The organism is Flavobacterium psychroterrae (assembly GCF_018380615.1).
In the GTDB taxonomy this organism is placed as follows: domain Bacteria; phylum Bacteroidota; class Bacteroidia; order Flavobacteriales; family Flavobacteriaceae; genus Flavobacterium; species Flavobacterium psychroterrae.
This window is the reverse complement of record NZ_JAGYVZ010000008.1, coordinates 57672-173014: the sequence shown is the minus strand read 5'-3', so window position 1 is coordinate 173014 and position 115343 is coordinate 57672. Positions and strand designations below refer to the sequence as shown.

Genomic DNA, 115343 nt, shown 5'->3' with positions numbered 1-115343 from the left:
ATCCTCATTTTATGTCATTTCGACGGAGGAGAAATCACACGAGTTGATCGACAAAGATTGACGATTTACTTTACGGAGTTTCTGGTGTGATTTCTCCTTCGTCGAAATGACAAACTTTGTGTAAAAAAAACTTTGTGTAAAAAAAACTTTGTGTCTTAGTGCCTTAGTGGCAAAAAAAGTAGGCTTTTAAATCAGGTATTTTTACTGGGTTTAAAGGCTTTTTGTTTATATACATTTGAACGATGAGGATTACATATTTATTTACGGATTACCGTAATACTAAGAAAAATAATATAGTTAAGTTTGATTAAACTAAAGAGAAAATGAAAATAAAACAATTAAAAGTTAGGAATTTTAGATTACTAGATAATATGGTTTTAAATATAGAAGAAGATATTACGCTTATTGTTGGTAAAAACAATACGGGTAAAACTTCAATGTTTGAGGCAATTAATATTTTTGTAAAGACACAAGAAATATCTTTTGAAGATTTTTCTCAAAGTACATATTTTATTTTTAATCGCTTACTTAGACTTATTAATCAAGTTGATTTTAACTCCATTTCGGAAAGACGTAAGGAGATTGTTGAAAAAGTAATTCAAAATCAAATGCCTAAAGTTCAATTATTTATTGAGGTAGAATATGATGTTACAAACGATTCACTTATAAATTTGAGTGAATTTATAACTGATTTAGATGAAAATAGAAATGATGCAACTATTTTAATAAGTTATGAATCAAACAATTCTTTAAGTTTATTGTTTTCATTTTTGAATAGAGAAAAACAGGAAATAAGTTTAATTCGTTGGTTAAAAGATAATATAAAAGCTTTTTACCAAACTAAATGTTTTGCTGTTGATAAAGATTCAGATTTTAAAAAAGATATAGATTTGAGTTTTAAATCAAAAATTGAAAAAATTGTTTCATTTGAAGATATTAAAGCGTCTAGAACGTTAGATGATACAAAATCAGATAAAAATAAAACATTAGCGACTGGTTTTTCTCATTATTACCGTGAAAGAGACCAGACAAAAGAAGATATTAAGAAACTTGAGGAAACTTTAACAAATGTGTCTATTGTTTTAAAAGGCGAATATGAAAAAGTTCTTAAAGATGTAATTAGCGATTTAAATAATTTTGGAGTTTCAACTCCTATAACTATTCCGCAAATTGAAATAGATTCTGAATTTAATTCTGAATCGGTTATAAAGAATAATATAAAATATTATTATAAACACGAATCAATAAATCTTCCTGAGAGTTATAATGGTTTAGGTTATAGTAATCTAATCTTTATGGTTTTGGAATTAACTAGTTTTATTGAAAGATTTAAAAATTCAAGTGAAGAGAAAAAGTCAGAATTTCTAACAATCTTAATTGAAGAGCCTGAAGCACATATGCATCCACAAATGCAACAAGTCTTTATTAAACAAATAACAAAAAAAATTAATAAAGCTAGAGAAGAAGGTATCAATATTCAACTAATAATAACTACACATTCGTCTCATATAATTGCTGAAGCAGGAATAGACTTAGATAAGGGATTTGATAGAATTCGTTATTTTAATAAGATCGATGGAAGACTTGAAATTAGTGATTTTAATAATTTTAGACATAAAGAAAGTGACAAAGAAACTTTTCGTTTTTTAAAACAATATCTTAATCTTCATAAATGTGATATTTTCTTTGCTGATAAAGTAATAATGGTTGAGGGAGTAACAGAAAAAATGTTATTACCTATAATGATCAACAATGTAGCAAATAGTTTAAACAATGAATATATTTCAATTTTGGAAGTTGGAGGTGCTTATACTCAAAAGTTTAAAGAATTATTACATTTTATAAAGGTAAAAACCTTAATAATAACTGATATAGATTCAGTCGATGGGAATGGAGAGGAATGTAAAACAGATTTTGCAAACGCAGAAACATGTAATTCAACATTAAAAGATTGGATTCCAAAAAAAAATACAATTGATGAATTGATAAATTGTAATGAAGAAGAAAAATTTGATACTGAATTTATAAGAGTAGCATTTCAAATTGCTGAACATAGCAATACCTATGTTGGAAGGAGTTTAGAAGAGTCAATTATAAATAAAAATTTAATTTTTTTTAAATCTGAATATACTAAAGATGCTATCAATAAAAAAGTCAAATCTTTGTTTACATTAATAAATCAGCATAGTTCAGAAAATCTTCTTATAAAAACTCCATGGGATTTAAGACCTAAAAGCTCTTCTTCAAAAACTAATTTTTCATTTGATTTAATGACTTTTGATGAAAAAGAGACAGGTCTGAATTGGGAAGTTCCTTTGTATATAAAAGAGGGCTTGGAGTGGTTAGCGGGAATATGTATGGTAAATATATCTGAAAAATAATATGGATGCATTCAAACAAATAGTAGAGCATATTGAAAACAAAAAAAGTTTTGTTTTAGAAGCAGGGGCAGGGTCTGGGAAAACTTATACACTTATACAAACTTTAAATTATTTAATTGAAAATAAGGGAAAAGATATTCGATTTAATCATCAAAGAATAATATGTATAACTTATACCAATGTGGCAAAGAACGAAATTATTGAGAGGTTAGAACATAATCCGTTAGTTTTAGTTTCAACAATACATGAATTTTTATGGGATTGTATTAAACCATATCAAAAGCAATTAAAAATAGAATTATGTAAGCTAAATGAAATTCATTATAGCGAAAGAATTCTTAAGAAAGCTACTTTAAAAGGTGCTCAATTAGCAAAATTTGAAATTAAATATATTGCAAATTTATCTGAAAGAATTTTAAATATTGAAGAAATTAAATACGAGGATCCTGCATTTCAAGATTTCGAAAAAGGACTTTTGCATCATGACGATATTATTATCTTGGCAAAAATGATGTTTGTAAACAATATTTTGCTTACAAATATTTTAGCGCAAAAATATCCTTTTCTATTAGTTGATGAATATCAGGATACTGCAAAAGAAACTGTAATAAGTTTAATAGATTTTTTATTAGAAAGAAATAAGGGTAGAATTATTTTAGGTTTTTTTGGTGACTCCCATCAAAAAATTTATGATTCTGGAATAGGAGATTTAGAAAAATATTTTGATTTAGAAAATGAAGCCGGTAAGAAACTTGAATTAGTTAAGAAAGAGGAAAATTATCGTTCTTCTATTGAAGTTATTAGATTATTGAATAATTTCAGAAAGAATATTAAACAGGAACCTCAGACAAAATTAAAAGGATCTGTTAAGTTCATATATTGTAGAAATTATCCAAAGAAAGAAATTAAAGGTATTAATGATAGAGTTAAAGACGAAGGTGTTACAGAATATGAGAAAAGAATTGAGCCTTATAAAAATAAAAATTACGATAAAGTTTTAACTAAATTAAAGGAAAATAAATGGAATTTTGATGATGATAGTGACGATAAAATATTAATTATTACAAATAGCAGAGTCGCAAAAAGGGCAAAATTCGAAGCTTTATATCAAATTTTCAGTAAAAGATATGGACAAAGAACGAAAGATCAATTGTTAGATAGAAATCATTCTTTTATAAAATATTTAGTGGGATATATTGATAAAAAAACGTCCCAAGAACGAGAGGTTGGAATAGAGCATTTAATATATTTTTGGAAAATAAAAAATTATAATGAAGTGTTTCGATTTCTTAAAAAAAACAGTAGCTTTTTTAATGGAAATATTTTAAAACATTCGCATAAAATTTTAATTACAAAAATAATAGAAGAATTAATTGAAGTTCGGAAAACAAAAACGGTAAAAGAAGTTTTTGATTTTATTGAACAAAAGAGTGTTCTTTTAAAATCATCTGGATTAAATAAATTATTAGAGCGAGTCTCTGTGGATTTAACAACTTTAGAAGATGACAATGAAGATAAAAAAAGAACAGAGCGAGATAAAGAGTTTGTTGATGATTTTATGAATTTGCCATATTTAGAAATAATTAATTTTTTTGAGCATAAAAAAAATAATACTGTGTTTTCAACCAAACATAGTACAAAGGGCGAAGAATATAGAAATGTTTTGACTGTAATTGATGATACTGAATTTAAAACAGATTACAATTTTCAAAATTTTTTCAATGATACAGAAGAAAAAGAAGATCGAAAAATTAGAACAAAAAACTTATTTTATGTTGAATGTTCGAGAGCCAAAGAAAATCTCATTGTGTTAGCTTTGTCTGAAATGTGTGATAGCGCATTAAATAATATAAAAAGTTGGTTTGGAGATGAAAATGTAATTGATATTGAAAATTTATAATTTATAAAAATGTTCTATAGAAAACTCAAGTAATAAAAGAGTATAATAGTGCTATCATCATTAATAAAACCAAAAAAAATGCGCAATTCTCATTGCGCATTTTATATATAAAAAATTCTCTCACCAAGAATATTATTTCCCTTTAATCAATTTTTCCATAAATTCAACTTTTTCTCTTTCAACCTGAACCAAACGTTCGTAAAGTTCCACAACTTTATCAAGAGAATTTATCAAAGCGAAACTTCTTCTATTAGTTTACCTTTTTCGTCCCATTTTGTAAAAGTGTTTTTTACCTGATCGCGAATAAAATTAACTTTTCCGTTTTCGTAATAAGCTTTATAAAAAATATCTTCTTGATTTTTTACTTCTCTTTCATATTTTAGATTTCCATTACCATAATAAGCATAGGATTTCCCATCCGGAATTCCGTTTACAAGATTCTCGAAGTGTGAAATTTTTCCATTGTTGAAATAGCAAATGATTTTTCCGTTATATCTTGTATTGTCTTTAAATAAAATCTTTTTTTTATAAAGTCCTGTAAAAACCAAATCGCCATTTTCATTAAAATATTCTACGTAATATTCATCTTTTATTTTTTGTGTATATTTTTCCATTAAGTTGCCATTAAAGTAATGATAACTTTGCGATACGTTTTCTATGTATTTAAATTTTGGCTTTCCATTTACCCAGTAATCAGTCGATTCTTTTGTGTCATTATCATACTGTTGTTCCAGACTTCCGTCTTCTCTAAAACTTGTGTTTTTTCCTATTTGCGTTCCATTATTATCATATTTACGAATCCATTTGGGTTTTCCGTTTTCGTACCAATCAGTAATTGTATCATAAAATTGATTATCATTTTTAATATTGGCAATTGATTTCTTTTTTCCCGATTCGTAAAATCCAACTATACTATAATCTGATTTTGCTTTGTAAAAACGTAATGTTTTTATTTTTTTACTTTCATAAAAAATAGTGTCGATTACATTATAATTTTCTTTATTAATTCCTATTGTACTTAATTCATTTTCAATTACTGTCTTTTTAGAACAACAAGAAAATAGTAAGCAAATTAATGCTGATACTAAAATATTTTTTTTCATTAATTAACCTTTGAAATTATCTAGTTTTTTTTGAAATTCTCTATTTTTATATTTCATTTCTTTCTCTGCTTCTTTACGATTATGTTCATTAATTATATCAATATCCTCTTTTTGAGAAGGATTTACAAGTGTATCTTTTATTTTTTTTTCGTGAACTACTGAATGATTTCCTCCAAAAACGTCTGTAGATTTATAATTATACAATGACATTAAAATCATTTCAGGATCAGATATAGTTGCATTTTTTGAAATTGGCGGCTGATTATTAGGAGTGCTATATTTTAATCTATTTTCAAACTCTAAAAGCCACGGATTCATCATTGATGAATTTGGGAATAATTTCCCTAATAAATAACCTAAATCCAAACAAGTATTAAAGTCATGTCCGGGGGCACTAAAAGATCCGGAACCTCTATCGTTTCCTAAATTCCCACTTCCTGCAATTGGGTCGCCACCATATCCAAAAATTCTTATACCATCGCTGGTAGCTAATTTTGCTATTAAATTTGTTACTACAACTTCACTCAATTGTGTTGCTTTTGTCCAGGTACCATCTCTGTTTCCTCGATAAATTGTATTTTCTTTACTATCAAAATAAAGTTCTCCTTCAAAAGCTATTCTGTTTGGACCATCAGTAAAGAATTTATAATCAGAAGAAAAGAGACTTTCGTGGCGATTATTGCTTTTTCGGGCTTCCAGCATTTGTCCTGTAGCATCTTTTCTTTCCCAAAAATCGTCATTATCAAATGGACTTCTATTTTTCCCGAATCTATATCTAAACATAATAAAAATTGTTGGTTTATACTAATCTTGACATTATTGTAAAATAGAATATTTCTTATGTTATTCTGCATTTCAATAATTTAATACGTGTAAAAATACTACAAAATAATTTATTAAGCAATTTAAAATACGAAATGTTTATTGGTAAATAAGAAATAATCTAAAAATAAATAAGATATAAACCAATAACTTCTGAATATAAAAAACAAAAAAAATGCGCAATTCACATTGCGCATTTCATATATAAAAAATCCTGTTTTCAAGAATTATTTCCCTTTCATCAATTTTTCCATAAATTCAACCTTTTCTCTTTCAACCTGAACCAAACGTTCGTAAAGCTCAATAACTTTATCAAGAGGATTGAAAGTGCAATTAGCAGCATGTATAGCACCATTATTAGCACTATTATCATAAAAGTTATTAAAGAAATTAAAAACAGATTCTTCCGTAAAATTTTCAATAGCTTCTACTGTTACGCCAAGAGCTTTTGCAATTTGCACTAATTTATCAAAATCTACAGTTTCGCTGGTTTCAATGCTGGAAATAGTCTGCTGGCTTGTGCCAATGGCATCAGCAAGTGCTCCTTGTTTCATGCCGCGAAGTTCTCTTATTCGGCTGATATTTCGGCCAATATTTCTGGGTCTGGTTTCTGTGCTCATAATTCAAAGGTATTTAAAATTCTTTAAAAAAATACTCATCAGTAAAAAACAAGATTTTTTTGATAAAATACAATTTTCGTTGTTTTTTGTGTCTGTAAATATATGCTTTTCTTACTTTAATCAGAATAGTATTTTACAGGTAAATACTACAATAAATGTTTTGTAACTTAGTAGCCTAAATATAAAAGCGAGTGAATTATAAATTAACATTTGAGGAAAGAGCCAAAATTGGAATGGAGCTACTGGCGAAACAACGTCCCGTAACTTTAGAACAAGCAAGGGCGCAAGCAAAACGGCTTAGCGAAAACAGTACATCAAAAGTGAAGAAAGGACTTTAATAATTAAATAAAAATAAAAGTAACAATCAAAAAAATCCACCTAAATCCGCGTTTTCGCGAAAGCGAATCCGTAAAATCCGCGTCCCCAAATCGCCCCAACATTCAGGGCGATTTTAAAATAAAAAGCAAACATCAGGAAATCATCATCTTCACTCCCAAAATATGCTTACAAATCCCTCTTTTGCCCTGATAAGCCGTAAACCAGTCGCAAGTACATCTTTGCGAAGTATTGTCGATAATCACTTTATGTAAAACGCCCGAACCTTTTACTTTGGCTTCGATATAATTGGCTCTTCGTTCGACGATTTCGATATCTTCGTTATCGATTAGTTTTTTGGCATTTTTAAGTCTTGGGTTGAGCGATAAAATACGTTCGGTTTTAAAAGGCAGACGGCGATAGAAATGCGCTTTTTCGCTTAAATCATAACCCAATAATCCCATCGAGGATAAATTCGAAGTCAGATTGTCCATCGTGCCAAAATCGATATCATTTTCGATAGAAAGCATGGTTGGGTCAAACGTTTCATTCGATTTCAATAAACTGTTCAAACCGTAAACCCATTCTAAGGGTAAATTTTCGGTCATGGTTTCGAGTACATTTCCTTCGCCTGAAAATCCGCGGTACGAATCCGGAGAAAAAGCCATTAAAAGCTGCATTTTTCCAAATTCGGCGACAATCGCACAAGTTTGTTTGTCTGACGATTCGTAGATGAAAATTTTTTCTACAATTGCCAGAATCCCTTCTAACAAACGCAAACGCTGTACGCCGCCAATTCTAACACTATCGGCTGTTGCCAAAGTCGAAAACATAAATTTCCCGGCTCTTTTGGTGATGAAAAAATCACCTTTGACAGTTCCTTTTGGCAAACTCTGAAACAATTGAATCGTCTGGATTTTATTCAATTCAAACTTCACATCCATATCGGCCAGATACAACTGTACGCTCGTTAAACCTTTTATCCAGCGCATGGGCAAAGTCACTTTTTTCTCTGTCACTTTTGCTTTGCTGGTAATCACCTGAACATCCTGCTGACCAACGGCAAGGGTTACTTTTTCGTTTTTCTGAATCGCATTTAAGGCATTCAGCATTGGGTCATTAAAATCGACATTCGTGGTTCCGTTGGCAATAAATTCTCCGTCGATCGCTTCTGGTTTCATGTCCAGTCGCACATAAACGCCATTGCAGGACGAAAAACCTTCGAAACGCAATCGCTCAGATCCCGCCGAAACAATAGGATCGCGCAAACTTGGCGGAATAGGCCCGAAACTCGAACTAACGACTTTGGCAATCGTAGTCCAGCATTTTGCGGTAACATAAGGATCTGTCAAACTTCCCCAGAAAAAACACGGAATGTTATTGACTTCTTCAATTTCTGTTTGATGTGCTAAAACCAGATTGTTGATGCCTTTCGATTTACTGTAGGTCGAAATTCCTTTATAATTATATTCGAGATCTGTCATTTTTCTTTATTTTAAAATTTGCTTAATCAATGATTTAAGCGATGCGTTATCTTTCCATTGTTCAAAGAAAACACTTGCCTGAGCAGATGGTTTCTGATTGGTTTTGGTCAAAATATCAAGATAGTTTTCTACTATTTTCTTAAAACTTGTTGGTAATTTTTCTTTTAAATCCAGGTTTTCGAAAAATGAATTTAGTAATTGCAATAATGCATTATTATGCAATGGCGAAACATCTTTTATGGCAATTAAAGCATCTGCCATTCTTAAAAACACGCCATATTTTTCAGAAGTTAAAAAACCTAATTTCTCAGCAAATGCGACAACATCGATAACTTGTTTTTCGATCAAATGAATCAAAACTTCTGAAGCCATTAAACGTAAATCTTTCTTTTCCTGAAAAAAACAACATGCATATAAAAGTAAACTAATAGCAGAGAATTGAAATTCAGGACGGTTTATGACTTCCAGAAACGCTTTTAAATCAGGTTTTGATCCATCGCCGGTTCCACAATTTTGCAATAAAGTTAATGCCAGTGCATCTGAATTTTGCGGTGTTAAACTGTGCCAGTAAAAAGTATTTCCTGCTGAATTTATCAAATAATCCCAACTATTAGGTCGCTGATAAACATCAACACTATATAATAAATAATTTGGAATTTTAGAATAATTCGGCAAGTCAAATCTCATTTCATACCAGGACGGAGTTCTTTCTTTTTCTTTAGTTTGATAATTTGTCCATTCGTTCCATTTCTCTTTAAATTGAACTTCAGGTTTAAAAGGAGCAACCACAAAGGGGATTTCTTTTAAATAGGTATTTTCAAATTCAGTAAAAGTATCATTAGGATAAAAAGTTCTTGCCGCAACCGCCCAAAGCGATAAGTTTCCGGTTTCCTTGGTCGTTTTTCCCATTGTTGCTAATAATTTCGAAAATAACGATGTATCATCTAATGCAACTTTATCATTTACGCCAAGACAAAACGATAATAATTGTTTTAATTCTCCCTGGATTTTATCTAATAACGGAATTGCTTCTGCAGTATTTTCTCTTGGCATACGAGCAATTGCAATGGCTAAATCGACAGAATCAATTTCTTCATTGGTACTTTGATATGCAATAATTCGTTCTAATAAAACCTTTGGTGCAACCCAATATGGTTGATGACTTGGAAAACAAAGTAAAGGCAAAACAGAATTAGTATCCATTTTTTGCTGTACTTTTTCAAGTAAAGGCTGCATTAATTGCACCGTATTTATTTTTGAATAGTGATTGACTTTACTATTAAATTTGTTATCGTAATTGGTAATTTTATTTTGTAAAAATGCCTTAATAAAATTTTTATGAACGCTTTCAAAATAGTGTTTCTGCAATTGTTTTTCATAAGGCTGCAATTGCACCGCATAATCTGCGGGAAACAAATCTCTCTGCGAAATATAAACATTCAACAGAATTTCTGAATCTAAAGTTTCATCAGAATTAATGAAATTCCCAAACTGAAAAACAACATCGTTCCAATCTTTTGGCAATTGAACTTCTTCTGTAAGCAATAACTCTTGTTGAGGTTCAAACGTATATTCTTCGTGAGCAGCATCATCAATAACCATACTATCTTCGTCTAAAAATAGCGTTAATCCTGATTTGATATTTCCCTGCATTAAAGTTACGTACGAGGATAATTTTTCTTTAAGCAGTTTATCTTTTACGTTCGCAATTTTGGTAATAATTTTTGTAGCACGTTCCTGCAAAGCGAGATCGGCAATTACATAAACATCTGCGATTATTGCGGCAATTGTTGCGCTAAGTTTAGGGTTTGCTTTGGTGATTTTTTCTAATATTGGCAATACATTTTTAATGGCGGCTTTGCAATCGCTTCGCATCATTAAAGGTTCGAGCCATTCCAGAAACGATTTGGTTTTGAATTTTGGATGATCATAGATTTTCTTCACCAATTCTATTCCGTAACTTGTTATTGGAGGATAAGGATTATGTAAATACGAGAATATATTTTCCTGATAAAGAATAAGTTCATCGGCAGTAACGTTAAATTCTTCGATTCTTTTTCTAAAGAAAGATTTCAGGTTATTGTTCCATTCTTTGGTTTGAATAAGAATCGCATTTTCGATAAAAAGCGTGCGATCCATCTTTTTATCTTCTAATAAAGATTTATAAATAACTGCCCAAGTCTGGAATTCATCGTGTTTTTGAGAATCATTTTCTCTGAAAAAACTGTTGTGCAAAATGGTTTCATAATTAAACAATTCCGGAATATCTCTTTGATAGGTTAGTTTGTCGCTTAATACATTATTAATGAATTGTCGTGTTTTCATCTTGGCGCGCCATTCATTAGTTGCGGCTAAAGCCAAAGCATATAATTCAGGATTAAATGGCAACAAATCCTGTTCTTCGAGTTTACGCAGCGTATGGTAATTGAAACCTACCCAATCTTGTCTTTTTACTTTATCTAAAATAAAAGTATCCAGCCAGTTGGGTTTTGCCCACAATAAAACATCAAGAACCTGAGGTTTTTCGTCTATTTCGTTTAATAAACTCAAAGCTTCATCCCAGGAATTAATATCCGTTTTGTCAAATAACGCAATGGCACTAAGGGTAATAATATCACTTTGCTTTTTATCGCCGCGGGTTCCCCAGCCATAATCGTGTTTGTCTTTTTTTACGTAACCCGGATCTTTGGTAAGATCAGTATACGTCATAAAATAACGTTTACTTTTCTTGATCAGTTTTTTTAGCGCTTCAATATTTCCTTTTGATTTTTCTTTAAGAAAAGGTAATAGTAAATCTATGTTTTTAGCTTTTATAATGGCGTCATATTCTTCTAAAACTGCATCAGAATTTGAACTTTTGGCTGTTTTTGGTTTTGAATCTACGGTAATATCACCAGTTTCTGAATATCCTTTTTTAACTTTTTCGGCGAGTATTTTTTCTGCTGATTTCAGGCATTCATCATCTGTAGAAAATGATTTGGTTTGAGAAGTTCCTGACGTTCCGTTTTTTCCATAAGTCACAGTATATTCTAATCCTGTAACTTCAATTTGCCAAAACTTGTCTGAATTTCCATCGATGTATTTGAGGTATTTTTTCATGGTATTTTTAGGACTGAATTTTAAAAAATAAAGCATGCGTATATTCTCAAAAATATAAAATTAATAAGGGATAGCAGGTTTTTTTAAGTGAAAATTTTGGTTAAAATTGTTCGTTATATTATAAATATTTCAGAATTAATTATTTACAAATGTTAAAATATATTAATAAAACTATTATATTTGCTCTATAAAATGGAAACAAAAAACATACATATCAACCTGTCCGCAAGAGAATATAGCGATCGTTTAGTGGTATTTATACCTACTAAAGGATATGGATGTGATATGTATTTAAAAAATTGAAAATGTAAATTGTAATTACATACTCAACATAAATATATAAAGCGTCCTTAACGGGGCGCTTTTTTTGTTTAAGAGCATTTTGTAAGCACTTTTTTAGCATCTTCGGAAGAGGGAAAATGTAAGAAAAAAGATTAAAAAATAAACATGACTAAAAATAATTAAAAAAATAAATAACCAAATGTTTAATGATTAAACCCCATAGCGAAATATAATCTTGAAAAGTAATCTGGTCAATAACAGTTATTTGATACAATCAAGAATCTGCATCACAATGCGGAGAGGAATTTCTATGAATTATTTTTAGTTTTAACTACTTGATTTTCAATAAAATAAGTTAAAAAATGATTTGGATAATTGAATTTTTTGACTTTATATTTGCATAAGAAATCTGTCAAAAGGATTTAAAACAACAACAATTATTTCAATATATATAATACAAAAAATGGATTTTAATAAATATAAATATAACGTACAATCGCTAATGTCGGGTTTTGAACTGGGATGTTTAACAATGCAGGTGCATGAATACAGGCAATAGGATAGTTATATCATGAAGCACCTTTAATCGGGTGCTTTTTTTATGTCTTGGAAAAAAGGGGCAGAGATTCAGAGCAAAGGTTCAAAGGCTCAAAGGGGCAGAGGAGCAAAGGGACACAGATTTTTTAGAATCTTTTTAATCCTTTAATCTGTGGCAAAAAAAAAATACGTTTAGTGCCTTTGCGGCAAATTTTAAAAAAAATATAAAATGAAAAAGATAAGCACATTATTTGTTAAAGACCCAAACAATTTAGCATGAGTGATAAACAAGATAAATGCTGAAAATGCATGGGTAATAAATGGCGAAGCAATCGCGACAAGAAAGTTTGACGGTACAGCGGTTGCCATTATTGATGGCGAGTTGTTTAAAAGATTTGATGCTAAAAAAGGCAGGTCGATTCCGGAAAACGCCATTTCGTGTCAGGAAGCAGATGCAATAACGGGACATCATCCGCATTGGGTAAAATGTGACCCTTCAAAATCATCGGATAAATTTTTCTTTGAAGGTTTTGATCGTTTAAAAACAAAAACAGACGGAACTTACGAATTATGTGGACCTAAAGTACAGGGGAATCCTGAGAAACTAGAAAGTCATTTTTTAATTAAGCACGGTAGCGAATTGCTTGATTTTGTAAGTTTAGATTTTGACAATTTAGAAAGTTTTTTATCAGAAAATGATATTGAAGGAATTGTATTTCACCATATCTCTGATAGCAGAATGTGTAAATTAAGGAAGTCAGATTTTGGAATTAAACGACTGGAATTAGAAGTTGTGTAAAACTGATGAAAACAATTTTGTATTGCGCAAAATAACTGCGCAGCGGCATTTGAACATTTGAATGTAGTACTTTATCAACTAGAGGAAACATTCGTGAAGTAAAAAAGAGAAATCAAAAGCAGTAAATGTGGATGATTTAATTAAAAAATAAAATTTAAGAATGAATCAAAAAATAGTTTTTATGTCAGATCAATATTTTGGTCCTATAAATATAATTAGGTTTAGTGAGTGTCTGTTTGTTTCGGTAGAAAAAACAGATGTGGAGCTCATTAAACGATGGAATGAAAAGGTAAATTCAAGGGATATTGTATGTAAACGATTCCCTGAAATACTTCTCTTTCCTGAGATTCCCAAGAATTTCTAAAAAGAAATATCATGCGTAACAATACATTACAAGAATATAAAAAAGCGATCAAAAATAAATATGAGATAGAGAAAGAACAAGAATACTTTGATTATTTGTATAGTCCGTCTCGTGGAAAACTGCGTGATTTCTGTTGGTTAATTTTCGAAAATAGCCCAACTCAGGATGACCTGAATGTTTTTAAAAATTTATTTTCTATGGATTTTGATCATACAAAAAAGAATAAGTTCAAGGAACAAAAAGATAAATTCAGACCTATTGAAACCTTCTTTAAAGGCGAAACAGACCCAATAAATATCGATGCAATTAATTTGGCGGCAATTATGGTTGATTTTCAACCGCGTCCTTTTAAAAAGTTCAATGAAAAGTATAGAATTGATGAAGCTAAACAGTTTGAAGTTACTGATAAGCCTAAAGCAGTTGTCGCAATAGAAAAAGAGATCACAGCAACTGAAAGTTTTGTGAACAATAAAAATGGAGCGTCAATAAAACATCCTAAAAAAGAAAATCTTTTCTTGAAATTTTGCAGCTACCTTTTCTAGAGAGATGGGGCAAAAAACAGGATCAATTAAAGAAAATCTTCGTGAAATTAAAAACGGCTGTCTTAAAAGGCAGCCGTTTTCGTTGGTTATATTATTTTGATTTAATTATGATCGTATATTTTAAGATAAAGATCTTTGTAAATTTCTTTAATAATTTTACGTTTCAGTTTCAAAGTAGGAGTAAGTTGTCCGCCATTAATCGACCAAACATCCGGAGTTAGCTCAAAACGTTTGATTTTTTCCCAATGACCAAATTTTTCATTGATTCCTTCTACTTCTTCGTCGATACGCTTGATAACATCAGGATTTTCGCTGATTTCCTTATCAGTGCTTCCTAAAGTTATTTTGTGAATTTTTGCCCATTCTTTTACAAATTCAAAATTAGGCTGAATAAAAGCTGCCGGCATTTTTTCACCTTCACCAATTACCATGATCTGCTCAATAAAACGCGATTGTTTCATTGCATTTTCAATCAATTGAGGCGCAATATATTTCCCTCCCGAAGTCTTGAACATTTCCTTTTTACGATCTGTTATTTTAAGGAAACCTTCGCTGTCAATTTCACCAATATCTCCTGTATGAAAATATCCGTCTTGTAAAGCTTCCGCAGTTTTTTCAGGATCTTTAAAATAACCCATCATTACATTAGGTCCTTTGCAAAGAATTTCTCCGTCTTGTGCAATCTTAACTTCCACATTGCGAATTACTTTTCCAACAGTTCCAATCTTGAAACCTTTATTTCTTTGATCGTTAACCGCAATTACCGGAGATGTCTCAGATAATCCGTAACCTTCCATAACAGGAAGTTCTGCAGCAGCAAAAACTCTCGTTAAACGAGGTTGTAAAGCAGCACTTCCAGAAACCAGTAATTCTAAATTTCCTCCTAAACCTTCTTTCCATTTACTGAAAATAAGTTTTCTGGCAATTTTTAATTGAAACTCATACCAGAAACCATTTGCTCCGTATGGCTCATATTTTAAACCTAAATCAATCGCCCAGAAAAATAGTTTTTTCTTAATGCCCGTTAATTCAGCTCCTTTTGCATAAATTTTATCGTAAACTTTTTCTAAAAGTCTTGGTACAGCCGTAATAACCGTTGGTCTTACTTCTTTTAAATTATCGCTGATTTTCTCAATTGATTCTCCAAAATAAACCGACACACCATAATATTGATAAATGTATAAAATCATTCTTTCAAAAATATGGCAAATAGGCAAGAAGCTCAAAGCAGTACTTTTTCCTGCATCAAACGGAATTCTTGGTGCGCTGTCTAAAACATTCGACACAATATTTTTGTGCGATAACATAACGCCTTTTGGTTTTCCTGTAGTTCCGGATGTGTATATTATAGTAGCTAAATCATCTTCGGTAATGCTGTCTTTTTTAGCTTCAACTTCAGCCTGATTACTTTCATCAGATCCTAAGGTCAATAATTCTGACCAATGTCTAGCGCCTGCAATCTCATCAAAAGTAAACACTTCTTTCAAAGTTGGTACATTTGCTTTAATTGCATTTACTTTTTGAAGTACTTCATCATCAGAAACAAAACAGTAAATACTACCGCTATGATTTAATATATATTCGTAATCTTCTTCGGAAATTGTTGGATAAATAGGCACGTTCTGTGCACCGGTTTGTAAAATACCAATATCCATGATATTCCATTCTGTACGATTGCTTGAAGTGATTAAAGCTATTTTATCGTCTTTTTGAACGCCCATGCGTAATAATGCCCTTGAAACAGCATTAGCTTTTGCAATATATTCCTGGCTAGATGTTTTTTCCCAGACTCCATTTTTTTTAGTTGCTAGTGCAACCTGAAGGTTATAAGTTTCTTGTTGATAATAAGGAAAATCAAAAAGGCGTGTGATTGAAACCATGTTTAATATATTGAATTTTACTGCAAATTAAATAAAAATAAGGTATGATTCTTAATTTTATCAAAATTTATGGGAAAAATTATAGGTACTATTGAAATTCTACGAAAACGTTTTCTTATTTGTAGTAAATGTTCTAAAAAACCAAGAAAAATTTATTTTGATTTAGGTCTTTTTAAATTATTGTACATTATAATCAACATAATCTCGTACTCTTTCACCCATTAAAAACATTTTTTTCTTGGCAAAATGAATTGAAAATTGAGAATAATTCCACTTATCGCTATCATTTGTTCTGTACCAAAATGTATAAGTAGCACTATTGAATCCTTCCTTAAAAATTGGAATTCCTTCATCTGTACATTCAATTCCCCAGTTGATCTTTGTTTTTGTTAAATCATCAGCCTGAATAACACCCGTTCCATCAGGATTTAATATAGTACTTGGTGCTTTTTGTCCTGTTGGGATATATGTCCCGGATGCAGGATAACCAATAGTTGTAGTAATAAAATGATCGCGGCCATTGTAGGCAATTTGGTCAACTTGAACTTGTGAATGAGATTGTGTTGCAACTAAAAATAACGTGATAAGTAATACATGTAAAGATTTCATTCTATAGTAGGATTTAGTGTTTTTGGAATTACAAAAAAAAATTCAGTGGCAAGATTTTTTTGCGAATATAGTTCAAATTTTATTAGAAAAATGAATCCCAATTACAAGAATGATTTTTTTTATTATATAAAAATATTACTCCGTAGAAAACTGATTTTCTAATAATTTTTCTTTAAAATCAGATTTAAAAGTATACGCAAACGTAATCATTAAAGCGCGCGTATCTGATTTAGAAGTTCGATTATTGCTAAAAAGCAAAGTATTGTTTTTATAACCGCTTTCCAGTGTGTTAAACATATCCGTAACGACCAATCCCAGACGCGCATTTCCTTTGCCAATTTTTTGCTGAAAGCCCATATCAACATTATAAACAGGAATTCTTTTTCCTTGCGGAGTTGCCAATGCCGAATTATAATTGCCGATAATTTGTAGTTTTCCTCCTGTCCAGGGAACAAAATTGTTAATGATTTTTCCGTACCAGCTAAAAGCACTATTTACAACATCCTGCGCCAGATTTGAAGCATTAATATTTTGCTGAAAAGCTGTAATGCTGATGTTTGCATCATAAAAGCCAATTGGTTTTAAACTAAAAATAGTTTCTAAACCATAAGTAATCGTGCTTCCAATATTTCTGGGTTGCAGGAAAATAACCCCATTGTCTTGTAATTCGCCATATTGCTTAATAGTATTGGTCGCATTTCTATAAAAAGCGTTGGTTGAAAATGAATATTTTGACCATTCCTTATTATAACTCATTTCACCAATATGAATAATTTCGGGTTTCAAATACTGGTTTCCTCCATGTGGATTCAACGCATCAGTAATATCTACAAACGGATTCAACTCGTCTAAATCCGGGCGATTGATTCGTTTACTATACCCAATTTTTGCAAATTCATCAGATCCTAAATTTAATTGTAAAGATGCTGATGGAAACAGTTTATAATAATCATTATTAAAGCGATCACTATTATTTTTTGTTGCTCCATTGTTCGAAACATTCTCTGCACGTAAACCCAGATTATATTTCCATTTTGGATTTTCTTTATCGCCAACAAAAGAATTTAACATGCCGTAAACAGCATTTATTTGTTCATTAAATTTAAAACTATTACTCGCTAATGGATTTACAATATATTCTCCTTTATTCATATCTGCACTTTGAAAATCTGAATTAAAAAAGCGGAATGTTCCTTTATATCCTGTTTCTACAATTGATTTTTCTGAAACCGGAATTGCATAATTTACAATAGCATTTGATATATTTTCATGTTCGTAATTGTGCGTTCGCTGTAAAAAAGCATCGCCAATTTGCGCATTATATTGATCATAATTAAAAGTATCAATATCTGTATTTTCTCTGTGTTTATTAAACGACGAAGTAATGCTGGCAGTAAGGCTTTTCCTGTCATCAGTAAATTTTCTGTCATAACTAAAAGCCAGTTCGCCAACTTTTGAACGTTCTAATTCTAATGAATGTCTGATGTTGTCAGAAAAAAACTGATTCGTATTTGTATTCACCTGCGTATGCAAAGTCTCATCATTATCCTGGCTTTCCAGATTTCCTAAAGCTTCAAATGAAAAGCTATTCCTCTCGTTTGGTGAAAAATCAATATTAAATTTTAAATTCTGCAAACCTTCAGTTCGTTCGTCATTTCTGTTTTGATTGATAAAATGTTCATCATCAATGAAATTATTGATTCTTTCGCCTTTTATTTTTTTAGTCCTGCCAGCAAACCGATTGTCATATGCCAAACCAAAATTCCATTTTTCTGATTTCTGATTTAAAAGCACAGAGCTATTCAATCTGCCTTTTGCACCAAAACCACTTCCTAAAACTACGGCGCCATTAATACCGCTTTGGTTATTTTTTTTAAGCTTAATATTGATAATTCCGCTTTCTGCATTCGCATCATATTTAGCAGTAGGATTACTAATAACCTCAATGCTTTCAATACTGCTGGACGCAATTTGATCCATATTGGTAATCGCAGAATTTTTTCCGTTTATCAAAATCATTGGCGATTTCCCGCGTAATGTTATTCCTCCGTCAGCATCAACAGCAATTGTTGGGATACTTTTTAGCATATCTGTAGCGGTTCCTCCGGATTGCGAAATATTCGAAACCGCATTAAAAACAAAACCTTCAGCTGTTTTTTGAATTTGTTTCTTTTGAGAATTAACCAAAACAGCGTTTAATAAATTAGTATCGTTTTGTAAAGTTATGGTTCCAATGAAAATTGGAGAATCAGCAACTTTAATGTTTTGAGTAAAAGTTTTAAAACCTATTAATTTAAATTGCAATTGATAATCGCCCGAAAGCACATTATCAAGAGAAAAATTTCCGGACGCATCTGTCACGGTATAATTAGCAACTTTTGTAGAGTCGTTTGTGTTTTTTAAAATAACGTCAACAAATTCCAAAGGAAGTTTTCCATCAGAAATTGTTCCTTTTACAGTTGAGGATTTTTGACCAAAAGAAAATTGACTTATAGTAAATAAGAAAATCAATAGAGATAAATTTTGTTTCCATTTTTTCATAAGACAAAGATATTTGTCCCAATAAATACGCTTGCTTAAACTGCCTTAAGATAGTATTAAATTATTCTTAGATAGTATTAAAGAAATGTGTTGCAAGTAATTCATGAAAATATTAAAAATATAGAAATACATATTTCGCTTTGTGCATTTTAAATAATTCAAACGCGTTTTTTGAAATATAAAATCTATGTTTCCATGTGTTAGAAATTGCACTATTTATAGACAAATATTCTTTACGAAAAAAAGGGTCTTTTTCCCCTAATAAAAACAGGGAAAAGCAGAAGTGATTCCGTTTCAGGACAAAGTAGTTTTGGAATGAATTAATTGCGTAAGCCGAAAAGCAAATGAGTAGGCATTATTTAAAATTTTATATTATGGAAATTGCTTTTTTTGTAATGATGGGATGGTGCGGCACAAAATATCCTGGTTGGAGACCCTGGAAAAACCCACATCCACATCCAGATCCTGAGCCTTGGATTTATACTGTTCTTGTCTTATCAATAATTGCCGGAGTTGCCGGCGGAACATTGTTTAGAAATGCAATAATGGAGAACCAATTTTTTGCAGGTCAAAACGCGATTGCTTCCGGATTAGCTGCATTTGCTTCTTCAGGAATTGTTACGGGACTTGCTTCCTTAACTAAGAGGTGAAAATATTTTTTCGCCATGAATTTCACGAATTAGCACGAATTAATTAAGCTTTTTGAATCGCAAAAAATTAACACAAAGTAATTAGTGTAAATTCGTGAAATTCGTGGCAAAAAAACACAAAAAAAACGCCCGATAATTCGAGCGCTTTTAGTAATAAAAATATATTTTTTAGATTTTCTCAATCCATTTTCTTGCATTCACAAAAGCTTCATGCCAAGGCGAAACTTCGTCGTTTCTGTCTTTTGGATAATTCGCCCAGTTCCATTGAAAAGTCGAACGCTCAATATGCGGCATCATCACCAAATGTCTTCCGGTTTTATCACACATCATAGCCGTGTTATAATCAGATCCGTTAGGGTTTGCAGGATAACCTTCGTAAGCATATTTAGAAACAATGTTATAGTTTTCTTCGGCAAGAGGCAAATTGAATTTTCCTTCTCCGTGAGAAACCCAAACTCCCAAAGTACTTCCGGCCAATGTCGATAACATAACCGAATTATTCTCCTGAACTTTTACAGAAGTAAAGATACTTTCGTGTTTCTGGCTTTCGTTATGCAGCATTTTTCCGTGAACTTCATGCTCAGGATTAATCACTTCCAGTTCCATAAACAATTGGCAACCGTTACAAATACCTACAGACAAAGTATCTTCTCTTTTAAAGAAATTATCCAAAGCTGTTTTTGCTTTTTCGTTGTATAAGAAAGCTCCCGCCCAACCTTTGGCAGAACCTAAAACATCTGAGTTAGAGAATCCTCCAACAGCACCAATAAACTGAATATCTTCAAGCGTTTCACGACCAGAAATCAAATCGGTCATGTGAACGTCTTTTACATCAAAACCAGCCAAGTACATTGCATTTGCCATTTCGCGCTCAGAATTACTTCCTTTTTCACGAATGATAGCGGCCTTAGGTTTTGCTTTCGAAGCATCAATTACCGGTTTTTTTCCTGTAAAATGTGCTGGAAAATTATATTGTAAAACCTGATTTTTATAGTTTTCGAAACGTGCCTGAGCTCTTCCGTTTTTAGATTGTTTTTGATCTAATAAATAAGAAGTTTCAAACCAAATGTCTCTGTATTTTTTTATGTCTAAAGTCCAAAGTCCCAGGTCTAAAGTCTCTGTAGTTGTCGCTTTTCCTAATTTGAAAAATTCAATATTGTTAGCGTTTAATTCTGCTTCAACAGCTGAATCTGATTTTGCCTGGAAAACGATTCCGATGTTTTCTGCGAAAAGGATTTTCAATAAGTCTTTTTCCGCGAAAGCGCTAAAATCAATTTTTGCTCCAAGATTCACATCTGCAAAACACAATTCTAATAAAGTTGTAATTAATCCACCACTTCCGATATCGTGTCCGGCTAAAATTTGGCTTTCGCCGATTAATTCCTGAATGGTATTAAAAGCATTTTTGAAGAAAGAAGCATCTTTTATAGTAGACGTTTCATTTCCGATTGTATTTCTGATTTGTGCAAAAGACGAACCTCCTAATTTGAAATCATCCTGAGACAAATTGATATAATAAATAGAATCTCCGTTTTTCTGTAAAACAGGTTCCACTACTTTTCTAATATCTGTACAATTTCCTCCGGCCGAAATAATAACCGTTCCCGGTGCGATTACTTCGTCGTTTGGATATTTTTGTTTCATCGAAAGTGAATCTTTTCCTGTCGGAATATTGATTCCTAATTCGATTGCAAATTCTGAACAACCTTCAACAGCAGCGTACAAACGAGCGTCTTCACCTTCGTTTTTACAAGCCCACATCCAGTTTGCAGATAATGAAATTCCTTTTAAACCATCTTTAATCGGAGCCCAAACAATGTTTGATAACGATTCGGCAATAGCATTTCTGCTTCCTGCAACCGGATCAATCAAAGCTGCAATAGGAGCGTGGCCTATCGAAGTGGCGATTCCTTCTTTTCCTAAATAATCCAATGCCATAACTCCAACATTATTCAAAGGCAATTGCAATGGTCCTGCGTTTTGTTGTTTTGCTACTTTTCCACCCACACAACGGTCAACTTTATTCGTTAACCAGTCTTTTGAACCAACAGCTTCTAATCGTAAAACGTCTTGTAAATAACTTTCGAAATCATTTGCCGAATACGTTACATCAGCATATTTTCTATCGATAGTTTTATCATTCATAACCGTTTTAGGAGAACTTCCAAAGAAATCTTCTAAAGCATAATCCATCGGTTTTGAACCATTTGATTTTGATTGAAAAGTAAAACGGTGATCTCCCGTAACATCTCCAACCTGATACATTGGCGAACGCTCTCTGTCAGCGATTCTTTGCAAAATATCAATATCTTTTTGACCAATAACCAATCCCATTCTTTCCTGAGATTCGTTACCAATAATTTCTTTTGCAGAAAGAGTAGGATCTCCAACAGGCAATTTATCCAAGTCAATCAAACCTCCGGTTTCTTCCACCAATTCAGAAAGACAGTTTAAGTGTCCTCCAGCTCCGTGATCGTGAATAGAAACAATTGGGTTATGATCGCTTTCTACCAAACCACGAATGGCATTGGCAGCACGTTTTTGCATTTCCGGGTTTGAACGTTGGATCGCGTTTAATTCAATTCCTGAACCAAAAGCGCCTGTATCTGCAGATGAAACTGCAGCTCCACCCATCCCGATTCTATAATTTTCTCCACCTAAGATTACGATTTTATCACCTTCTTGTGGTTTCTTTTTTATTGCCTGATCTAATTTTCCGTAACCAATTCCGCCCGCTTGCATGATTACTTTATCGTAACCAATTTTACGGTCGTTTTCTGAATGTTCGAAAGTTAAAACCGAACCTGTAATAAGTGGTTGACCAAATTTATTTCCAAAATCAGAAGCTCCGTTTGAGGCTTTGATCAAAATATCCATTGGAGTTTGGTACAACCATTTTCTCTCTTCAACAGCGTTTTCCCATTTTCTGTCTTCGTTTAAACGAGAATATGAAGTCATATAAACTGCAGTTCCTGCTAATGGCAAAGAACCTTGCCCTCCGGCTAAACGGTCACGAATTTCTCCTCCTGAACCTGTTGCAGCTCCGTTGAAAGGCTCAACCGTTGTTGGGAAATTGTGTGTTTCTGCCTTTAAAGATAAAACTGAATCAAATTCTTTTATCTCATAATAATCAGGTTTGTCAGCTGATTTAGGTGCAAACTGCTGCACTCTTGGTCCTTTTACAAACGCAACGTTGTCTTTGTAAGCAGATACGATATCGTTAGGATTTTCCTGTGATGTTTTTTTGATTAATTTGAAAAGAGAAGTTTCTTTTTCTTCACCGTCAATTACAAAAGTTCCGTTGAAAATTTTGTGGCGACAGTGTTCAGAATTTGCTTGTGAGAAAGCAAAAATCTCAGAATCGGTTAACTTTCTTCCTAGTTTTACAGCAAGATTGTCTAAATAATCTACTTCTTCCTGGCTTAAAGCTAAACCTTCAACTTTATTATAAGTGGCAATATCATCAATTTCCAAAATTGGTTCTGGCTGAACATTGATCGTGAAAATCTCCTGATCTAATTGATTGAATTTTTGTGAAAGCATCGGATCAAAATCAGTAAAATCTTCCGTTGCAGGATGAAATTCTTCAATTCTGATAATGCCCGGAATACCCATATTTTGAGTGATTTCTACAGCATTTGTACTCCAAGGGGTGATCATAGTGGCACGAGGACCAACAAAAAAATCCGTCAAGGCGGATTTTTCGATCTTATCAGAGTTGGCAAAAAGCCAGTTTAATTTTGAAATGTCTTGAGCCGAAATTTCGTTTTGCGTTTGTACGGCAAAAACAGTTTTGCTTTGGTTTTCAAAGAAATGGATCATTGTTTTGTGTAGTTTGTTGTATTGAGGTGCAAATTTAGTGTAAATAAATAGCAAGCGCAAATTTGAAAACAAAGTCTTTTGAAAAAATGTATAGTTGCTTTTTTGAACCATAAACGTAGAGGCGGACAGCAGTGCGTCTTCTTGTATGGAAGGTTTTTCTCGGAAAACGTAAGTATGTTTTTTTTAAATCACGCAAAGACGCAAAGTTTTTTATTTCACCCAGATTTGGCAGATTGAGCAGATCATATTTTAATCTGCGTAAATCTTAATGTGATTTTATATCTGCTCAATCTGCCAAATCTGCGTGAAAAAGTTTAAAACTTCTTTTGTTTTATTGACTTTAGTTGTAAAACAAAAAAAGCGGCAATATTGCCGCTTTTAAATGTAGTAAGCACTCGTTTTAATTAGTTAATAATGATCTTTTTAATGAAAGTTTCAGAATCGTTATTAACGCGAACAATGTAGATGCCTTTTGGCAAATTATTTATCGTCGATAATGAATCAGTAATATTTGATTGCTCAAATACCTTTTGACCTAATATTGAAATTATCTCGATAGAATAAGGTGAATTAATAGTATTAAAGTAAATGTTGAAATTTCCGTTAGAAGGATTTGGATATAAAATCAGACCTTGTAACTCCGTAAAAGTTTCTTCCGGTATTTCAAGGTTTGTATCATTTGCTGGTTTAGCTCCTAAATTTGAACAAGTATCAACGCTATACGAATCCCATTGAGAACTTAAATTGAATGTCGTTGATGGAGCAGTTACAGTAGATTTTCTTCTTAAAGTTACATCAGCAGCAAAATTTGCAGTTCCGCCACTAAAAGTTCCAATGATGTCAATTAAAACTCCGTTTTTGAATAAACCAACAGCGTCATTTCCGTTAAAAGTTAACTCAGTTGCAGTTGTTGAAATATTAGCTGAGCTTGTAGCAAAACAGCTTGAAGACATTGAACTGTTTACGATCGTGAATTTACTTCCGGCAGTTAAAGTTCCGCTTAAAACCAAACCTGTACTCCATGAACCCGCGCCATTAGTTTGTTTTTTTACTGTATAAGCTGATAAACTAACTGAACTTCCTGTGTTATTAGCAATTTCTAACGCTTTATTATTTCCTGATCCTTCGATATATTCAGAGAATAATAATTCGGTTGCAGTTCCTCCGGTTCCTCCGCCTGCATTGGTTATAACGGCGATTGTGTTGCTTGATGCTGAGGTATTTCCGGCCGCATCTTTTGCTTTTACATAAATTGAATAACTTGTTGACGCAGTTAAACCATTAATTGTTGCAGATGTTCCGGAAACAGTAGTTTTTAAAATACTATTTGCATAAACATCATAACCTGTTACGCCAACATTATCAGTAGATGCGTTCCATGCAACTGTGATAGAATTCGAAGTTTTTGCTGTAGAAGCTAAACTTGTAGCAGCAGTTGGTGCCTGAGTATCTCCTGAAGGAGCAGTACCTCCCCAAATTTGATTTACATATTCCGGATGATCGATGTAAGGATTTCTATTATTTTGGCGACCATAAATGGCGTTGTTTCTTGCAATTTCTCTCGCGCTTACAGGATCCTGAGCATTCCATGCTAACAGCATATTTAAGAATGCAGTGGTAAAAACTTTATTGGCAGAACCATCAAACATTGGGTACGAATATCCTGCAACAGTATTTTCATAACGTGTTGCAAAATAAAAATACATTCTGGCAATGTCTCCTTTAAAAGCATTTATAGGTTCAAAAACAGTTCCTGAATATCCGGATACAGCACTTGATCCTAGTTTACTTCCGTTTTGAGAAGTATAAGTTGCTGAACTTACCGTTCCGTGCGGATAATTAGAACGCATTCCGTTTACTTTTCCGTCAGTTGGCGTGATAAAATGTGCATCGGCAACCATTGGTGACGCTTCATTAAAAACCGATTGTGGAATGATGTGTTCTCTGTTATAACAATCGCCTTCGGCAGAATAATTTCCACATCGTTGTGTAGTTCCGGTACTATAATTATAAGGATCTGTTCCTGAAGGATTTTCAGAGTACATGTCTAAAACGCTTCCGTCATTTTCGTAGAAATTATCAACGTCTGAAGTTTGGTAAGTAGTGTACAAACCGGCGTAACCATTATTGGTATGTCCTTTAATAATATTGTACAATTGAGTTTTTAATGTGTAACCTGTTCCTGTTGCAGTGCTATAATAACCGGACGGAATTTGCGCAAAACCAACCGAGACAAGCAACAAAAATAATAAAGAGTAATTTTTTTTCATAAAAATAGTTTAAGATTTGGGTTGTTAATAAATTGAACTTTAGGTTTTTAATTTATTATTGTATCAAAAATACTACTTTTAGGAATACGCTGAGTTAAGGAATGATTATTTTTGGATAAATTTTCTTACGGATGTTTTTTACCATATAAGTGATATAAGTTCATTTTAGAAGGATGTTAAAAGATAGTCTCGCAAAGACGCGAAGTTTTTATTAAGCATATAATTTTGTCATTTCGACGAAGGAGAAATCACACTAGCAATTCCGTACAGAAATTCGTCAATCTTTGTCAAAACCCGCATGTGATTTCTCTCCCGAAGCTTCGGGATTAAAATGACACACAACGAGAAAAAAACTTAAATTATCTTATATCACTTATATGGTTTAAATAAACTATTTAGGAAATGCCGCACTTTGATATGCGCCTAAATCAGGAGGAGAAGTTCTGGTTTTTCCCATAATATCTAACGGAATTACATATGCCTGATTCCCTTTCGCGAAAGCGGCAGAAGTATTATCGATATTCAACTTGTTTTGGGAAATGTTGAAAAACTTTGGATTTTCATTTAAGATAATCTGATTGTAATGTGCAACATCAGTTTTAAATTGATAATCCGGATTTGTGCTTGAACTACTGAATTTTAAAAGGCAATTATTCAGTTGATACACAAATGGCGTATTTGCATTTTTATTCAAATTAAATTCATTACTACTTGATCCGTAAATAATGCAATTATTGAAAGTTGCTTGTGTTAACGGATTAGTTTCAGGAGTTGCGCCCGCTAAACTATTACTTAAATTTACGGCGAATTGTGCGCTATTTTGCCAGTTGTTGTTAAAAGTACAATGCGTAAAAATATAATCTCCGCCATAAACGCACGATAATGTGGCTAAACCAGCAGAATTAATTACGATATTTTCACCGATTATATGTGCATTTTGAGCAAGAATCCCATATTCGGCAGAATTGTAAATCTGGGTATTTTTTATTTGAATAGTGGTACTGTTATCCGGATTTTTAAGGTTTAAACCTGTGATTGCATTTTTTAAAGTAAGATGATTTATCGCATGATTTTTACTTCCGTTAGCAAAAATAACAGAGTTCCATTGTCCGGGAATATTATCATAAAGAGATTCTAATCGATCGCCTTCAAAAATAACTTCGTTTTCTAATTTTTCAGTTACAGATGCTGTTCCGTTAATTTGAAGTGATGCTTTAGTAGCTACATAAAGTCCGGAATTAGCATGAAAAAATACTCGTGCTCCGGCTTGAAAAGTAACAGTTTTATTTTCAGGAACGCCTGCGAATCCGTAAATAACATAAGGTTTCTGATTGGTAAAAAGTAACTCATTTCCGTTTACGGGATCATTTTCGTCTAAATAAAAGCCATCAACATCTTTATCGTCTATTTTAATTTTCTCTTTAGTTCCGTCGGGATTTTGCTTTGGATAAAGAAAAACAGCATCCTGAATTAAAGTCACCAGCGCCACTTCTTGAAGATTAGCGCCACTATCAAACTGAATTTGATCTGTGTATAAAAAGTCAGTCGGATTTGCGTCTGTGATATCTGCTGTAGTTTCTATAAAAATGTACAAACTGTCTTTGGCTAAAAGCGTAATATCTTTAAAGATTTTTCCGTTGTTTCCGCTCGTTCCGTCAACTGTCATTCTGTATTTTGAGTTTAAGCCATTTTTGAGCTGAATCGTCGGAATCGAAATATCGTCTTTACTTTTATTATACACTTTCAGTTGGTAAGTACCTGATCCAATATTTTTGAAAACAGTATCTAAATACACGGTGTCTTTTGAAAATTTTAAATTTCCGGAATTGGCAACGGTATCAAAATCAGTTCGGCAAGAACTAAAAGTTAGAATTATTCCGAAAATAAAAAGTATAAAGAATTGACGCATTTGAATGAGTTTTTTTGCCACAGATTAAAAGATTAAAAAGATTTTTCTATTTCAGTCTTTAATAAATTTTATTTTTAATCTGTGATAATCTGTGAAATCTTTGGCAAAAAGACATACGTTTCTGCCACCGACTAATATTATGTTTTTGTAAAAATAACAAAAAACTTACATGTTCGGAGATGATTTTTAATAATAGGATTGTATTTTCTAATTTGTATCTCTTCTTTTCTTTAATTTTACGATTTTAAATTCCATTTTAATGAATTATACAAAAGAGCAAATTTTAGCGCGTTGTAACGAGTTCTCTAAAAACACGCTAATGGAAACGCTAAAAATAGAATATATAGATGCTGGTGAAGACTTTTTGATAGCAAAAATGCCTGTAAATCCGTCCGTTCACCAACCCATGGGATTATTGCACGGAGGAGCTTCTGTGGCTTTGGCAGAAAGTGTGGGAAGCGCAGCATCTTTTTTTTTTATTGATCCAAAAGAACAAGAAGTACGCGGAATCGAAATTTCGGCAAATCACTTGAAAAGTATTCGTGAAGGCTGGGTTTTCGGGACTGCAAAAATCATCCATAAAGGAAGAAGTATTCACCTTTGGGAAATTAAAATTACGGATGAAGCCGGAAATCTGATTTCGCTTTGCAAATTGACGAATATGGTTTTAGACAAAAAGAAAACGGAATAAAACATGAATGACTTTTTTTCTAAAATAAAAAAACATTACAATAAGCAATTGCCTTTTGTAATGTATTCCAAGCCAAATTCAGGTAATATTTTTGGGCTTTTACAGCAAAATAGTACTTTACATAAAATCTCAAATTATAAAGAAAAAGGTTTTGTTTTTGCTTCTTTTGATGAAAAACAACTGATTTTAATTCCGGAAAATGAATCGGAAATTATAACGATAGAACAAGAAGAAATTACTTTTGATGCTATCGAAATTGAAGATTTACGTTTTGATGCAGCAGCTAAAATTCAATATGAAGATTTAGTTTCAAAAGGAATTCAGGCAATTAAAAACGAAGAATTCAAAAAAGTGGTTTTGTCCAGAAGCGAGAAAGTAGCTTTATCCGGATTTGACTTTATCGAAACTTTTCAGCATTTGATTGAATTGTATCCTACGACTTTTTCGTATGTTTTTTTTCATCCTGAAATTGGATTCTGGATGGGAGCAACGCCGGAACAATTATTAAAAGCAAACGGAAATGTTTTTGAAACGACGGCTTTGGCAGGAACTCAAAAAGCAAATTCGGAAACTGAAATTCTTTGGCAGCAAAAAGAAAAAGACGAACAGCAATATGTTACTGATTTTATTGTAAAAAGATTGCGTGAAGTTGCCGCTTCGGTTAATGTTACGGAACCTTATAGTCTCAAAGCAGGATCGATCTGGCACATAAAAACGGATATTTCGGGAGTATTAAATGATAATTCAACTCTTGAAGAAGTGATTGATACATTGCATCCAACTCCCGCAGTTTGTGGTTTGCCAAAGAAAAAAGCCAAAGCATTTATCATTGAAAATGAAAATTATGACAGGACTTTTTATACCGGTTTCCTGGGTGAATTAAACAGCAGTTTTGCCAGTAACAAGATTAGCACTGATTTATTTGTAAATTTACGAAGCATGCAAATTAAGGATGATAATGCCATTTTGTTCATGGGCTGCGGAATCACAAAAGAAAGTATTCCTGAAAATGAATGGGAGGAAAGCGTCAATAAATCAATGACGATGAAAAGAGTGTTGAAAATAGCTTAAAAAATAAGTTTACAGTCGCAGTCACAGTTTTCAGTTTTGCTGAGACTGAATACTGCGACTGTAAACTGCGACTAAAAACAAAAAACATGAAATTAGATATATTAGCCTTTGGTGCACATCCGGATGATGTAGAATTGGGTTGTGCGGGAACAATTTTAAAAGAAGTATCTCTGGGGAAGAAAGTAGGGATCGTTGATTTAACGCGTGGGGAATTAGGAACTCGCGGTACGGCAGAAACCAGAGATCAGGAAGCAAAAGATGCTGCTGAAATTCTGGGGGTTTTGGTTCGTGAAAATTTAGAAATGCGAGATGGTTTTTTTACCAATGACGAAAAGCATCAGCTGGAAGTCATAAAAATGATTCGTAAGTATAAACCTGAGATTGTATTGTGCAACGCAATTGACGATCGCCATATTGATCATGGGAAAGGAAGTAAATTAGTTTCTGATGCCTGCTTTTTATCGGGATTGATGAAAATTGAAACTTCGATTGACGGAGTGAATCAGGAAGCTTGGAGACCAAAAGTGGTGTATCATTATATACAATGGAAAAATATCAAACCTGACTTTGTAGTAGACATCACAGGATTTGAAAATAAAAAAGTGGAAGCAATTACTGCTTATAAAACGCAATTTTATGATCCGAATTCAAAAGAACCTGCAACACCTATTACGAGTAAAAACTTCTTAGAAAGTTTAAATTACCGTGCGCAGGACTTAGGAAGGTTAGTTGGTAAAGAATTTGCAGAAGGTTTTACTGTTGAAAGGTGTTTGGCAATCAATAGCTTAGGTAATTTGATATAAATTTTTCAATTTTTTGATGTAATTTTTTCAAATTTTTCTTTGTAGAAGTAAACCTTTGTTGTATATTTGCAACCGCAAAGAAAAATGGTGGTTGTAGCTCAGCTGGTTAGAGTATTGGTTTGTGGTGCCGAGGGTCGCCGGTTCGAACCCGGTCAGCCACCCAGAATTTGGAAAGCCTTGAAGAAATTCAAGGCTTTTTTTTGTGCTTGTAATTTTTACCATATAAGTGATATAAGTTCATTTAAAATTAAGATTAGATTATATCTTATCGATAGTTTATTTCATTATGTTTCTCATTCCTGCTTCGTCGAAAGACAAAATCTCCAAGAGTTGAAAATAAATTCTAAATATTATACTGAACTTATATCACTTATATGGTTTAAATCTTTCTGAAGATCCACTGCTGTGCGCCTTTACGATAAACTCCAATATTAAATGAACTTAGATCACTTATATGGTTAAAATAAGACGCACTGCTATTTGTCTCTACAAATAATATATGGTTAAAAAACAAAAAAAGCATGACGTTTAAGTCATGCTCATTTAGTTTATTATAGTTGATTTATAAATTATCGTATTTTAGCAAAAGTATCACCTTGTTTGATATCGCCCGTTTTGAATCCTTTTTTAAACCAGTACATTCTTTGTTCTGATGTACCATGTGTGAATGAATCCGGAACAACCTGACCAGACATTTTACTTTGAATAGCGTCATCGCCCACAGCATTTGCAGCGCTTAAGGCTTCTTCAATATCTCCAGATTCTAAATATTGTTCGTTGTCATGAGCCCAGACTCCGGCATAAAAATCAGCTTGTAATTCTAATGCTACCGAAAGTTTATTGGCTTCGGCTTCGCTTTTTCCTTCTTGCTCCTCATGCATTTTTGCTGAGGTTCCCATTAAAGTTTGTACGTGATGCCCAATTTCATGCGCTATAACATACGCAATAGCAAAATCTCCACCCTTAGCACCAAATTTACTTTTTAGTTCGTCAAAGAAAGCTAAATCCATATATACTTTTTGATCGCCAGGACAATAAAATGGTCCCGATGCAGATGATGCGCCACCGCAAGCGGTGTTTACAGCACCTCTAAAAAGTACTAATTTTGGATTTTTATACGTCATACCATTTTCGGTAAATATTTTGCTCCAGGTGTCTTCAGTTTTAGCCAGCACAGTTCGTACAAAATCCCCCATTTCTTCATCTGCCTTACTTAATGGCGCTGCGGCTTCGGTTTGGGTTTGACCGCCTTGCATTTGCTCCAATACATTTCCAACAGTCTGACCAGTTTCACCACCAAAAACGTTTAGTAACAAAATAATGATACCAATAACTCCACCTCCAACGGCTACTTTTCCGCCAGACATACCTCTTCTGTCTTCTACGTTATCACTTTGTCTTGATCCTAACCACTTCATATATATTGTATTTTAGTTTGTTCAATTTTATTTTGTACGAATTTATATATTTTTTAGGAAATATACATTACAGTTATACTTTAGTTTTTACTATTTTAACCATTTTACCAATGCTTCTTCCACCGTACCTTTTATTATAGGTTTTGAGATATAATCATCCATTCCCGCCGATATGCATTTGTTTCTTTCGTCTTTTTCAGCGCCGGCAGTTACAGCAATTATCGGAATATCTTTGCCTGTACTTGTGTTCCTTATCGCCTTTGTTGTTTCATAACCATTCATGATTGGCATTTGAATGTCCATAAAAACAAGATCAGGATTAATACTTTCAAATTGATTTACAGCGTCATATCCATTTTCGCATTCATAGATATAAGCGGTACTGTACAAGTTTTTAATAATCGTTTTTAGCAGTAACATGTTTACCTTGTTATCTTCTACAATTAAAAAAGTAATAACTTTATGATTCGAAATAATATTATTGGCACTTAATTCAAGACTAATTTTTTTAAGTTCGGCATTGTATTTTTCGTTGATGCTTTGATTACTGGTTTTTAAATTTAGATCAAAATAAAAATTACTTCCTGAATCAATTTTGCTTTCCAGCTGTAAGTGGCTTTCCATCAATCCTAATAACTGATTCGAAATAGTTAATCCTAAACCTGTTCCTCCAAATTTTCTGGTTGTAGAACTATCTTCCTGAGAAAAAGCCTTGAAGATTTTCTTTTGATTTTTTTCCAAAATTCCAATTCCGGTATCTACAACCGAGAAGCGAATCACACAATTATTACCTTTATTTTTTTCTAAAACAGACACATTCAACTTAATTGAACCTTCATTGGTAAATTTTACTGCGTTTGAAAGTAAGTTGATTAAAATTTGTTTGATCCTTACAATATCAGTCCAGATATATTTAGGAGCATCAGGATCTACATTTAATTCCAGTTTCAGATTTTTTTGATTTGATTCATAAACAATTAAATCAAATACCTGTCCCAGCACTTTTTTAATATCATATAAATCAATAAAAAGTTCCAGTTTTCCGGCTTCAATTTTAGAAAAATCAAGAATATCGTTTATAATCTCCAACAGCGAATGTGCTGATTGATTGATCGTTGTCATGTATTTTTCCTGAATTTCTTCCAATTCCGTTTTCATCAATAAATGCGTAAAACCAATAATCCCGTTTAACGGAGTTCTGATTTCATGCGACATATTGGCTAAAAAGTCGGATTTAGATTTATTTGCTGCTTCGGCAAGTTGTTTGGCTTTTATCGCATCTTCGGTTTCTTTTTTGTTGGTGATATCAAAGTAAATCCCACCCACAAATTCAATTTCATCTCCTTTTTTAATCACATCTCCAAACTCTTCTACCCAAATATATTCGCCGCTTTTACGCTGAATTCGATATACATTATGCAAAGGCATTCCGGTTTGTAAATTGTCAATCTGACTATTGATTACTTCGTCTTTATCTTCAGGATGAATCAGCGATAGAAAAGATAGATTGTTCTCAATAAATTCTGATTTTGAATAACCTGTTAAGTTTAAAATCTCATCATTGAGGAATATTTTGGTCGAAAAAGCATCAAATTTTGATAAATAAACCGTTCCCGGAATATTGTTGGCAATCAATTTGAATTTTTCTTCGCTTTCAAGAATCTTAGTTTCATTTCTATTTCTTTCCAATGCCGATGAAATGTTATTCGCAAGAACCTGAAAGATATATATTTCTTCTTCAGACCATTTTCGTTCATTTGTACAATCATCAAAACCTATAAAACCTGTAAAAATATCGTTGATATACAAAGGCAAAATCAAGATTGATTTGATTTCGTTGTCAATCAATAATTTCTTAAAAAAGGTATCACCGAGTTTGCTTGTTAATGTATTTAAGATTTTTTTATTTTGTGCAGCTTCGTAAATTTCTTTTAAATTATCGTCTGTAAAGTGGCGTAATTCAGTTATTTGATGCTCGATTCCTTTTCTGGACCATTTGTATTTTTGGCAAACAGTTTCGCTTATAAAATCTTTTTCATAATAATACATATGATCGACTTTCGCCGCTTTTCCTATAAGGTCATATGTTTCCTGAAACATTTCGTGAGTTGTTTTACTCAGTAAAAATTTCTCCGTACATAAAGCAAGTGCAGATAGTAACTGGCTTTTAAATTCCAGTCTTCGTTCTGCTTCAAGACGCATTTGAGACGAAATAGCTAACGAAATTACGTCAGAAATTGTTCGGGCATAGTTGATATCTTCATTGTCCCAATCTCTTTTTTCATCAGTGCTTTCAAAACAAACGACACCGGCAAGTTGTCCGCTTAAAAATATGGGAACATCAAGCATTGATTTGATATGATTTTTGGTAAAATAAAGTCTTTGAAATTCAGATGTTTCCAGTTTGTTAAAAACATCCGGAGCATTTATAATTGCCTTGCTTTTTAAAGTTTCAAAATAAATAGGATACGATTCTTTATCAAGAATATTTTTATCACTTAAACTTTGATTATCAAGACTAAACAGGTTTTTACAAGTGATTAAATCATTAGAGTATTTCCAGAAACTTACTCGATTTGTTTTCGATACTGTCGAGGCTTCCTTTATGATGTAATCAATTACAGAATTTAAATTATCGTATTTGCTAAAATCTGAAGTTGATAATTTTTTTGTGGAATTGTTATAGGCTTCAATTTTTTTAAGACGTTTCTTTTTCTCGTTTTCTATGTTTTTAATGTCGGTAATATCCCTTGCTATTCCTGCAAAACCAATAATTTGACCAAAGTCATTTTTACGAATTATTATCTTTTGAGAAATCCATAATGGCTTTCCGTTTTTCTTTAATATCGGAATTTCAATTACGGGAAAATTATTTTCATTAATATCCAGGTTTTCGTAAAAATCAACTGCATTTCGCTGATAATTTTCATGAATGAAATTAGAATAATGTTGTGCAATAAGTTCGTTTTCAGAATATCCTAAAATTGAAAATCCAAAATCATTTACAAAAGTAAAATAACCGTCAGTATCAATTTCAAAAATAATATCGGTCGCAGTCTGAATCAGGTTTTTATATTGATCCCTAACATTGATTTGTTCCGTAACATCCTGACCAATACTTATAATTAAGTCTTCGGAGAATTTTTTATCTTTCCATTGAATGTATTTGAACTCGCCATTTTTGCTTTTTAATTTTCTAATATAAAGCGTATTTTCTTCATGATTGAAATTTTTTATATTCTCAATCACATCCGTTTCTTTTGTTAGTTTCCAGAACTTTAAACCCATTACTTCATCAGGTAAATAGCCTAAAATTGAAGTAATGGTTTCGCTGCAAAATAAGACTTCATTTTTTTTATTTGTGGCAATTGTTAATGAATTCCCCTTATGCACAATTTCATTTGTAAACCTGAAATTATCTCTGTTATTTAATAAAACCGCATATTTTACCTGATTAATTATAAAAACAATTATACAGTAATTGATGAGTAAAATAGATGATTTTACCGGAATCAAATGAAAAAAAACTGTTATTATCAGATATATAAATACAACACAAACAAATATCCAATATACTTTTATAGGTTTTAAAATGCTGTATGAGAAGTAAAAGGAAATCAGAAAAGCAATTATTGGAACTAAATCGTGCCTGAGATAAATGATATTATAGCCTACATGTGCAAGAAACAGGAGAAATAATACAATAAATATTTGCTGAACTCTGTCACGTAGAAATTTAATTCTCACCGTTATAAGATAAATTAATAGTATTGAAGACCCAATAATTACGTTTAAAACCAGCATACTTCGAGGTCTGACTTTAAAAATTTCATTAATGATTTCAATTACAATAATTGAGATACCAAAAAATAAAAGATAGATTTGATATTCGCTATTTGCAGTTTCGTTTTCTAACTTTTTTTCGATAAAATAACCAATTCTGGCTTTTATTTTAATGAATTGGTAAACCAGAATCCCTACGAAACCAATTAAGGCTAATCCTAAAAGAATGATTTTAGGATTGTTATAAAAAATAATGTCAGAAGTAAAAACGTACCAGTTTGCAATAATTGATTTTAGGGCATTACCAATAATGGCAATTCCTGAAATCAACGAATTGAAAAAACTATAGTTTTGTACCATAGATTTTGTGGTATGTTTTGGTTTAGTAAATAAGCCTTTTTGAAAATTCTAAAAAGAGTAGGTTAAGCTCTGATATTATTTAGAGTCTTCTGTTTTTTATTCTAAATCCGATTTTCCAATTGAATCAATCGGATCTTCTTTATCAATAGTAAAAATGGAACAATATATTGCGTAAGTCATTGAATAACTAAATGGTATTGTAAAGAGTATTCCGATACAAAATGCCATGAAGCCAACAATTATTGCACCAATTATGGTAATTATTAAGGCGAGTAATATGGCGGGCTGCTTTGAAATAATGATAAAACTTGATTTTATAGCGTCGAATGCTTTTAGATTTCCAAATATAATAAGCGGAATGATCAGGAATGTGAAAAATGATAAAAATAGCGATATAGCAAGTCCTAAGGCGTTTAGTTGTTGTAATTCTAAAAATGTACCTATCGCAACATTCAATAAGGAGACTGTAAATGTTGCCAGAAATATTTGCAGAAAATAACGATTTTTATAGTACGTAAAAACTGTTGCAACTTTAAATTCTTCATCTTTTTGAGCGCAATCTGCCATTTTTAGAAATCCGGCAGTGAACGGACTAAATATTGCCGAGAATATTGCGGTTCCAAAAATGTAATATACTAATTGAGTCTGTGATAAAAGTTGTGGCTGAATAGTAAGTAATTTGGCACCGTCGACTTTATCTACGCCAAAAATTAAGATCAAAATTACTCCTGCTGTTATACCAAAGAGTACAGAAAACACTAACAAGATTAATCCGGCGTAAACCGCTATTTTTTTATAATTCTCAAAAGCAAGGTTAAAAACATTTGAAAAATCTAGAGAATAACCATGATTTTTAATGTCTTTGATTTGATCAGATATGGATTTCATTTTTGGGTAAGTAGAATTATTTTATATTTCCGCGATTTAGGATATTATTCAAGCGTAAATATAATATTTTTAATTAATTCCGTATTAAAAACTCGAAAACATTAAGAAATTGTTTTTTGAGATTTACATCCAGTCCAGAATTCTTTTAATAGAGGATAATTTATCTTTGTAAGGTGCATATCGCATGGGTAAATCCAGCCAGTTTGCTTTTTTTACGACTGCTTTATGGTGCGAGAAAATATCAAAGCTTAATTTTCCGTGGTAAGCACCAATTCCGCTATGTCCAACACCGCCAAAAGGCAGTCTTTTATTAGAAAAATGAACAACCGTATCATTGATACAACCGCCGCCAAAGGAATAGGTTTTAATTAATTTTCTGGCAAATGATTTATTTTCACTAAAAACGTAAAATGCAAGGGGTTTCTCATAACGGCTAATTACATTTTGTATATCGGCTTCCGTCTCATAAATCAAAATGGGTAAAATAGGTCCAAAAATTTCCTCTTTCATTACGGCACTATCTAATGAGGGTTCTTCGAGAAGTGTAGGCGAAATGTATAGTTTATTTGCATCAGTTTCGGCACCAAAAATTACTTTTTCGGATTCGATCATATTCGCCAGTCGCAACCAGTTTTTGGTATTAATTATTCGGGCAAAGTCAGGAGATTTGTCTATTTTCTTGCCGTATGCTTTTATGATTTCTTCGATTACAAACGAAATGAAGTTGACCTTCATGTTTTTCTGAATCAAAATATAATCCGGAGCAATACAAGTTTGACCGGCATTTATAAATTTTCCCCAGACAATACGTTTTGCGGCAAGTCTTAAATTAGCAGTTTCATCAATAATGCAGGGATTTTTCCCGCCTAATTCTAAAGTTATCGGAGTCAAATTTTCGGCTGCGGCTCTGGCTAATATTTTTCCAACAGCAACACTTCCCGTAAAGAAAATATAATCCCAGCGTTGTGCCAGTAATTTATCCGAAACTTCTACACCGCCTTCAACAACTTCAACATGGCTGACATGGAACGCTTTTTCGATTATTTTAGCAATTATGGCTGACGTATGCGGAGTCAGTTCTGATGGTTTCAAAACAACTCTGTTTCCGGCTGCAACGGCAGAAATCAAAGGGCATAAGGCTAACTGAAAAGGATAATTCCAGGGTGCAATAACCAAAACGTCTCCGTAAGGTTCTTTGTAGATATAATCAGTAGAAGGGAAATTAAGAATGGAAGGGAAAACACGTTTTCGTTTTGCCCATTTGGTGAGGTTTTTAATCGTGTCTTTTAATTCTGAAATCACATAATTTGTTTCGGTTAAAACAGCTTCAAATTCAGGCTTTTTAAAATCATCGTATAAAGCTTTTACAATTAAGTCTTCGCTTTTCTGAATGTTATACAACAACTTTTTTAGCGTTTCTTTTCTGTATCCGATGTCGTTTTTATAATCCATTTTTTGATCAGCTTGATTTATGTCTCTGCAAGTTAATCGATAAAAATTAAAAAATTATAAATTAAAACATAAAAATCAAAGTGCGTTCCAAATAGTTTCGTCCGGAGTTGGCGCAACAATTGTAACGTTTTCTTTAGAAACCGGATGAATAAAAACCAGTTTTCTGGCATGAAGATGAATTCCTCCGTCAGGATTACTTCGGTCAAAACCGTATTTTAAATCGCCTTTAATTGGAGATCCAATAGCTGCTAATTGCGCACGAATTTGATGATGACGACCTGTATGCAAATTGATTTCCAAAGCCACATAATTTTGAAGTTCTTTAAAAACCTTATAATCTAAACTTGCGAGTTTACTATCCGGAACTTCTTTTAAATGGGCTTTTGAAGTATTATTTTTTTCATTCCGCTTTAGATAATGAACTAATTTAGCAGTTGTTTCCTGAGGTTTATTCTTCACAACTGCCCAATAGGTTTTTTGTGTTTCACGATTACTGAACATTTCGTTCATTCTCGTTAAAGCTTTACTAGTTCTGGCAAAAACAACAATTCCGGTTGTGGGACGATCTAAACGATGAATCACACCTAGAAAAACGTCGCCAGGTTTATTGTATTTGTCCTTAATATATTCTTTTACAACATCAGATAAAGGTTTATCACCCGTTTTATCACCTTGTACAATATCGCCTACGCGTTTATTTACGACGATAATATGATTGTCTTCGTGGAGAATTTGGAGGTTATTTTTGTTAGAAAGTATTTTCAAAATCGATTTTTAGATTATTGGATTTTTAGATTGTTCGACTAGACTTACATCAAAGTAGATCTAAATTTTGAGGTCATTTTTACAATTCTATCAAGATTAAAACATAATTCATCTAATTTGACTTGGTTTATATATCCTAAATCGAAAGAGATTAATAATTGAGTTTCAATTTCATAAATAGAACCGATCGCAATTTCAAGAAATCTTGAAAAATCTTTGTTGCTACTTCGTGAGCATCCTTCAGCAATATTTGAAGGGACAGATACAGAAGCACGACGAAGCTGATTTGTTAAACCAAATTTTTCTGAGTCAGGAAAATTTGATGTAAGGTTATAAATTTCAGAGCAGAATTTTCTACTTGATTTCCAAATTTCCAAATCTTTAAATCTATGCATTCTAATTTTAATTTATTTAGCTAGTTGTTTCCAACAATCGAAAAATCGAAAAATCTAACCTAGTACTGTTCCCCAGCATTAGGAAAATCACTTGACTTAACATCAGCAGCATATTGACCAATTGCTTTTGTCATTTCATCATATAAATTTAGGTAACGACGTAAAAAGCGCGGGCTAAATTCATTGTTCATTCCTAGCATATCATGAATTACCAAAACTTGTCCGTCAACGCCACCACCGGCACCAATACCAATAACAGGAATTGAAATACTTTTAGCAACTTGTTCCGCTAAATGAGCCGGGATTTTTTCAAGAACAATACCAAAACAGCCAATTTTTTCTAACAGTTTTGCATCTGCGATCAGTTTTTCTGCTTCTTCGTCTTCTTTTGCACGAACGCTGTATGTTCCAAATTTATAGATCGATTGAGGTGTTAAACCCAAATGTCCCATAACCGGAATTCCTGCGTTTAATATTTTTTTGATAGATTCTTTAATTTCTTTTCCACCTTCAAGTTTTACAGCGTGACCGCCGCTTTCTTTCATGATTCTGATAGCAGAACGCAAAGCCTCTTTTGGATCTGACTGGTAACTTCCAAAAGGTAGATCTACCACAACCAACGCTCTTTCTACAGCGCGAACTACAGATGAAGCGTGATAAATCATTTGATCTAAAGTAATTGGCAAAGTCGTTTCGTGACCCGCCATAACATTTGACGCTGAATCGCCCACTAAAATCACATCGACTCCTGCGGTATCAACAATTTTTGCCATCGTAAAATCGTAAGCCGTAAGCATAGAGATTTTTTCTCCGTTGCTTTTCATTTCGATCAATGACTTTGTTGTGATTCTTTTATAATCTTTTTTTGCTACTGACATTTTATTTTTTTTTTGAAGATGTAAAAGTATTGATTAATTATAGATTGAAATCAGCAATAGAAGAATATTTCGATGGTAAATAATTTTCCATCCTTGAATTCTATCTTAAACTCGCTGTCTTCTATTTGTATAGAATAAGAATGCGGCGCTTTTATTGAGGCACCAATATAAGATCCGTATTTTTCGATAAATGCTTTTTCAGTTAAGGAATTGTCTAATGTTGCATTAGGATTTAGAACAAGTTTGTTGTTTTTGTTAATAAAAACCTTTGTAATTTCTGCCTGATTTTTTTGCTCATTTACAGAAGCTTCTAAATCTTGATAATAGTAAAAAGTCTCACTTAAATAAACGCCGCATTCATCACTTACAGTCGCTTTTTTAACAGGTTTTCCAAAAGTTTTTACCAAATCTTTTTGAGTTAAATACCATGCTTTGGTTTTTAAACCTTTCAATACAAATTCTGATTTTTTAACGAAAGCCAGAATCTCTTCCGGTTTTTTATGTTTCGCTAATCCTTTGGCTACAGCCATATTAAGTTCAGTATCAGCAAGAAGTTTTGGGTCGTTTAATTGTTTTACAACCTCATAATATCTCTGGTAAGCCGGAGCCAAAGTTGTAGTCTCACTATTCCAGGCCAATTCTACAAGTCTCTCGCCAACAGTTTTGCGTTCTGTAATATTATTAACATCAAGTTTATCGAAATCTTTTAATAAAGTATTGAAATCAGGTCTTTTGCCAATGAATTTTCTTAAAGTAAATTTCGCATATTCATCACTAAAATTACCACTTATATTTACCCATTCTTCCTGACTTTTAGGAAGATAATTTACAGCAACGGGATCACCAACATTTAGAATTTCCTTAATTTTTGAATTTTTATCTGGTTGTGCTCTCGCTTTTAAACCGGCAACTAAAACAAAAAGGTGATTACTGCCGTAATAATTATCGCTTCCTTCAATAATTGGGTTTTCGTTGTCACGAACTTTAATGTCGGCTGAATTTAATCTTGTGGCAACAAATTTTTCAGGAATATAACCTTCAGATAAATTATCGGCTTTTACTTTGTACCAGCCGTTTTTACTTTCGGATAATAATTGAACTTCGGCACCATATTTAAAATAACCTGAAAATTCAGCCGAAGCACTTGCCGAAGTGTACAAACGTGTATCTGAATTAAGGAAATAACGTTCCTGGCAATGCAATAAAACCGAGCAAAATAATAAGGCTAATAAAAAGTAATATTTTTTCATGGAGTAGTTTTTGGGAGAAGATTTTTTTTTTGCCACAGATTAAAAGATTTAAAGGATTTTTCAAATCACATTTTATTAGATGTTAATCTGTGATAATCCTTTAATCTCTGGCAAAAATATTTTTAACAATCAGCCATATTTACGGCAATTGCAAGTCCTCCTTCAGAAGTTTCTTTGTATTTAGAATTCATATCTTTTGCAGTTTGCCACATTGTATTAATGACTTTGTCAAGAGGTACTTTTGCGTTTTTAGAATCAGTTTCAAGCGCAAGTTCTGCAGCGTTTATCGCTTTTATTGCGCCCATAGTATTTCTTTCGATACACGGAATCTGAACCAAACCGCCAATAGGGTCACAGGTTAAACCAAGATGATGTTCCATTGCGATTTCGGCAGCCATTAAAACCTGAGCGGGAGATCCACCCATTAATTCGCAAAGTGCTGCAGCAGCCATTGATGATGAAACACCAATTTCTGCCTGACAACCGCCCATTGCGGCCGATATTGTGGAGCCTTTTTTGAAAATACTTCCAATTTCTCCGGCAACCATCAAAAATTGTTTGATCTCTTTTTCGCCTGCATCGTGGTTTTCAATTACCAGATAATACATTAAAACTGCCGGAATTACACCAGCGCTTCCGTTTGTAGGCGCAGTAACAACACGCCCTAAAGCAGCATTTACTTCGTTTACGGCAAGTGCAAAACAACTTACCCATTTCAGGATCTGACGAAATTTCACTTCAGTTTTTCTGATTTCTTCCAGCCAGGTTTGCGGGTTAGAATAATTGGATAAACCTATTAAGTTTTGGTGCATATCAAAAGCTCTTCTTCGAACGTTTAATCCGCCCGGGAGAATGCCTCCGGTATGACAGCCAATGTACATGCATTCTAACATCGTGTTCCAGATGCGCATTAATTCTGAGTGAATTTCGGCTTCCGGACGCATCGATTTTTCATTTTCATACACAATCTCCGAGATCGATTTGTTCTCTGAAATCGTATAATCTAACAGTTCAACTGCATTTTGAATCGGGAAGGGGAAAGCACATTTTATAACCTCTTTGATTTTGGCATTTGTGCGTTCTTCTTTGACCACAAAACCACCTCCAATAGAATAAAAAGTAGCATCGTATTCAGAATCATCTTCTTTATAAGCTGTGAATTTTAATCCATTTGCATGAAAGGGAAGAAACTCCTTATTGAACACAATATCCTGTAAAAAGTAAAATGGAATTTTATATTCGTTTGCCAGAATAATTTCGTGTGTATCTTCGATATTTTTAATAATTCCTGCAATATCATCTATTGGGATATATTCAGGATCTTGTCCGCTTAAGCCTAACATTACAGATAAATCAGTAGCGTGACCTTTTCCGGTTAAGGAAAGTGATCCGTATAAATCGACTTTTACCCGTTTAATTTGGTCTAAAATTGATTCGTTTTTTAACTCTTCTAAAAAACGTTCTGCGGCTCTCCACGGTCCTAAAGTATGAGAACTTGAGGGACCAACGCCAATTTTAAGCATATCAAAAACAGAGATACATTCTTCCATTGTGCAATATTTATTAAGACAAAGATAATTGAATAATGCAACGAACATTTATTTTGATTTGTTAATGTTGCAGTTTTGTTAAAAAAAATATTAAATTTTAATAATTTGGCAATGAAACAAATTTTATTCCTTAATATGCGGTTTTCGTAAAGAGTGCGCGTTTTTTTTAGGTATTTTTGTAGTGAAGCAATCACTAAAGAATCCAATTTTATTAAGCTTTTTAAATAAAGTTGGAAAATAATAACTTCTGCGATTTTATTTTAATTGAGAAACCTCTTTTTACGAAAAATTAAAATACCACAAAGAAGATAAAATTACATTATGATAGAATTTTTCAAGCATTTTTTACAAGAATTCGAATTACCATTAAGCAACCCAGTATTAATTTTTTCGTTGATACTTTTCATTATTCTCTTGTCACCTATTTTACTCAAAAAAATAAATATTCCAGGGATTATCGGACTTATTATTTCGGGTGTAATCATTGGACCACACGGACTTAATATTCTTGCCAAAAACTCAGCCGTTGATTTATTCTCTACAATCGGGCTTTTGTACATTATGTTTATTGCCGGTTTAGAACTTGATATGAACGAGTTTAAAGCCAACCGAAATAAAAGTTTACTCTTTGGGTTCTTCACCTTTATATTCCCTTTATCGATTGGGTTTCCGGTTTGTTATTATTTACTGAATTATGATTTTAATGCGAGTTTTTTAACCGCAAGTATGTTTGCAACACACACTTTAGTCGCTTATCCTATTGTGAGTAAAATGGGAATTGCTAAAAATCAAGCTGTTGCCATAACTGTGGGAGGAACTATTTTAACCGATACGGCTGTTTTAATTATTCTTGCCATTATTATGGGAAGCAGTCAGGGAAATTTAAATCAGGCTTTCTGGATAAAATTAGGCGTGTCGTTGGCGATTTTCTCTGCTATTATGTTTTTGGTTATTCCCAGGATTGCAAAATGGTTTTTTAAGAAGTTAGAAAGTGAAAAACACGCTCATTATATCTTTGTACTTTCAGTCGTTTTTTTCGCAGCATTTTTAGCCGAAGTTGCAGGAGTAGAACCTATTATTGGTGCATTCGTCGCCGGATTAGCTTTAAATCCTTTAATTCCGCATTCATCCGCTTTAATGAACAGAATTGAGTTTATTGGAAATTCATTATTTATTCCGTTTTTCCTGATTTCTGTGGGAATGTTGGTTGATATCAGCGTAATCTTAAGCGGACCAACGGCATTAATCGTGGCGGGAACATTAAGTGTTGTGGCTATTTTCGGGAAATGGATTGCAGCGTTTTTTACCCAGATTACTTTTAAATATACAAAGACAGAACGACAACTTATTTTTGGGTTAAGCAGCGCGCACGCAGCGGCAACTTTAGCGGTAATTTTAGTGGGTTTTAAAGCAAAAATCCTTGACGAAAACATCTTAAACGGAACTATTATTTTAATTCTAATTACGTGTATTGTTGCATCTTTTGCAACTGAAAAAGCAGCGAAAAAAATTGCCATTTGCGAAGAAGAAGTTTCTCATGAAGATGCACATAACGACCAGATTTTAGATGAACATATTTTAATTCCGTTAGCAAAAACTTCGGCGACAGCCACTTTATTAGATTTTGCACTTTTGATAAAAGATAAAAAATCAGCTAATCCGGTGACTTTGTTAACGATTGTTCCCAATAATGATCAGGCCGAAAAAAATATTTTAAAATATAGAAAAGCAGTTGATAAATTCGTGATTCAGGGATCAGCATCTGAAGTTAAAATCAACACAATTGCCAGAATCGATCATAATCCTGCAAGCGGAATTGCGAGAACTTCAAAAGAAATAATGTCGGATATTGTGATTATTGGATGGCCGAGAAAAACAGGATTTCTTGATAAAATTTTTGGAGAAAACGTAGATTCGATTATCAATAACGTAGATAAAAGTTTATTCATTTGTAGATTTCAGAAAACCTTTATTGAGGAAAAAAGATTAGTTTTCATGTGTCCGCCATTTTCAGAAAGAGGTGTTGGATTCCATCTTTTACTACAGAAAATTTGTCGATTGTCACAGGAATTAAGTGTTCCGATTATAATTTATGCCGAATATAAAACGCATCAGGCGATTCAGCAAATTGCGCTGAATTTAAAATTAAATGCAAAATTAGGTTTTAAAAGTATTATGGATTGGGAAGATTTTGAATCCATATCAGATGAAATTAAACCAACCGATTTGATTGTTTTTAATTTATCCCGAAAAGGATCTGTTTCGTACAAATCAATATTTGATAAATTGCCTCAGAAATTCGAAAAATCATTTGATGATAATAACCTTATTTTAGTTTATGCACAAGACGACCGCAAAGGAACAGCGATGGATGCGTATGAGGATTTTACTGCAACGCCATTAACTAAAGGTCTTGAAGCTATTGAGCAGATTGGTCGTGGTTTGGGGAATATTTTGAAAAAAAGCTAGATTAAAATAATAATTACAAAATAATAATGACAAGAAGATTTGTAGTAATTGCATTGATATTGGTAAATTTTGTAGCAGGACAAAACAAAATGAAAAAAGCTGAAGAACTTATTGATAAAAAGGATCCGGGCTGGTCAATTGTTCAGGGTTGGATTAAAACAGCAAAAAATAAAGTAGAGGTTTTACCGGTCGATGCTGTAAAAGCAAAAGATGCCTTATATAAAACACAGGTTACAACCCGCTCGCCAATGGGAGCAATTGTTTTTATGACAGGCGGCCTTTTAATTGATGATGGATGGATAAGGATTTTAGGTTCGGGAAATTCAAGATTTGATCGTACACTTCCGGATTGGAACAAAGGAAAATCATTTCAAGAATTTGGAGAAACGCCTTCTTTTTTATTAATTGCCGATGATGCAATTGGCGGTTTTTATCTTTTAAATGGTGGCGGATTAGGAAGTGACTTAGGCAAGATTTACTATTTTTCTCCTGATAATCTCGAATATGAAGCCCTTGATATTACATATTCTGAGTTTTTAGAATTTTGTTTTAATAACGATTTAGATAAGTTTTACGAAGGAAACAGATGGAATGGATGGCGAGAAGAAGTTTCTAAATTAAAAGGGGATGAGGTTTTTAATTTTTATCCGTTTTTATGGGCAGCCGAAGGAAGTGATATCAATAAAAGTTCCCGAAAAATAATTCCCGTTCAGGAGCAATACAGTTTAAATATAGATTTGCAAAAACAAATGAGTTCGAGTAAATAAATGAGTTTTAAGATTTGAAAGTATATTTTATGGAAGTTTTACAAGCAATAATTTCAAAGTATGATTTTCCAAAAAGAGATATCAATTCTTCTGTTCAAATAGCTAAAATAGAATCTTTTTCTAATTTAAAACTTCCTGAAGATTATGTTTTTTATCTTGAAAACTATTTGGGAATCGATCAGTTTATTGGTGTTGAGTTTATAAAACTATGGAGTTTAGAAGAAATTATCGAAGCCAATAAAAGCTATAAAATAGTTGAAGAATTAAAAAGAACAATTGGAATTGGTTCAAACGGAAGTGGAGAATTTATAGGAATTGAAATCGATCAATTTGAGAATGTAAAAGTTATCCTTTCTCCTTTTATTGATTTAAACAGTAAATATAATATTGTAATAGGAACTTCATTTACAGATTTCCTTATTCGTCTTGATCATAAAATTGAATGGTTTTCTTAAATTTGAGAATCTATTTCAGAAATTAAGATCATCCTAAATTCAATAAATATGAATCATAAAGCCAAATCCATCCGACCATTTATTGGTTCCAAAGATTTTGAAATTTCAAGAAGTTTTTACCGTGATTTAGGTTTTGAAGAAACCATTTTAGAAAATAATTTTTCTGTTTTTAAAACGGGAGAACTCGCTTTTTATCTTCAGGATTATTATGAGAAAAGCTGGAATGAAAACACAATGATTTTTCTTGAAGTTGAGGATGTTGATTACTATTACAATCAGTTATTAGCTTTAAATCTAACTGAGAAATACGGTGTGAAATTAACTCCAACGCGCCATTTAGATTGGGGAAGCGAATGTTTTTTACACGATCCGTCCGGTGTCTTATGGCATTTTGGGAAGTTTAAAGGATGAAGTTTTTTTGCCACGAATTGCACTAATTTCCACGAATTGAAATACGCTTAAATTACTGTCAAAAAAATTCGGGCTAATTCGTGAAATTCGTGGCAAAAAAAATCTGTTAAAAAAAATCAAATCATAAATTCTGCTAAATGAATTGTGTTTTCTTCTCTTTGATACCAATCATTATAAACCAATTCTAAATTTTCTACTGTAAATTCCCCAAAATTATAATCTCGGAATTCCTCCATAACTTCAATCAATTTCTCCGGATTTTGAAGTTTTTCCTGAAATCTCGAAACCGTAGAATGCGCCGTTGCTATAGAATAACGATTATCAATACTTTGCTGCAAAGTTGATTTCTTGAAATTCTCACGTAGTTTTTCGCGGAAATCATTCAAAGATTCGTCAGTTGGAAAACCCTGAACCATTACTGCTGATGGTGAAGCTGTAATACCTTTAAATTCAATTTTGATTTTGTCTAAAACCACCAGACTTTGTTGAATAATATCGATATACTCCTGAATATTGATTTCATCCAGAGTAAAACCTTCATAACACGAAATAATCGACATAATGGTAATATGAATATCAGAATCCGGATAATAATATTGTTCAGGTTCAATTGCTTTTAATTCGTTTAAAAACAACTGAATATTAGATTTTACTTTTTCGCTTGGGCGAATTAATAATGTAATTCCAAAGCGGGAATCTGCTGTATTATTAATTTGCGAATCTAATTTGTAATTTCCTTTTGAAATTGCTTCGGTAGATTTTTTATAAAGTTGATGGTAATGTTCGGTTAAATCCATTAAAAATTATTTCTTTTTCGGCTTTTTTTTATAATCTCGCAAAGGCGCGAAGTCGCAAAGTTTTTTAAGTTTTGTGTTTTTACTTTGTCTTCATTTCGCTAATGTGCAAGAATTTATCAGGAAAATAAACTTTGCATCTCTGCGTCTTTGCGAGATTATTTATTTAGTAAAAAATGCTTTCGAACTTTGAGGTTAATTCACATTAAGCAAATCCTTTCGGGAATCGATCCAGAACGAGATTCAGTTCTATATTATGTTCTAAATACGCTTTTGCACCGGCAAGAACTAACGTAAATCCTTCGGTTGAATTTCTGACCTGATCGATTATTTTATCCGGATCTCCTTTTAAACCGGAATTGGTAATGCTTACAAAAGTTTCATTTTCATCAAGCGGACTAAAAAGCCATTCCACTAAAGTCATTTCACCGGGATTTCCCCATTCTATCACAATTTTATGATTTTCCTGTAAAACATGCGTTGTAACAGTTAATGAGAAACCGAACATTTCCCAAGTCCATTCGGTTATGGTGTCTTGTTCCAATTTTCCGGAACCTTTAGTAAACCAAAATTTACTGGTAATTTCCGGATCTATAAAAGCCTGAAAAACTTCTGAAACAGGTTTCCGAATCAGCATTTCGGCTTTTGCGAAGTGGTTATTTTCTGTTTTCATCTTTTTTGTGAGGTTGTTAATAAATATATCGTGAAACTTATTTCTTCGGAGCTCTAAATTAAGAAATTGCTGTAAAAAAATGATAAAAATGAATTAAAATGTGAACCCGGCTAATAAATTAAGTGAGTTTGTTTTTAGAGTGCCGCCATTGATAAGCTCGCCTTTAGCAATATTAGCTAATCCTAAATTATCTCTTAATTCGATATGAAAATTATGATTTCCGCTAAGTTTAAATTCTTTGCCAATTCCGGCAGAAATTCCGTAATCTATTGATTTTCTATTATTTGTGTCTTCTGTTTCGTCATTATATATAGAGGGATAATTACTTTCTGATTTCATTCCGGATTTAAGTAAATAACCTAAATACGGTCCACCATTTATGTAGAAACTTTTGTCTGTTGATAAATTGTATTTTATCAGGATTGGAAGTACGATATAATTTAAATAGATTGTGGTTTTAGATTTATAAACAATTTGCTCAATTGGTACTGGTGATTCTGCTGTTTGCCAGTAATCAATTGTACTTTTAGAAATCTGCGTTTTTCTCTCGTAATTCAGATCAACTTTTATGGATAAGTTTTCTTGAATTTCATGCTCAAAAGAAAATCCAAATAAATAAGCAAATCCTGGATTATCATTTGTAAAAGATTCATAACCTCTTAAACCGGAATAGTTTAAACCTCCTTGTATTCCGAATTTAATTTTTGAATCCTGAGCAGATGTTTTAAAAGTGATTAAAAAAATGGTAAATAATAAAAAAGTAATTTTTTTCATGTTTTTTGGTTGAATATTTTGACGGCGAATATATGTAATTATGATTCGATTTTTCTATCAATTCACTGCCTAATATCTAAATAAATTAAAAATCCACACAAGTTTTTTACCTGTATGGATTTTAATTTTAAACTATTTAATGGGTTACACTTTCTCTTTCTCAATCCATTTTCCAACAGTTGGAGGAACATAATTTTTCATTTGGTTTAATAAATCATCAATGTTATCACTTACCAAAAGCATTTGTTGATTAACATCTTTGAGTAAACCTTTTTCTACCATAACTTTAGTTAATTCTATAAGTGAATCATAGAAACCGTTAATGTTTAAAATAGCGATTGGCTTTTTGTGCAATCCTAATTGCGCCCAAGTCAGCATTTCGAAAAGTTCTTCAAGCGTTCCAAAACCACCCGGAAGTGCAATTACACCATCGCATAATTCGTCCATTTTGGTTTTTCTCGCGTGCATGCTTTCTACCAAAATTAATTCGGTTAAACCTAAATGCGCAATTTCTTTTGATCTTAAAAAATTCGGTAAAACTCCAATTGCTTTTCCGCCTTCGTTTAAAACGCCACCGGCAACCGCGCCCATTAAACCTACGTTTGCTCCGCCATAAACCAATTCGATATTTTGTTGAGCCAGCGTTTTGCCTAATAATGTAGCTTGTTCTTTATAAATTTCTTCGGTCCCAAAACTTGATCCGCAAAAAACTGTTATTCTTTTCATTGTAATGCTTTATGTTTGAAGTTAAATATTTTTATTACTCGTTAAGCGCTGGAACTAATAATTCATAACTCATAATTTATAATTGGCAGCCTTTAATTCATATTCAAAATGAGGAATATCAATTCCGTTACTGGTAACATTCATTTCATTTATTTTTACCGCTCCCAGTTTTTCTACTGCTTTTTGGGAACGTATATTATCTGCGCCAATATGAAAAAACACCGAATCTAAATGCTGAAAAGCATAATCTATCAAAAGTTTTTTATTCGATTTATTGTATAATCCACCCCAAAATTTTCTGCCAATAAAAGTAAAACCAATGGCAACGCTTGATTTTTCAGGATTGTAATCATAGAATCTGGTATTGCCTATGATTTCATTTGTTTTTTTATCCAGAATTAAAAAAGAACTTTTTGAATCGATTGCCGCGTCAAAAAACGGCTTGAAAACTTCTATTTTATATCGGTCTTTCATTGGGTGTTGTTCCCAAATCAAAGGATCTGAAGCTACTTTATAAAGTTCGTCAAAATCACTTTCCCTCAACGGAATTAATTTTGTGATTTCGTCTTCAAGAATTTCTGGTTGTAAATTGAATTTTGAATTTGTCATTTTTTATTTTTTTCCACCGATTAAAGTGATTAAAGAGATTTTTTTCGCCACGAATTATCAAAAATCTACCATGATTTTATTGCGACGAAGAAGAAATTACATCAGATATTGCATCACGTATTTTAATTTAAATGAGAAAAAAACCAGCCAAAACCCTTTTAAACCAGTAAAACCCGTGCGCCATCAAAATTAAATATTTTTAATCTGAACGCAGGTAACATTTTCCATTTTAACTTCGTTTCCTACTTTTGTAAGCAATCCGGTTTTTGGGTTTCTAGCAAATACAACTACATTTCCTGAATTAACATTAGTTGCAATTAAAAATTTTCCGCTTTCGTCCATGGCAAAAACTCTTGGGTGATTTCCTAATGTCGATTGATAGCCAATGTTTTTTAATAATCCTTTTTTACTAATAGAAAAAATGGCAATATTATTTTCTTTCCCGCGATTGCTCGCATATAAAAACTTTCCGTCTGGCGAAATATGAACATCAGAACTCTCAAAACCAGATGTTATAGTATCAGGATGTGTATTGATTCGTTGAATTTGTTTTAACGTTCCATTATCATATTGATAAACACTTACAGATCCCGACATTTCTTCAATACAATAACCAAATTTTTGATTGGGATGAAACGTTAAATGTCTTGGTCCGGCTTCTAAATCTGTTTTTGTGAAAGGAGCTTTTGTTTCCAGTAAAGGTTGTTTTTTAGTTTCATCAAAACGATAACAGCGTATTTTGTCTGCGCCCAAATCGGGCAGGAATAAATAATCATTTTGAGGAGAAAATACAGTCGAATGAACGTGCGATTTGGTTTGACGTTCCTTGTTGACACTTCCGTCAGAGTATTGAAAATGCTGCGCAAGCGAATCAATTTTTCCGTTTTCTAATATCGGATGAACCGCAACACTTCCTTCATTATAATTACCATTTACGAGCCATTTCCCACTTTTATGAACCGAAAGATAAACCGGATTTTCACCGTGACTTGATTGCTTGTTTAAAAAGGTCAGCGTTTTATTTTCAGGATTAAACTCAAAACTGCTCACACTTCCGCCTTTTGGGACTCTGGTATCTGTGCAGGCATAAAGATATTTTCCGTTTGGGGATAATGTCAAATACGACGGATTGATCATGTCTTTTGCTGAGTAACTTTTGTCAAATTTCCGTTTGTATCTAATTGATATACCTGAATAGATTCTGCTGTTTTATCGCGGTTATAACTTCCTAAAAACACATAAGTATTTTGGGAAATTACATGAAATGAAATCAGAAAGGTAAAGGCGAGAAGGGCTGTTTTTAGTTTCAAGGGATTTTTTGTTTTATTAGTTTCAGGTTTTATTTGTTTCATGTTGCAAGTTTTCAGTCACGGTTTTCAGTCACAGTTTACAGTTACAGTTTACAGTCACAGTTTACAGTCGAAGTTTACAGTTACAGTTTACAGTCGTAGTTTACAGTTACAGTTTTAAATCTACAATCTACAATCTATAATCTATAATCTATAATCTACAATCTATAATCTACAATCTATAATCTACAATCTACAATCTACAATCTAAAATTACTTAACTCCTTTCCACCATTGGTTGAATTCTTGTTTTTCGTTTCTTAATGCTACTAATTCGCCAATCATTGGCGTGATTAACGGAATCGGATATTCGGAAATTGCATTAAGTTCTGTTACTTTTATCAACGGTTGATCCCAGGCATGAAGAGCCAATGCGAATTTTGAAGAATGCACCGGGAAAACTCGTTTTGCTTTTAGGTCTTTCATCGCTTTAATAACATCTTCAGGTAAATTATGAATGTATTTCCAGGCTGGATTGTATTGACCGTTATCGATAAGAGCAATGTCAAAAGGACCAAATTTCTCGCCAATTTCAGCAAAATGAGTGTCGTAACCGCTGTCACCGCCTAAATACATTTTAAAATCTTTTGTTTCCAGTACAAACGATGTCCAAAGCGTATTACAACGTTTGGTACTTCTGCCGGAAAAATGTCGTGATGGCGTTGTATAAAGTGTCAGATTTTGATCGAGTTCTATTTTTTCGTGCCAGTCTTTTTCGATGATAATTTCTTTTGGGAACTTCCAAAATTCAAAATGCGAACCTACACCAAGTGCACAAATTATTTGTTTGATTTTTGGTTTTAATTCCATGATCGTTTTATAATCTAAATGATCATAATGATCGTGCGTAATTAGTAAGTAATCAATTTCAGGAATATCATCGACCGTGTAAATATCAGTTCCTTTAAATGCTTTTGTAGTTCCGTAGATAGGCGAGGCGTTGCCGCTGAAAACGGGATCAATTAAAAAACGTTTTCCGCTAAGCTGAATATAATAGGAAGAATGTCCAAACCAAACCAAAACATCCTGATCTAAAGTAAGTTCGTGTAAGTTGGTTTTGATTGAAGGAATAATGTCAGCGGGAATTTTGCGGTCAACTTTTTTGAAAAAAAATTCAGAAATCACATTAAAGTAGCTGTAACCTTCTGCAAGTTCAGGCGTAAAATGTTCATTTTCGAATCTTCCGTTTTTGTATTGTGCTGATTTTTGTATCAAAGCCAATCGTTCTCCCGAGGGTCTTTTCCCGTATCTGGGATGTGTAAATACGTAAATAAGAAGGGCAAATAAAAGAAGTAATATTGTAATAATCATGTTGTTTTAGTTTGAGAGATATAATTTTTTTGAATTTTCTAAAGAAATTGAAATCATATTTTGCAGCGCAATAATATCAATATCAGTTAGTTTTTTAATATAAATACAAGCTTTTGCTGATTTATGTTTTCCTAATTGTGACAGTAATTCTTCTCTGTTTTCTACTGGAATATTGAGATAAAGTGAAATCGCTGCTTTTCTTGGAGAAAATGCTATAATTGGCGCATCGCCTTCATGGCCGCTGTCATATTTGTAATGATAACTTCCGAAACCAATAATACCTGTTCCCCACATTTTGGGTTCTAAGCCTGAAATTTTCTTCATTATTTTAGCCAGTTCAAAAGCATCATTTCTTTTTATTTCGTCATCAATAACATTTATAAAATCGGCAACACTGCTTTCGGTTTCGGTAGTTTTGTTTTTTGCCATTGTTTTTATTTTTTGTTGAGCAAATCACTTTTCAATAGGATATTTTTGATTTTAAATTCAGAAATATAAAACAATTTAGCATCCTCATTCATTTGATTTTCTAAAACTATTAAACTTACATCACTTTCAGGAAAATACAAATTTACAGAAGAAAATCCATCGCCTAGACCAGTATGACCAATATATTTAACAGTTTCTTTTTCGATAACTCTAATCCCGTAAGCGTAACCGTCTTTTTCTTTCCCGAAGAAATTATGTTGTGACAAAACACTTGGTTGTATTAGTAATTGATATGTTTCAGGTTTTAGGATTTTTCCTTTATGAAGATTATTATTCCAAATCGCCAAGTCCTTTACGGTAGAAACAACACCGTCTCCGCCTAAAGTTTCAGCGTTAATCTGGATTTCTTCGTCAGGTTCAAGGATTCCGTTTTTATTGTTATATCCTGTCGTTAAATTTTGTTTTTTATCTTCAGAATAACAGAAGGTGTTTCTCATATTTAGTTTCCTGAAAAGCGCATCAGCTACTTCTGAATAACTTTTTTTGGTGGTGAATTCTACAATTTTCCCCAGTAAATTAAAACTAATGTTTCCGTATTTAAAATCAGTTCCGGGTTTAAAAGCGAGCGGTTTTTGCAAATCTACGATTCCGTGAGTATGATTTAAAAGTTGATGAACGGTGATGGAATCTGCCCAGGTTTGTTTGAGTTCCGGCAAGTATTTTTTAATGGGATCCTGTAAATTAATTTTTCCTTTTTCAACTTCTAATAAAACTAAAACAGCAGCAATTAGTTTGCTATTTGACATGATTTCAAACTCACTGTCAATGGTCAATGGTTTTTTAGATGCGAAATTGGCAACTCCTTTTACTTTAGAATAAATTGTTTTTCCGTTTTTAGAAATCAAAACAACACCGTTAAAAATAGGGGATGTATTTGTAATTAAACTATCAATTTGAGCAGCATAATTGTCCTTTTTCTGAGCAAAAGAATTGCAATTCGAAAATAAAAAAAGAAAAGATAATAGGAGGGGAATTCTGGAAATAGAGTTCATTGAAGGGTTTTGTTATTTTTGTTTCAGGTTTTTTTTAGTCTCAGTTTTCAGTCTCAGTCTCAGTTTTCAGTCTCAGTCCCAGTCTCAGTTTCTAGTCTCAGTTTTCAGCGACTGCGACTTTGACTGGAAACTGCGACTGAAAACTGCGACTGAAAAACTAGAACATCCCATTTTCATTAATAGGATCTTTTGGAATTGGTTGTCCTAAATCCCAAAGTTCGACGATTTTATCTGATTTGAATTTTAAAATATGTACTACTGCAAAACCAAGTTCTACGGGAGTTTGTTTTAAGTGAGAATGTACGGCAACTAAATTATCATCTTCAAGAATATGATGAATCTTAAACACTTTATTAGGGTTTGTTCTTGTCGATTCTTCCATGGCGAGCATCAAAGTATCGGCATCGCCTTTAAAATAGGCGTTATGATGTTTGAAGTTTTTGCCTACATACAAACGAAATGCTTCGTGCGAATGCCCGTTTGCAGCGAGATTTAAAAACTCCGTAGCTATTTCTTTCCTAGTCATGATTTTAATATTTAAAAAGCTAACTAAGTTATAAAATAAGTATGTAGGAAATTACAAAAAAGGCTTTTATATTTTATTGTTTAAAACGGTTTATTCCAGACGTTGAAACTCATAAGTGCTATTATAACTGGGTCCTGCCCAAAATAAAAATAATAGTGCGCCGGTATTATCCAAGGCTTCATTTACAATCAAATTATTGTTTTTTGAAATTGCTATTCGGCGTTTATTATTTTGGCATCCGCCAAAAAGATAGGGGATTCCGGTACATTTCAGAAATTTATTGTCGAGATAAAACATTCCGTCTTTTTTGAGTTCGCCTTTGATTTGCTGCTTTTTAATACTTTGATTATTTTTAAATAATTCAACGCTTAATTCTTTATCAGTAATAATTTTCAGTTCAATTTGATAGTTTATTGTTTCATTTAAAATAGAATCGATAGCGTTGAATTTTATGCTTTCATTTGTAATGAAGTTATAAGAATTGATATATTTTTTTAAATTTTCTATATTGGAATGTTCGGTTTTTTTGTCGAATTTTTTTATCGGAGAAAAACTAAACTTTCCGTCAAACGAATGTAAATTACCGGGATTAATTGAAGTGTAGTCGTTTTTGAAATTTTTAGTAGAAAATGAAGCACAGTTTAGTAAAATAACTGAAACAATGAGAAGTGCGAATATTTTTAAAATCTTTTTCATATACGATTTTACAGTATTAAATGATAATGAATGAGTTAGATTTTAAATATCGATTTTCATTTATTACTTTTTTTGCTTCGGGACTAATCCAGAAATTCGGTCGATATAGTTTTGTTTGGTTTTGCACTTTGGCTTTATCAGATAATGCTTTTATGTTTTTTATTAAATCATTAAATAAATTATAATTATTAAAAGCATGTGCATCAATTATAGAATTATCTCCATCAATTAAAAAACTCACAAATTTTGGATACGTTAATTCTAATCCAATAGTTCCTTCTGTATTCATGAAAGCAACACTTAAACTTTCTTTATCTTTAAAAAAATAAAGGTAAAAAGGACTTATATTAATTACCGGTTCGGTAGGTCTGACGAGTTTAAATTCTTTTGAAACTTCTTCTTTATTAATAATATTCTCAAAGTTTATTTTTTCGATATCATCCGTAATAGATATCCTCATCTTACTTTCATAAAACCAATGTTCTTTTTGATCTAATTTTTTTTTACCAATTAAAATTTCATTAAAAAAATCCCTGTAACCATCAAATATATAAGAATCTTCAGTTTTTTTATAATCTATTGCTACTCTTGTATTTGTAATAATAAAATAAAATTTTAAATCCTTGAAAATGGATTCAAATTCTTTTGATGTTAGTATGAAATTAAATTTATTCCAACCTTTTCCTGCTCCAAGTCCACCAAAATAGCCCATGTTTATAGCATTTAATTTAAGAAACTATAAAATTTACAATTGCTTCAGAATGTATTTTAGCGGTATCAAAAACGGGAACCGAAAAATGGGATTGATCGATTAGCAACGGAATTTCGGTACAACCTAAAATAATTCCTTCGGCGCCTTTTTCAATAAGTTCGTTTGCAATTTTGATATAATTCTGTCTCGATTCAGGATTGATAATTCCCCTTCCCAATTCTTCTTTCAAAACATGTTGAATATAATCTCTAGTTTCTTGTTTTTCAGGAATCAGTACATTTAGTCCAAAGCTTTTCAGGCGGTCTTTATAAAAATCCATTTCCATAGAAAACGAAGTTCCTAAAAGTCCAATTGTAGTAATTTTTTCTTTTGTTATGGCTTTTGCGGTTTCTGTACCAATATGAATTAATGGTAATTCGATTGCTTTTTCAATTTCATCTGCATACATATGCGCAGTATTGGCGCATAAAACAATGGCATCAACGCCACTTTTCTTTAAACTCAAACATGCATTTAATAGCAGTTCATAGGAGTTCGCCCAGGTTTTTTCCTGGATATCACCAAAGTTCAAGGAATAAATAAGACATTCTGCAAATTGCAATCCTCCTAATTTTTTATTTACGCCTTCATTGATCAATTTATAATAATCAATTGTCGAAACCCAGCTGATACCGCCTACAAGTCCAATTTTTTTCATGTTTTAATTCAGTTTAAAATACTGTTATTCTTCTGATGTAACTATTTTTTTAGCCAAATAAGCCATTGGAAGATAAGCAAATACAAGATCAATAACATTGTACCAAACTGGTGAAGGTAAAGTACAGACATTCACGATTCCGCCCAATAAAAAGAAAGCACCAATTGCGAGCGCTAATCTCATTTTGTTATTTGCCGCGATTAAAGCTGTCGTTGCTGCGCCTGCAAAAGTCCCGATTGCATGTGCCACAAATGGGAAAATAAAATGTTTAGGTTCAAATAAATGCATGGTGGCTTTCAATCCTTCCATTGTAGTGACATCTGCGCCGTGTGGAGCAGGAATAACAGAACTGCTCATTAATAGGATAGACATATTAGCAATACTGCCTACGAAAAGACCAATGATAACGGCAAGTGTATTTTTGAAAACAGGATTCATAAACGTATTTTTTATTCAACGAATTTATGAAAATTAAAGAAGTTTTTTTGCCGAAAGCCTTTTTTAATTAAAAGACTGCCTGAATTCTAAAGGAGAAATAGTGGTTTTGGTCTTAAATAATTTACTGAAAGATTGCTGATGTTCAAAGCCCAATTCAAATGCAATTTCGCTTATGGATAAGTTTGTTGTCGTTAGTTTTTCTTTGGCTTTTTCAATCAGTTTATCGTGAATATGCTGTTGTGTGCTTTGACCCGTTAGTGATTTCAATAATCCGCTTAAATAATTTGGCGTAATATTTAAGGTTTCGGCAATATAATGAACCGTTGGTAAACCGTTTTTGGTCAGGGAATCATTCGCAAAATAATCGTCAAGTAAATTTTCTAATTTAGCCAGAATTTGATGATTGCTTATTTTTCGGGTAATAAATTGGCGGTTATAAAAGCGTTCCGCGTAAGTCAGCAATAATTCAATTTGGGCGATAATAACATCCTGACTGAATTTATCAATATTTGACTGATATTCCTGCTGAATGTTTTTCATCAGATTAATTATCATTTTTTCTTCTTTATCCGAAAGATGTAAAGCTTCATAAACCGAATAACCAAAATACTCGTATTGCTTGATTTTTTTGGCAAGCGGCGTATTCCATAAAAAATCAGGATGGACCAATAATGACCATCCTGTGTGTTGAAGCTCAGAATTTCCTTCGATAGAAAAAACCTGACCCGGCGAAATAAACATCAAAACACCTTCTTTAAAATCGTATTCCTGCTGACCGTATTTCATTTTTGCATTTGCATTTCGTTTTAATGCAATCGAATAAAAATCAAGCATTAAGCTTTTGGGCTCATTTTCGCTCAGATACTTTAAATCTTCAAAATTATAAACGCTCACTAATGGATGTTCCGGTTTGGGCAAATTTCTAAATTCATGAAATTCGCTGATACTTTTTATTCGAACAGGTTGATTATTTGCCATAGTCTAAGGTACTTATTTCTGGTTGTAAATTGCAGCAAATTCTTTAGCATAATCTGCCAGTTTTGTTTTTCCCATCATGGCAGGTCTGTTTTTAATATAATCTGCGCCAAGTAAACCATTGTAAAGCCCGGCATACATTTCGACCAAACCTTCGGCGATTTTAGGTTGCATTCCTACATTTACCAGTCCATTTAACGTTTCTTCATCTGTCGTTAAAACCCATTTTAAATCCGGTTTTCCTATTGCATTTCCTAAAATTTTTGCCGTTTCATCACCAGTAAGTTCTTCGCTTGAAACATAACGGACTTTTTTCCCGTCAAGCGGAGTAACGATTTCCTCAGCAATTGCAAGGGCAATATCATTAGGAGAAACCCACGGAATCATTCTGTCAGCGCCATAATTTGTTGCAATAATTCCTTTTGATTTAATGAGCGGAATATAAGCCAGCAAATTATAAAAGAAAGAAGTTGGACGTATAAACGTAATCGAAGCATTAAGTTGATTCAAAACCGCTTCGATCTCATTATAACGCTGAATAATTCCTGAATTCTTTTCTAAATGCGCGCCAATACTGCTTAAGAATACGACACGTTGTACGCCTGATTTCTCAATTGCTTCTGCATAATTATTTCCAATTGTACGTGTAAAAGCATCCAGATCCAAATTAGGATCGAAATAATTCGCACGCGGAATCATGCAATAAACAGCATCTGCACCAGAAAATGCTTTAGTCAAAAATGCCACATCCTCAACCGAACCAATCGCCGCCGAAGCTCCTAAAGCTTCAATTTCAGCTTGTTTGTCGTTGCTGCTACTAATGACCGTAACTTCATGTCCGTTTTGCACTAATTCCTGAGCTAACGGTTTGCTAATGTTCCCTAAAGAACCTGTAATTGTAATTTTCATTTGTATCTATTTTTATAGTACAAAGTTGCGCAACATTCAAAGAACAGATTTAGCCAAAACTATTATTGTCGTAGCCAAAAGCAATAGAATTAGATTATTAGATTGTTGGATTATTAGATTATTAGATTATTAGATTTTTCGATTGTTGGATTTTTGGATTGTTGGGATTTTTGGATTTTTGGGATTTTTGGATTTTATTTTTTAGGAGCAGTAATTTTTATTTTCATCAGAAGCTTTTGTCCCGCTGTTCGCTGTAATCTTTTGCTTTTTAAAGGAAAAAGTAAAAGGATTTCGCTTCCATCGGGGCTAGATTAGAGGTTTTGGTTTTTAAATGATGTGAAGGTTCTGGGTTTACGTTATGTTTTTAAGTTTTACTAAAATCATATATAATTGACACAAAAGGAGTTTTTAACGTTGCGTTACAAAACCCGACAGGTTTTTAAAACCTGTCGGGTTTAGTAAGTAATAATAAGTATCTCTAAAAAAATACTGCAATCTTGTCTTTCTGTATAAAGTTAATTGTTATTTTTAACCACCTATCCAAATTCAACTTACCAATGAACAAAACATTTATCGCGACAGTATTGCTGTTAACCGTTTCTTTTTCTGTTTTTGCGCAACTCAAAACACCATCAGAATTTATTCCCAATTACGGTAAACAAATCAGTTATTACCATCAGGTCGAAGATTATTTCAATTATCTGACGGAACAATCGCAATCGATCAAAAAGCAGAAATACGGCGCAACAAACGAGCAGCGCGATTTAAATGTCTATTATATTTCGACTCCTGAAAATCTGGCAAATCTGGAACAAATCCGCAATAATAATTTGGCTTCGATAGGATTATCAGATAAAAAAAATAGAGCTGTTGAAGATAAAATTATAGTCTGGCTGAGTTTCAACGTTCACGGAAATGAATTTGCCGGAACCGAAAGTGCTTTGACAGTTGCTTACGAACTTTTGAATCCGTCAAACGAAGCAGCAAAACAATGGTTAAAAAATACAATTGTAATTCTTGATCCTTGTATTAATCCTGATGGATATTCAAGATACGGAAACTGGTTAAGAGAAGTTACAGGCAAAAAAACACATCCGGGTTTGTATGACAGAGAACACATGGAAGTCTGGCCAGGCGGAAGATACAATCATTATCTTTTTGATTTGAACAGAGATTGGGCTTGGCAAACGCAAATAGAATCGCAGCAACGCATTAAATTGTACAATCAATGGATGCCGCAAGTTCATACAGATGTTCACGAAATGAGTTATAATTCGCCGTACTTTTTTCCTCCGGCGGCAGAACCTTTGCATGAATTTATCGAGCAATACCAAAAGGATTTTTATAATGTTCTGGGTAAAAATATTTCAGAGAAATTCGACAAACAAAACTGGATGTACACAACCAGAGAACGATTTGATTTGTTTTATCCAAGTTATGGCGATACATATCCTACATATAACGGCGCAGTTGGCTTAACGCTGGAACAAGGCGGAATAGGAGCGGGGCGAGAAGTAACGATGGAAAACGGCGCAAATGTTACCATAAAAGACAGATTAACGCATCACGCAACAGCGGTTTTAACAGTTGTAGAAAGTGCCGCTTCGCAAAAAGATGTTTTGCTAAAAGGTTTCAGGGATTTTCATACGAATGCCAGAATAAAAGCAAAAGGCGTTTACAATACTTATGTGTTGAAAAGTAATCCAAAACTGGAACAGTTGACCGAAATGCTAAAGAAAAACGACATAGAATTTGCCTACGCAGATGCATCAGCAACCGGATCCGGTTTTCATTATCAAACTAAGAAAAATGAAAGTTTCAAGATTGAACCAAATGATTTGATTATAAAAGCCGATCAGCCGAGATCAGTTTTGGCGCAGGTTTTATTTGAACCCAATCAAAAATTAAATGATAGTTTATCTTATGATATTACGGCTTGGGCTTTGCCATTAGCTTATGGAGCTGAAGGTTATGCGGTTAAAAATACGCTGCAAATAAAAACAAAAGCCACGATTGACATCACCCCGAAAACGGTTCCTGCAAGTGTTTACGCTTTTTACGTTCCGTGGAATAGCAGGATTTCGGCTCAGGTAGTTTCATTATTACATCAAGCGGGAATAAAAGTGCGTTCGGCAATGAAAAAAGCCGTTTTTGGAACCGTTGCTGTTGAACCTGGCGGTTTAATTATAAGCCGTGGAGACAATCCAAAAATAGCTGATTTTGAAAAAACAGTTAGCGATATCGTCAAAATAAAAACCGATTACAGTTTTATAACTACAGGATTTTCAACCAATTCTAAAGATATTGGCGGAGAAAATTTCACATTGCTAAAAGCACCAAAAATTTTAATGCTTTCAGGAAAAGGTGTTGTTTCGACCGAGTTTGGCGCGACGTGGTATTATCTTGACGAAACGATAAGTTATCCGGTAAGTATCGTTGAAACGTCTAATTTTAGTCGCGTTAAACTATATAATTACAATACGTTAATCCTTTCTGACGGAAGTTACGATTTATCCGAAGATCAAAAAAAGCAAATCGATGAATGGATAAAAAATGGCGGAAAAGTAATTGCAATGAGCAATGCGATTTCGTTATTTCAGGATCGTGCCGGTTATGCTTTGAGTTTGTTCGCAAGCAAGGAAGACAAAGAAAAATCTGAAAAAGAAGATAGCGAAACCGAACTTAAAAAGCGTTTTCTTGATTTTGAAGGGTCAGAACGTCGAGGGATTTCAGGTTCTATTCCGGGTGCAATAATCGAGAATAAACTGGACAAAACTTATCCAATGGCTTTTGGTTTGGGCAACACATATTTTAGTCTTAAAACTAACGAAAGATCATTTTCGTTATTGAAAAATGCTATTAATGTGGCGTATATTCCAAAAGATTATGTGAGTTATGGCTTTGTTGGAAACGATATCAAGAAAAAGCTCAACGAAACCGTGAGTTTTGCCGTAGATAAACGCGGCGATGGCGTTGTGATTTACATGATGGACAATCCGCTTTTTAGAGGTTTCTGGGAAAACGGAATCCTGTTATTCAGCAATTCTCTGTTTTTAGTGAATTAAAAAAAATGCCAAATTCCATTTTTTTTGAATGGAATTTGGCATTTTAAATATTTGGATTTTATTTTCAGGAGCAGAAAAAATCAGGTTTTCAAGACCTTTTGTCGCGCTGTACATTATATCTTTTCCTTGCTAAAGGAGCAAGAAAAAGGATGCCGTTTCCATCGCGGCTATTCTACACATTTATCATTTAAAAGATTTTGAATGCAGCAGGATTTATTTTTTCATATTCCATTGTAAAGCAATCAAAACATTCATCGCGTAAATACAATTTTTCGCCTTTGATTTCATATGATTGCACTCGGGCAATATCATTGGCAATTGCACCTGTTGGAGTTACAATCATTTTTTTAATCCCGCCAAAAATTGATTTTTTTGTTTGAATAGAATACGTATGAGTGCTCACTAAATTTGAATTGATATAGGTTTTCAATGTAGTGTCAGAAAATTCTAAAACTGTTTGCTGATCTGTGGTTATCGGAAATGTTGAACCCGTAATACCGCCGGAAGCGTTAGTCAAGATCCAGCTCCCCTTTAAATTATTTACAGATGATTCTTTATCATCGTTATTACAAGAAACAAATAAAACAACGGCGATTAATACAAACAATTTTTTCATGGTTTAAATTTTTTACATTGGTTTATTTAAAAGATGTGAATTTTGTTAAATGGTTGCGTTGTAATTGTTTAAAGTTTTAAAATTTGTTTTATATCTTATTGCATATTAAAAATAATGACATCAGTGAATCTTTCTATTTCTTCGATGATATATAAACTATCGTTGAAATATTCCATATCAAAATCATCATCTCCCCAGACTTCAAATCGTTTGTTGCATGTTTCTAATTTTGCTTTATCAAATGCTGTTTCATTCCAGTCGAGTTTTGATTCTCCTGCAATTTCGAGTGCTTCTTCATTGACATAAGCTTCTTCTGAAAATGCAATGTATAAATGATAATCATCTTCAAATACAAGATTGATTTTGTCGCTTTCGAGTACAATTTCAGGTTTGTTTTCGGTTACGGATTCATAAAAAGCGTCTAAATTATTTTTTAAAGCCATCAGACTCGCATCAGATGTTGGCGCTATAAATGCTAAATAAGAGTAATAAGTATTTGCCATTATCGAATTAATTTTTTAAGTATTTTGAATTTTTATATTGTATAATGAGTTGTGAAACTTTATATAGTTTACTGCATATTTTCTGATAATTTAAATAATATATAATCTCCGTTTGTAGATGGTCCTCTTTCTTTTTCTATAAATCCTTTTCGTCTATAAAAGGCAACGGCTTTTGTATTATCCTCTAAACATTTTAAAGTAATTGGGAATTTGGTTTTTTCAATTACGGCTTTTAATAATTGCGTTCCAATGCCTTTATCATGATATTTTTCATCAACATACAAATGATGAATAAAATTATTGGGCATCCAGATCGAAATAAAACCAACAACAACGTTATCAATACTGGCGACTAAAACTTCTTCGCCATGAATTTCCTTATCAAAATCCTTCAATTGATAATTTGATGTATCAAGCCATGAAAATGTTGATTGTCGCTCTTTTAAAAATAGTTTTCTTAAAGCGTCGTAATCGGTTTTTTTTATTGGTGAAATTTCCATTATAATTACTTTATCCTAATGCAATTTTGGATTGCTTTTTATTTAATTTTTTTATCCAATATCTTATGCAAAAAATACCAATTATTGCCGGAATAAACCATCCGTAAAAACTCGGAAAAAATTCATTTACAACCACAAAAGCAGTTGTTGCGGCGATATAACCACCAATCATTTTTCCTAAATGCAATTTTAACCAGTTATGTTTAAGTTTTACAGGATTTTTGAATAATATTAAATCTCTTGCCGAAAAAATTAGCCCGGTAATACCAAGAACTGTCAGAACAATATTGATCGATTGATTTACAAAAGGATTATACAAAATCATCAGAATTGCGGTAATAATCATAATCCATGAAATTATTTTGTCTGTTTTTAAATTTAGGTCTTCGTTTTTGAATCGTAAGGATCTGTATCCCATTATGGTAAAATAAGAGCTAAAAATTCCTATAGAAAATAAAAATGGACTTTCGTGTTTTGGCAATGTAGCAATAATTAAAGCAGTCAAGGCAGATAATAACATTGAATAATAAAAAAGTTTTCCTGATTTTTTATGCACCTTATTTCCTTTTTTTACTATTAGCGAAATCAAACCTGAAAGAAGAGCAATACCACCAAATATGGCGTGAAAATAAATTAAGATTTGAATTATTTGTTCGTTCCTCATTATAGATTTTTAGACTTATTTATTTATCAAGTTTTAATGTAGTTCCCATTATAATGGGAAAATTCCAATATCCTTTTTTTATTTTTATTTCGGCAAAATTGTAGGTGTTTATTTTTTTGAAATCACAGTTGTGAATATTGATTTCTCTTTCGGTTCCTTCAATATTTACGGTGATACTATTAGGAGATCTTTTATAACTTTCGTGTTTTGCAATAATAGGCGAAAGTATTTTATATTCTTTATTGGTTGATAGATATTCGTTTGCAATCAAAAAAACGGTGCATGAAATTGAACCGTAGATTAAAAGAATTAAAGAGAAATGTTCGAGTATTCTAAAGTTTTTGCCTTCCTTTTTTTTCTCGTAATTATAAAATAAAATGCCAAAAGCAAGACCGGAAATAATATAGATGTAAAGTATAAGTTCAAATTTTATAATGATAAAATTGTTGTATTGTCTGGTAAGGTAAATAAATGAAATTAAGGAAAGTGGGATTGAAAGCACTTTGATGATAAAAACGAGAAGTTCTTTTTTTGTGCTTTTTTGTATTTTGATTTTTCTGTGTCGGCGACTCATAATGTTAGAATATTATTGAACTTAAATAGGGAAACAATTATTATTTAAGACGGATTAAAATTCCTTTTCGTTTGATCAGGTTTTTATAATCCCATTGTATTTCCTGCGCTTTTTTGAGCCAGCGTTCTAAGTCGGTTTTGTTGATTTGTGTGGGAGAAGTGTAGCGAAATTCGGCTGCTTTGAAGGAACCTTCATCGATGAGGTTTTCTTCGTCAAAGGATTGTCCGCTCCAGAAAAGTAAACGCACATTGTTTTTTAATTTGCTGTAACCGACAATTGGATTTCCGCCCAGAAACCAAACCGGATGTGCATGCCAGATTTTATTTTGGGCATTTGGTAAATTTTTATTGATTATTGTGGCTAACTGATCGCAGATTTCTTTATCTGCCGCGATTTGAGAATTATTGTATTCTGATATTTCTGCATTCATAATAATAACATTTTTTTATTTGTAACTAATTGAATGTGTAGGTTTTGGTTTTGAATCTTATGCTAAAATAATCTTTTTTTGTGAGAATATTTAATAGCAAAATGATATTATTATGAAAACCTGAGTTCGCGTAAGGGATTGAGGCGGTATCCTTTTATGTAACTTTTGTGGAATAAAAGATATAGCCGAAAGCCCGACCCGAAGGGATACGCCCAGAATATAATTATTGATTGTTAATTGTTAATTGTAATTGTTGGGGTGGTTTTTTAACCCAGAGTTACATAGGTTTTTATATTCTTGGGAAATGGCGTTTAACTCATTTGAAATTTACATAGTTATGTGAAAGAAATGGGTTTCTTTTGTTGGCTCTTTTTTGTAGCAATGATCTATGTTTCTATGTGTTAAATGTTCTTTTATATGCTGATTGATAAAAAATAGAAATCCGATACATTTTCATATATCGGATTTCTGATTTTAGATTTTATTCTAATTTATAACTGGATTACTTTTCCTGTATGCACGTCGTATAACATGGGAACGACTTTTATTTTGTGCTCTTTTATAATAGGATTATCCTGAATTAGTTTTAATGAATGTTTGATATTAGCATCTATAGCGCCTAAATAATTTGTTGCTTTTGGTGTTTTTTTATCGGCTTCGATTTCTTCTTTTTCCTGCGAAATTGTTTCAACAATGTTATCGATATGATTGAAATGTTTTTTGTAAGCTCCGTCTTTATCGTTGATATATGCTTTGATTGCACCACATTCTGTATGACCTAAAACCACGACTAATTTTGTGTCCAGATGTTCTACGGCATATTCAATGCTTCCCATATCAATATCTGAAATTAAATTTCCTGCGTTACGAATGACGAATAAATCGCCAATTCCCTGATCAAAGACAATTTCTGGTGAAACTCTGCTATCAGAACATGTTATGATGACAGCAAAAGGGTTTTGACCGTTCTGATTGGCTAAAACAGATTTTTTGTTTTGATGCGGATGAATTGATTTTTCGGATATAAAACGTTGATTACCGGAATTTAATTGTTCTATAGGATTTGAATTTTTATTTATTTCGGCGTCAATCATTTTTTTCTCGTGATGTTTTTTACAACTAACAATAGAAAAAATTATAAGTACTAGGATTGCAATTTTTGTTTTCATTTTCGGAATATTTAATTGGTATTTATTTGACGTTCTGTTTTGATTTTAGAACTATGCAAAATTATTTTGCTTTTGTTCTTAAATGTGCCACAAGAAGTCTTTTTTATATCAATTAATGGTATTCTTGAATGTGTTGAATGTTGAGGTTAAATTAGTTACGAAATTTTTTGTGTATTCGCCGGTTGTGTCTAAATCCGGATCAAGAATTGTTATTTCAAGTCCGCTAAGTTTGTTGCCTTGAAATAAATAGGAGGTAAGTTCATTGAATTCGTTATAAGTAAGACCGTCCGGAGTTCGACTGTCTACGCATGGCATTATTGAATCGTTGAGAACGTCAACATCGATATGAAGCCAAAAACCGTCGAGATTTTTGGTTTCAACTTCCTGAAGAAAGGATTTAACGGAGTTTGAAATGCCTTGTTTCCTTAATTCATGAAGGCTTAAATAGGTTGCGGAAGAATTTCTAATTTCATTTTCGTATTCGTCATCATATTCGCGATTTCCTACGCACCAAAGATTTTCTTCTTTAATATATGGCGATAAATTAAGAATATTGGTTAGTTTTTCGTGTCCGTTTCCGGTTACTATTGAAGCTGCCATTCCGCCAACGCCGCCGGTTTCAGACAATGAAATATTCATGAAATCTGTATGCCCGTCGAGGTAAAATAATCCGTAATTGCCTTTTTGTTTTAATGCAATTGCTGTTCCTAAAAGTATGCTGCAATCTCCGCCAAGGATAAACGGAAATTTATTTTGGGTAAGTAAATTGTTGATTAGATAAGCTTGTTCTCTGGCATATTCAACTAATGAATTTGCGTTGAGAATTTGGGTTTCAACATCCTTACTATTAGAGTATTTAGGAGGATCGAGCCGTAAAATATTGTGTGAAATGGCTTTATGTAAGTTGTGTTTCCATAACCAATCAGGCAATTTTTTTACGCCTGGTTCTTTGCCCGGTTGCGGTTCTTTTAAACCTAAGTTTGAGGGAAATTCAACTATGCATATTTCTTTCATAACTTTTAGATTTTGTTATAAAGTTATAAAATTTTAGTTGAAGATATCGTTTCTATTCTTTTTCGATTGTTATTGTCAACTTGTTTTGCTGTTGTTTTACGCTGATCATTTGTCCTTCGTGAAAACCAAATTTTTTAAGCCATTTACCTTCCAATTTTATTACCGGAATTTTTGTACTGCCATATTCACCTTTAAATTTTGTATGAATTTTTAGTTTTCTTGAATCTTTCATTGTCGTATGTTCTAACTTATCTAGCACGATTCAAATGTCAAACAATTAAATAAGAATGTTGTCATACAAAAATATGACAAGTCCATAATTTAACATTTCAAAGAATTATTTTTATTTTAAAAAAAAAAGAAATTCAGTTATTTGAATGATATATAAGAAACTAATTAAAATAAAAAAATCCGAATTGTTCTCACAAATCGGATTTTTTATTGTTGCTGATTTAAATGGATTCAAATTATTTTAACACATGGATACATAGATTTTTTATGCTGAATAAAAGTGTGTGATAAAGAAATATATTTCTTTCGCATAGATTGTATGTGTGTTTCAATAAGTGAAACGCCTTTTTTTGAGAATATAAAATCTATGTCCCGATAGCTATCGGGACTATGTGTTAGAAAAAATTGAGCGCATTATAATGCTTCAATTACATGTTCCCATTTTAGTTCTTTGGCAAAATCCAAAGGCGTTTTATCGTTGTAGGTTTTGGCATTTTTATCAGCGCCGGATTCTAATAATACTTTTACAATTGTGCTGTTTCCTGCAATTGCTTCACGATGTAAAAATGTATATCCCAGTTCATCTTGTGCAGTAAGTTCGTTTGGGTTTGACTTTACAAATTCAACCAGACTTTCCTGCATGTTTCGGCTCATTGGGTGTTCGATTAAATTTTCAGGATTTTCTTTTTGCTCATAAGCAACCAGAATATCATTGTAATCGCCAAAATTTAATCCCCAGGCTTCGTCGTGTTCTTCTCTTTCGGTTTCGTTCATTTCAGATCGAATTGCCTGAATGGTAAAACCTCCATAAGTTTTGTCCTGAGTTACAAATAACCAATCGCTTATTTGGTTAGACGGAATCTCAACATAGTCACCATTAGCTACATTTGTCAATTCATCAGGATCGTTTACTAATATGCCTTTGATTTTTTCGCCATCAAAATTGATGTCATTTATCCACATATGTTCTACAACGGTATCATTATTTATTTCCTGTGTAAACGCTAGTTTTACGCACGCAACATCAAGTGCGGGAACAATTCGGCGGTATTCCCATGATAATTCTCTCCAGAAATATTTAAAAGTTTCTTGTGCTTTTTTGAATGCGTCAATCATTTTTGGACTTTCTCCGTCGGCAAAAAATATGGGTGTGTTTTCCATGGCTAATATTTTAGGATAATTATTTTGTATAAGTAAATATAATTTTTTTACTACAAACACAAAAGCAATTTTTACGGATTTATGAATGTTTTATGACGTAAACAGGTCAAAAAAAATCCGACTTGCTTTCACAAATCGGATTTTTTAGATTGAAAATTATATATAACCTGTAAAATGCAAAAGTTACGTTTTTACAAATATGTTTTACAAGTGAATTACTTCGCCGTAAGCATCAGCTACAGCTTCCATAACAGCCTCGCTCATTGTTGGGTGAGGGTGAATTGATTTAAGGATTTCATGACCTGTAGTTTCTAGTTTACGTGCTACAACTGCTTCAGCAATCATATCTGTAACACCAGCACCAATCATGTGGCATCCTAACCATTCTCCGTATTTAGCATCAAAGATTACTTTTACGAATCCGTCAGCCGCACCGGCAGCTTTTGCTTTTCCTGAAGCTGAGAATGGGAATTTACCAATTTTCAATTCGTATCCTTTTTCCTTAGCTTGTTTCTCTGTTAAACCTACAGATGCAATTTCTGGAGTTGCATAAGTACAACCAGGAACGTTTCCGTAATCGATTGGGTCTACGTGTAAACCAGCAATTTTTTCAACACAGTTAATTCCTTCTGCCGAAGCTACGTGAGCCAAAGCTTGTCCCGGAGTAACATCTCCAATTGCGTAGTAACCAGGGATATTAGTTGCGTTGTAAGCGTTAACTAAGATTTTATCTCTGTCAACAGCGATTCCAACTTCTTCCAGACCTATGTTTTCAATGTTAGTTTTGATTCCAACTGCCGAAAGTACAATGTCAGCTTCAAGAATTTCTTCTCCTTTTGCTGTTTTTACAGTTGCTTTTACACCAGTTCCTGTAGTATCAATTTTCTCTACAGATGAGTTGGTCATGATTTTTACTCCCGCTTTTTTCATTGAACGCTCCATTTGTTTCGAAATGTCTTCGTCCTCAACAGGTACAATATTTGGCATAAATTCTACAATAGTAACATCCGTTCCCATTGAGTTGTAAAAATGTGCAAATTCAACCCCAATTGCTCCAGAACCTACAATAATCATAGATTTTGGTTGTGTTGGTAATGTCATTGCCTGACGGTAGCCTATAACTTTTACGCCATCTTGCGGTAAGTTTGGTAACTCACGAGAGCGAGCTCCTGTAGCAATAATAATATGGTCAGCACTATATTCAGTTACTTTATTGTCTTTGTCTGTAACATCAAGTTTTTTACCTGGTTTAAGTTTTCCAAAGCCTTCGATAACGTCAATTTTGTTTTTTTTCATCAGGAACTGAACTCCTTTACTCATTCCGTCAGCAACATTACGGCTGCGTTGAACCACTGCAGGGAAATCTTTATCGAATTCAGAAACTTTTAATCCGTAGTCAGAAGCGTGTTTTAGATAATCAAAAACCTGAGCTGATTTTAATAATGCTTTTGTTGGGATACATCCCCAGTTTAAACATACACCACCTAAGTTTTCTTTTTCAACTACAGCTACTTTAAAGCCTAATTGTGAAGCTCTAATAGCTGTTACATATCCGCCAGGACCACTTCCTAAAACAATAATGTCGTATTTCATTTTTTTGGTTTTTAGTATTTAATACCGAAAATGAAGTTTGATTCCGAAACTCATTTCCCGATTATTCTTTGTTATTTGTGATTGCGAATTTAAGGATTTATTTTAAAAAATACCTGAAATTTTATTTTTACCCATCTTGATTTTGATCTTTTCACAGAGATTAGAGAAATTGTTAATGGTAAATTGTGAATTATGAATTGAAAATTTAGATTTTTAAGTGAAATCTAAATTAAAATAATAAACGATAAGCAGTAAGTTAATAGATAAAATAATAGCCGAGATTCTAAAGATTAAAATGATTTAAAAAATCTGTGTTAGTCTGTATAATCTGGGGCTAAATAAAAGTTAAGTTTATCAAAAATAAACAAAGTCGAAAAACTTTTCGTATGGAAAAGATCTCCGACTTCGCTCAAAGTGACATTAATAATTAATAATTCACAATTAATAATTAGACTTTTACGTGTCCCCAGTTTTCACCGCTGGCAATACGTCTGATTTGCATTTCGCTTACGCCAAATTGTTTTGCGATCATTTTTAGGCGTGTTGTTTGTTCCGGTCTTGAAAGTATTTTTTTGATTAACATCACTTTTGTAGTGGTTAATTTTCGTCCGTCGGCTTTTAAGTTGTGTTCGATCAGGTTCTTTTTTGCCTGAATCACGCGCGGGCTTTTACGACTGTGCGCCATCATTTCGGCTTTTGTCGCCCAACGTAAATTGTTCACATCGTCATTGCTGCGGTTGTAATCTAAATGAAGTACATAAGTTTGTTCTTCAGATGTTTTAGGAATAAAATATTGCGCAACTAATTTGTATAAAAAAAGATATTTATTGACAATTTTATCGTCATTTTTTACCTTAAATCTAAAAGTTGGATAACCATCACTCAAACCGCCTTTCAGGATACGTCCGTTTTGAATTTCATCAGAAAAGCTTATTAATCGGCCTTTATTTGAAATTGCATATCTAAGTTGCAATGATGCATTTATTTCTATTTCTTTAAACTGTTCGTTAGGATAGAATCTATTTTGTGGCATATTCTTTTAAATTGTGATTATATATCTCAAATATAAAAAAATCAAATTCCTTAAATGTTACATAATTTCGCTCAGATCTTACATTTATGATTCCTATAACGCTAATTTAACTTTTTTAAGAAATATTTTAGCATTTGAAAATCAAGTTACCCACATAAAACCGGAGTCGTAGAGGTTTTGTAGTAACCATTGGCTTTATTCAGTAATTCCTGATGCGTTCGTGTTCTACAATCAAACCTTTATTCATGAGTACAATTTTATCTGTACTTACTATAGTCGCCGATCTTTGCGCAAATAATAATCTACGTTCTTCCTGATGGTTATTTTTCTAATATTTAAAGATTTTCCATCGCCAATTAAGCTTTCTTTATTTTCTGATATAACTCAAATAAAGGATATTGCTAACTATATTTGAAAAAAGGGTTCAACTTTAATTTAAAAGTCAAACCCTATTTATTTAATCTTACACACTTTTTAGAAGTGTCTTTTGGTTTTTATATTGAATTTGAAACCTAATTAGCAAAATACAGTTCTAAAATGTATTCAAACATATTGTCACCTTCTATAAGAAACAATTAATTACAAGGAAGCTCCCTAAAAACCATATGTATAGTACTTTCTTTTTGAATGTTATAATCACATAATGTCCTACCATCTTCAAGTTGTTTTCCTGCAAATATTAATCTTTGGCAGTCGACAGGAATTCCTTCTTTATCAAATACTTTTTGCTTAATATTATCAATAGTATCCCAACATTCAGCTTCAATAGTTATGGTCTTTCCAGTCAAAGTTTTTATAAAAAGTTGCATGGAGAACGCATTAGCAGAAAAGGCTAAAAATAAAATAATAAGTAATTTTTTTTTCATGGTTTTTGTTTAAATGATTATTTATTATTCAAACGTACTTATTTATTTGTAAGAATACAAGTAAACTTATGGAGTTTATATTGAATTTCATTTTTCACTAAAAAATAATAAAAGATCGTGTTTTAGTGTTTGTAAGGCTTTAAATAACGAATGTTATAAATAATTTCGCAAAGCTAATTAGCTACTGAAAATTGCGAATCGTACAGGTTTTTGTAATAGCCATCGACTTTATTCAGTAATTCCTGATGCGTTCCCTGTTCTACAATTAGTCCTTTATCCATTACCACAATTTTATCTGCGTTGACAATCGTCGCCAAACGGTGTGCTATTATAATAGAAGTTCTTCCTTTAGTAATCGTTTCCGTAGCACGCTGGATCAATTCTTCAGAATACGTATCAATTGATGACGTAGCTTCATCTAAAATCAAAATGCTAGGATTACTTACATATGATCGTAAAAAAGCGATTAACTGGCGTTGTCCTGACGAAAGCATCACACCACGTTCTTTAACATCAAAATCATAATTATCCGGCAAGCTCATAATGAAATCGTGCACGCCAATTTTTTTGGCAGCATCAAGGACTTTCTCACATGTAATTTCAGGATTATGTAAGGTGATATTATTATATATAGTATCGGCAAATAAAAATACATCCTGTAAAACCACGGCAATTTGTTTTCTTAAAGATGCTAAAGTATAATTTTCAATGTTTTGGCCGTCAATAAAAATAGTTCCGCTATTGATCTCGTAAAAACGATTCAGTAAATTAATAATAGTCGACTTTCCTGCGCCTGTAGAACCTACAATAGCAATTGTTTGTCCCGAAGCTACAGATAAATCAATTCCTTTAATCACTTCTTCCTCTGGAATATAACTAAAACGAACCGCTTCAAATTCGATACTTCCGTCAAAAACCGGAGCTTCAAGCGTTCCCGTATCCTGAATATGATCTTGTGTATCAATAATATCAAAAACACGATTGGCAGCAATCATTCCTAATTGCATCTCGTTGAACTTATCCGCAATCTGACGCAGCGGATTAAACAACATCCCAATAAACATTGTGTATGAAAACAAATCTCCAAAAGTCGTGAAGTGATCTCCGTTCAGGATTTTAAATCCACCATAAACCACCACCAATCCTAAAGTAATCGACGAAATAATATCAGCAATTGGGAAAAAGATCGAGTTGTATAAAATCGTTTTAATCCACGCAACTCTGTGTTTGTTGTTGATTTCTTTAAAGTTTTCGGCTTCAATTTTCTCACGATTAAAAAGCTGCACAATCTTCATTCCCGTAACACGTTCCTGAACAAAGGAGTTCATATTGGCAATTTGTGTACGAACCTCTTCAAAAGCAACCTGCATTTTACGCTGAAATATTCGGGTAATAAATACCAAAATTGGCATGGCAACAACTACAATCCAGGTTAATTTCCAGTTCATATAAAACATAAAAATCAATACCACCATCATTTTCATCAAGTCGCTTATAATCATAAACAGACCCTGACTAAAAATACGTGCAATAGATTCAATGTCTGATACTGATCTGGTTACCAATTGCCCCACCGGAACCAAATCAAAATACTTCATCCTGAAACTCAAAATATGCTTAAAAAGTTTCGTTCTGATATCCTTTACAATATCCTGACCCAGCCAGTTTGCCCAATACACAAAATAAAACTGAGAGAAAACTTCACAAATAAGCACAATGCCCATTAAAACTATGTACATCAATAAGCCTTCTTTGTCGTGGGTCTTGATATAGCCGTCGACCGTCTGTTTTAATAAATAGGGGCGAAGTGCTGCAAAAATCGAAAGGGAAACTGCAAAAAGTATAACGCCGTAGTAGCGCCATTTATAAGGTTTAGTATAAGTTAAAATTCGTTTGAATAATCCGGTATCAAATGCTTTTGCTTTCATTTATTTTTTTTGGAGCTATTTCCTGCTTTCCGTTACAAGTTTTTCTCAAAAATATGTTTTTGTACTGTTTTTATAAAGCTTCCGCTGGTCGCTCTATAAAAACACAAAAACTATATTTTTTTCAAAAAAGCTTTTCACTTCAATCAGGGCTATTTTATGATGTAATCGTAATTAATTTCGGTTAAATATAATCCGTGCGCCGGAACCGAAAACCCGGCTTTTTCTCTGCTTTTACTTGCGATGATATTTTCAAAATCGGTTAGAGAAATTTTATGCAACCCTATGTTTACCAAAGTACCCACAATTGACCGAACCATGTTCCGTAAAAACCTATTTGCCGAAATAGTAAAAACAAGCTTATTATTTTCCTGTTTCCAATATGCCTCAAAAATCGTGCAGTCAAATGTGTTGACATCTGTATTTACTTTTGAGAAACACTGAAAATCCGTATGATTCAGTAAGATTCCGGCAGCTTCATTCATCAAAGCTACGTCTAATTTTTGGTTAAAATACCAACTCAATTCCTGCAAAAATGGATTTTTAACAGTGTTAATGTGGTATTCATACGTTCTTTTCGTTGCGTCAAATCTGCAATGCGCATCGTCGTGAACCAAAATAATATCAAAAATCGCAATGTCTTTTGGCAAATACGAATTCAGTTTGTGAATTAAATTGACGACATCAATCGGAGTTTCAAAATCAAAATGACCATACATTTCCTGCGCATGAACGCCCGTATCTGTTCTTCCGGCACCCATAACATTTATAGTAGCATTCAATAAAACAGAAAGCGCTTTGTTTATAGTTTCCTGAACAGAAGATGCATTGGGCTGAAATTGCCAGCCATGATAATGGGTTCCGTTATATGCGAATTGAATAAAATATCTCATTTTAAGGTGCAGAGGTTCTAAAGAGCAAAGGTACAAAGGTTTTTTTGAAGTTACTAAGGTTCTGAAGGGCTAAGATGCTGAGTTTTCTTTATAGGTTTTAAGGGAACAAAGGTTTTTTTTGAAGTTACTAAGGTTCTGAGGGGCTAAGATGCTGAGTTTTCTTTATAGGTTTTAAGGGAACAAAGGTTTTTTTTGAAGTTACTAAGGTTCTGAGGGGCTAAGATGCTGAGTTTCTTTATAGGTTTTAAGGTAACAAAGGTTTTTTTTGAAGTTACTAAGGTTCGGAAGGGCTAAGATGCTGAGTTTTCTTTATAGGTTTAAGGGAACAAAGGTTTAGAGGTTCAAAGGAACAAAGGTTCAAAGGGACAGTAAATTTTGACATGCCATATCGTAGAGGCGTACAGCAGTGCGTCTCACAGAAGGGAGAGAAATCCCAATATTTGCGTATAGTAAATCCAACAGGTTTTAAAAACCTGTCGGGTTTCGCGAACGAACAAAATGAGAAGATTTTATCAAACCTCCGTAACAAAAAAAGGGAACAAAGCGATCCATCTCTAGAAAAAAAACTCAGAACCTTAGTAACTCAGAATCTTGGAACCTTAAAAAAAACCTTTGTACCTTTGCAACTCTGAACCTTTGCACCTTAAAAGAAATTGAAAAAAATCCTCCTCCTTTCCGATACTCACAGTCATATTGATGATACTATCTTAAAATATGTAAATCAAGCCGATGAAGTTTGGCATGCCGGAGATATTGGAGATCTGAATGTTACTGATACTATTAAAAAACTAAAACCTTTACGTTGTGTTTACGGAAATATCGATGATGCACAAGCACGATTGGAATTTCCTTTGCATAATAGATTTTTATGCGAAAATGTTTCGGTTTGGATTACTCATATTGGAGGTTATCCCGGGAAATATAATCCGGCAATAAGGGAAGAAATGGCTTTGAATCCGCCTAAATTATTCATTTGCGGACATTCACATATCTTAAAAGTAATTTTTGATAAAAAGAATAATTTACTGCATATGAATCCCGGTGCGGCTGGAAAAAGCGGATTTCATCAGGTACGAACCATGTTGCGATTTGTAATTGATGATGATAAAATAAAAGATTTGGAAATAGTCGAAATCGGCAAGAAATAATTGTATTTTAATGAGGTAAGGGAATTTTAATTTTAATCGAAGTTCCTTTATTAGGATTGGAATCAATTGCCATGCTCCCTTTATATTTTTTGATTCTTGCCCTGATTCGGTTTAAACCAAAACCTTCAGATTCATCTAATTTTTCGGTTTTAAAACCCTGTCCGTCATCCTGAATAATAATCATAAGCTGATTCTCTTTTTCATGTAGTGAGATTGTAGCTTTTTTTGCCCCGCTATGTTTTATAATATTGCTGAATAATTCTGAAACGATAAAATAAACCTTCATTTCAAATTTTTCACCGTATCTTTTATCAGTTAAAATTTTACTTGAAAATTCAAAATTAGTATTGGAATTAGAATTTCTTTCGCATAAATCTTCCAAAGCATAAATTAAACCAAAACGTACTAAAAGAGTTGGAACCAAGTCGTGTGACATATCACGTAAGAGGTCGTGGGCTTCTTGTAAAATAGCTTTCGCTTTCTGGATTTCTTCTGATTTTACATTATTTTGTGCTGTAAAAGTATTCAAATGCAAACCTACAGATGATAATAGTGAGTTGATATTATCATGTAAAAAAGAGGCGATTTTTTTACGTTCGATTTCCTGAGTATCAATTCCTGCGTTGATAATATTGAGAAATATTTTTTGTTTGGTATCTTTTCTCTTAATTTTTTGTTTAAGCCTGGTATTCTCATAAAAGTAGTAGAATAAAAAGCATACCATTATAGTAAGAATAATACATAAGCTAACAATTTCCCTGCTCTTTAATTGTTCGAATTTCCTAACGTCGGGAATCTCTTTTTTCTGAGTTTCATTATTGGATTGCTGCGTAGCTAAAGCTAATTTTTGCTGACTAAATAATGAGTTTTCGTTTATAGAAAATAAAAAAAAGAACAATATTAAAACTTTTATTAAGCGCATAAATCAATTGTGATTATTGAATAGATTTTGATTTTAAAATATTGCTAAGGATTTATTAAGTCGTTTTTTAGCGCATATTTTACAAGACCAATTGTGGTTGTGATGTTTAATTTTTTCATGATGTTTTTTCGGTGTGTTTCAACAGTATGCATACTAATAAAAAGTTCTTCGCTTATTTGTTTGCCACTATATTCAAGTGCAATCAATTTAATAATTTCGATTTCACGAGTGCTTAAAATAGGATTTTTGACGTAATCGTTTTTATTTAATTTAGGATTGTTATGCATGAAGCTATTAAAGATTTTATCTCTTATAGCATCGCAAAAATATTCCTGCCCCTGATAAATAGCGTCTATGGCTTCTATGATGTTTTCGCCGGCGCATTTTTTTGTGAGATATCCTTTAGCGCCTAATTTCATTACTTCTTTTACAATTTTTAAATCATCATAACTCGATAATATAATCACTTTGCAAGGGAATTTTTTTTCGCTAAAGTCTTTTAATACGTCGATACCATCTTTTTTTGGCATGCTAATATCTAAAACTAAAATATCGGCATTGTTATTACTAACATCATCATAAACAGTAGTGCCATCTAATGAGTTGCCAACCACCTCAAAGTTATCTACAGTTTGCAGCAAATTGGTAAGACCATCTATAAGTACTTGATGATCATCAGCAAGATGTATCCTTATTTTTTGTGTCATGATTGTTGTGGAACTTAAGCGGTAAAATTATGAAAAATATCTTACAAAATTTATTTTAATGCTTGTTTTAACGGTTCTGTAAAAAATCGGGGGAAAATACGACACAAAAAAACCCGAATTATAAAATTCGGGTTCTCTTCGCACAAAAAATTTAAGTTTATAGGTTTACCTCAAACGATCTACAGATTTTACGAGATCTTCATCCTTCTTGATGGCCTTATTAGCTAATACTAATAATACGATAGCAACAATTGGTAGAAACATCCCAATACCTTTCTCTGAAACAGCAAGTGTTTCTCCAGATAAATTTAGAGAACGATATACAAACAATCCTAATAAAATTAAATTTAATATTATGTTCAGTCTGCCCATTACAAACTGATTTTGTCTTTTTTTGTATGAAATAATACTTATGATAGTTAACATAGTACTTAATCCGAACAAGATGGTGTAAAATTGATCTTGCATAAAATAAAAATTCTTTCCGTTATTTAATGTCCAAAGCGGAATAAAAAACACTAGCACGCCTGTAATTAAAAAGGTAAGAATTAAATATACGGTCTGAATTCGTTGTATCATGGTCTAAAATTGTTTTACAAAAATATATTTTCTTTTTTTAAAATACTATTGTATGATTAAAATTTATTCGTATTATTGCATCATAATACCGTAAGCACTTCATACTGCGGTCAATTGAAAAAAAATATCTACCTATTCTTTTTACAGTATTTCCGTTAAAATAATTAAATTCATAGAACATTCATGTTTGATATTTCTGCATTAAAAGAAATGAAGCTTTCTGAGCTTCAAGAAATAGCTAAGTTAGCTAAAACTATAAAGTTTAATGGTGTCAAAAAAGAGGCGTTAATCAGCCAGATTTTAGCACATCAGGAAACAACTGTAGCGCCATTACCTAGTGGTGCTGTAACTGAAACAGAAAATGTTGATGATAAGCCTAAAAGAGCAAGAATTGTTCCTGTAAAAAAAGCGGCTATCAGTAAAAATGCTCCAGTATTAGAATTTGATTCAATAGAAGAAACTCCAGAAAAAATAGAAACTCCGGTAGCTGTAAAACAAACTCCGGCATCAAAAATAACTCCTAAAACTAAACAAGCGCCAGTAATTAAGGCAGTTGCAGAAGCAAAGGAAATTACAGAAGATGCAACAACTGAATCTACAGAAGTTCAGGAAACTTCAGAAAATGAGTCAGTAGAGAAAAAAGGACCGAAAATCGTAAAATTTAACAAATCAGCTTACGAGAAAAAAGTCGCTTTGCAAAAAGAAAAAGAAGCCGTAAAAGAACCTGTTCAGGAAGGTGAAGCTGTAGCAGAAACTTCAACTGCTGAAAAAACAGAAGCACCAGTTTTAATAAAAAAGGTAAATCCGAACCAAAATAAAAATCCAAACCAGAATCCCAACCAAAACGCGAATCCAAATCCAAATCAGAATCCAAATCCAAACGGAAACACAAATGGAAATGTGAGTAACGGGAATCAAAATCCAAATCATAAAAATAAAAAGAATAATTTCAGAGATTCAGATTTTGAATTTGACGGAATTATCGAAAGTGAAGGTGTTCTTGAAATGATGCCGGATGGTTATGGTTTTTTACGTTCATCAGATTATAATTATTTAGCCTCTCCGGATGATATTTATTTATCAACTTCACAAATCAGATTATTTGGTCTTAAAACTGGAGATACTGTAAAAGGAGTGGTTCGTCCTCCTAAAGAAGGCGAGAAATTTTTCCCATTAGTTCGCGTACTTAAAATTAATGGTCACGATCCGCAAGTTGTTCGCGACAGAGTTTCTTTTGAGCACCTGACACCAGTTTTTCCTTCAGAAAAATTCAAATTAGCCGAAAAAGGAAGTTCAGTTTCAACTCGTATTATCGATTTATTTTCTCCTATCGGGAAAGGACAACGTGGTATGATAGTCGCACAACCAAAAACGGGTAAAACAATGTTATTAAAAGACATTGCAAACGCCATCGCAGCAAATCATCCTGAAGTTTATCTTATTGTTCTTTTGATCGATGAGCGTCCTGAAGAGGTTACTGATATGCAACGAAGCGTTCGTGGAGAGGTTATTGCTTCTACTTTTGACAGAGAACCACAAGAACACGTAAAAATTGCTAATATCGTGCTTGAAAAAGCAAAACGTTTGGTAGAATGTGGTCATGATGTGGTAATCCTGTTAGATTCGATTACACGTTTAGCAAGAGCTTACAATACAGTTCAGCCTGCATCAGGAAAAGTTTTAAGTGGTGGTGTTGATGCTAATGCGTTACAAAAACCAAAACGTTTCTTTGGAGCGGCAAGAAATGTAGAAAACGGTGGTTCACTAAGTATCATTGCAACTGCATTGACAGAAACAGGTTCTAAAATGGATGAGGTTATCTTTGAAGAATTTAAAGGTACAGGAAACATGGAGTTACAATTAGATCGTAAAATTGCAAACAAACGTATTTTCCCTGCAATTGATCTTACTTCGTCAAGCACACGTCGTGACGATTTATTATTAGACGAAAAAACATTGCAAAGAATGTGGATTATGCGTAAATATCTATCAGATATGAATCCTGTAGAATCTATGGATTTTGTAAACGAACGTTTCAAGAAAACCAGAAACAACGAAGAGTTTTTGATTTCTATGAATGACTAGAGGGAGGTTCTAAGTTGCTGAGTGACTAAGTTTCTAAGGTTTTCTTTTGGAATCTATAATATATAAGAAGGGATGAGTTAAAAACTCATCCCTTCTTTGTTTTTTGAATATCCTGTAAACTATTATGGATTATTTTGTGTTCATTTTTTTTTACTTTAATAACTAAAGATCTTTGCAATGTTGTCAGAATGAGCGAAGTCGAAGTCCCGCAAAATTATTCTGATTCAAATATCTATACTCAGCAAAAGACGCACTACTGTGTGCTCTTTAAAAAACTCAGAACCTTAGCAACTTAGAACCTTAGTAACTCAGAACCTTATTTTTTATCAACTACCGGTCTGTTTTCTCTATTTGCTAAATCCCAGGCAACAGAAAATGCTAATTGAGTTCTTTTAGTTAAAGCATCATATTCAATTTTCTGAGGTTCGTCACCTTTTTGGTGATAATCTTCGTGAACTCCGTTGAAGAAGAAAACGGCAGGAATTCCGAATTTCGCAAAATTGTAATGATCAGAACGCTCATAGAAATGATTCGGATCTTTAGGATCATTGAATTTAAAATCTAAATCTATTTTAGTGTATTTTTCATTTTGTGCAACCACAATATTGTGTAAATCTGTTGATAATCTGTCAGCACCAATTACATATACATAGTTGTTTGTTTGTGCATGTTCAACATCGCGACGACCAATCATATCAATATTAATATCGGCAATAGTATTGGCAATAGTAAATAATGGATTTTCAGAATAATAACGTGACCCGTGTAAACCGTGTTCTTCGCCAGTTACATGCAGGAAAAGGATAGAACGTTTTGGTCCGTGTCCGTCTTTTTTGGCTTTTGCAAATGCTTTTGCCATTTCTATTACCGCTACAGTTCCGGAACCATCATCATCAGCTCCGTTATAAACTTCTCCTTTTTTAATTCCTACGTGATCGTAATGAGCAGAAATTACTAATACTTCATCAGGTTTTTCAGAACCTTCAATATACGCCCAGATATTCTCAGAATCCGGTAAATTCTCATTACGTTTTGCGTTCAGGAAAGCAGCAGGAATATGCTGGTAATAATCAGTTGCGCCTTTAGGAAACGAAACGCCGCTTTTTTTGTATTGTTCGATCATATAAAGACCCGCTTTCTTTTGACCTTTAGATCCAGTTTCGCGGCCTTCCATTTCGTCAGAAGCAACAACGTATAACATTGTTTTTAAATCTTTTTCAGAAATTAATTTGATGTATTTACTTGGATCTGAATTGTCTTTTGATACAACCGACTGTGTGTTTTTGCATGAAAAAGCAGAACCGATTATTAATAGAATTATAATTTTTTTCATTGTGTAATATAAGTTGGTAAATATGTAGAATTAGTAATGTATTGAATTTTGTTGGCTATTTTTTCGCCACGAATTTCACGAATTAGCACGAATTTTAATTTAAAAATCTGTGTCAATCTGTTTAATCCGTTGCATCTGTGGGCTATGCTTTTTGCCACGAATTCCACGAATTAGCACGAATTTTAATTTAAAAATCTGCGTCAATCAGTTTAATCCGTCAAATCTGTGGGCTATTATTTTTGCCACGAATTGCAAGAATTAGCACGAATCTTAATTTAAAAATCTGCGTCAATCATTTTAATCCGTCAAATCTGTGGGCTATTATTTTTTCAAAACCTCATTCAGGAAAAGCTGCAAATGCTCAAATGATCTTTTTGCTGCAACTGCGTTATACGCTGCACCTTTTGAATTGTCGTTTCCAGCTTCAGGATTTGTAAAAGAATGCACTGAATTTGCATAATAAATCATTTGCCAATCAGCTTTAGAATCACGCATTTCTTGTTGAAAGGCAGTAATTTCTTCCTTAGATTCAAACGGATCATCAGCACCATGGCAAACTAAAACTTTAGCAGTAATTGGTTCAACAGGACGAGCAGCATCTTTGCCTAAACCACCATGAAAGGACGCCACACCTTTTACATTCAAATGTCCGCGGGCTGCTTCAAGAACTCCCGTTCCTCCAAAACAATATCCAATAGCTACAATATTATCAGCATTTGCTCCATATTTTACTAATTCCTGCAAAGCTGCGTTAATACGTTTTTGATAGATTTCGTGATTTTTTTTGTAATATCCGGCTTGTTTTCCGGCTTCGGTAGTATTTGTTGGGTAATTTCCTTCGCCATAAATGTCAGCGATGAAAACATTATAACCTAGTTTAGATAAATTTTCGGCAATATCTTTTGAGGCTTTGTCAATTCCAAGCCATGCCGGTAAAAGTAAAATACCAGGATTTTGACTGCTTTTTTTAGCTGATTTTACAAACAAACCGTTTAATGCCTGAGCACCGTCAGTATATTTTACAGTTTTTAATTGTGCACTTATAGTGTTAGAAAACAATATGGTAGCAAATAGAAGTAGAGCCGAATTTTTCATAGTAATACAATTTTAAACAAATATCAGAAATATTATGTTAGAAAAAAACCTCAAAATATATTTCTTGCGAGGTTTCGGGGTTATTTATAAGCTAAAAATTATTCACCGGGATGATATGTTTTTTCAGCATTTTTAATTACATCTTCCTTATAAAATAAAACATCTTTAAATTGTCCTTTTTGATACATTTCTGCCTGATCTGTAAAATGTTTTGAATTTAAATCGCCGCTATTTCCGCCTGCTAATAATGATTTGGCTTTTATTTTTGGACCAAATTCTACCGCACAAACAAAACTATTGCCATTATACCCGTAACGCTTTTTTGAGCCGTTTTGATAATTGCTTTTAAAAGAAGGCAAACTTCCCCAGGAACCCGGACCAAAAGCAATTGGTAAACTAGGTTGAGAATCGTCATATTTCAAATCGATATCGCCGCTGGAACGCTGGAAACGGTTTATTTCTCCCCAGGCTATTTTCCATGTTCCCCATTTTAAATTTAAATCTTTTATAACTTCTTGTAATTGTGGAATTAATTGTTTTACAGTTGCGTTTTTAGCAAATTTTTTAGTGTTTTCAACCTGATCTAATTCCCCTTCATCAATATATGCTTTTAAGATAATTGGATCTAATTTATACGCCCATTCAACTGCTAATGTGGTTGCCACCGAATTTTCTTTGGCATAATAATCCCAATTTTTTAAAATAGAAATTGGTTCAATTAATTCCCCATATTCCGGATCTGTGGATTTAATGTTTTTTTCGAAAGCAGTAATTAAACTCGGAATCAAAATTTCAAAAATTGATAATTTAGTATCATAACCATCCGCGATTACTTTGTCTAAAGTATATTTTTCTCCTTTACTAAAAATCCGAACTGCATTAATTCCTCTAAAGTTTTCACCATCCGGTGCCATATAAGGCAAGTAATTTTCTCTTTTTGGACTATTTTCTCCAGCGATAGAATAGGGTGTCGAATTACAGTTTTGCAACCAGCCATTTACCGGATTATAAATATGAACCGTTTCGTTAACTTCATGCAAACCTTGCCATTGTGTTGATGAAATTGAGCCGTCAATAACTTTTGACCAATTCAAAGTTTTATCTCTTATCGGGATAAAATTGCCATGCCAATAGGCAATATTTCCTTTGCTGTCTGCGTAAACCGTATTATTAGAGGTATTCGCTTTTAAATCCATCGCTTTTTTATACTCATCAAAACTGGTAGATTTTGTTCTGACCCAACTCTGAATCAAACTGGTCATAGAACGATTATTCGATTTTAAACTAATCCATTTTCCATCACGTTTTGCCATGATTGGTCCGTTATTGGTAAAATACGTTTTGAATTTCTTCGGAATTAATTTCCCGTTTTCTGTATAATTTATCGTGATTTCTTTTTCGATAACTGGTAAAAGTTTTTTATCGAATTCATAAAATAATTTTCCGTTTTTGTTTGTGATTTTTTCAGCGTATATATCGGCAACATCTACATTTGATGAGGTATGCATCCATCCGCAATTTTCATTAAAACCCTGGTAAATAAAAAATTGACCCCAGGTTACGGCTCCGTAAACATTTAAACCTTCGTCACTTGTAATTTGAACTTCGGGTCTAAAGTAAAAAGTAGTATGCGGATTAATGTATAAAATGGCATTTCCATCAGCTGTTTTTGAAGGCGCAAAAGCGAAACCATTTGAGCCTGTCTGAACATTTTTTTCTCTTTCTACATATGCGACTTTATCATTATTTCCGGAATAAAAAGCTTTTAATTCTCCGGTCGAAAGATCAGCAGTACTTATGGCACCAATACTTCCATCTGTCCAAAGCAACGGAAACCACGGTTCAAAATGCGTTAAAAGTACCGGTTTTATTTCCGGATGTTTGTATAAATAAAAGTTAATCGCATCGGCGTAACTGTTTAAAAGTTTTTTGAGCCAAAGCGGTGCTTTTTTATAATCTGATTTTGCTTCTTCGGTATCAATTAAAAGACGAATTTCTAAATCATTGTATAAAACCGATTGTCCTTTTATTTCTGAAAGGCGACCAAGTTTTTCAATATAATTCATTTCAATTCGTTTAAAATCGTCTTCACATTGCGCATATAATAATCCGAAAACTGCATCGGCATCGGTTTTTCCATAAACATGCGGAATTCCCCATTTATCCCGAATTATTGAAACTTGCTGCGCTAATTTCTCTAAACGATTGACTTCTTTTACATTTGTTTTTTGTGCAGATATCTGAAAATTAATGCAACAAACAAAAAGCGTTAGTTTTAATATTTTGTAATCGAACATGTTTATTTGATATTAAATTTTTGTCCAGCGGTATAAATACTCATTTGAAGATTTTCGATCGAAACTAAATTATTATTATTGGCTTTCAGAATTCCTTTTGGGTTTTTAACGACAATTACTTCGCTTTCTCCGGCAACTTCAATTTGATTGTTTCGTACGATAATTGCAGTACTTTCATCGATTCCAATTCCGGTTAAAGCAGGAAATTCAACTAAAGCAGAAAGCAACCGATTGTAACGATTTCTCTTTAAAAAATGCTGATCAATAATAGCGGTTTTTATAAGCCCTAAACCTTCAGATGTTTCCAGATTATCATACCGGATATTGTCAAAAGTTCCCGAATATTGTTTTTGTAATTTCTGATTTCCTGTGATCATTTTCTCTGACATTACAGCTGCTCCCGCGCTAGTTCCGGAAATTGTGCTTCCGTTTTCATAAGCTTTTTGTATCGCTGTTTTTACGGGAGTATTTTGAACCAAATTCATAAACCGAACCTGATCGCCGCCAGTTATAAAAATGAGTTTTGCTTTTTGTACAGAATCTGCTAAAGTTTTGTTTTGAGTGGTTTCACGATTAAAATTAAGCATCACAATTGGGTTTAACGTTAATTTTACCATTTGAGTTTTAAAAAATATAAACGAACTATCCGGTTGCTCGCTTGACATGGGTAAAACCAAGATATAATCTTTTTTAGACAACTCGGCAATGCTTAAAACTTGTTTCATTAATTCATCAGAGCGATTTCCGCCACCAATAATAAATAGTTTTCCTTTTGGAGTTTGGGCATTTAAAAAACTACTAATCAATATCAATACAAGGATTATAATTTTAGAAAAAGAAAATCTGAAAATAAAGTTATTCTTCATATAGTAAGATTGATTAATTTAAAATTATTGGTCAAAAAAAATAAGCAAATAGAAACATAGACTTAAGATTTAATCTAAAAAGGTTTCAAAAAAATCATGATTTATCACATAGCTATGCGTTTTATTTTAAGCTAAACGCCTTTTTTAAGTGCTAAAAACTATGTTTCTATGTGTTCAAATTATATTTACAATGTAATATTTCGCTTAAAAGCACAACCTAATTCAATAATCGAATCGGTTTTTGCAATGCCAGGAATACTGTCGATTTTTTCGTAAAGAATTCGTCGCATATGTTCGTGATTTGTTGCAATGATTTTAATGTATAATGTGAAGGAACCCGTTACAAAATAACATTCAGTAATTTCAGGAATATCTTTTAAAGCCTCGATAATTCGGTCAGAATCAGAATCTTTATTTAAGGTGATTCCGGTAAACGAAGCCCAGTCATAACCAATTTTCTTTTCCTGAATAATAGGTTTAATTCCACTAATAACGCCTTGATCAATCATTCGATTAATGCGCTGATGCACCATAGTGTTTGATATTTTTAAATTAGCAGCAATTGCAGAGAAAGCCATTCTTCCATCTTTTTCTAATTCTTTTATGATGCTAATATCAAATTCGTCTAATATTTCCATTCTTTATAATTGTGTGGTGATTTAATGTTTTTATATATGTATTTCCTAAAGGATATGTCATTAAGTTAAGCTTTTAGAAAATAAAATTAATCTCGCAAAGGCGCTAAGACGCAAAGTTTAAACACAATATTGTCATTTCGACGGAGGAGAAATCACATAACTTAGTCGACAAAGATTGGCAAATTTAGGTACGAAGTTTCTCGTGTTATTTACTTTGTCTGTTCGATATCGCTAGGGTCTCCTCCGTAGAAATGACAAACTTCTGCGATTTGACGAGAGATTTATTCGGCATAACATTATTAATTTTTTCTTAACTTATTACCAACATTTAATTCCTAACGGAATATTTTTGGCAAATTTATTTATTCGTTTAAATTGTGTTGTAATTTAATGATTTTTCTTGGTGAAAATGTATAGTTCCTACGGAACATTTTACTAAATCGGTAATTCATTTATCTACCAACATTTAATTCCTAACGGAATATTTTTCGTTAATGGATATTTTTTTTGTAAAATATGCATATTTTGTTTTTCGATTCTGTTATCAAAATTTGCCGTACAACATTCTCAACATTTAATTCTAAAATATTCCGTTAGGAATTAAATGTTGGTAGAAAAAAATCAAATACCCCCACATAATTTTGTCCCGTAGGGACTACACCAATTCAACCGAAAAATTTCACAATTTATAAAAGTAATTATTTTTAAATAAACATCAAAAAATCTATATTTCATTAAAGTTGAATTTATTATTTTTAATTGATTATTTGGTGTTTTTGACTTTTAAAAATCATTTTAAAAGTCAAAAATATATAATTTAGTCTTATATATAATAATTTTTAATACTTTTGCACTTTAAATACACATATCATGATTCAAACTGAAAAATCCCTTTCGTCAAAATCAGAAGTTTTGATTGAAAAAGAAAATAAATACGGAGCTCATAATTATCATCCACTTCCTGTTGTGTTAGAAAGAGGAGAAGGTGTATATGTTTGGGATGTAGACGGAAAAAAATATTATGATTTTTTATCCGCTTATTCTGCTGTAAATCAAGGACATTGCCACCCAAAAATTGTGAAAGCAATGATTGATCAGTCGCAAAAACTGACCTTGACTTCACGTGCTTTTTATAATGATAAATTAGGTGATTATGAAGAGTTTGTGACGAAGTATTTTGGTTTTGATAAAGTTTTACCAATGAATACCGGAGCGGAAGCTGTTGAAACTGCGCTTAAAGTATGTAGAAAATGGGCTTATGAAGTAAAAGGTATTCCGGAGAATCAGGCGCAGGTTATTGTTTGCGAGAATAATTTTCACGGAAGAACGACGACAATTATTTCATTTTCTAATGATGAAAGCGCCCGCAAAAACTTCGGACCTTTTACAGAAGGATTTATAAAAATTGAATATGATAATCTTGAAGCTCTTGAAAAAGCTTTAGAATCATCAAAAAATATAGCTGGATTTTTGGTTGAACCAATTCAGGGAGAAGCAGGAGTTTATGTCCCATCTGAAGGATATTTGGCGAAAGCAAAAGCATTGTGTGAAAAACATAATGTGTTGTTTATTGCTGATGAAGTTCAAACGGGAATTGCTCGTACCGGAAAATTATTAGCGGTTCATCATGAAAATGTTCAGCCCGATATTTTAATTTTAGGTAAAGCAATTTCTGGCGGAGTTTATCCGGTTTCGGCTGTTTTGTGCAATAACGAAATTATGAATGTGATTAAACCAGGTCAACACGGATCAACTTTTGGCGGAAATCCTGTTGCTGCGGCTGTTGCAATTGCTGCACTTGAAGTAATTAAAGAGGAAAATCTGGCTGAAAATGCAGAACGTTTGGGAATCATTTTAAGAAAAGGTTTAAACGAAATTGCAGAAAGAAATAATCTAATTACACTAGTTCGCGGAAAAGGTTTATTAAATGCCATTGTAATTAATTGTGGAGAAGATTCAGATCTTGCATGGGAAATTTGCCTGAAATTTAGAGATAACGGATTATTAGCAAAACCAACTCACGGTAATAAAATTAGATTGGCACCGCCATTAGTAATGACGGAAGCTCAAATTCACGAGTGTCTTGAAATTATCGAGAAATCATTAAACGATTTCAGAGATTAATTTTTTAAATTATTTAAAACTATAAAAAAGCTGTTCAGGGATGAACAGCTTTTTTGTTATTTGTCAGTTTTCAGTTTCAGTTTTCAGTCACAGTTTTCAGTCACAGTTTTCAGTCACAGTTTTCAGTCACAGTTGAGAAACTGAAAAACTGTGACTGAGACTGAAAACTATAAACTAAGACTGCAAACTGAAAACCCATTCCCTAAATTATATAACAAACACAATTAATTCTATAATATTTTTTGCTGAGTTGAGAAGTAGTTTTGAAATGTCTTTAAAAAAGGAATAAAAGCGAAATAAAATCGATTCGAAAAAATGGATTATTTAATTTCAAATAAAGGCAAAACACAACAAACACAGTTTTATTAATTTTTATAAATACAACTCTAATAATAATGGCTTACTCAAATAATGATATAACACGTTTTTTAGATGCGCAGAATAAACTTTATCTGACTGCTATTGCTGAAATTAAAAAAGGAAAGAAAGAAACACACTGGATGTGGTTTATTTTTCCGCAAATAAAAGGATTAGGAACAAGTAATATTTCAAAATATTATGCAATTGCTGATCTTAATGAAGCTAAAGAATATCTTAATCATCCTATTTTAGCCAAACATTTAATTGAGATTTCACAACTTTTATTGACTTTTAAAAGAAAATCTGCCGAAGGTATTTTAGGAGATTTAGGAGCTCGTAAATTATGTTCTTCAATGACTTTGTTTTCTCAGGTTGAAGGAGCTCATCCTGTATTTCAGGAAATATTGGATACCTTTTTCTTAGGATATTCTGACCAACTTACTTTGTCTGTGATCGATTCACAAGTAATGTCGCCAGCTGTTGAAGCATTAATATAAATTCAATTTCTTAAAGAAAAAAAGCCATTCCGTTAAGATCGGAATGGCTTTTTATTTTTTAGGTTATTTCTTAATTACTATATCCAGGATTCTGAGTAATTTTTTTGTTCGCATCAGTTTCACTTAACGGAATAGGGAATATAAGATTATTGGCATCATAAAGGAGCAAATCAGATTCGTCTCCATCTTCACTAATATCAATGGAACGTTTTGTCCTTTTAATATCATGAATTAAAAATCCTTCCATTCCCAGTTCTAATTCTCGTTCCAGTAAAATATCATCAATTGTAACTGCCGCTAAATTATCTGCATTCGCTCTTGTTCTGATAATATTAATATCGTCAAGCGGAGTATTTCCAATAGCTGTTCCTTCGATAAAATTGGCTTCAGCTCTGATTAAATACATCTCTGCTAAACGAATAAGTCCAATATTGGCAAATTGATTTGTAAATTTAGACGTTAATATTCTGCCGTTTGCATCATTTTCGTAGTTGAAATTTGCTCTGTCATCCGGATCGCTGAATTTTTCTAGATAATGATCTCTGATAGAAAAATCTCCACCACGACCTCCATTACTTTCAGATTCATAAAAAGTATTGGCATCATTTAATCCGGTTTGTTTTGTGATTTGTATCGAAAAGATATCTTCGGTCTGGTCTGTGTCATGATTAAAAGCGCCCGCATAAGTTGTTGATAATCCGTGTCCGCTATTTTCAATAACATCATTTGCAGCATCTCTCGCTTGAGCATAATTACCTTGTTGCAGATAAACTCTTGCTAATAATGCCTTTGCGGCATATTTATCAGCATAAAAACTATTTTCATCAGGCAAATTTGTGTAGGCAGTATTTAAGCCATCGATAATCACTTTATAAACTTCGTCAACAGTGCTTCTTTCTTTTGAAAGATCTACATTAAAATTATAAATTGCATTGGGTCTAATCACAATTCCCAATTGCGTATTTGGCTGACCGCTAACGTACGGTTTTGCAAAAAAGCGAACCAAATCAAAATAAGCTAATGATCTTAAAAAGCTGGCTTCACCAATCATAGTGGCTTGTTTTGTTGGGTCTTTTACTTTATCTACGTTTTCAATTACCGTATTTGCGGCATTAATTATCTCGTAACATCTTGAATACGTGCCTTCGATAATCACATTGTCAGATTGCATATTCTTGATATACATTTGGCGCAATTCGCCAAAAGTTCCTCTCCATCTAAGATCTGTAGTGTTTAGTGAGCCAGTAACTCCTAATAAATCGGCGTAGACTAAAATTCTTCCTCCATACGCATTTCCATTTGCTGCCAGTGCATACGTTCCGGTAAGTATATTGGTTATTCCGGCTTCTGTACTTAATGTGATCGAAGCATCTTCGGTTTGTTTAGGATCAATGTCTAATTCATTTTCGCAACTTGCAAAAAGCACGGCGAAAAATATATATAAGATTATTTTATTTGCTTTCATCTTGTTCGTTTTAAAAATTAATATTTACTCCCATAGCAATTGTTCTCGCTGGCGGAGCTGAGTAGAAATCTTCTCCCGCTCTTGGGCTGGTTCTGCTGCTGTCATCTCTTCTTGCTTCGGGATCAGTTCCTTCATAATTGGTAAAAGTAAGTAAGTTAACAGCCGTGATATAAACTCTTAAACTACTCATTCCCATGTCGCTTACTGTTTGTTTAGGCAAAGAATATCCTAATGTTATATTTCTTAAACGAACAAAATCTGATTTATCTAAATAACGAGTTGAATTCTGCGTTCCGTTTGAACCGCCAAATCTTGCTTGGGGAACATTTGTTATATCACCCGGTTTTTGCCAGCGATTTAACTGATCTGCCGTTTGATTGTCAAAATAATCAGCTGCTGTAGATTGGTATAATCCTGCCGAATTATAAATGCTGGCGCCCCATTCTCCCTGAAAAGTAAAGGTAAAATCGATTCCTTTATAAATAATTGTATTGGTTAAACCGGACATTAAAGTAGGGAAAGGATTTCCGGTAATTACCCTTTTTGCCTCGCTGTAATCATTTGTCGTGCTTTTGTCCAGAGTTCCGTCAGCATTTACAGTGTTTTTTACAAAAAGCGCATCTCCGTTTTCTGCGTCAACTCCTGCATATTGAACTAAGTAAAATGAAGAAATATTTTGTCCAACTCTATTAATTGTAAAGTCAGATATAATATCTGTGTTAGCGTTTGGCAGCGATTTTACTTTAGATTCGTTCGTTGTTAAATTGAAACTCGTATTCCATTTAAAATCTTCTGTTTCAATGTTTTTAGTATTTAAAGTAAACTCGAAACCACTGCTTCTAATTTGTCCAATGTTTTTACTAATTGTTCCATCAGTTCCAGCGCCTGCACTTTTAGGAAGCGGTACATCAAAAAGTAATCCGTCAGTATCTTTTTGATAATAATCAACTTCAAGCGTAATTTTATTTAAGAAACCAACTTCAAAGCCAAAATCAGTCTGAGTTGATTTTTCCCATGTAAGATCATCATTTCCAGGTTGATAAAATGTTAATCCTGATTTTAAATTATACGGATTTGTCTGGTACAATTGGCGTGAAGCAAAATTCCCAATTTCGGCATTTCCTAATTTACCCCAGCTTCCTTTTAATTTTAAATAAGATAAAACAGCATTGTCTTTCAGAAAATTTTCCTGAGAAATCACCCAACCTGCAGAAAAAGCAGGGAAAACTCCGAATCTGTTATTTTTTCCAAAACGGGAAGATCCGTCACGGCGAATGCTTGCTTTAAAAAGATATTTACCATCATAACTATAATTTAATCTCCCAAATTGAGATACAAATGCATAATCAGTCTGACTTCCGTGACCTTCATTTACTTCGGCTCCGCCATCAACAGTCTGGAAATTATCGTTAGGAAAATAAATACTGTTAACGTCCTGATATCTTCTATTATATTTATTGAATTCCATACCTGCAACGGCATTGAAAGCGTGTTTTTCGGCAAATGTTTTATCGAAAGTAAAATAGTTACTAAAAACATAATTTTCTGTATTGACATTAGTTGCAAACACAGCTCCGTCAGTTGCCATAAACGGTGCATTTTTCCCTTGCCAATAATCTTCTGTCTGGCTTAAAAGGTCGTATGAAAAGTCAGAATTGAATTTTAAGGAGTTTAAAATCTTAAGCTCGCCAAATACTTTTCCGGTAATTCTTCTCATAATTGTTTTCCAGAAACTATTATCTTTTGCTAAAAGATAATTCGCATATTCCGTATTTGGGTTTGCAGTTCCGTCTTCTAATCTTGCTTGCGAAATTGGCGCTTGTGCAACGGCTTGTAGCGGCGTTGTAAAAGAGTTATCATCCTGAACTCTGTCTATTGCTGATCTTGAAAAACCAATATTCATTCCGGCTGTAAAACGCTCAGATACTTTGTGTGACAAGTTGCTTCGGGCGGTTAACCTTTCTAAACTATTGCTGTCTACAATTCCGATTGTTTTATTGTAAGATCCTGAGAAAAAGTATTTTGTTTTATCATCTCCACCAGAAACCGAAAAATCAGCATCTGTTGTATAACCTGTTTTTATAGCTTCTTTTTGCCAGTCCGTATTAACTGCTCCATTTCTCCAATCAGTTCCCTGAGATAAAAACTCTAATTCGTCTTCTACAGATTCGAGATCGTCAACATTAGTTCCGGCTTCCTGCAATAACGCCACATATTGTTTCGCATTTAGCCATTTTTTATTATGAGTAGCTTCGCTGACACCTTGTGATAAGTTGATGGAGAAAGTTCCTTTTCCGTCTTTTCCTTTTTTAGTCGTGATAATTACCACTCCGTTTGCACCACGCGCACCATAAATAGCCGCCGAAGAAGCATCTTTCAAAACATCAATAGATTCGATTTCGCTTGTACTCAATGTCAATAACGGATTGGTTGGAGCTCCGTTACTTGATTCATTATCATTAATTAACGGGATTCCATCTAATACATATAATGGCTGTGATCCTGCGCTAATACTCGCAGCACCACGAACTCTAATGTTTATTCCTCCCTCGACTTTACCATTTGTTTGGGTAATTTGTACACCAGCTAATTTACCTACCAAAGCGTTTTGCAGGTTAGATACCGGAATTTGCTGAATATCCTTTGCCGTTACTCTTGCAATATTATCTGTTGAGTTTTTCTTGATTTGCGTTCCGTAACCTACAACCAAAACAGCTTCGAGTTCATTTTGGGTTTCGAATAGTTGAATTGTAGTTGCGTTTGATGCCGGAACCTGAATCGTTGCAAAGCTTACATAACTTACAATGAAAATATCTCCCTTATTAGCTTTGATTTTAAAATTTCCGTCAAAGTCAGTTTGTGTACTCACCTTTGTTCCTTTTACCACAATATTTACTCCCGGAATAGGAACTCCTTTAGCATCTGTTACTTTACCAGAAATAGATCCTTCTTGTGCATGGGCTATTTGCACTAGTAATACCAATAAAAGCCACAAAAAATGTTTTAAATTAATTTTCATTTTTTTAAAAGTTTTGGATTAGTTTTCTCAAATATCTTAAAAAAAACGTTAAAGAAAATTCTTTTTTTAACATTAATTGTCACAATGCAATGCGTTTTTGTAGTATTTGTAACATTTGATACGAAAAACAAGTCTATTTTTAAAAATGAATATTGATTATTATCTATTACGCAATTGGTTTTACTGTTTTAATGGTTTTAAATTAATGATTTAACAGTATTACGTATGGTTTAAGTGGTATTTATTTTATTTGTTTGAATATCATGTAATGTTTTCATACTCTGAAGAAATAAAAAGCGACCGTTCGAAAACAATCGCTTGGATAATAATTACTTAAAATATCAAAAAAAAGTAATTATCGTTTAATACATTTTCTATAAAATAATTTTCTACTTTTTTAAAGCAGCTCCGCCAGGCATTGTTTCTGCTTTTAATTTGAATTTACTGTATTCTACAACTCCGGTTTGATCTGCCCAATCAAAATATGAAGCCGAAAGTTTATTGACAATTCCCGGGTTTTGCTGTGCGACATTTGTTGTTTCGCCGCGATCAGTTTCAATATTATAAAGTTCCCATTCATATGATGGATAAATCGAAACTAATTTCCATTTTCCATCTCTTACGGCTCTGTTTCCGGCTCTTTCCCAGAATAACGGTGCACCTCTGTTAACTTCTGAAACATTATCGAATAAAACCGGTAATAAACTTTTTCCTGCTAAGGGATTTGATTTTACTCCATTATATTCCTTTGGATATCCAATCCCTGCCAATTCATAAAAAGTGGGAGCAAGGTCAATAATATGTCCCGTTCCTTTATCGATTCTGCCTGCTTTTATTTTTGATGGAAACCAGGCAATAAACGGAGAACTAAATCCGCCTTCGTGCATATTATTTTTATATTGCTGTAGCGGAGTATTCGATAAATAGGCCCAGTTTTGTTCCTGATAATCAAATGATCCCGAAGTTCCAACTGGTCCATCGTTTCGAACCAAACCGCGTCCTAATGGATTATAAGTATTGAAACCGCCTTGCGCACCATTGTCTGAAATAAAAATTATCAGTGTGTTTTTATCCTTTTTTAGAGCTTTTAATTTCTCCAGTACTTTCCCCACATTCTGATCCATATTATCCACCATTGCGGCGTAAACTTCCATTTTTGCTTTCCAGAATTGTTTTTCGTCATAAGATAATTTGCTCCATTCGGGAACTTCAGGATCTCTTGCAGAAACAGTTTGAGTGGCAGGTAAAATTCCGTTTGCTTTTAATTTCTCAATTCTTTTTTCTCTCAAAATATCCCAGCCTTCGTCAAATTTACCTCTGTATTTTGCAATATCAACAGGTTTTGCCTGCAACGGCCAATGCGGAGCCGTAAAAGCTAAATACAAAAAGAACGGTTTATTTTCCTTGTTTTGTTCATCCAGGAATGTCACGGCATTATTCCCAATTTCATCTGTAAAATAATACGAATCATCTTTTGGATGTAATTCTTCATTATTCCGAATCAATTTTACCGGATAAGGCGTTTTCCCGAAAGGCAAAGGTTTTGTATCAAAATAGTTCGACGCGCCTTTTAAGATTCCGTAAAATTTATCAAAACCTCTCTGATTCGGCCATTGCGCCTGATCTTCAGAACCTACATGCCATTTTCCGGAAAGTAAAGTGCTGTAACCGCCGGAACGGAAAACTTCACCCAATGTCAAAGATTCCTTGTTTAAATATCCCTGATATGCCGGTAATCCTAAATTAACATCAAAAAATCCCATTCCGGCTTTGTGCTGATATTGTCCAGTTAACAAAGATCCACGAGTTGGCGCGCAAATCGAATTATTATAAAATTCGCGCAAACGCAAACCTTCACTCGCAAGTTTATCAAGATTGGGTGTTTTAATTTCGGAACCATAATTCCCTAAATCAGAATATCCCATATCATCAACCATAATCAAAATGATGTTGGGTTTTGAGGATGCAGATGTTGTTTTGTTTTGTGCATTTAAGGCAACTACAGAAAGTAGAAGGTTTAGGGTAATAAGTGTTTTTTTCATTATAATTGATATTTTAATTTTTCGAAAATTATTGGGTTTAACTTTGACAAAGATTTATTCTCAAAGTTGGTATGCGCATTTTTGTCATCCTGAGGAACGAAGGATCTCCGCAAGAAACTCCGCAGTCAAAATTTTCAATCTTTGTAGAGCTACTTGCGAAGATTTCTCCTTCGTCGAAATGACAAACTTTGCGAAAATAGTGTTATGAAAAAGATTGGCCTAGCCCCGATAAAAGTGGAAATCCTTTTGTGGCGGGGTTCGCCACAAAAGATTGAAACGGATAGCGGGATTAGCTCCTGAAAAAAAAGATTTGGTTTTATCATAGAAATCGCAATGACGATAATACTGTTATTTACCAAACAGCAAAAAAGCTATAATCAACGTCACAATCACATTGAATAATTGCGCGATTAAAAAAGCATATAAAGGTTTACGACTATTATTACTCAGTAAATCTTTAAAGTTAGTTTCCAGACCAATACTTGTAAAAGCAAGTGCAAACCAAATACCTTGTAAATTCTTCAAACTGTCTTTTACGCCATCTCTAACTTCGGGCGAAAGCACAAAAGAAAATAGCAATGAAGCCGCAATAAATCCAATAACAAATTTTGGAAAACGTTCCCAGATAACGCTTAATGTTGGTTTTGATTCCACAGCTTCCGCCGATTTATTGTGCGTATACGTCCAATAAACTGATATTGCAAAAGCAGCGATTCCGAGTAATACATTTTGAGAGAATTTTACAATCGTACTAATTTTTAAAGCGGTTTCGCCAACCAAAGAACCCGAAGCCACAACTGCGCCCGATGTATCTATGCTTCCGCCGAGCCATGCGCCGGTAACTTCTTCGGGAAAGTTGAAATATTTGGCAATCATTGGCATGAAAATCATCATGGGAATTGCGGTTACCAAAACAATCGAAATCACATAAGATAACTTTTTAGAATCGCCTTTGATTGCTCCCGAAGTGGCAATTGCTGCCGAAACCCCACAAATAGAAACAGCGCTGGAAATCATCATCGTTAATTCGTCATCGACTTTTAGTTTTTTACACAGCCAAAAAGCAAAATACCAAACCGATAAAACGACAATCAACGCCTGAATTAGTCCTAATGAACCTGCCTTTAAAATGTCTGCAAAAATGACGCTGGTTCCTAATAAAACCAATCCAATTTTTACAAATACTTCCGTCGAAAGCGCTGATAGAAACCAATCCGGAAGCTGGAAGAAATTCCCAATCGCTAAACCAATTGCTAAACTGAAAATGACAGCTTCAAGATTCAGTCCTTTTACCTCTGTATTTCCTGCAATAATTAAGGCAATAACAGTCAGGATATAAACAACTGGAAAACCTAATAAAAAATATTTTACCGATTTTCCAATTAAAAATGCGCCTAATGTTCCGATAGAAATGAGGTATAAAAATTGTAATGCAAGGGTTTTAATATTTCCGAAATCAAATACATCATAAAGTAATTCTGTTCCTGTTGACCATTTGAAAACCGGAACTTCAGGCAGGAAAATAAAAAGGGAAATTCCGATGATTATAAAACCGAGAATTACGACGGTCCAATCTTCATGAATGGTGAATGTTTTGGTTGGGGTTGACATTTTATTGTTGGTTATCCTAACAGGTTTTAAAAACCTGTTAGGTATTATTATTTATGGTTGAGTTTTTTTTTAGTTTTCTTGAATAGCTTCCAGTTTTAACTGGAGGTTATTATTATGAGGCTGACATTGGCTTTAGCCGAATATTTGTATTGTTTATCTTAAAACTAAATACCTAACAGGTTTTAAAAACCTGTTAGGATAGCTAAATGTTGGTTTTGGGTATAGATTACAAATCCACAAAATATTTTTGTTTGCCAAAATCAAATTCATAATGAGTTAAATTTGGCCATAAAGGTTTAATTAATCCTTTTTCCCAGTTTTGTAATGCGATATGTAATTCTTTTACTTTTGCCGGATTTTTTTGAGCAAGATCTATAGTTTCAGATTTATCTGTTGCCAGATTATAAAGCCATTCTTCATGCGTTTTTCCGCTGATGATTAATTTCCAATCGCCGCTTCTAATGGCTTTTGCATCGCCGGAACGCCAGTATAAAGTTTTGTGTGCTTCTTTATTTTCATTGACTGTACTAATTAAATCAACACCATCATAAACTCGGTCTTTTGGTAAATCAGAATGAATCGCAGCAGCAATCGTACTAAAAATATCCAGCGTACTTACCGGAGTTTTATAGATGGTATGCGGTTTGATTTTTCCTTTCCATGACAATGCAAACGGAACATTTACACCACCTTCAAAATGAGAAAATTTTCCGGCTTTTAGCGGCGCATTTGTAGTTGCAAAAGTATAATCTGCGCCGCCGTTATCACTGGCAAAAATGATTAAGGTATTGTCTTCCAGACCTTCTTTTTTGATTTTAGCCCTGATTCTTCCCACGGCATCGTCTAAGGCGCTAATCATGGCAAAATAAACCCGTTTGTTTTCGTCTTTTACATTCGGGAAACGGTCGTAATATTTTTTACGAACTTGAAAAGGCGTGTGTGGGGCATTGAAGGGAACATACAATAAAAATGGTTTTGTTTTATTTCTATCAATAAAAGCTTCTGCTTCATCAGCAAATGTTTCGGTTAAATAGGCTTTATTATTTATGATGGTTGTATCACGACGAATTTGTCCAATGCCAACGCGTCCATTTCCCCAAATCATTTTAGCAGTAAAATCTTTATGATAATGGTTGATAATATCCGGATTATCATCTTCCGGCGTATAAAGCGAAAATGCCTGATAAAATCCGTAATGATAATCAAAACCTCTGTCTAATGGAAAAAATCCTTTATTATGTCCCAAATGCCATTTGCCAATAATTCCTGTGCTGTAACCTTCTCTTTTTGCAAGATCAGCAAACGTAATTTCAGATTGTGGCAAACCTTGTGTCGCAATCGAAGCTTTGTTAGGATAATTGATTTTTGGGTTTAGTCGCCAGCCATTTGTATTGATTAAATACTTGAAACCATAATATTCCAGATTGTTTTTTGGATACCGATCTCCCGGTTGAAATTCATGTCCGAAACGTTCCTGATAACGTCCGGTTAAAATTCCCGCACGCGAAGGTGAACAAATTGAAGCAGAAACATAACCATCCTGAAATGTTACACCCGAAGCTGCAAGAGAATCTATTTGTGGCGTTGGTGTCGATTTTCCTCCGTATAACGAAATGTCATATTTCCCTAAATCATCGGCAAGAAGAATAATGATATTTGGTTTTTTGAAGGTAGTGTCTGTGGGAACTTTCCTTGATAGAAATGCCACCTTTCCTTCAAGTAATTTTTTGTCCGGTTTTATTAAGGTTCCATCTGTATTGATGGGCCAGAATAAAAATATAGCCAGAATAGCGATTATAATCAGGATTGGAAAAACAATCTTTTTTGTTTTTGATAATGCCATGTTTTTTGGTTTTAGAAATAATGGACTTAGTGATAATCTTTGTCAAAGTTTTTATGCGCATTTTTGTCATCCCGAGGAACGAGGGATCTTCACAAGAAACTAACACAAAGTATATTTAGATTGTCGAGCTACTAACGGAGATCCCTCGTTCCTCGGGATGACAGTCTTTGTCAAAATAAAAATCTGCTCAATCTGCAAAATCTGCGAGAAATAAAAACCAAATCCAATATCAAAAAGATTTGATTTTATCATAGAAATCGGAATGACAAAAAAATGGCAATTATTTCAAAGCTAAAACCACATCAACATCATTTTTCAAATCGCCTAAACCGTCTTTTTTGAAAACAATTTTGCCTTTTTGGTATAAAATTAAAGTCGGGAAAACTTTTACGGTTTTTAAGTCGGCGATTACTTGCGGACTTTCCTCTAATTCGATTTGAACAATTTTTAGTTTTTCACCATATTGCGTTCTAAGATCTTCTAAAATTGGTTTTACCGTTTTGCAGGTCGCGCAATATTTTGAACCAATGTCAACCAAAACATATTCATTGTCAACGAGGATTTTTTTGTATTCCGGAAGCGTTAATTTACTTTTCAGATTCGTATAAAAAGGTTTTCCACCGCCAATCCAGGCTGCAATTCCGCCTTCAAGAATATAGACTTCAGAGAATCCTTTTTTAAGTAAATCATTCGCTAATAAACCGCTTCTGTAAGCGGCAATCGAATAAATAAAAACGGGTTGTGAAGTATTTAAAGCCGAAACAGCTTTTTCGTAATTCTCTGATTTCAGATTAAAATTTAAAGCGCCTTCAATATGATTTAAGGCGAATTCATCCGGACCTCTGGCATCAATTATCTGTGGATTTTTTTGGCTTTTAATTTTCGAATAAAAAGCATCCAATAAAACATTCGCGCTTTTTTCCTGCGAAAACCCTAGAATTGTAAAGAGCAGGAGGAATGTTGTAATACTGTTTTTAAGTATTTTATTTTGCATATTTATGTTTTTATAAAACAACAGTGTATTCAAGTTCTATTTTGAATACACTACCAATTCTTATTTAACCCGTTGTAATGCACAAAAAAATAATTAAACACATAGAAACATAGATTTTATGTTTTTTGAAAGAAGAAAAAAGAAACTAGTTTCTCACACATAGCTATGTGTGTTTAGTCAAGTGAAACGCCTTTTTTTTAGTTCAATAATTCTATGTTTCTATGTGTTAAAAAATAATTATACCAATGGGTTTATTTAATTTATTTCTGCCTGATTTTATACCTGTGCCGGTTCGTCGTAATAAACCGGGCTTTCGGCAATAACAGGTTCTGCTTTTGCTTTTAACGGAACTGCTAAAACACCTTCAGCTAATGCGCTTCCTTCTTTTTTAGATTTGAATATTGGCCATAAAAATTGTGCGTACCATTCTTCCTGTTTGTAGGATTTCATTCCGTATGATTTTGGAAATTTACGAGTGATTAAACCCGTACCAAAAATCATATCCCAGATGAAAAACATATTCCCGAAGTTGCCTTTAAAATGTCCAACTCCGTCTCCGCTAGTATCTGCGTGATGTGCGTGATGCGTAGCAGGAGTAGAGATTAATCTTTCTAAAACCCACGCAAAAGGATGTAAAACTTTGTATTTGTAAAATGGTTTGTCCCATGCAATACTCGAATGTGCTCCTAATGTGATGATACTTTTGATAACCAAAACAAACAAAGCCGGTAAACCTAAACCTAAAAAGGTTAAAGTTGCAGTTAAGTATATTTGAGAAAAGAGAACAGTGTAAATGAAGTTTTGTCTTGAAGCCATCGCCATTCCCATATAAGGAGCCGAATGATGTGTTCTGTGAAAACGCCATAAAAACGTAACCTGATGATGCAAACGGTGGTACCAATATTGGGTTAAATCATCGGCAATTGCAATAAGGAAAAATCCTCCCCAAAACGGAACCCATGAAAGTGAGTTTGCCAAATGAGGAATTAAATATGGTAAAGCAGTCAAGCTGAAAAACGCGATTACAGGTGGTAAAAGCAATTTTGGCGCAAGGAAACAAACAATGTCTATTTTGCGTTCTTCGCCAGTCCATTCGTCATCATATAAACCTGCTGCAAATTCAATCGCTCCTAAAACGAGCATAAAAACAATTAATCCCCAAGTGCGGATGTGTTGAAATGCAGGTTGTGCAAATTCTAAAAATGCGGGTAATGTGATATGGGATTCTGTTATTAAACCATTTGTCAATTTAAAATAAAGAAAAATTGCCACTACCGGAAGTGAATATATTAATAAGCTAATGCTTAAATCTCGTGTTAGTTTACTTTTTGAATTGTGATCTGTTGCTGCCATGATTTTTATTTTAAAAAATTACTAATTAATGCTAAACCTCCCGCCAAAATAGCCAGCGGAACTAAAAAAACGATCGCTCCCACGACAATTTTTTTTCCTATAATTTCATAATCTACTCTTTTCATGATTTTTAATTTTTATGTTTATAACTGTATTGAAAATCAGTACGTTTTGGAAAATGTAAAAATAAATAAAATAAACTTCTAATTCTATGGATTTAGTAGAGTTTTATTTAATTAATTCTTCATAATTTGTTATAATTTGTACTGATTATTTTACTTTTTGAATTGTTGGGAGTGTTTCCACCGTTAAATTGTCACGTACTTTTTCTGATGGTAAATACAAACGAATGATTAAGGTTGCTTTTTTAACATCATTGATTGGCAACCAGTTTTCTTTTTTCTCAACTCCTGATAAATTGATTTTATACGATATACTATCGGCTTCATATTTTACATCTTCAAGATTATAGCTGTATTTATTGATTGGATTTTTAATTAAAAAACCATTTTCATCATACGCCGTAATACTCCAATATTTGGCGTCAAGCTTTTTTCCGCTAATTACATATTCTGATTTAGGATCTATGCGTTTCCGTCGCTGTCTGTACTTGTGCTCAAATAGATTACCTCTTTTTTTGTTAGCGCATAAGGTCCGTAAACCGCTACTTGCGCTATTGTCAGCAAATCGGCTGTACTAAGATCTTTATCTTTATCAACTGTAGACCAATTGCCAATTACTCGCTGCGAACTGCTTTTGCCGGATTTAATATTGTAAACCCCAACAGCACTCCCAAATATGATAGACAGAATAATCAATGCCACACCAAGTCCTATCTTTTTAATTTTTTGATTTAAAGCCATTTTTATTATTTTAATGTTGAATGTTTTTGTTTTTATTCGCATTTTTTGTCATCCTGACGAAGGAAGGGTCACACTAGAAACTCCGTGCTGAATTTTCTAATCTTTGTCGGATTGTTCATTACTTGTGTTTCCGGGGATTGAAATCCCCGGCTACAAAATAAATCATTCCTACGGAATTTTATTAAGAGTATCAGAGGAACGAAACGTATTGCAGGGATGGATTTTTAATTCATTCTTCACAGTATAATCGACATTTTGATTGCGGGTTAAACCTGATAAACTTGCCGGAACTTTTATTTCCCTAATTTCTCTACCGTAACTCCATGTTGCAATTCTGCTAATGTTTTTACCGGATATGCTTTTGAAACCAGATAGCGAAACAAAATCAAACCTTTTGTCGTTGGACTGTAAATGATTTTTTCTTTCGGAATATTTTTCAAAACTTCAGATTTACTTCCTTCAGGGGCTAAATAATATTCGAATTTTGCTTTTACTTTTTCTTCGTTTTCAACAAAAAAATTAGTCGTGTTTTCCTGATATGCAGATATGGACCAATAAGTCGAATCCGGAACAATTCCTGAGATTTTCAATACACTATCGTTCAAATCATAATTAATTGTAGAATACAAAAAGTCAGGATTTGGTAACGGAATCACTCTGCTGTTTTCAGCATTGGGCTGATCTCCAAATCTTGGTGTATTGACATCACCCAAACTTTTTTCGGCAAACTTTTTTTGCACATAATACGGAGTAATCCATATTGTTAAGTAGTAAAAACTTACTGCAATTACTACAAGAATCAAGGCAAAAATGCCTCTTTTCAAAATTGGTTTTGTTGCTGCCATAATTTATTTTTTAATATCAGAGCTATTCATTTTGCTTTCGCAGAAGATGAAATAGCTCTGAATAATTGGTTATTTATTAATTAGTGCTTCCTTTTGCATCTCCCGGTTTTGTTACTTGTTTAATCAAATCCTGAAGCGATTTACCTTTGTCGGCGCCAGTATTATGAATTCTTCTGTTGTACACATCCTGCCAGTCAATTAACGGATAAACATTATTTTCTTTGGCTTGTTCATCAAACAGTTTTTGAAGTTCGGCTAATTTTTCAGGGTATTTTTTAGCAAGATTATTACGTTCGTTGAAATCTTCGTTCAGGTTGTATAATTCCCAAACATCAGTATCAAAATTGCTTTCTACAGGTTTTTCATTTTTGCTTAAAGATTTTTTTACTGCAAACGAATCCGGTAAATGCGCTGCTCCGGCTTTCCATCCATCTTTATAAATGGCTCTGTTTCCAAAGATGTAATAATATTGAACTTTGTGCAATGACTCGGCTTTAGCATCATTTAAGGAAGCGTATAATGAAGATCCCTGAATAATATCCTGTTTCACATTTTTGATATATTCCGGCGCCTTGATTCCTGCAATATCAAGTGTTGTAGGCAATAAATCTGTTACATGACTGTATTGATTTCTGATTCCGCCTTTTTCCGTGATTCCTTTTGGATAATAAACAATCAGCGGATTATGCGTTCCTCCTTCAGATTGTGCATCTTGTTTCCAGTTCTTAAAAGGTACATTCGTTGCCTGAGCCCATCCTAAAGGATAATTAGTATTCAAACCTTTTGCAGTTCCAATCTGGTCAATGTTGGCTACATTCGTCTGAAGATTTTCTTCATCAGATTTTCCCTGAGAAAACAAACTCTGATTGATTGTTCCTTCTGTAGTTCCTTCTTTGCTGGCGCCATTATCTCCAATAGCCAGAAAAATTACGGTATTTTCTAATTGATTGGTTTCTTTAAGATAATTCACAACTCTTCCAATTTCATAATCCGTATAAGTCAAAAATCCTGCATACACTTCCATGAATCTTGCATAAACTTTCTTTTGATCCGGAGTTAGTTTTTTCCAGTCGGTAATTAAAGGATTGCGTTCCGGTAATACTGCATTTGCCGGAATTACGCCCAATTTCTTTTGGTTCGCAATAACTTCTTCACGATACGCATCCCAGCCTTTGTCAAATTTTCCTTTATAGGGATCGCTCCATTTTGTAGCAACCTGATGAGGTGCATGAGCCGCTCCCGGCGCATAGTATAAAAAGAACGGTTTTCCCGGTGCTGCTTTTTGTTGTTTCTGAATAAAACTAATGGCTTTATCAGTAATAAGTTCGTTTAAATGACGACCGTCTGGTGTAATATGAACCTGATCTTCAACTAAGTCAGGATTGTACTGATCTGTTTGAGAACCTAAGAATCCGTAGAAGTGGTCAAATCCTTTTCCGGTTGGCCATCTATCAAACGGACCCGCATCTTTAGCGTCTTCATCTGGCGTAACACCATATTTACCAACGGCAAAAGTGTTGTATCCATTATCACGTAAAATCTCGGCAATTGTTCCTTTATCTGATGGAATTTTACCATCCCAACCCGGAAAACCAGCTGATAAAATAGTATGAGAAAATCCGCTAACGTGCACTCTTCCAGAATTTCTTCCGGTTAAAATTGCCGCACGGGTAGGAGCGCAAATTGCTGTTGTATGAAAATTGGTATAACGTAAACCATTATTGGCTAATTCATCAAAAGTAGGGGTTTGAATCAATCCTCCAAATGCGCTTGAAGCTCCAAACCCAACATCATCCAATAAAATCCAGATTACATTGGGCGCACCTTTTGGCGCTTTTACAGGTTCTGGCCAATATTCTTTAGAGTCGGCTAAGGTTTTCCCAATAACACCTTTAAAATCAGCATTTGGATTATTCTGGGCAAAACCCAATTGCGCGACAAGCAACGCAGTAATCAAAAGCCCTTTGTTAGGACTTTTGATTGTAGTATTAAATGGATAATTTTTCATAATTCTAATTTTTTGGTTGTGGTTAGTTAATATCCAGGGTTTTGTGGTAAACCTACCGGATCAATATTTCTTTCGCTTTGCGGAATTGGATATAGATTATTTCTTTCAGACACGGAGTTTTTTGCAGTCACTTTTTTAATTTCCGTAACCAGAGTTCCCCAGCGAACTAAGTCAAACCAGCGTTGTCCTTCCTGAACAAATTCTTTTTTGCGTTCTTCCTGAATTGCTGCTCTAAAAGTCGTTTGCGTTAATCCTGCTAAATCTACCGTTGCATCCGGCGTTGTAATTGCTTTTCCAAATGCTCTTCTTCTCACCTGATTGATTAATTCGTAAGCTTCCGGCGTTGGCGTTCCTTGCTCGTTTATGGCTTCCGCCAAAGACAATAAAATATCAGCGTAACGAATAACAGGGAAATTAATTGCCACATTTCCGGGAGTTGCCAAATTGGTTAAATCAAGGTATTTTTTAAAGATCGGTTTAGGAAAAGTATAAATATTTGCCGTTCCGGGAATTGGTAATGTCTTGGCATAACTTACATCTCTGCGGGTATCTCCGGGAGCATAAATATCATAGAACAAAGCAACATCTGAGATTATATCTGCCGGTTCTGTGGCTGTAAATCCTGTAAATGAAGTAGATTGAAACGTACTTCCGCTTGATCCGTTTCCTGCCATATTGGGTTCAAATTGCACAGAAAAAATATGCTCCTTCCCGTTCTTTTTTGTTTTGGTAAAAATATCCTGAAAGCTTTCAAAAAGTCCGTATCCGTAACCACCATTAATCACTTCCCTTGCTTTTAAAATGGCATTTGGATAATCTTTTCTCGTTAGATAAACTTTGGCTAAAATTGCTTTTGCAGCTCCTGAAGTTGCACGTCCGGCATCTGTGGCAGGATAAGTTGCAGGTAAGGCTTCGGCAGCATTTAGGTCTGAAATAATTTGAGCATAAACTTCATCTACAGTAGCTCTTTTTGATTTTAAACTTTCTAATTGAATAGAAGTTGGTTCGTGCAAAATGATTGGAACTCCGCCCCAAAGCCGAACTGCCTGAAAGTACAATAATCCTCTAATAAATTTTGCTTCGTTGATTAATCTTGTTTTAACAGCTTCTGTTCCTGCTACTTTTGGGATATTATCTATAGAAACATTGGCTCTGTTGATTCCGGCGTAAATTTGGCGCCACGCAACCTGAACACGATCTGAAGTTGCATCATGAGTCAAACTGCTTAAAGCTCGTACTTGCGGGTTTGTTGCCGAAACTCCCGCCGCAGCATAATCTGTAGCCATATCTGTTAAGAAATATAAATTTCGACCAAATAAACTTTGTTCTCCCGGATCAAGTGCTAACGATGCATAAACTGCTGATACACTAGCAATAGCGTCATCCTGGGTTTTAAAATAATTATCTTCGGTTACAAAAGAGGTTGGTGTTACCTCCAGATCCGTGCACGATGTAAATAAACCGGCACTTAATATGATTGTTATTATTATCTTTTTCATGGTGTATGTTTTTTACTTAGAAAGTTAGATTCAGACCGGAAATGAAGGTTTTAGAATTTGGATAAGAACCAAAATCAATTCCCGGATATAAGTTATTTTGTTCGTATGAACTTACCTCCGGATCATAACCCGTGTACTTTGTCCATGCAATTAGATTCTCGGCAGATATGTAGAATTTGATGCTTTTTGTTCCTAATTTTTTAGAAACGCTTTTAGGTAAAGTATATCCTAAAGTGATCAATTTTAATCTTACAAAAGAAGCATCTTCAACATAACGCTCAGAAACAATTCCCAAAGGAGAACTTGTTGCTCTTGGTACATCAGTATTTGTATTTGTAGGTGTCCAGCGGTCATCAAGCGTAACATTAGCATTTGTTCCAAGAGTCGAAATTTCTAATTGCTGATTCAAAGCATTGAATATTTTTGCGCCATAAGATCCCTGAAAAGAAAAATTTAAATCAAAATCATGGTAAGAAACCGTGTTGCTGAAACTTGCAACAAATTTAGGCTGAGAACTTCCCAGGTTTCCTTTGTCAAGAGCCGAAATTACGCCGTCGCCATTCGTGTCAACATATCTTCTGTCTCCAACTTTCGTATTGGCTAAACTGTTTATTTTTGGCTGTGTATTTACTTCTTCCTGAGTCTGGAAAATGCCATTGGTTTTATATCCCCAGAAAGTTCCCAAAGGCAAACCTACTTTTACCGTAACGGGTTGTTGTTGCAATAATGAACCATTTGGAACTACAGGAAAAAACTGATTAACTCCGTTTCCTATCGAAACTACCTTGTTTTTATTTGCAGAAAAAACGATGTTGGAATTCCAGGAGAAAGTTTCTGTTTTGATGTTTTCAGTAATTAAACCAACTTCAATACCTTTATTTTCAACCCCACCAATATTTTGAAGCACCGTAGCATATCCTGAAGCTAAAGGAATAGGTACATTAATCAATAAATCATTCGTTTTTTTGTAGTACACATCAAAAACAAAATTTATTTTTCTATCCAATAATGATAAGTCTAAACCAACATTATACTGATCTGTTTTTTCCCATTTCAAATCCGGATTTGCTAATCGGGTAGGAGCAAGACCGGTTTGCAAAGTACCTCCAAAAGCGTAGTTTACAGAACCCATTTGCGCAAGCGAAAGGTAATTTCCTATTTCCTGATTTCCAGTTGTTCCAGCCGTGATTCTAAGTTTGGCTTCGGTTACACCTTTAATGTTTTGGGCAAAATTTTCATCGGTAATATTCCATGAGAATCCGGCTGATGGAAAATATCCCCAAAGAGATTCAGATCCAAATCTTGAAGAACCATCTGCACGGGCAGAAAGTGTAAAGTTGTATTTTCCTTTATAAGAATAATTGACTCTTGTTAACCATGATTTCAAAACACTTTCGAATGCATCACTATAAGGTTTTACAGGAACACCATCTTGCAAAGCTTTATAAGTATTGGCATCATTTACAAATGTATTCGCACCGGCATTCACCACTTCTCCTTTTGTATATTGAAGCGTATAACCACCTAAAGCAGAGAATTTATGGTTTTCACCAAAAGTAGTATTGTAATTCAGGGTATTTTCGTTTAAAACAGAACTTACTAATCGGTTTCCTACAGAGGCTAATCCTTTAGTTCCTGCACCGCTTGTTGTTGTTGACGGAGCATAATAATTTTGTTTTGTATCTAATACATCCCCACTAACGGCTACTTTTGCAGTCAGTTTTTTGGTAATTTTATATTCGCCAAATAAACTCGTCAGGATTCTGTTAATTTTGGTTTCATTAGTGGTACTCACCAAATCGTTTATTGGGTTCCCAATGATTCCGTTAACCGCCGTTGAATAAGGATTATTAGTTAAATTATAACTTCCGTCAGCATTTTTAATAGGCACTACAGGTGGCTGATACAATGCAACAACTAACGGGCTTGGAGATCTTCCTGCAGATGCACCACCATTTGTTCCTACACCATTTGAAACCGAATTACTGTAATTGGCATTTACGCCAAATTTGAATTTATCAGAGTAATTTCTTTCGTAATTAACACGAAGTGAAATTCTTTTGAAATCAGATGCAATTACAATTCCGTCCTGTTGAAAATATCCAGCCGAAATCGCATATCTTGAACGCTCATCGCCACCGGAAAATGATAACTGATGATTTTGTACCGGAGCCGCAGTTCTAAAAATAGCATCTTGCCAGTTATAACTTCCTGAAGTTTTGAAAGCTTCGATTTGAGCTGCTGAAAAAGCAGGTGCCTGACCAATACTCGCCTGAACATCATTACGTAAACTAGCCCATTGACTGGCGTTCATTAAATTCAGTTTTTTCGAAACATTCTGAAATCCGAAATACCCCTGATACGAAATATTATCCTGTCCTTTCGTTCCTTTTTTAGTCGTAATAATTACAACTCCATTTGCACCACGAGATCCGTAAATTGCAGTTGCAGATGCATCTTTTAGTACTTCAATCGATTCAATATCACCGGGATTAATGGTAGAAAGGACATTGACACTTGCACCTGCATTAGATACTCCGGCTGAACTATTATTATTGTCGTTATAAATTAAGATTCCGTCAACAACATAAAGTGGTTCGTTACCTGCTGTAATCGAGTTCCCTCCACGAATTCGAACGCTTGAAGATGCTCCCGGACGACCGGAACTTTGTGTAACTACCACTCCCGGAATGGCACCGCGTAATAAATTATCTGCAGATGAGGTTACTTGTGCTAAATTTGCTTTTGGTACAGATGCTACAGAACCTGTAATGTCTTTTCGTTTTTGAGATCCGTAACCTACAACCACTAATTCATCTAATTCCTGACGCTCTTCTTTTAAATTTATTGTGATTGGATTTTTATCTACAATTATTTCCGCTTTTTTATATCCAATATAACTTACAATTAAAGTATACGGAAATTTTTGTCCGGTTTGAAAGTAAAATTTCCCTTCAGCATCCGTTTGAACACCGTGAGTTGTACCTTTAATCACAACCGAAGCTCCAATGATAGGCTGATTTGTAACATCGTCTACAACGGTTCCGTCTAGCTTAGACTGTATAAGCGGCGTTGTATTTTGGGCATTAATTCCTGCCGTGACAAGCAGGAGAAATAGTAATGAGTTTATTTTTAAAAAATTTTTCATTTCTTTGTACTGGTTTTAAGTAATTAACAAGGCGCCCTGAAAGTTGAATTTTCAACTCTCTAATGGGTAATCTTGGTTTAGTGATAAATGTTCTTTAAGCCTCGCCATTTCTGTTGCCGCAGAAATGGCTTTTTTTATTTACAGCAACTGCTTTGCATATTCTTCATTTTAGTTTTTATTAGTTATTGTTTTTTCTTTTTAAATTATAGATATATTTCAACAATCCTTTTGATACAAATGGGTATCAAACAGACTTTTGTAATTTTTAATAAATATTTTACGGTAGTTAGAAAGTTTCGTTTTTAAATCTATTCGATGTAAAAGGAGAATCGAATGCAAACGAAAAAATTGCTCAGAATTAGCAACAGAAGCACATATAACAAAAAGTGTTATAAGTATATTTTTTAGGAAGAATGTAATGTGATATGCTTTCGGTTGTTTTCAAAATATAATTCTTTATGGTTGTAAATATTTTTATACTCTACTAATCCTATAGATAAAGTTAATTTTAATATAATAAAATCCAAAAATTTCCTCAATTTTTTTTAAAAAAGTTATAATTGAGATTCAATATATAATTTCTTTTAAATGTAAAGTACTGATTTTTAGTTTTTTAATATTGTTTTGTATGATACAATAGATATTCAGCTGATCACTTTTATAAGAACAAAAATGTAGTATTTTATACTTGATTTACTAATTTTTAAATCTTTAACTAATTGATAAATAAGCAAAAAACGTCGAGTGAATCAAATTTTTAATCCATTTACCATATTATTTGAACAAATAGGTTTAACCAAATAAAGCAAAATAATAAGGTAGATAATAACATTAAAATTGAGTTTTATAATTATGCTAGTAGTATTATGTTAAGATAATTCTTAGTTATATTTTTTTAAATAATTAATAATTAAGGTTTTAGTGTGGATATTTTTCTTACTTTTAGCGTATAGAATTTTCGTTTTAAAAAATTAAAAGGAACATTATTTTGATATTGGAAGCCATATAATTTTAAAACTAAAATTATGTCACGCCAATACAACATGAAATTATTCTTACAGAAAATAATTTCGCTCTAAAAGCCTCTGTTTCAGAAAAATCAATAAATACTATTTTTTAAACTATTTAGTAGTTAAGTAGTTGTTGTTTATTTAATATTAAAGATAAAAATGTCTTTTTAATATGATATATATCATATGTTGTAAGAATCTAACAATTTAATTTTGCTTTTATTAAGGAAGTTTACTTCATTAATAATTAAAATTAGGTATTTAATATTTTTATATGAGTAATCTGTCTCAATCACACAAAATTTTATTTTTAAACACATTAGCATTTACAATTTGTTTTGCTTGCTGGACATTAAATGGTGTTTTAGTAACCTATCTTGTTGATAAAGGGATATTTAACTGGACTGTAGTTGAAACTGGCTGGTTGTTAGGAATTCCTATTTTATCAGGTTCAATTTTTCGACTTCCAATAGGGATTTTAACAGACAAATTTGGTGGTAAAATAGTATTTTCTATTTTGTTGATGTTGTGTTCGATTCCACTTTTTCTGCTTCCTTTAGCGAACTCATTCTGGAGTTTTGCTGTATTAAGTTTTTTCTTCGGATTAGTAGGGACAAGCTTTGCCGTGGGAATAGGATATACTTCAATTTGGTATCCTAAAAACTGGCAGGGAAGGGCTCTGGGTATTTTCGGAATGGGAAATGCCGGCGCAGCAATTACCACTTTTATTGCTCCAACTTTATTAAACAACTTATCAGAAACGGATCCGCAAAACGGATGGAAAATGTTGCCAATAATTTATGGTGCCATTCTGGTGTTTATAGGAATACTTTTTATTGTTTTTGCGAAAAATAAAACCAATGAAGGAGTTTCAAAAACAATGCAAGAATTACTATCTCCGCTTAAAAATATCAGGGTTTGGAGATTTGGAGCCTACTACTTTTTAGTCTTCGGTTTTTTTGTTGCCTATTCACAATGGTTATTACCCAATTTTATGAATGTTTATCATACATCGCTTGTAATGGGCGGAATGTTTGCCACAATGTTCAGTTTGCCATCCGGAATAATCAGAGCTTTTGGAGGTTATTTATCAGATAAATTTGGCGCACGAAAAGTAATGTATTGGGTTTTAGGTTCATCAATAGTAATTAGTTTTTTATTGATGTTCCCTAAAATGGAAATTTTTACCGCTGGTCCGGGAGTTTTGTCCACAACTAATGGCGTTGTTATCGAAGTTGCTGCAAATTCAGTTGTTGTAAATGGTAAGGTTCATAAAATCAATATAAAACAAACTTCTGAAGATCATACAACAGCTGTTTTTCCTGTAAAAACTTCATGGCAGGAAATTGTAGTCAAACAAAATCAGGAAGTAAAAAAGAAAGAGCTTTTGGCAGAAGGAATCACACAAATCAAGTTTAGCGCTAATCTTTGGGTATATGTAATCTTAGTAATCCTGATTGGTATTTCGTGGGGAATTGGGAAAGCCGCGGTTTATAAACATATTCCGGAATATTTCCCCAATGAAGTTGGTGTAGTAGGAGGAATGGTTGGTTTAATAGGTGGCTTAGGTGGATTTATGGGGCCTATTATCTTTGGATATCTTCTTAATTACACCGGACTCTGGACCAGTTCATGGATCTTTATTTTTATAGTTTCTGTGCTGTGTTTATTGTGGATGCATCGAACTATTATAAATGCAATGCGCTTAAAATCACCTGATTTTACCAGAGAAATTGAAAATAATAATTAAAAAATAAAATAAAAAATATGAAAACTTGGTTAGACAAATGGGAACCTGAAGATGAAGCATTTTGGAGTTCTGGCGGAAGTAAAATCGCATGGAAAACACTAACAATTACAACACTTACATTAATATTATCGTTTGCCTCTTGGTTTATGATGAGCGTTATAGCGGTGAAGTTACCGGGATTGGGTTTTCGTTTTACTAAAGATCAGCTTTTTTGGTTAACAGCAATTCCTGGATTGGCGGCGGGTTTTCTGAGAATTATTCACACTTTTATATTACCAATATTCGGTACGCGACATGTAGTTTCGTTTGCGACAGCCATTAAATTAATTCCGGTAATAGGAATTGGTTTTGCGGTTATGGACATCAATACACCGTTTTGGGTATTTGCATTATTAGCTTTTACAACTGGTTTTGGCGGAGGAGATTTCTCCTCTTATATGCCAAGTACAAGTTTGTTTTTTCCTAAAAGACTTAAAGGAACAGCACTTGGAATTCAGGCCGGAATTGGAAATTTTGGAGTTTCAGTAGCTCAATTTGTTACACCACTTATTATAAGTGTCAGTATTTTTGGTGCTGCGTCAGTATTTACAAGTATTGATCATAAAGAAGCGATAGTAGTTTTTCAGAATGCCAGTATTCAAAAACAAAAAGAAGTTTTTGCAGCTTTAGATCCTGATGTACAAGCCAGAATCTTGACAAACGTTAAGAAAACTGTTATTGACTCAGTAAATGCATCCATAAAATCAGATGATAAAGTAATTCTTTTCACTTCATTGCCAACAAAAGTAAAAGCGAAGGCTATTGCAAATGCAAACCCAAAGATGGCTGAAAAAATCTTAAACGACATCAGTCCTAAAAATACTGCGGTTAAAAACACAGCAATATACTTACAGTCAGCGGCATTTTGGTATGTTCCCTTTTTAATTCTCTTGTCCATCATTAGCTGGTTTTATTTAAGAAGTATTCCAATGAAAGCTTCTGTTAGAGAGCAAATGGATAT

At 33.1% G+C, this 115343-nt stretch carries 92 protein-coding genes, 1 tRNA gene and 1 pseudogene (1 of these 94 only partly in view); 20 read left to right on the top strand and 74 right to left on the bottom strand.

Annotation, left to right across the window (positions count from 1 at the left end):
• Positions 1-323 precede the first annotated feature (323 nt).
• Both KHA90_RS10610 and KHA90_RS10605 read left to right on the top strand, forming a co-directional pair.
• Entirely contained in the window at positions 324-2381 is a 2058-nt protein-coding gene (locus KHA90_RS10610; protein WP_213299012.1) for an AAA family ATPase, read from the top strand.
• 1 nt (position 2382) lies between these two features.
• Entirely contained in the window at positions 2383-4281 is a 1899-nt protein-coding gene (locus KHA90_RS10605; protein ID WP_213299009.1) for a UvrD-helicase domain-containing protein, read from the top strand.
• A 132-nt stretch (positions 4282-4413) separates the two neighbouring features.
• Here KHA90_RS10605 and KHA90_RS25365 read toward each other — a convergent pair.
• The 6 genes and pseudogenes from KHA90_RS25365 to KHA90_RS10580 form a co-directional block, all read right to left on the bottom strand.
• A pseudogene (locus tag KHA90_RS25365) lies at positions 4414-4509 on the bottom strand (transcriptional regulator); the annotation flags it as partial.
• Positions 4510-4511: 2 nt separating this feature from the next.
• Positions 4512-5384, bottom strand: coding sequence for a toxin-antitoxin system YwqK family antitoxin (locus tag KHA90_RS10600; protein WP_213299007.1), 873 nt, complete (start codon positions 5382-5384; stop codon positions 4512-4514).
• Positions 5385-5387: 3 nt separating this feature from the next.
• Complete coding sequence (locus KHA90_RS10595; RefSeq protein ID WP_213299005.1) at positions 5388-6167, bottom strand: hypothetical protein; 780 nt, start codon at positions 6165-6167, stop codon at positions 5388-5390.
• Between the two features lie 266 nt (positions 6168-6433).
• Positions 6434-6826, bottom strand: coding sequence for a helix-turn-helix domain-containing protein (locus tag KHA90_RS10590; protein WP_213299003.1), 393 nt, complete (start codon positions 6824-6826; stop codon positions 6434-6436).
• A 470-nt stretch (positions 6827-7296) separates the two neighbouring features.
• On the bottom strand, positions 7297-8625 hold the full coding sequence (locus KHA90_RS10585; RefSeq protein WP_213299001.1) for an SWIM zinc finger family protein: 1329 nt from the start codon (positions 8623-8625) through the stop codon (positions 7297-7299).
• A 6-nt stretch (positions 8626-8631) separates the two neighbouring features.
• Positions 8632-11724 carry a DUF6493 family protein gene (locus tag KHA90_RS10580; RefSeq protein WP_213298999.1) on the bottom strand — a complete coding sequence of 1031 codons (3093 nt, stop codon included), beginning with the start codon at positions 11722-11724 and terminating at the stop codon, positions 8632-8634.
• A 1099-nt stretch (positions 11725-12823) separates the two neighbouring features.
• Here KHA90_RS10580 and KHA90_RS10575 point away from each other — a divergent pair.
• A complete protein-coding gene (locus tag KHA90_RS10575; RefSeq protein WP_213298995.1) occupies positions 12824-13342 on the top strand; it encodes an RNA ligase 1 family protein in 519 nt (172 codons plus the stop codon).
• Between the two features lie 375 nt (positions 13343-13717).
• Positions 13718-14248, top strand: coding sequence for a hypothetical protein (locus tag KHA90_RS10570; protein WP_213298993.1), 531 nt, complete (start codon positions 13718-13720; stop codon positions 14246-14248).
• A gap of 101 nt (positions 14249-14349) precedes the next feature.
• Here KHA90_RS10570 and KHA90_RS10565 read toward each other — a convergent pair whose 3' ends face one another.
• From KHA90_RS10565 to KHA90_RS10555, 3 genes are all read right to left on the bottom strand, one after another.
• Positions 14350-16128, bottom strand: a complete 1779-nt coding sequence (locus tag KHA90_RS10565) for an AMP-dependent synthetase/ligase (protein ID WP_213298990.1) — start codon at positions 16126-16128, stop codon at positions 14350-14352.
• Between the two features lie 177 nt (positions 16129-16305).
• Positions 16306-16737, bottom strand: coding sequence for a hypothetical protein (locus KHA90_RS10560; RefSeq protein ID WP_213298987.1), 432 nt, complete (start codon positions 16735-16737; stop codon positions 16306-16308).
• A gap of 135 nt (positions 16738-16872) precedes the next feature.
• On the bottom strand, positions 16873-19278 hold the full coding sequence (locus tag KHA90_RS10555) for a TonB-dependent receptor domain-containing protein (protein WP_213298984.1): 2406 nt from the start codon (positions 19276-19278) through the stop codon (positions 16873-16875).
• 374 nt (positions 19279-19652) lie between these two features.
• Between KHA90_RS10555 and KHA90_RS10550 the strand changes: the two genes are divergently transcribed.
• Positions 19653-19928, top strand: coding sequence for a hypothetical protein (locus KHA90_RS10550; RefSeq protein WP_213298981.1), 276 nt, complete (start codon positions 19653-19655; stop codon positions 19926-19928).
• 168 nt (positions 19929-20096) lie between these two features.
• On the opposite strand, the gene purL is transcribed toward KHA90_RS10550, so the two are convergent.
• The 3 genes from purL to KHA90_RS10535 all read right to left on the bottom strand — a co-directional run bounded on the left by purL (position 20097) and on the right by KHA90_RS10535 (position 27929).
• Positions 20097-23750, bottom strand: coding sequence for a phosphoribosylformylglycinamidine synthase (purL, locus tag KHA90_RS10545; RefSeq protein WP_213298978.1), 3654 nt, complete (start codon positions 23748-23750; stop codon positions 20097-20099).
• Between the two features lie 404 nt (positions 23751-24154).
• Complete coding sequence (locus KHA90_RS10540; protein WP_213298975.1) at positions 24155-26020, bottom strand: endonuclease; 1866 nt, start codon at positions 26018-26020, stop codon at positions 24155-24157.
• Positions 26021-26411: 391 nt separating this feature from the next.
• Positions 26412-27929, bottom strand: a complete 1518-nt coding sequence (locus KHA90_RS10535) for a hypothetical protein (RefSeq protein WP_213299094.1) — start codon at positions 27927-27929, stop codon at positions 26412-26414.
• Positions 27930-28188: 259 nt separating this feature from the next.
• On the opposite strand from KHA90_RS10535, the gene KHA90_RS10530 reads away from it, so the two are divergent.
• The 4 genes from KHA90_RS10530 to KHA90_RS10515 all read left to right on the top strand — a co-directional run bounded on the left by KHA90_RS10530 (position 28189) and on the right by KHA90_RS10515 (position 30655).
• On the top strand, positions 28189-28620 hold the full coding sequence (locus KHA90_RS10530; protein WP_213298972.1) for a PaaI family thioesterase: 432 nt from the start codon (positions 28189-28191) through the stop codon (positions 28618-28620).
• A 3-nt stretch (positions 28621-28623) separates the two neighbouring features.
• Positions 28624-29691: a chorismate-binding protein gene (locus tag KHA90_RS10525; RefSeq protein WP_213298969.1), complete on the top strand. Its 1068-nt coding sequence runs from the start codon at positions 28624-28626 to the stop codon at positions 29689-29691.
• Positions 29692-29777: 86 nt separating this feature from the next.
• Positions 29778-30494: a bacillithiol biosynthesis deacetylase BshB1 gene (bshB1, locus tag KHA90_RS10520; protein WP_213298967.1), complete on the top strand. Its 717-nt coding sequence runs from the start codon at positions 29778-29780 to the stop codon at positions 30492-30494.
• Between the two features lie 87 nt (positions 30495-30581).
• Positions 30582-30655: transfer RNA gene (locus tag KHA90_RS10515), tRNA-His, on the top strand.
• Between the two features lie 408 nt (positions 30656-31063).
• Here the strand turns inward: KHA90_RS10515 and ypfJ are convergent.
• The 9 genes from ypfJ to KHA90_RS10470 all read right to left on the bottom strand — a co-directional run bounded on the left by ypfJ (position 31064) and on the right by KHA90_RS10470 (position 43233).
• Complete coding sequence (gene ypfJ, locus KHA90_RS10510; RefSeq protein WP_213298964.1) at positions 31064-31912, bottom strand: KPN_02809 family neutral zinc metallopeptidase; 849 nt, start codon at positions 31910-31912, stop codon at positions 31064-31066.
• A gap of 90 nt (positions 31913-32002) precedes the next feature.
• Positions 32003-36055 carry a PAS domain S-box protein gene (locus KHA90_RS10505; RefSeq protein ID WP_213298960.1) on the bottom strand — a complete coding sequence of 1351 codons (4053 nt, stop codon included), beginning with the start codon at positions 36053-36055 and terminating at the stop codon, positions 32003-32005.
• Between the two features lie 96 nt (positions 36056-36151).
• Positions 36152-36943, bottom strand: a complete 792-nt coding sequence (locus KHA90_RS10500) for a hypothetical protein (protein WP_213298957.1) — start codon at positions 36941-36943, stop codon at positions 36152-36154.
• Positions 36944-37066: 123 nt separating this feature from the next.
• A complete protein-coding gene (locus KHA90_RS10495; RefSeq protein WP_213298954.1) occupies positions 37067-38395 on the bottom strand; it encodes an aldehyde dehydrogenase in 1329 nt (442 codons plus the stop codon).
• 75 nt (positions 38396-38470) lie between these two features.
• Entirely contained in the window at positions 38471-39160 is a 690-nt protein-coding gene (locus tag KHA90_RS10490) for an RluA family pseudouridine synthase (protein ID WP_213298951.1), read from the bottom strand.
• Between the two features lie 44 nt (positions 39161-39204).
• Positions 39205-39555, bottom strand: a complete 351-nt coding sequence (locus KHA90_RS10485; protein WP_213298948.1) for a four helix bundle protein — start codon at positions 39553-39555, stop codon at positions 39205-39207.
• Positions 39556-39614: 59 nt separating this feature from the next.
• Positions 39615-40433 carry a 3-methyl-2-oxobutanoate hydroxymethyltransferase gene (gene panB / locus KHA90_RS10480; protein ID WP_213298945.1) on the bottom strand — a complete coding sequence of 273 codons (819 nt, stop codon included), beginning with the start codon at positions 40431-40433 and terminating at the stop codon, positions 39615-39617.
• A gap of 50 nt (positions 40434-40483) precedes the next feature.
• Complete coding sequence (locus KHA90_RS10475) at positions 40484-41683, bottom strand: SH3 domain-containing protein (RefSeq protein WP_213298942.1); 1200 nt, start codon at positions 41681-41683, stop codon at positions 40484-40486.
• Between the two features lie 122 nt (positions 41684-41805).
• A complete protein-coding gene (locus KHA90_RS10470) occupies positions 41806-43233 on the bottom strand; it encodes an L-serine ammonia-lyase (RefSeq protein WP_213298939.1) in 1428 nt (475 codons plus the stop codon).
• A gap of 321 nt (positions 43234-43554) precedes the next feature.
• On the opposite strand from KHA90_RS10470, the gene KHA90_RS10465 reads away from it, so the two are divergent.
• The 4 genes from KHA90_RS10465 to KHA90_RS10450 are packed head-to-tail and all read left to right on the top strand — an operon-like array spanning position 43555 to position 47335.
• The gene (locus KHA90_RS10465) at positions 43555-45702 is read left to right on the top strand and encodes a cation:proton antiporter (RefSeq protein WP_213298936.1); all 2148 of its coding nucleotides are present in this window, start codon (positions 43555-43557) and stop codon (positions 45700-45702) included.
• 26 nt (positions 45703-45728) lie between these two features.
• A complete protein-coding gene (locus KHA90_RS10460) occupies positions 45729-46469 on the top strand; it encodes a DUF2625 domain-containing protein (protein ID WP_213298933.1) in 741 nt (246 codons plus the stop codon).
• Between the two features lie 29 nt (positions 46470-46498).
• Positions 46499-46924, top strand: a complete 426-nt coding sequence (locus KHA90_RS10455; protein WP_213298930.1) for an SMI1/KNR4 family protein — start codon at positions 46499-46501, stop codon at positions 46922-46924.
• 48 nt (positions 46925-46972) lie between these two features.
• Positions 46973-47335: a VOC family protein gene (locus KHA90_RS10450; RefSeq protein ID WP_213298927.1), complete on the top strand. Its 363-nt coding sequence runs from the start codon at positions 46973-46975 to the stop codon at positions 47333-47335.
• A gap of 116 nt (positions 47336-47451) precedes the next feature.
• On the opposite strand, the gene KHA90_RS10445 is transcribed toward KHA90_RS10450, so the two are convergent.
• The 17 genes from KHA90_RS10445 to KHA90_RS10370 all read right to left on the bottom strand — a co-directional run bounded on the left by KHA90_RS10445 (position 47452) and on the right by KHA90_RS10370 (position 60005).
• Positions 47452-48132, bottom strand: a complete 681-nt coding sequence (locus tag KHA90_RS10445; protein ID WP_213298924.1) for a 2'-5' RNA ligase family protein — start codon at positions 48130-48132, stop codon at positions 47452-47454.
• 202 nt (positions 48133-48334) lie between these two features.
• Positions 48335-48802 carry an SRPBCC family protein gene (locus KHA90_RS10440; protein ID WP_213298921.1) on the bottom strand — a complete coding sequence of 156 codons (468 nt, stop codon included), beginning with the start codon at positions 48800-48802 and terminating at the stop codon, positions 48335-48337.
• 93 nt (positions 48803-48895) lie between these two features.
• Positions 48896-49576 (bottom strand): porin family protein, encoded by a 681-nt coding sequence (locus KHA90_RS10435; RefSeq protein WP_213298918.1) that lies wholly within the window; start codon positions 49574-49576, stop codon positions 48896-48898.
• A gap of 144 nt (positions 49577-49720) precedes the next feature.
• Positions 49721-50302 carry an LOG family protein gene (locus KHA90_RS10430; RefSeq protein WP_213298916.1) on the bottom strand — a complete coding sequence of 194 codons (582 nt, stop codon included), beginning with the start codon at positions 50300-50302 and terminating at the stop codon, positions 49721-49723.
• Between the two features lie 69 nt (positions 50303-50371).
• On the bottom strand, positions 50372-50911 hold the full coding sequence (locus KHA90_RS10425; protein WP_213298913.1) for a GNAT family N-acetyltransferase: 540 nt from the start codon (positions 50909-50911) through the stop codon (positions 50372-50374).
• A 189-nt stretch (positions 50912-51100) separates the two neighbouring features.
• Complete coding sequence (locus KHA90_RS10420; protein WP_244860294.1) at positions 51101-52048, bottom strand: lactonase family protein; 948 nt, start codon at positions 52046-52048, stop codon at positions 51101-51103.
• Complete coding sequence (locus tag KHA90_RS25360; RefSeq protein WP_244860293.1) at positions 52045-52263, bottom strand: hypothetical protein; 219 nt, start codon at positions 52261-52263, stop codon at positions 52045-52047. The genes KHA90_RS10420 and KHA90_RS25360 overlap by 4 nt, the downstream gene beginning before the upstream one ends.
• A gap of 210 nt (positions 52264-52473) precedes the next feature.
• Positions 52474-53571 (bottom strand): MBL fold metallo-hydrolase, encoded by a 1098-nt coding sequence (locus KHA90_RS10415; protein ID WP_244860292.1) that lies wholly within the window; start codon positions 53569-53571, stop codon positions 52474-52476.
• A 6-nt stretch (positions 53572-53577) separates the two neighbouring features.
• Positions 53578-54000: a DUF1801 domain-containing protein gene (locus KHA90_RS10410; RefSeq protein ID WP_213298910.1), complete on the bottom strand. Its 423-nt coding sequence runs from the start codon at positions 53998-54000 to the stop codon at positions 53578-53580.
• Positions 54001-54005: 5 nt separating this feature from the next.
• On the bottom strand, positions 54006-55052 hold the full coding sequence (locus KHA90_RS10405; RefSeq protein WP_213298907.1) for a serine hydrolase domain-containing protein: 1047 nt from the start codon (positions 55050-55052) through the stop codon (positions 54006-54008).
• A gap of 157 nt (positions 55053-55209) precedes the next feature.
• On the bottom strand, positions 55210-55578 hold the full coding sequence (locus KHA90_RS10400; RefSeq protein WP_213298904.1) for a nuclear transport factor 2 family protein: 369 nt from the start codon (positions 55576-55578) through the stop codon (positions 55210-55212).
• 90 nt (positions 55579-55668) lie between these two features.
• The gene (locus KHA90_RS10395) at positions 55669-56274 is read right to left on the bottom strand and encodes a hypothetical protein (RefSeq protein ID WP_213298901.1); all 606 of its coding nucleotides are present in this window, start codon (positions 56272-56274) and stop codon (positions 55669-55671) included.
• Between the two features lie 16 nt (positions 56275-56290).
• Positions 56291-56986 (bottom strand): hypothetical protein, encoded by a 696-nt coding sequence (locus tag KHA90_RS10390; protein ID WP_213298898.1) that lies wholly within the window; start codon positions 56984-56986, stop codon positions 56291-56293.
• 16 nt (positions 56987-57002) lie between these two features.
• Positions 57003-57683, bottom strand: coding sequence for an aspartate/glutamate racemase family protein (locus KHA90_RS10385; RefSeq protein WP_213298895.1), 681 nt, complete (start codon positions 57681-57683; stop codon positions 57003-57005).
• 24 nt (positions 57684-57707) lie between these two features.
• Positions 57708-58121: a hypothetical protein gene (locus tag KHA90_RS10380; protein ID WP_213298892.1), complete on the bottom strand. Its 414-nt coding sequence runs from the start codon at positions 58119-58121 to the stop codon at positions 57708-57710.
• Between the two features lie 63 nt (positions 58122-58184).
• Positions 58185-59099, bottom strand: a complete 915-nt coding sequence (locus KHA90_RS10375; RefSeq protein WP_213298889.1) for a helix-turn-helix domain-containing protein — start codon at positions 59097-59099, stop codon at positions 58185-58187.
• Positions 59100-59111: 12 nt separating this feature from the next.
• A complete protein-coding gene (locus tag KHA90_RS10370) occupies positions 59112-60005 on the bottom strand; it encodes an NmrA family NAD(P)-binding protein (RefSeq protein WP_213298886.1) in 894 nt (297 codons plus the stop codon).
• 557 nt (positions 60006-60562) lie between these two features.
• On the opposite strand from KHA90_RS10370, the gene KHA90_RS10365 reads away from it, so the two are divergent.
• Positions 60563-63070: a M14 family zinc carboxypeptidase gene (locus KHA90_RS10365; protein WP_244860291.1), complete on the top strand. Its 2508-nt coding sequence runs from the start codon at positions 60563-60565 to the stop codon at positions 63068-63070.
• Positions 63071-63257: 187 nt separating this feature from the next.
• On the opposite strand, the gene KHA90_RS10360 is transcribed toward KHA90_RS10365, so the two are convergent.
• The 15 genes from KHA90_RS10360 to truA form a co-directional block, all read right to left on the bottom strand.
• Positions 63258-63686, bottom strand: a complete 429-nt coding sequence (locus tag KHA90_RS10360) for a hypothetical protein (RefSeq protein ID WP_213298883.1) — start codon at positions 63684-63686, stop codon at positions 63258-63260.
• A 95-nt stretch (positions 63687-63781) separates the two neighbouring features.
• Complete coding sequence (locus KHA90_RS10355; RefSeq protein ID WP_213298880.1) at positions 63782-64189, bottom strand: hypothetical protein; 408 nt, start codon at positions 64187-64189, stop codon at positions 63782-63784.
• A 68-nt stretch (positions 64190-64257) separates the two neighbouring features.
• Positions 64258-64689: a GNAT family N-acetyltransferase gene (locus KHA90_RS10350; RefSeq protein ID WP_213298878.1), complete on the bottom strand. Its 432-nt coding sequence runs from the start codon at positions 64687-64689 to the stop codon at positions 64258-64260.
• Between the two features lie 10 nt (positions 64690-64699).
• Positions 64700-65353, bottom strand: a complete 654-nt coding sequence (locus KHA90_RS10345; protein WP_213298875.1) for a DUF2306 domain-containing protein — start codon at positions 65351-65353, stop codon at positions 64700-64702.
• Between the two features lie 19 nt (positions 65354-65372).
• Entirely contained in the window at positions 65373-65927 is a 555-nt protein-coding gene (locus KHA90_RS10340; RefSeq protein ID WP_213298872.1) for a hypothetical protein, read from the bottom strand.
• A 40-nt stretch (positions 65928-65967) separates the two neighbouring features.
• Positions 65968-66357, bottom strand: coding sequence for a DUF1801 domain-containing protein (locus tag KHA90_RS10335; protein WP_213298868.1), 390 nt, complete (start codon positions 66355-66357; stop codon positions 65968-65970).
• 491 nt (positions 66358-66848) lie between these two features.
• The gene (locus tag KHA90_RS10330) at positions 66849-67526 is read right to left on the bottom strand and encodes a carbonic anhydrase (protein ID WP_213298864.1); all 678 of its coding nucleotides are present in this window, start codon (positions 67524-67526) and stop codon (positions 66849-66851) included.
• 108 nt (positions 67527-67634) lie between these two features.
• Entirely contained in the window at positions 67635-68540 is a 906-nt protein-coding gene (locus tag KHA90_RS10325) for an arginase family protein (protein ID WP_213298860.1), read from the bottom strand.
• Positions 68541-68592: 52 nt separating this feature from the next.
• The gene (locus KHA90_RS10320; RefSeq protein WP_213298857.1) at positions 68593-68772 is read right to left on the bottom strand and encodes a SymE family type I addiction module toxin; all 180 of its coding nucleotides are present in this window, start codon (positions 68770-68772) and stop codon (positions 68593-68595) included.
• 413 nt (positions 68773-69185) lie between these two features.
• Positions 69186-69932: a DUF2314 domain-containing protein gene (locus tag KHA90_RS10315; RefSeq protein ID WP_213298854.1), complete on the bottom strand. Its 747-nt coding sequence runs from the start codon at positions 69930-69932 to the stop codon at positions 69186-69188.
• 204 nt (positions 69933-70136) lie between these two features.
• The gene (gene lpdA / locus KHA90_RS10310) at positions 70137-71525 is read right to left on the bottom strand and encodes a dihydrolipoyl dehydrogenase (protein ID WP_213298851.1); all 1389 of its coding nucleotides are present in this window, start codon (positions 71523-71525) and stop codon (positions 70137-70139) included.
• Positions 71526-71973: 448 nt separating this feature from the next.
• Entirely contained in the window at positions 71974-72558 is a 585-nt protein-coding gene (locus KHA90_RS10305) for an NUMOD4 domain-containing protein (RefSeq protein WP_213298848.1), read from the bottom strand.
• 575 nt (positions 72559-73133) lie between these two features.
• Positions 73134-73424 (bottom strand): ubiquitin-like protein, encoded by a 291-nt coding sequence (locus KHA90_RS10300; protein WP_244860290.1) that lies wholly within the window; start codon positions 73422-73424, stop codon positions 73134-73136.
• Positions 73425-73597: 173 nt separating this feature from the next.
• On the bottom strand, positions 73598-75352 hold the full coding sequence (locus KHA90_RS10295; RefSeq protein WP_213298845.1) for an ABC transporter ATP-binding protein: 1755 nt from the start codon (positions 75350-75352) through the stop codon (positions 73598-73600).
• A gap of 149 nt (positions 75353-75501) precedes the next feature.
• Entirely contained in the window at positions 75502-76242 is a 741-nt protein-coding gene (truA, locus tag KHA90_RS10290) for a tRNA pseudouridine(38-40) synthase TruA (RefSeq protein WP_213298842.1), read from the bottom strand.
• A 653-nt stretch (positions 76243-76895) separates the two neighbouring features.
• Between truA and KHA90_RS10285 the strand changes: the two genes are divergently transcribed.
• A complete protein-coding gene (locus KHA90_RS10285) occupies positions 76896-77390 on the top strand; it encodes a metallophosphoesterase family protein (RefSeq protein ID WP_208684515.1) in 495 nt (164 codons plus the stop codon).
• A gap of 7 nt (positions 77391-77397) precedes the next feature.
• Here the strand turns inward: KHA90_RS10285 and KHA90_RS10280 are convergent, their stop codons facing one another.
• From KHA90_RS10280 to KHA90_RS10270, 3 genes are all read right to left on the bottom strand, one after another.
• On the bottom strand, positions 77398-78312 hold the full coding sequence (locus tag KHA90_RS10280) for a sensor histidine kinase (RefSeq protein ID WP_213298839.1): 915 nt from the start codon (positions 78310-78312) through the stop codon (positions 77398-77400).
• Between the two features lie 44 nt (positions 78313-78356).
• Positions 78357-79019, bottom strand: coding sequence for a response regulator (locus KHA90_RS10275; protein ID WP_213298836.1), 663 nt, complete (start codon positions 79017-79019; stop codon positions 78357-78359).
• A gap of 165 nt (positions 79020-79184) precedes the next feature.
• A complete protein-coding gene (locus KHA90_RS10270) occupies positions 79185-79598 on the bottom strand; it encodes a DUF4293 domain-containing protein (RefSeq protein ID WP_213298833.1) in 414 nt (137 codons plus the stop codon).
• Between the two features lie 183 nt (positions 79599-79781).
• On the opposite strand from KHA90_RS10270, the gene rho reads away from it, so the two are divergent.
• Positions 79782-81683, top strand: coding sequence for a transcription termination factor Rho (gene rho / locus KHA90_RS10265; protein ID WP_213298830.1), 1902 nt, complete (start codon positions 79782-79784; stop codon positions 81681-81683).
• Positions 81684-81999: 316 nt separating this feature from the next.
• Here rho and KHA90_RS10260 read toward each other — a convergent pair whose 3' ends face one another.
• The 5 genes from KHA90_RS10260 to KHA90_RS10240 form a co-directional block, all read right to left on the bottom strand.
• Positions 82000-83016, bottom strand: coding sequence for a M28 family peptidase (locus KHA90_RS10260; protein WP_213298827.1), 1017 nt, complete (start codon positions 83014-83016; stop codon positions 82000-82002).
• Positions 83017-83337: 321 nt separating this feature from the next.
• Positions 83338-84111 (bottom strand): dienelactone hydrolase family protein, encoded by a 774-nt coding sequence (locus KHA90_RS10255; RefSeq protein ID WP_213298824.1) that lies wholly within the window; start codon positions 84109-84111, stop codon positions 83338-83340.
• 98 nt (positions 84112-84209) lie between these two features.
• Positions 84210-86408, bottom strand: a complete 2199-nt coding sequence (locus KHA90_RS10250; RefSeq protein ID WP_213298821.1) for a penicillin acylase family protein — start codon at positions 86406-86408, stop codon at positions 84210-84212.
• Positions 86409-86410: 2 nt separating this feature from the next.
• Complete coding sequence (locus tag KHA90_RS10245; protein ID WP_213298818.1) at positions 86411-87274, bottom strand: cyanophycinase; 864 nt, start codon at positions 87272-87274, stop codon at positions 86411-86413.
• 185 nt (positions 87275-87459) lie between these two features.
• On the bottom strand, positions 87460-87912 hold the full coding sequence (locus KHA90_RS10240) for an Lrp/AsnC family transcriptional regulator (protein ID WP_213298815.1): 453 nt from the start codon (positions 87910-87912) through the stop codon (positions 87460-87462).
• Positions 87913-88782: 870 nt separating this feature from the next.
• Here KHA90_RS10240 and rocD point away from each other — a divergent pair.
• Together rocD and KHA90_RS10230 are read left to right on the top strand one after the other, a co-directional pair.
• Positions 88783-90036, top strand: coding sequence for an ornithine--oxo-acid transaminase (rocD, locus tag KHA90_RS10235; RefSeq protein ID WP_213298812.1), 1254 nt, complete (start codon positions 88783-88785; stop codon positions 90034-90036).
• 395 nt (positions 90037-90431) lie between these two features.
• Positions 90432-90893 (top strand): DUF1810 domain-containing protein, encoded by a 462-nt coding sequence (locus KHA90_RS10230; RefSeq protein WP_213298809.1) that lies wholly within the window; start codon positions 90432-90434, stop codon positions 90891-90893.
• A 70-nt stretch (positions 90894-90963) separates the two neighbouring features.
• Here the strand turns inward: KHA90_RS10230 and KHA90_RS10225 are convergent, their stop codons facing one another.
• The 13 genes from KHA90_RS10225 to KHA90_RS10165 form a co-directional block, all read right to left on the bottom strand.
• A complete protein-coding gene (locus KHA90_RS10225; protein ID WP_213298806.1) occupies positions 90964-92358 on the bottom strand; it encodes a RagB/SusD family nutrient uptake outer membrane protein in 1395 nt (464 codons plus the stop codon).
• A 10-nt stretch (positions 92359-92368) separates the two neighbouring features.
• Positions 92369-95377: a SusC/RagA family TonB-linked outer membrane protein gene (locus tag KHA90_RS10220; protein ID WP_213298804.1), complete on the bottom strand. Its 3009-nt coding sequence runs from the start codon at positions 95375-95377 to the stop codon at positions 92369-92371.
• A gap of 389 nt (positions 95378-95766) precedes the next feature.
• Complete coding sequence (locus KHA90_RS10215; protein WP_213298802.1) at positions 95767-97419, bottom strand: arylsulfatase; 1653 nt, start codon at positions 97417-97419, stop codon at positions 95767-95769.
• Positions 97420-97767: 348 nt separating this feature from the next.
• The gene (locus KHA90_RS10210; RefSeq protein WP_213298800.1) at positions 97768-99030 is read right to left on the bottom strand and encodes a YeiH family protein; all 1263 of its coding nucleotides are present in this window, start codon (positions 99028-99030) and stop codon (positions 97768-97770) included.
• A 226-nt stretch (positions 99031-99256) separates the two neighbouring features.
• Positions 99257-100873, bottom strand: a complete 1617-nt coding sequence (locus KHA90_RS10205) for a sulfatase-like hydrolase/transferase (RefSeq protein WP_213298797.1) — start codon at positions 100871-100873, stop codon at positions 99257-99259.
• Positions 100874-101153: 280 nt separating this feature from the next.
• A complete protein-coding gene (locus KHA90_RS10200; RefSeq protein ID WP_213298795.1) occupies positions 101154-101867 on the bottom strand; it encodes a thioredoxin domain-containing protein in 714 nt (237 codons plus the stop codon).
• 276 nt (positions 101868-102143) lie between these two features.
• Complete coding sequence (locus tag KHA90_RS10195; protein WP_213298793.1) at positions 102144-103220, bottom strand: sterol desaturase family protein; 1077 nt, start codon at positions 103218-103220, stop codon at positions 102144-102146.
• A gap of 270 nt (positions 103221-103490) precedes the next feature.
• Positions 103491-103784, bottom strand: coding sequence for a DUF1214 domain-containing protein (locus tag KHA90_RS25825; protein WP_394370698.1), 294 nt, complete (start codon positions 103782-103784; stop codon positions 103491-103493).
• Between the two features lie 20 nt (positions 103785-103804).
• Complete coding sequence (locus KHA90_RS10185; RefSeq protein ID WP_213298790.1) at positions 103805-104083, bottom strand: hypothetical protein; 279 nt, start codon at positions 104081-104083, stop codon at positions 103805-103807.
• A gap of 293 nt (positions 104084-104376) precedes the next feature.
• Entirely contained in the window at positions 104377-104928 is a 552-nt protein-coding gene (locus KHA90_RS10180) for a DUF1254 domain-containing protein (RefSeq protein WP_213298787.1), read from the bottom strand.
• A gap of 76 nt (positions 104929-105004) precedes the next feature.
• Positions 105005-106936 (bottom strand): arylsulfatase, encoded by a 1932-nt coding sequence (locus KHA90_RS10175; protein WP_213298784.1) that lies wholly within the window; start codon positions 106934-106936, stop codon positions 105005-105007.
• A 26-nt stretch (positions 106937-106962) separates the two neighbouring features.
• Entirely contained in the window at positions 106963-108435 is a 1473-nt protein-coding gene (locus tag KHA90_RS10170; protein WP_213298781.1) for a RagB/SusD family nutrient uptake outer membrane protein, read from the bottom strand.
• Between the two features lie 16 nt (positions 108436-108451).
• Positions 108452-111583 carry a SusC/RagA family TonB-linked outer membrane protein gene (locus tag KHA90_RS10165; protein WP_213298779.1) on the bottom strand — a complete coding sequence of 1044 codons (3132 nt, stop codon included), beginning with the start codon at positions 111581-111583 and terminating at the stop codon, positions 108452-108454.
• Between the two features lie 1284 nt (positions 111584-112867).
• Between KHA90_RS10165 and KHA90_RS10160 the strand changes: the two genes are divergently transcribed.
• Together KHA90_RS10160 and KHA90_RS10155 are read left to right on the top strand one after the other, a co-directional pair.
• Positions 112868-114343 carry an MFS transporter gene (locus tag KHA90_RS10160; RefSeq protein ID WP_213298777.1) on the top strand — a complete coding sequence of 492 codons (1476 nt, stop codon included), beginning with the start codon at positions 112868-112870 and terminating at the stop codon, positions 114341-114343.
• 17 nt (positions 114344-114360) lie between these two features.
• Positions 114361-115343, top strand: the 5' portion of a protein-coding gene (locus KHA90_RS10155; RefSeq protein WP_213298774.1) for a magnesium transporter MgtE N-terminal domain-containing protein. 610 nt of this gene lie beyond the right edge of the window; the window shows 983 of its 1593 coding nt (coding positions 1-983); its start codon is at positions 114361-114363; its stop codon lies beyond the right edge, outside the window.

Bases quoted from the DNA above. Each gene is read 5' to 3' on its own strand.
- KHA90_RS10165 (WP_213298779.1), bottom strand. From the start codon at position 111,583: ATGAAAAATTTTTTAAAAATAAACTCATTACTATTTCTCCTGCTTGTC.
- KHA90_RS10580 (WP_213298999.1), bottom strand. From the start codon at position 11,724: ATGAAAAAATACCTCAAATACATCGATGGAAATTCAGACAAGTTTTGG.
- KHA90_RS10160 (WP_213298777.1), top strand. From the start codon at position 112,868: ATGAGTAATCTGTCTCAATCACACAAAATTTTATTTTTAAACACATTA.
- KHA90_RS10300 (WP_244860290.1), bottom strand. From the start codon at position 73,424: ATGAAAAAAAAATTACTTATTATTTTATTTTTAGCCTTTTCTGCTAAT.
- KHA90_RS10295 (WP_213298845.1), bottom strand. From the start codon at position 75,352: ATGAAAGCAAAAGCATTTGATACCGGATTATTCAAACGAATTTTAACT.
- KHA90_RS10600 (WP_213299007.1), bottom strand. From the start codon at position 5,384: ATGAAAAAAAATATTTTAGTATCAGCATTAATTTGCTTACTATTTTCT.
- KHA90_RS10245 (WP_213298818.1), bottom strand. From the start codon at position 87,274: ATGAAGAATAACTTTATTTTCAGATTTTCTTTTTCTAAAATTATAATC.
- KHA90_RS10495 (WP_213298954.1), bottom strand. From the start codon at position 38,395: ATGGATTATAAAAACGACATCGGATACAGAAAAGAAACGCTAAAAAAG.
- KHA90_RS10465 (WP_213298936.1), top strand. From the start codon at position 43,555: ATGATAGAATTTTTCAAGCATTTTTTACAAGAATTCGAATTACCATTA.
- KHA90_RS10485 (WP_213298948.1), bottom strand. From the start codon at position 39,555: ATGCATAGATTTAAAGATTTGGAAATTTGGAAATCAAGTAGAAAATTC.
- KHA90_RS10445 (WP_213298924.1), bottom strand. From the start codon at position 48,132: ATGGATTTAACCGAACATTACCATCAACTTTATAAAAAATCTACCGAA.
- KHA90_RS10185 (WP_213298790.1), bottom strand. From the start codon at position 104,083: ATGGCTTTAAATCAAAAAATTAAAAAGATAGGACTTGGTGTGGCATTG.
- KHA90_RS10205 (WP_213298797.1), bottom strand. From the start codon at position 100,873: ATGGCATTATCAAAAACAAAAAAGATTGTTTTTCCAATCCTGATTATA.
- KHA90_RS10475 (WP_213298942.1), bottom strand. From the start codon at position 41,683: ATGAAAAAATATTACTTTTTATTAGCCTTATTATTTTGCTCGGTTTTA.
- KHA90_RS10595 (WP_213299005.1), bottom strand. From the start codon at position 6,167: ATGTTTAGATATAGATTCGGGAAAAATAGAAGTCCATTTGATAATGAC.
- KHA90_RS10470 (WP_213298939.1), bottom strand. From the start codon at position 43,233: ATGGAAGAATGTATCTCTGTTTTTGATATGCTTAAAATTGGCGTTGGT.
- KHA90_RS10230 (WP_213298809.1), top strand. From the start codon at position 90,432: ATGGCTTACTCAAATAATGATATAACACGTTTTTTAGATGCGCAGAAT.
- KHA90_RS10420 (WP_244860294.1), bottom strand. From the start codon at position 52,048: ATGATCAATCCGTCGTATTTGACATTATCCCCAAACGGAAAATATCTT.
- KHA90_RS10435 (WP_213298918.1), bottom strand. From the start codon at position 49,576: ATGAAAAAAATTACTTTTTTATTATTTACCATTTTTTTAATCACTTTT.
- ypfJ (WP_213298964.1), bottom strand. From the start codon at position 31,912: ATGAAGTGGTTAGGATCAAGACAAAGTGATAACGTAGAAGACAGAAGA.
- KHA90_RS10340 (WP_213298872.1), bottom strand. From the start codon at position 65,927: ATGAGTCGCCGACACAGAAAAATCAAAATACAAAAAAGCACAAAAAAA.
- KHA90_RS10175 (WP_213298784.1), bottom strand. From the start codon at position 106,936: ATGAAAAATTATCCATTTAATACTACAATCAAAAGTCCTAACAAAGGG.
- KHA90_RS10455 (WP_213298930.1), top strand. From the start codon at position 46,499: ATGGAAGTTTTACAAGCAATAATTTCAAAGTATGATTTTCCAAAAAGA.
- KHA90_RS10550 (WP_213298981.1), top strand. From the start codon at position 19,653: ATGGAAATTGCTTTTTTTGTAATGATGGGATGGTGCGGCACAAAATAT.
- rocD (WP_213298812.1), top strand. From the start codon at position 88,783: ATGATTCAAACTGAAAAATCCCTTTCGTCAAAATCAGAAGTTTTGATT.
- KHA90_RS10325 (WP_213298860.1), bottom strand. From the start codon at position 68,540: ATGAAAGAAATATGCATAGTTGAATTTCCCTCAAACTTAGGTTTAAAA.
- KHA90_RS10395 (WP_213298901.1), bottom strand. From the start codon at position 56,274: ATGAAAAAGATTTTAAAAATATTCGCACTTCTCATTGTTTCAGTTATT.
- KHA90_RS10430 (WP_213298916.1), bottom strand. From the start codon at position 50,302: ATGAAAAGAATAACAGTTTTTTGCGGATCAAGTTTTGGGACCGAAGAA.
- KHA90_RS10460 (WP_213298933.1), top strand. From the start codon at position 45,729: ATGACAAGAAGATTTGTAGTAATTGCATTGATATTGGTAAATTTTGTA.
- rho (WP_213298830.1), top strand. From the start codon at position 79,782: ATGTTTGATATTTCTGCATTAAAAGAAATGAAGCTTTCTGAGCTTCAA.
- KHA90_RS10375 (WP_213298889.1), bottom strand. From the start codon at position 59,099: ATGGCAAATAATCAACCTGTTCGAATAAAAAGTATCAGCGAATTTCAT.
- KHA90_RS10260 (WP_213298827.1), bottom strand. From the start codon at position 83,016: ATGAAAAAAATTATAATTCTATTAATAATCGGTTCTGCTTTTTCATGC.
- KHA90_RS10250 (WP_213298821.1), bottom strand. From the start codon at position 86,408: ATGTTCGATTACAAAATATTAAAACTAACGCTTTTTGTTTGTTGCATT.
- KHA90_RS10355 (WP_213298880.1), bottom strand. From the start codon at position 64,189: ATGGCAAATACTTATTACTCTTATTTAGCATTTATAGCGCCAACATCT.
- KHA90_RS10585 (WP_213299001.1), bottom strand. From the start codon at position 8,625: ATGACAGATCTCGAATATAATTATAAAGGAATTTCGACCTACAGTAAA.
- KHA90_RS10415 (WP_244860292.1), bottom strand. From the start codon at position 53,571: ATGATTATTACAATATTACTTCTTTTATTTGCCCTTCTTATTTACGTA.
- KHA90_RS10195 (WP_213298793.1), bottom strand. From the start codon at position 103,220: ATGGCAGCAACAGATCACAATTCAAAAAGTAAACTAACACGAGATTTA.
- KHA90_RS10275 (WP_213298836.1), bottom strand. From the start codon at position 79,019: ATGACACAAAAAATAAGGATACATCTTGCTGATGATCATCAAGTACTT.
- KHA90_RS10335 (WP_213298868.1), bottom strand. From the start codon at position 66,357: ATGAATGCAGAAATATCAGAATACAATAATTCTCAAATCGCGGCAGAT.
- KHA90_RS10590 (WP_213299003.1), bottom strand. From the start codon at position 6,826: ATGAGCACAGAAACCAGACCCAGAAATATTGGCCGAAATATCAGCCGA.
- KHA90_RS10360 (WP_213298883.1), bottom strand. From the start codon at position 63,686: ATGAAAAAATTGTTTGTATTAATCGCCGTTGTTTTATTTGTTTCTTGT.
- KHA90_RS10210 (WP_213298800.1), bottom strand. From the start codon at position 99,030: ATGTCAACCCCAACCAAAACATTCACCATTCATGAAGATTGGACCGTC.
- KHA90_RS10605 (WP_213299009.1), top strand. From the start codon at position 2,383: ATGGATGCATTCAAACAAATAGTAGAGCATATTGAAAACAAAAAAAGT.
- KHA90_RS10530 (WP_213298972.1), top strand. From the start codon at position 28,189: ATGAATTATACAAAAGAGCAAATTTTAGCGCGTTGTAACGAGTTCTCT.
- KHA90_RS10380 (WP_213298892.1), bottom strand. From the start codon at position 58,121: ATGAATCCTGTTTTCAAAAATACACTTGCCGTTATCATTGGTCTTTTC.
- KHA90_RS10500 (WP_213298957.1), bottom strand. From the start codon at position 36,943: ATGAAATCCATATCTGATCAAATCAAAGACATTAAAAATCATGGTTAT.
- KHA90_RS10570 (WP_213298993.1), top strand. From the start codon at position 13,718: ATGCGTAACAATACATTACAAGAATATAAAAAAGCGATCAAAAATAAA.
- KHA90_RS10410 (WP_213298910.1), bottom strand. From the start codon at position 54,000: ATGGCAAAAAACAAAACTACCGAAACCGAAAGCAGTGTTGCCGATTTT.
- KHA90_RS10350 (WP_213298878.1), bottom strand. From the start codon at position 64,689: ATGGAAATTTCACCAATAAAAAAAACCGATTACGACGCTTTAAGAAAA.
- KHA90_RS10365 (WP_244860291.1), top strand. From the start codon at position 60,563: ATGAACAAAACATTTATCGCGACAGTATTGCTGTTAACCGTTTCTTTT.
- KHA90_RS10170 (WP_213298781.1), bottom strand. From the start codon at position 108,435: ATGAAAAAGATAATAATAACAATCATATTAAGTGCCGGTTTATTTACA.
- KHA90_RS10385 (WP_213298895.1), bottom strand. From the start codon at position 57,683: ATGAAAAAAATTGGACTTGTAGGCGGTATCAGCTGGGTTTCGACAATT.
- KHA90_RS10320 (WP_213298857.1), bottom strand. From the start codon at position 68,772: ATGAAAGATTCAAGAAAACTAAAAATTCATACAAAATTTAAAGGTGAA.
- KHA90_RS10330 (WP_213298864.1), bottom strand. From the start codon at position 67,526: ATGAAAACAAAAATTGCAATCCTAGTACTTATAATTTTTTCTATTGTT.
- KHA90_RS10345 (WP_213298875.1), bottom strand. From the start codon at position 65,353: ATGAGGAACGAACAAATAATTCAAATCTTAATTTATTTTCACGCCATA.
- KHA90_RS10315 (WP_213298854.1), bottom strand. From the start codon at position 69,932: ATGGAAAACACACCCATATTTTTTGCCGACGGAGAAAGTCCAAAAATG.
- KHA90_RS10525 (WP_213298969.1), top strand. From the start codon at position 28,624: ATGAATGACTTTTTTTCTAAAATAAAAAAACATTACAATAAGCAATTG.
- truA (WP_213298842.1), bottom strand. From the start codon at position 76,242: ATGAGATATTTTATTCAATTCGCATATAACGGAACCCATTATCATGGC.
- KHA90_RS10305 (WP_213298848.1), bottom strand. From the start codon at position 72,558: ATGCCACAAAATAGATTCTATCCTAACGAACAGTTTAAAGAAATAGAA.
- lpdA (WP_213298851.1), bottom strand. From the start codon at position 71,525: ATGAAATACGACATTATTGTTTTAGGAAGTGGTCCTGGCGGATATGTA.
- purL (WP_213298978.1), bottom strand. From the start codon at position 23,750: ATGATCCATTTCTTTGAAAACCAAAGCAAAACTGTTTTTGCCGTACAA.
- KHA90_RS10280 (WP_213298839.1), bottom strand. From the start codon at position 78,312: ATGCGCTTAATAAAAGTTTTAATATTGTTCTTTTTTTTATTTTCTATA.
- KHA90_RS10440 (WP_213298921.1), bottom strand. From the start codon at position 48,802: ATGAAAACAGAAAATAACCACTTCGCAAAAGCCGAAATGCTGATTCGG.
- KHA90_RS10370 (WP_213298886.1), bottom strand. From the start codon at position 60,005: ATGAAAATTACAATTACAGGTTCTTTAGGGAACATTAGCAAACCGTTA.
- KHA90_RS10240 (WP_213298815.1), bottom strand. From the start codon at position 87,912: ATGGAAATATTAGACGAATTTGATATTAGCATCATAAAAGAATTAGAA.
- KHA90_RS10215 (WP_213298802.1), bottom strand. From the start codon at position 97,419: ATGAAAAAAACACTTATTACCCTAAACCTTCTACTTTCTGTAGTTGCC.
- KHA90_RS10200 (WP_213298795.1), bottom strand. From the start codon at position 101,867: ATGCAAAATAAAATACTTAAAAACAGTATTACAACATTCCTCCTGCTC.
- KHA90_RS10425 (WP_213298913.1), bottom strand. From the start codon at position 50,911: ATGACAAATTCAAAATTCAATTTACAACCAGAAATTCTTGAAGACGAA.
- KHA90_RS10560 (WP_213298987.1), bottom strand. From the start codon at position 16,737: ATGAAATCTTTACATGTATTACTTATCACGTTATTTTTAGTTGCAACA.
- KHA90_RS10405 (WP_213298907.1), bottom strand. From the start codon at position 55,052: ATGAACTCTATTTCCAGAATTCCCCTCCTATTATCTTTTCTTTTTTTA.
- KHA90_RS10180 (WP_213298787.1), bottom strand. From the start codon at position 104,928: ATGGCAGCAACAAAACCAATTTTGAAAAGAGGCATTTTTGCCTTGATT.
- KHA90_RS10540 (WP_213298975.1), bottom strand. From the start codon at position 26,020: ATGAAAAAAAATTACTCTTTATTATTTTTGTTGCTTGTCTCGGTTGGT.
- KHA90_RS25360 (WP_244860293.1), bottom strand. From the start codon at position 52,263: ATGAAACAAATAAAACCTGAAACTAATAAAACAAAAAATCCCTTGAAA.
- panB (WP_213298945.1), bottom strand. From the start codon at position 40,433: ATGTCAGTAGCAAAAAAAGATTATAAAAGAATCACAACAAAGTCATTG.
- KHA90_RS10555 (WP_213298984.1), bottom strand. From the start codon at position 19,278: ATGAAAAAATGGAAACAAAATTTATCTCTATTGATTTTCTTATTTACT.
- KHA90_RS10535 (WP_213299094.1), bottom strand. From the start codon at position 27,929: ATGCGTCAATTCTTTATACTTTTTATTTTCGGAATAATTCTAACTTTT.
- KHA90_RS10255 (WP_213298824.1), bottom strand. From the start codon at position 84,111: ATGAAAAATTCGGCTCTACTTCTATTTGCTACCATATTGTTTTCTAAC.
- bshB1 (WP_213298967.1), top strand. From the start codon at position 29,778: ATGAAATTAGATATATTAGCCTTTGGTGCACATCCGGATGATGTAGAA.
- KHA90_RS10450 (WP_213298927.1), top strand. From the start codon at position 46,973: ATGAATCATAAAGCCAAATCCATCCGACCATTTATTGGTTCCAAAGAT.
- KHA90_RS10225 (WP_213298806.1), bottom strand. From the start codon at position 92,358: ATGAAAGCAAATAAAATAATCTTATATATATTTTTCGCCGTGCTTTTT.
- KHA90_RS10400 (WP_213298904.1), bottom strand. From the start codon at position 55,578: ATGACTAGGAAAGAAATAGCTACGGAGTTTTTAAATCTCGCTGCAAAC.
- KHA90_RS10565 (WP_213298990.1), bottom strand. From the start codon at position 16,128: ATGGTTTCAATCACACGCCTTTTTGATTTTCCTTATTATCAACAAGAA.
- KHA90_RS10610 (WP_213299012.1), top strand. From the start codon at position 324: ATGAAAATAAAACAATTAAAAGTTAGGAATTTTAGATTACTAGATAAT.
- KHA90_RS10220 (WP_213298804.1), bottom strand. From the start codon at position 95,377: ATGAAAATTAATTTAAAACATTTTTTGTGGCTTTTATTGGTATTACTA.
- KHA90_RS10390 (WP_213298898.1), bottom strand. From the start codon at position 56,986: ATGGGCTATTTTGGTGGACTTGGAGCAGGAAAAGGTTGGAATAAATTT.
- KHA90_RS10270 (WP_213298833.1), bottom strand. From the start codon at position 79,598: ATGATACAACGAATTCAGACCGTATATTTAATTCTTACCTTTTTAATT.
- KHA90_RS10505 (WP_213298960.1), bottom strand. From the start codon at position 36,055: ATGGTACAAAACTATAGTTTTTTCAATTCGTTGATTTCAGGAATTGCC.